The sequence below is a fragment of the Streptomyces sp. NPDC048192 genome, from assembly GCF_043202415.1.
In the GTDB taxonomy this organism is placed as follows: Bacteria; Actinomycetota; Actinomycetes; order Streptomycetales; family Streptomycetaceae; genus Streptomyces.
The window spans coordinates 54,262-165,277 of the sequence record NZ_JBIDAL010000003.1 but is presented as its reverse complement, the minus strand read 5'-3'; the positions used below and the strand labels follow the sequence as shown (position 1 = coordinate 165,277).

Here is a 111,016-nt window from a genome sequence, read left to right as displayed (position 1 = left end):
TCTTCCACGTCGCCTACGGCCTGCCCTTCGCGGTGTTCCTGCTGCGGAACTACTTCGCGGAGATGCCGAAGGAGATGCTGGAGGCGGCCCGGATGGACGGCGGCAGCGAGTGGCGCATCTTCACCCGGCTCGTGCTGCCGGTGGGCCGGCCCGCGATCGCCTCGCTCGCCATCTTCCAGTTCCTGTGGGTGTGGAACGACATGCTGGTGGCGCTGCTGTTCGCGGACAGCTCCTCGCAGCCGCTGACGGTGGAACTCCAGTCCCAGATCCGGCAGTTCGGCAGCAACATCGACGTGCTGGCGCCGGGCGCCTTCCTGTCCCTGATCGTGCCGGTGGTGGTGTTCTTCGCCTTCCAGCGGCACTTCGTGCAGGGCGTGATGGCGGGCTCGGTCAAGTGACCGGGCCCGCCCGGATCACGCGTACGTCCAGCGCCAGGCGCTGCCGCTGTATGAGCACCTGATCGGGGTGCCGCCCGCGGTCGTGGTCGTCGCCCCGTGGTCGCTGCCGCGGCAGAACTGGCCCGCCTGGTAGCAGTTGCCCGCGTTGGAGACGATCGAGCAGGTGCCGCTGCCGCTGCCGCCGGTGCCGCCACTGCGCACGGTGCCGGAGGCGGCCCTGGTGACGGTGACCGTCGGTCCGGGCGTCCGGACGGTCTTCGTCCGGGTGACCGTCGGTCCGGGCTCCGGCTCGGCGGTCACGGTGGCCGTCGCCGTGACGGTCACGGTGGGCCGGGGCGTCGGCGCCGACGCCTTGGCCGAGCCGCCGGACTGGCCGCAGCCGGCCGCGCCGGCGGCCAGCAGCGCGATACCGGCCGCCCACAGGCGCACCCGCCGGTGCGGGCCCTTGTACGGGTTCACTCTCACCCTCCCCGGGCCGCGCGGGATCAGCCGTGGAAGGTGATGTAGCCGTTGCCGTCCCGGTCGTCGCGGGACTTGGTGTAGGCGTGGGTGTCCGCGTGCGCGCCGGAGGGCTTGTAGAGGTAGATGGTGTCCTTGTCGTTGTTCCAGAGGAAGTTGCAGTTCTGGCGGTAGACGACGTTCTTCGCGTCCGAGTCGGTGCCGTGGCCGCCGCGCAGCTTCACGTAGTCACCGGGCTCGAGGTAGTGGTTGGACGGGAAGGTGAACCGGTTGCCGGCGGCGTCCTTGACGACGTACCCCTTGAGGTTGACGGTCGTGCCGCTCGAGTAGTTCTTGATCGTCAGGTACTCGTCGCGGGTGTTGCCCGTCGAGCAGCTGTTGGAGTCCCGCCCGGGCGCGTCGTACTGGACGCCCTTGATCTTCAGGGCGGAGGAGTACTCGGTGGCCTGGGCCGGGGCCGCCACGACGACGGCGAGCGTTCCGGCCGTGACGGCGGTGGCGAGCGCGAAGCGTATGCGCATGATGAGGTCCCCCCTCAGTGGTGCGGATGCAGCGCATGGAGCTTACACAAAAGTTGACCGGTACATGGAGTTCCGGTGGAGATTGTGTGAAGCGCCTGCGAGGGGGGACCTCAGTGGATCACGGCGACGCCGGCGGATACAGCGACCGCGGCAGCTGCGAGGCCGCCGCCGCGTCCAGCAGCCACAGCGTGCGCGAGCGGCCGTACGCCCCGGCCGCCGGGGCCTGGATCTCGCCCGCACCCGACAGGGCGATGGCCGCCGCCTCCGCCTTGTCCTCACCGGCCGCGAGGAGCCAGACCTCACGGGCCGAGCGGATCGCCGGCAGGGTGAGGGAGATCCGGGTCGGCGGCGGCTTCGGCGCGCCGTGCACGCCGACCACCGTCCGCTCCGTCTCCCGTACGGCCGGCAACTCCGGGAACAGCGAGGCCACATGGGTGTCCGGGCCGACGCCCAGCATCAGCACGTCGAAGGTGGGCACCGCACCGTGGTTCTCCGGGCCGGCCGCCTTCGCCAGCTCCGCCGCGTACGCCTCCGCCGCCGCCTCCACGTCCGTGCCGTACGGACCGTCGGAGGCGGGCATGGCGTGCACGCGCTCCGGGTCCAGGGGCACGGAGTCGAGCAGGGCCTCGCGGGCCTGCGTGACATTGCGCTCGGGGTCGCCCTCGGGCAGATAGCGCTCGTCGCCCCACCACAGGTCCAGGCGCGCCCAGTCGATGGCGTCCCGGGCCGGTGCCGCCGCCAGCGCGGCCAGCAGGCCGTTGCCGTTGCGGCCGCCGGTGAGGACCACGGACGCGGTGCCCCGGGAGGCCTGCGCGTCCACGATCTTCGTGATCAGGCGGGCCGCGGCGGCCTGCGCCATCAGCTCCTTGTCGCGGTGGACGACCAGCTGCGGAGTGCTCACTTCGCCGTCGCCTTCCTCGCCGGTGCCTTCTTCGCGGTCTTGGCTGCCGCCTTCTTCGCCGGGGCCTTGGCCGCCTCCTCCACGGGCTCCGGCTCGGCCACCGGCTCACTCGCCGGAGTGTGCTGTTCCGGAACGGTGTTCAGCCGCTCCACGCCGTAGCGCAGCGCCGACGCGTAGGTGTCGTCCGGGTCGAGCCGGCGCAACTCCTCCGCGATCAGCTCGGCGGTGTCCCGCCGCTTCAGCGCGACCGCGCGGTTCGGCTGGCCCTGGACGGACAGCGTGGCCAGCGTGCCGTCCGCGCGGTCCAGGACGATCGGGCCGCAGGTGGTGTCCATGCGGACCGCGGTGAGCCCCGGACCGGCCGACAGCGACCGCTTCACCGGGACGTCCAGCCGGTCCGCGAGCCACATCGCCAGCAGCTCGCAGCTCGGGTTGAACTCCTCGCCCTCCACCTCGACGGCCTTCACCTCGCACGCCACCTGGTCGAGCGCGGCCGCGAGCATGGAGCGCCACGGGGTGATCCGCGTCCAGGACAGATCGGTGTCGCCGGGCGTGTAGGCCGCGGCGCGGGCGGACAGCTCCCGCACCGGCTGCTCGGCGGCGTAGGTGTCGGTGACCCGGCGCTGGGCGAGCGCGCCCAGCGGGTCCTTCGCCGGATCGAGCGGGGCGTTCACCGGCCACCACACCACCACCGGCGCGTCCGGCAGCAGCAGCGGCAGCACCACCGAGTCGGCGTGGTCGGACACCTCGCCGTACAGCCGCAGCACCACCGTCTCGCCGGTGCCCGCGTCCGCGCCCACCCGCACCTCGGCGTCCAGCCGCGAGGACGTGCGGTCGCGCGGGCTGCGGGAGACCCGCTTGATGACCACCAGCGTGCGCGAGGGGTGCTCGCGCGAGGCGTCGTTGGCGGCCTTCAGGGCGTCGTAGGCGTTCTCCTCGTCGGTGACGATGACGAGGGTCAGCACCATGCCGACGGCGGGCGTGCCGATGGCCCGGCGGCCCCGCACGAGCGCCTTGTTGATGTCGCCGGCGGTGGTGTCGGTCAGATCGATCTTCATGGCCGGCGCCAGCTCCGTCCGTCTCGTGCGAGCATCTCGTCCGCCTCGGCCGGCCCCCAGGTGCCCGACTTGTACTGCGCGGGCCTGCCGTGCTTGTCCCAGTACTCCTCGATCGGGTCGAGGATCTTCCAGGACAGCTCGACCTCCTCCGTGCGCGGGAAGAGGTTGGCGTCGCCCAGCAGCACGTCCAGGATGAGCCGCTCGTACGCCTCCGGGCTGGACTCCGTGAACGACTCGCCGTAGGCGAAGTCCATGGACACGTCCCGGATCTCCATCGAGGTCCCCGGCACCTTGGAGCCGAAGCGGACCGTGACGCCCTCGTCGGGCTGGACGCGGATGACGACCGCGTTCTGGCCCAGCTCCTCGGTCGCCGTGGTGTCGAAGGGGGAGTGCGGGGCCCGCTGGAAGACCACCGCGATCTCGGTGACCCGGCGGCCCAGCCGCTTGCCGGTGCGCAGGTAGAACGGGACGCCCGCCCAGCGGCGGTTGTCGATCTCCAGCTTGATCGCGGCGTAGGTGTCGGTCTTCGACTGCGGGTCGATGCCCTCTTCCTCGAGGTAGCCGATGACCTTCTCGCCGCCCTGCCAGCCGCCCGCGTACTGGCCGCGCACGGTGCTGCGGCCCAGGTCCTGGGGCAGCCGCACCGCGCCGAGGACCTTCTCCTTCTCCGCGGCCAGCGCGTCCGCGCCGAAGGAGGCCGGCTCCTCCATGGCGGTGAGCGCCATCAGCTGCAGCAGGTGGTTCTGGATGACGTCGCGGGCGGCGCCGATGCCGTCGTAGTAGCCTGCCCGGCCGCCGATGCCGATGTCCTCGGCCATGGTGATCTGCACGTGGTCCACGAAGGACCGGTTCCAGACCGGCTCGAACATCGTGTTGGCGAAGCGCAGCGCCAGGATGTTCTGGACGGTCTCCTTGCCGAGGTAGTGGTCGATCCGGAACACCTGCTCCGGCTCGAACACCTCGTGCACGACCTTGTTCAGCTCCTCGGCCGACTTCAGGTCGTGGCCGAACGGCTTCTCGATGACCGCGCGCCGCCAGGAACCGCCCGACTGGTCGGCCAGGCCGTGCTTCTTCAGCTGCTGGATGACCACGGGGAACGAGCTCGGCGGCACCGACAGATAGAAGGCGAAGTTGCCGCCCGTGCCCTGTGCCTTGTCCAGCTCCTCGATGGTGCCGCGCAGCCGCTCGAAGGCCTCGTCGTCGTCGAAGGTGCCCTGGACGAAGCGCATCCCCTGCAGGAGCTGCTGCCAGACCTCCTCACGGAACGGAGTGCGCGAGTGCTCCTTCACCGCGTCGTGCACGACCGCGGCGAAGTCCTCGTGCTCCCAGTCCCGGCGGGCGAAGCCCACCAGCGAGAAACCCGGCGGCAGCAGACCCCGGTTGGCGAGGTCGTACACCGCGGGCATCAGCTTCTTGCGGGACAGATCGCCGGTGACCCCGAAGATGACCAGGCCCGACGGCCCCGCGATGCGCGGGAGCCGTCGGTCGGCCGGGTCACGGAGCGGGTTCGCTCCCGAACCGGAATGGGGTGACAACTCAGCCCTCCGAAGGAGCGAGGCGCTCGAGCTCCGCCTGGGTGGACTTCAGCAGGTCGTTCCAGGACGCCTCGAACTTCTCGACGCCCTCGTCCTCCAGCACCTGCACCACGTCGTCGTACGAGATGCCGAGCTTCTCCAGCGCGTCCAGGTCGGCACGCGCCTGCTCGTAGGTGCCGGCGATCGTGCCGCCGCCGATCTCGCCGTGGTCCTCGGTGGCCTCCAGCGTGGCCTCCGGCATGGTGTTGACCGTGTTCGGCGCGACCAGCTCGGTGACGTACAGGGTGTCCGGGTACGCCGGGTCCTTCACGCCGGTCGACGCCCACAGCGGACGCTGCTTGTTGGCGCCCGCGTTCTCCAGCGCGCTCCAGCGGTCCGAGGAGAAGACCTCCTCGTACGCCTGGTAGGCGAGGCGCGCGTTGGCGACGGCGGCCTTGCCGCGCAGCGCCTTGGCCTCGTCGGTGCCGATGCCGTCCAGGCGCTTGTCGATCTCGGTGTCCACGCGGGACACGAAGAAGGACGCCACGGAGTGGATCAGCGACAGGTCCAGGCCGCGCTCCTTGGCCTTCTCCAGGCCGGAGAGGTAGGCGTCCATGACGGCCCGGTACCGCTCCAGGGAGAAGATCAGGGTGACGTTGACGCTGATGCCGAGGCCGATGGTCTCGGCGATCGCCGGCAGGCCCGCCTCGGTGGCCGGGATCTTGATCAGGGTGTTGGGCCGGTCCACCAGCCAGGCGAGCTGCTTGGCCTCGGCGACGGTGGCCTTGGTGTTGTGCGCCAGGCGCGGGTCCACCTCGATGGAGACCCGGCCGTCCTTGCCGCCGGTGGCGTCGAAGACGGGGCGCAGGATGTCGGCGGCGTCGCGGACGTCCGCCGTGGTGATCATGCGGATGGCCTCTTCGACGGTGACCTTGCGGGCCGCGAGGTCCGAGAGCTGCTGGTCGTAGCCGTCGCCCTGCGAGATCGCCTTCTGGAAGATCGTCGGGTTGGTGGTGACGCCCACGACGTGCTGCTGGTCGATCAGCTCGGCGAGGTTGCCGGACGTGATCCGCTTGCGCGACAGGTCGTCCAGCCAGATCGCCACGCCTTCCTCGGAGAGGCGCTTGAGTGCGTCTGTCATGGAATTACATCTCCTACGTGTCGTATATGAGCGTCAGCGCTGGGCGGCGGCGATGGATTCCCGGGCCTTGGCGGCCACGTTCTCGGCAGTGAAGCCGAACTCGCGGAAGAGCACCTTGCCGTCGGCGGAAGCACCGAAGTGCTCCAGGGAAACGATGCGGCCGGCGTCCCCGACGTACCGGTACCAGGTCAGCCCGATACCCGCCTCCACGGCCACGCGGGCCCTGACGGACGGCGGGAGCACCAAGTCCCGGTACCCCTGGTCCTGCTGCTCGAACCATTCGACGCACGGCATCGACACCACGCGCGTCGGAACGCCCTCGGCCTGGAGCTGCTCCCGCGCCTCGACCGCGATGTGCACCTCGGAACCGGTGGCGATCAGGATGACCTGGGGCTCACCGCCCTCGGCCTCGAACAGGACGTAACCGCCACGCGCGGCGTCCTCGTTGGACTCGTACACCGGCACGCCCTGGCGGGTGAGCGCCAGGCCGTGCGGCTGGCCCTTGCCGAACTCCTTGGTCCAGCGGCGCAGGATCTCGCGCCAGGCGATCGCGGTCTCGTTGGCGTCCGCCGGGCGCACGATGTTCAGGCCCGGGATGGCGCGCAGCGAGGCCAGGTGCTCGACCGGCTGGTGGGTGGGGCCGTCCTCGCCGAGACCGATGGAGTCGTGCGTCCACACGTACGTCACCGGCAGGTGCATCAGGGCCGACAGGCGCACCGCGTTGCGCATGTAGTCGGAGAAGACGAGGAACGTGCCGCCGTAGACCCGGGTGTTGCCGTGCAGCGTGATGCCGTTCAGCTCGGCGCCCATGGAGTGCTCGCGGATGCCGAAGTGGATCGTGCGGCCGTACGGGTTGGCCTCGGGCAGCGGGTTGCCCGCGGGCAGGAACGAGCTCTCCTTGTCGATGGTCGTGTTGTTCGACCCGGCGAGGTCGGCGGAGCCGCCCCACAGCTCGGGGATCACCGCGCCGAGCGCCTGCAGCACCTTGCCGGAGGCGGCACGCGTCGCGACGCCCTTGCCCGGCTCGAAGACCGGGATCTTCTCCTCCCAGCCCGCGGGCAGCTCGCCCCGGCTGATGCGGTCGAACTCGGCGGCGCGCTCGGGGTTGTCGTCCCGCCACACCTGGAGGGCCTTCTCCCACTCGGCGCGCGCCTGGGCGCCGCGCTCCAGGGCCTTGCGGGTGTGGGCGATCACCTCGTCCTCGACCTGGAAGTGCCGGCCGGGGTCGAAGCCGAGGACGCGCTTGGTGGCCGCGACCTCGTCCTCGCCCAGCGCCGAGCCGTGCGCGGCCTCGGTGTTCTGGGCGTTCGGGGCGGGCCAGGCGATGATCGAGCGCATCGCGATGAAGGACGGCCTGTCGGTGACCTTCTTCGCCTCCTGGATCGCGGCGTGGATCGCCTGCGGGTCCAGGCCGCCGTCCGCCTTCGGCTCGACGCGCTGCACGTGCCAGCCGTAGGCCTCGTACCGCTTGACGGTGTCCTCGGAGACGGCCGTCTCGGTGTCGCCCTCGATCGAGATGTGGTTGTCGTCCCACAGCAGGATCAGGTTGCCGAGCTTCTGGTGCCCGGCCAGCGAGGAGGCCTCCGCCGAGATGCCCTCCTGGAGGCAGCCGTCGCCGGCGATGCAGTAGACGAAGTGGTCGAACGGCGACTCGCCCTGCGGCGCCTCGGGGTCGAACAGGCCGCGCTCGTAGCGGGCCGCCATCGCCATGCCCACCGCGTTGGCGACACCCTGGCCGAGCGGACCGGTGGTGGTCTCGACGCCCTTGGTGTGTCCGTACTCCGGGTGGCCCGGGGTCTTCGAACCCCAGGTGCGGAAGGACTCCAGGTCCTCGAGCTCCAGGCCGAAGCCGGCCAGGTAGAGCTGCGTGTAGAGGGTCAGGGACGAGTGGCCGGCGGACAGCACGAAGCGGTCCCGTCCGACCCACTGCGGGTCGGCGGGGTCGTGCCGCATCACCTTCTGGAAGAGGGTGTACGCGGCCGGGGCCAGGCTCATCGCCGTACCGGGATGGCCGTTGCCGACCTTCTGTACGGCGTCGGCGGCCAGGACACGGGCGGTGTCCACGGCCCGCTGGTCCAGCTCGGTCCACTCAAGGTCTGTGGTGGTCGGCTTGGTGCTCACCCTGGGTCAGGGCTCCTCTCCACATGTCGGTCGCCGGTCGTCGGGGCATGCGCCCACCCGGCTGCCGGCGTGCTTGTCGCCCGCCGGCCGCTGACGAGCCTACCCCCGTGAGGACGTGCATTTTTTCGAGTGTTTACAGACTGCCGGGACTCCGCGCCATCCGCCTCCCGACTGGCCGACAAGGGCGTTTGGCACATGAATACGGAGGTGGTCATCTGAGCGCTCAATCGAGTGCCGTGTCCCCTCTTATGGGGGGTGCGCCAGGGGGGTGCGCCAGGGGGGTGCGCCAGGGGTGTGGCGGGGAGCGTGCCGGGGGGTGCGCCAACACGACCCCACCCCCGCGAAGGCCGGGGTATGGGCAACGTCTAAAGTGGCGTGGTACGCGCGAGCCTTTGCCGGCACTTCCCAGGGGGAGGCTCGCTGGGAGTCTCTGTCAGGGGTGTGCGTGACGGCCGTCGAATCACGTCCAGCGGGCGTGCTGGGTGGTGCGAGCCAGGGCCCGGTTCACCGGCCGTTCGGGGCCCGTGTCAAGGCGTTCGTGGCTCTGACCAAGCCGCGGATCATCGAGCTGCTGCTCATCACCACCGTTCCGGTGATGTTCCTGGCCCAGCAGGGCGTGCCGGACCTGAAGCTGGTCCTGCTGACCTGTGTCGGCGGCTACCTCTCGGCGGGCGGCGCCAACGCGCTGAACATGTACATCGACCGGGACATCGACGCCCTGATGGATCGCACCTCGCAGCGGCCGCTGGTGACCGGCATGGTCAGCCCGCCGGAGTGCCTCGCCTTCGGCATCACCCTGGCGGTCGTCTCCACACTGCTGTTCGGGTTCACCGTCAACTGGCTGAGCGCGTGGCTCTCGCTCGGAGCGCTGCTCTTCTACGTCGTCGTCTACACGATGATCCTCAAGCGGCGCACCGCGCAGAACATCGTGTGGGGCGGCATCGCGGGCTGCATGCCCGTGCTCATCGGCTGGTCGGCCGTGACCGACTCCCTGTCCTGGGCCCCGGTCATCCTCTTCCTGGTCATCTTCTTCTGGACTCCGCCGCACTACTGGCCGCTGTCCATGAAGGTGAAGGACGACTACGCGCGCGTGGGCGTGCCGATGCTGCCGGTCATCGCCTCCAACAAGGTCGTCGCCCGGCAGATCGTCGTCTACAGCTGGGTCATGGTCGCCGTCTCCCTGCTGCTGACACCGCTCGGCTACACCGGCTGGTTCTACACGGCGGTCGCGCTGGCCGCCGGCGGCTGGTGGCTGTGGGAGGCGCACGCGCTGCAGAACCGGGCCAAGGCGGAGGTCACCGGCGCGAAGCTGAAGGAGATGCGGCTGTTCCACTGGTCCATCACCTATGTGTCGCTGCTGTTCGTGGCGATCGCGGTGGACCCGTTCCTGCACTGAGGCGCACCGGGCGTACGTCACAGAGCCCTGCCCTCGCCAGTCGATCTACCCACGAGTAGCATCCTGGCCATGGCAGACACGCAGCAGGTTGACGCGAGGGCCGAGCGCAAGGTGGCCAGGCTCGCCCGGGAGATCAGCGCCTTCGCCAGGGCCCACGGCGGCGCCGAGGGCCAGGTGGCCTACATCGGCGAGCGCGGCGCCCGCATCGTCCTCGTCGGCGAGGACGGCGGCTGGGGCGACCTCGTGGCGCCCAGCACCGAGATCGCCGAGAAGGCCGTCGAGAAGTCCGGCATCACCGTCCACGAGTCCTTCGACGGCGAGTTCGCGGCGAAGGTGACGACGGGCGCGTACGAGTGGAAGCGCATGGCGGGCATCCAGCTCGGGAGTTGATCAGCGCCCCGAAGGGGCGCGGGGCTGTGTCGACAGGCGGTTCCGCCCCGTGCGCGCGACCAGCCGCATACGGTCCGAAGCCGCCAAATAATCCCCAGTCCCGAGCTCTTCCGCGACCTCGGACCCCGTTCACCCGTTAGGCCGGTCAAAGCCAGCGCGCGCGGGGAGGCCGGGAATGATCGAGACGCCGTCCCTCGTCGACCAGTACTGCCACGGCGTACTGAGAACCGAGCTGGGCCTCGGCACCTTCGAGGCCCAGCTCGCCCGCACCGAGGGGCCGCCCGCCCCCGGCACCACCCTCTTCGACACCCAGACCGGCTTCGCCGTACGGCGCTGGTGCCCGCCCCTGCTCGGCCTGGAACCGCACTGCCCGCCCGCCCGCTATCTGGCCCGGCGCCGGGAACTGGGCGTGCTGGAGGCGGGCCGCAGACTGCTGCGCGGCAGCGGCATCACCACCTACCTGGTCGACACCGGCCTGCCCGGCGACCTCACCGGCCCCGGCGAGATGGCGTCCACCGGGGAGGCCGAGGCGCGCGAGATCGTCCGGCTGGAGCAGCTCGCCGAGCAGGTCGCCGACACCTCCGGCACCGTCGAGTCCTTCCTGGCCAACCTCGCCGAGTCGGTGCACGGCGCCGCCGCGAGCGCCGTCGCCTTCACCTCCGTCGCCGGGGTCCGGCACGGGCTCGCGCTGGCGCCCGAGCCGCCGGGGCCGGGGGAGGTGCGGGGCGCTGCGGGGCGCTGGCTGGCCGGACGCCGGGTCGGCGGGCCGCTCACCGACCCGGTGCTGCTGCGGCACCTGCTGTGGATCGCGGTCGCCTCGGGCCTGCCCCTGCAACTGCACGCCGGGCTCGGTGAGCCGGGCTCCCGCATCGACCGCACCGACCCCGTGCTGCTCACGGACTTCGTGCGGGCCACGGCCGGTCTCGGCACCGACCTCATCCTGCTGCACGGCTACCCGTACCACCGCAACGCCGCCCACCTGGCCGGCGTCTTCCCGCACGTCTACACCGACTCCGGCGCCGCGCTCGTGCGCACCGGCGCACGCGCGGCCACCGTCCTCGCCGAGATCCTGGAACTGGCCCCCTTCGGCAAGATCCTCTTCTCCACCGGCGCCCACGGCCTGCCCGAACTGCACGTCGTCGGCGCCCGCCTCTTCCGCGAGGCCCTGGCCCGCGTCCTGGGCACCTGGGTCGCCGACGGCGCCTGGTCCCTGGAGGACGCCCAGCGAGTGGCCCGCATGGTCGCGGCGGACAACGCGCGCCGGGTGTACGGACTCGCATGAGGTGGCGAGACTGAACGGATGCCGACCGCATCCCTGCTCGACCGGTTCCTGGAAGAACTGCTGCCCCTGCGACCGCGCGCGTTATGGGCCCACGGCTCACTCGCCGGCGGTGACTACCAGGAGGGCCGGAGCGACCTCGACCTGATCGCCGTACTGCCGGGTCCGGTGCGCCTGGGGACCGTACGGCGGGTGGTGGCCCTGCACCGGAGGCTGCGCGCCCTGCCGCTCGCCGCGAAACTCCATTGCAGCTATCTCACCCCGGCCACCCTGGACGACCCGGAGCGCTCGCACCTCACCTGGGCCCATGAACGCGTGCTGCGCCGCTCGGTCACCCCTGTCACCCGGCGCGAGCTGCACGACTTCGGCCGGGTCCTGCACGGCGAGCCGCCGGCCGGGCTGCTGCCGCCGGTGCCGGAGCGGCAGCTGCGCGCCTTCGTCGTACGGGACCAGCGGGCATTCTGGCGGCCGCACGTCGACCGGGCCCGCCTCTGGAAGCAGGACATCTGGGTCGACGCGGGCCTGCTGACCTTCGCCCGGGCCACCGTGACCCTGCGGGACGGACGGCTGATCTCGAAGCGACAGGCACTGGCCGAGCTTTGGTCGCTGGGCGCGCCCGTCGAGGTCGTCGCGGACATCACCCGTCGGCGCTACGACGACGATCCCATCCCTGCGGCGGACGACTGGCTCACCCGCCGCGCCGGGATGACCCGCGCCTACCTCGCCCCGGCGATCGACACCCTGGTCACCGCCTACGGGTGAGTCACGCGCGCGTGCCCACCGTCACCTCGGTGGAGGGCCCGGGGAGGTTCACGTCGGCCCCGGGGCGTTCGCGCAAGGCCAGCAGGACGCGCAGGACGCCGATCCATACCAGGCAGGAGCCGAGCATGTGCAGGCCGACCAGCAGCTCGGGCAGGTGCGTGAAGTACTGGACGTAACCGATCACGCCCTGGGCCAGCAGGATCAGGAACAGGTCGCGGGTGCGGGCGAGCGGGCCCTTCGGCGCGTCCACCGCCTTGAGCACGAACCACAGCGCGAACGTCAGCGTCACCACGATCCAGGCGAGCACCGCGTGCAGCTTGGCCACGGTCTCCCAGTCGATGGGGATCCGCTTGACGTCGCTGGAGTCGCCCGCGTGCGGCCCCGCGCCGGTGACCACCGTGCCGACCGCGATCAGCAGCAGGGACGCGGCCACCAGGAACCACACCAGCTGCTGCACGGCCTTGCCGACCAGCGGCCGGGGCGCGCCGTCGCCCTCGCGGGTGCGCTGCCACATCACCGCGGCGACGGTGATCAGGGCCGTCGCCAGCAGGAAGTGGGCCGCGACCGTGTACGGGTTGAGGCCCACGAGCACCACGATGCCGCCGAGGACCGCGTTGCCCATCACCAGCCAGAACTGCGCCCAGCCCAGCCGGGTCAGGCTGCGCCGGCGCGGCTTCTCGGCGCGGGCGGCGACGATCGCCCAGCCGACGGCGGCGCACAGCACGTACGTCAGCATGCGGTTGCCGAACTCGATCGCGCTGTGATAGCTCAGCGCGGTCGTCGGGGTCAGCGAGCCGTCGGTGCACTCCGGCCAGGTCGGGCAGCCGAGGCCGGAGCCGGTGAGGCGGACGGCGCCGCCGGTGACGACGATGACCACCGACATCACGAGTGCGGCGAGGGCCGCCCGCCGGACCGTCCGGGGGGCCGGGGTCCAGCGTTCGGCGATGAAGGCGAGCGGGTTGCGCACGGCCGCTGCGGCGTCCGCGGGGTTCAGCTTGGGCACGCCCACCATCGTAGGCCGCCGCTTGTGCACGCGTTCACGAGGGTCCACCGCGACGGCTCACTCCCAGCGGAAGAACTTCCCGGCCGCGGCCAGCCCGAGGACCGCCCACACGGCGAGGATCCCCAGGTCGCCCCACGGCATCCCGGCGCCGTGCTGGAGGACGTCCCGCAGGCCGTCCGACAGCGCGGAGATGGGCAGCAGCCCGAGGACGTGCTGACCCGCGGAGCCGAACTTCTCCAGCGGCACGATCACCCCGCCGCCGACGAGCAGCAGCAGGAAGACCAGGTTGGCGGCGGCCAGGGTCGCCTCCGCCTTCAGCGTGCCCGCCATCAGCAGGCCGAGGCCGGAGAAGGCGGCCGTGCCGAGGATCAGCAGGAGCAGCACGGCGGCGGGGTTGCCGTGCGGGGTCCAGCCCAGCGCGAAGGCGATCACCGTGAGCAGGACCACCTGCAGAACCTCCGTGACCAGCACGGACGCCGTCTTGGCGGTCATCAGGCCCCAGCGGGGCAGCGGTGAGGCGGCGAGCCGCTTGAGCACGCCGTAGCGGCGCTCGAAGCCGGTGGCGATGGCCTGCCCGGTGAACGCCGTCGACATCACGGCGAGCGCCAGGATGCCGGGGGCGAGGAAGTCCACCGCCTTGCCCTTGCCGGTGTCCACGATGTCCACCGAGCTGAAGAGCACCAGCAGCAGGGTCGGGATGACCACGGTCAGCAGCAGCTGCTCGCCGTTGCGCAGCAGCATCTTGGTCTCCAGCGCCGCCTGCGCCGCGATCATGCGGGGCAGGGGCGCCGCACCCGGCTTCGGGGAGTAGGTACCCGTGGCGGTGGTCATGAGCGCAACTCCTTGCCCGTCAGCTCCAGGAAGACGTCCTCCAGCGTGTGCCGTTCCACCGAGATGCGGTCCGGCATCACTCCGTGCTGGGCGCACCAGGAGGTCACGGTGGCCAGCAGCTGCGGGTCCACCTTGCCCACGACGCGGTAGCTGCCCGGGGTCAGCTCCGCTGCGGTGCAGGAGGCCGGGAGGGCCTTGAGGAGGGAGCCCACGTCGAGGCCGGGGCGGCCGGTGAAGCGCAGGGTGTTCTCGGCGCCGCCCTTGCACAGCTCCTCCGGGGAGCCCTGGGCGATGACCCGGCCGCCGTCGATGATCGCCACGTCGTCGGCGAGCTGCTCGGCCTCTTCCATGTAGTGGGTGGTGAGGATCACGGAGACGCCGTCGGCGCGCAGGTCCTTCACCAGGTCCCAGGTGGCCCGGCGGGCCTGCGGGTCCAGGCCGGCCGTGGGCTCGTCGAGGAAGACCAGTTCGGGGCGCCCGACGACGGCCATGGCGAGCGCGAGCCGCTGCTGCTGTCCGCCGGACAGCCGCCGGTAGGAGGTCCGGCCGCAGCTGCCCAGCCCCAGCCGCTCGATCAGCGCGTCCACGTCCAGCGGATGCGCGTGCAGCTTCGCCACGTGCCGCAGCATCTCGTCGGCCCGGGCGCCGGAGTACACGCCGCCGGACTGGAGCATCACCCCGATCCGGGGGCGCAGCTCGGCGGACTGCCGCACCGGGTCGAGGCCCAGGACGCGCACCGTGCCGGAATCCGGCTTCCGGTACCCCTCGCAGGTCTCGACCGTGGTCGTCTTCCCGGCCCCGTTGGGACCGAGGACGGCGGTCACGCCCGCCTCGGCCACCAGGTCGAGGCCGTCCACCGCGGTCTTCGTGCCGTACCGCTTCACCAGGGCCTGGACCTGGACCACGGGCTCACTTCGCATGGGCCCGAGTCTAGGGAGACCGCCTGCCGGTCAGGCGAGCGGGTCTCAGAACTCACTCCTCCCGGGGCCGGTGCAGCGGCAGCCACCGCTCGGCGTAGGCCACGGCGTCCGCGACCGGGAACAGCCGTACGTCCGCCGCGCCCGCCTTTCCGCGTACGACCGGCCGGTCCCGCTCGAAGTCGTGGCCCAGCTCGTCGAAGCGGTCCGAGCTGATCGACACCTCCGTCACCGTCTCCCAGCCGCCGCCCGGCGCGGGCCGGCCCACCGGGACCAGCGGCGCGGGGATCCGGTACTCGGCCAGGTGGAAGCTGGTGCAGGCGTCGTACCCCGCGCCGAGCAGCAGCACCCGGGCGCCGAGCTTCTCCAGCCGGGCCAGCGGGCTTCGCTCACCGAGCCGGCAGTCGGGGGCGTGCCCGTCGGTGATCTCCCGCGCGTGCGGGCCGAGCGCCGCGAAGGACGTGTGCGGATGCGCGCTGCGCAGGGCGCCCGGCCAGGTCCGCACGGTCTCCGGGATCACGCCGACCCCGCGCGAGGGCGTGATCAGCGGGTCGTACGGCGGCATGGTGGCCCGGATCCGGTCCCACCACTGCGGCGGCACGGGCGGCCTGCTCCACAGCGCCGGGTCGGACAGGTCGGCCGACTGGGTGGGGACGACGAGGGTGCCCGTGGGGCCGAGGGCGTCGAGGAGTCCCCGGACGACGGCGACGGCGCCTCCGTTCACCCAGCCGAGTGAGCGGAGCGAGGAGTGCACCAGCAGGATCTCGCCGGGCTCGACACCCAGCAGGCGCAGCTGCGCGGCGAGGGTGTCGCGGGTGACAAGAGGGCCGGTCGCAGCGGGTGTCGGCATGGCGGGGAGTCTTCCGCGCCGGGTGCCGCGATGCCACCCGATTATCCGACGGATGATCGATCAAAGATCGTTTTCGCAGGTCGGATTAGGTTTGCCTAAGTGACGCAGGGCACCGTCCGGTGATCCGGACGCCGCTTGTCAGGCTCTCGGGAATTACGCAACAATGGCGTTGTGAAAAACGTCGGCGAGGCTCGGGAGACCCCCTTGGGGGCCCCGCAGGAAGAGTTCGCGACCGGTGAGCGCTCCACGCGCAACCGCGTCGCGCGCTCCATCCTGGACCACGGCCCGTCGACCGTCGCCGAACTCGCCGGCCGGCTGGGACTCACCCAGGCGGCCGTACGGCGCCACCTGGACGCGCTCGTCACGGAGAACGTGGTGGAGGCCCGCGAACAGCGCGTGTACGGCGCGCGCACGCGCGGCCGCCCCGCCAAGGTCTTCGCGCTGACCGACTGCGGCCGGGACGCCTTCGACCAGTCCTACGACAAGCTCGCCGCGGACGCGCTCCGCTGGATCGCCGAGCAGGGCGGCGGGCCCGAGGCGGTCGCCGCCTTCGCCCGCGCCCGGATCGCGGCCCAGGCGAGCGCCTACCGCAAGGCGATCGAGGCGGTCGGCCCGGACCAGCGGGCCGAAGCGCTGGCCAAGGCCCTGAGCGCGGACGGGTACGCTGCTACGGCGCGCAGCGCACCGGTCGGCGAGCAGCTGTGCCAGCACCACTGCCCGGTCGCCCACGTCGCGGAGCAGTTCCCGCAGCTGTGCGAGGCGGAGACGGAGATCTTCGCCGAGCTGCTGGGTACCCACGTCCAGCGACTGGCGACCATCGCGCACGGCGACGGCGTCTGCACGACGTTCATCCCCAAGACATCCACCGACGCACCTGCAAGCACGGCCGGGAGGAACCCCGCATGACTCTCCCCACGGAGACTGCCCACCCCGAACTCGAGGGCCTGGGCAAGTACGAATACGGCTGGGCCGACTCCGACGTGGCCGGTGCCTCCGCCAGGCGCGGCCTGAACGAGGAGGTCGTCCGCGACATCTCCGGCAAGAAGTCCGAGCCGGAGTGGATGACCAAGCTGCGCCTGAAGGGTCTGAAGCTCTTCGAGAAGAAGCCGATGCCGAACTGGGGCTCCGACCTGTCGGGCATCGACTTCGACAACATCAAGTACTTCGTGCGCTCCACGGAGAAGCAGGCGGAGTCCTGGGAGGACCTGCCCGAGGACATCAAGAACACCTACGACAAGCTGGGCATCCCGGAGGCCGAGAAGCAGCGCCTGGTCGCCGGTGTCGCCGCCCAGTACGAGTCGGAGGTCGTCTACCACCAGATCCGCGAGGACCTGGAGGAGCAGGGCGTCATCTTCCTCGACACCGACACCGCGCTGAAGGAGCACCCGGAGCTCTTCAAGGAGTACTTCGGGACCGTCATCCCCGCCGGTGACAACAAGTTCGCGGCCCTGAACACCGCCGTGTGGTCCGGCGGCTCCTTCATCTACGTGCCCAAGGGCGTCCACGTCGAGATCCCGCTGCAGGCCTACTTCCGCATCAACACGGAGAACATGGGCCAGTTCGAGCGGACCCTGATCATCGTCGACGAGGGTGCCTACGTGCACTACGTCGAGGGCTGCACCGCCCCGATCTACAAGTCGGACTCGCTGCACTCCGCGGTCGTCGAGATCATCGTCAAGAAGAACGCCCGCTGCCGCTACACGACCATCCAGAACTGGTCGAACAACGTCTACAACCTGGTCACCAAGCGCGCCGTGGCCTACGAGGGCGCGACCATGGAGTGGATCGACGGCAACATCGGCTCCAAGGTGACGATGAAGTACCCGGCCGTCTACCTGATGGGCGAGCACGCCAAGGGCGAGACGCTCTCCATCGCCTTCGCGGGCGAGGGCCAGCACCAGGACGCCGGCGCGAAGATGGTCCACATGGCGCCGAACACCTCGTCCAACATCGTCTCCAAGTCGGTGGCGCGCGGTGGCGGCCGTACCTCCTACCGCGGTCTGATCGAGATCGGCGAGGGCGCCGCCGGGTCGAAGTCGAACGTGCTGTGCGACGCGCTGCTCGTCGACACCGTCTCCCGGTCGGACACGTACCCCTACGTCGACGTCCGCGAGGACGACGTGTCCATGGGCCACGAGGCCACCGTCTCCAAGGTCTCCGAGGACCAGCTCTTCTACCTGATGAGCCGCGGTCTGTCCGAGGACGAGGCGATGGCGATGATCGTGCGCGGCTTCGTCGAGCCGATTGCCAAGGAGCTGCCCATGGAGTACGCGCTGGAGCTCAACCGGCTGATCGAGCTGCAGATGGAGGGCGCGGTCGGCTGACGACCGCCCCCATCACCGGCAGACGTCTTACTCAGGAAAGAGAGCACTACGACAGCCATGGCTGAGGCCCAGAACATCCCCGTGGGTTCCACCACCGCGGGCTCCATCGCGGTCGCCGCGGAGTCGACCGTCGTCTCGCGCATGAGCGCGCCCCCCTCCTTCGACGTGGCGGACTTCCCGGTCCCGCACGGCCGCGAGGAGGAGTGGCGGTTCACCCCGCTGGAGCGCCTGCGCGGGCTGCACGACGGCACCGCCGTCGCGAACGGCGGGGGCGTGAAGGTCACCGTCCAGGCCCCCGAGGGCGTCGTCGTCGAGACCGTCGGCCGCGACGACGCGCGCCTCGGCAGGGCGGGCACCCCGGTGGACCGGGTCGCCGCCCAGGCGTACTCGGCGTTCGAGAAGGCCGGCGTGGTCACCGTCCCCAAGGAGACGGTGCTCACCGAGCCGATCCGGATCGCCGTGCACGGCGAGGGCGGGGTCGCCTTCGGCCACCAGGTGATCGAGCTGGGCGCCTTCGCCGAGGCCGTCGTCGTCATCGACCACACCGGTGACGCCGTGCTCGCCGCCAACGTCGACTACGTCCTGGGCGACGGCGCCAAGCTGACCGTCGTCTCCGTCCAGGACTGGGACGACAAGGCCGTCCACGTCGCCCAGCACAACGCGCTGGTCGGCCGGGACGCCTCCCTCAAGTCGGTCGTCGTCACCTTCGGCGGTGACGTGGTCCGCCTGCACCCGCGCGTGACGTACGCCGGCCCCGGCGGCGAGGCCGAGCTGTTCGGCCTGTACTTCACCGACGCCGGGCAGCACCAGGAGCACCGCCTGCTGGTCACCCACAACACCCCGCACTGCAAGTCGAACGTCGTCTACAAGGGCGCGCTCCAGGGCGACGACGCGCACGCGGTCTGGATCGGCGACGTGCTCATCGAGGCCGAGGCCGAGGGCACGGACACCTACGAGATGAACCGCAACCTGGTCCTCACGGACGGTGCGCGCGTCGACTCGGTGCCGAACCTGGAGATCGAGACCGGTGAGATCGTCGGCGCCGGCCACGCCTCCGCCACCGGCCGCTTCGACGACGAGCAGCTCTTCTACCTGATGGCCCGCGGCATCCCGGAGCACGAGGCCCGCCGCCTGGTGGTCCGCGGCTTCTTCGCCGAGCTGGTCCAGCAGATCGGTGTCCCGGACATCGAGGAGCGCCTGCTCGCCAAGATCGAGGAGGAGCTGGAGGCTTCGGTCGCATGAGCTTCGTACGCGTCTGCGGGCTGAGCGAGCTGGAGGAGGACACCCCGAAGCGGGTGGAGATCGACAGCACGCCGGTCTCGGTCGTGAAGACCGAGGGCGAGGTGTTCGCCATCCACGACATCTGCTCCCACGCGAACGTCTCGCTCGCCGAGGGCGAGGTCGACGACTGCCACATCGAGTGCTGGCTGCACGGCTCGCGCTTCGACCTCCGCTCCGGCAAGCCCGACAGCCTTCCGGCGACGCGCCCCGTCCCCGTATACCCCGTCAAGATCGAAGGGGACGACGTTCTCGTCTCCCTCACCCAGGAGTCCTGAGGCACCCATGGCAACGCTTGAAATCCGAGACCTGCACGTCACCGTCGAGGCCGACAACGCCACGAAGGAGATCCTCAAGGGCGTCGACCTCACCGTGAAGCAGGGCGAGACGCACGCCATCATGGGCCCCAACGGCTCCGGCAAGTCGACCCTCGCCTACTCCCTCGCGGGTCACCCGAAGTACACGATCACCAGCGGCACCGTCACCCTCGACGGCGAGGACGTCCTGGAGATGTCCGTCGACGAGCGCGCCCGCGCCGGCCTGTTCCTGGCGATGCAGTACCCGGTCGAGGTCCCCGGTGTCTCGGTCTCCAACTTCCTGCGCACCTCCGCCACCGCCATCCGCGGCGAGGCCCCCAAGCTGCGCACCTGGGTGAAGGAGGTCAAGGAGGCCATGGAGCGCCTCAACATGGACCCGTCCTTCGCCGAGCGCAACGTCAACGAGGGCTTCTCCGGCGGTGAGAAGAAGCGCCACGAGATCCTCCAGCTCGAACTGCTCAAGCCGAAGGTCGCGATCCTCGACGAGACCGACTCCGGCCTGGACGTCGACGCGCTCCGCATCGTCTCCGAGGGCGTCAACCGCGTCCGTGAGACCGGCGAGGTCGGCACCCTGCTGATCACGCACTACACGCGCATCCTGCGCTACATCAAGCCCGACCACGTCCACGTGTTCGCCGGCGGCCGCATCGTCGAGTCCGGCGGCGCGGAGCTCGCGGACAAGCTGGAGAACGAGGGCTACGAGGCTTACACGAAGGGTGGCGCATCCGAGTGACACAGCTGCCGGGCCTCCTCGACACCGAGGCGATCCGCAAGGACTTCCCCGTCCTGGACCGGCTGGTCCACGACGACCGGAAGCTCGTGTACCTGGACAACGCGGCGACGTCGCAGAAGCCGCGCCAGGTGCTGGACGCCCTGAGCGAGTACTACGAGCGCTACAACGCCAACGTCCACCGCGGTGTGCATGTGCTCGCCGAGGAGGCCACGGCGCTGTACGAGGGCGCGCGCGACAAGGTCGCCGCGTTCGTCAACGCGCCCAGCCGCGACGAGGTGATCTTCACCAAGAACGCCTCCGAGTCGCTGAACCTCGTGGCGAACATGCTGGGCTGGGCCGACGAGCCCTACCGGGTGGACCACGAGACCGAGATCGTCATCACGGAGATGGAGCACCACTCCAACATCGTGCCGTGGCAGCTGCTCGCGCAGCGCACGGGCGCGAAGCTGAAGTGGTTCGGTCTCACCGACGACGGCCGCCTGGACCTGTCCAACATCGACGAGATCATCACGGAGAAGACGAAGATCGTCTCCTTCGTGCTGGTGTCGAACATCCTGGGCACGGTCAACCCGGTCGAGGCGATCGTGCGCCGGGCGCAGGAGGTCGGCGCGCTGGTGTGCGTCGACGCCTCGCAGGCCGCCCCGCACATGCCGCTGGACGTGCAGGCCCTGCAGGCCGACTTCGTGGCCTTCACCGGCCACAAGATGTGCGGCCCGACCGGCATCGGCGTGCTCTGGGGCCGCCAGGAGCTGCTGGAGGACCTGCCCCCGTTCCTCGGCGGCGGCGAGATGATCGAGACCGTCTCGATGCACTCCTCCACCTACGCCCCGGCGCCGCACAAGTTCGAGGCGGGCACGCCCCCGATCGCGCAGGCGGTCGGTCTCGGCGCGGCGATCGACTACCTCCAGTCGATCGGCATGGACAAGATCCTCGCCCACGAGCACGCGCTCACCGAGTACGCGGTGCAGCAGCTGCAGAAGGTTCCGGACCTCAGGATCATCGGCCCGATGACGGCCGAGGACCGGGGCGCCGCGATCTCCTTCACGCTGGGCGACATCCACCCGCACGACGTGGGCCAGGTCCTGGACGAGCAGGGCATCGCGGTCCGCGTCGGCCACCACTGCGCCCGTCCGGTCTGCCTCCGGTACGGAATTCCTGCGACCACGCGAGCGTCGTTCTATCTGTACTCCACGCCGGCCGAGATCGACGCACTGGTCGAGGGGCTGGAGCACGTACGGAACTTCTTCGGCTGAGAGGCGTGAGCTGAAACCGTGAAGCTGGATTCGATGTACCAGGAAGTCATCCTGGACCACTACAAGAACCCCCACGGGCGTGGGCTGCGGGATGGCGACGCCGAGGTGCACCATGTGAACCCGACGTGCGGCGACGAGATCACCCTCCGCGTGAAGTACGACGGCACGCAGATCGCGGACGTCAGCTACGAGGGCCAGGGCTGCTCGATCAGCCAGGCCTCCGCCTCCGTGCTGAACGAACTGCTGGTCGGCAAGGACCTGGCGGACGCGCAGAAGATCCAGGAGACCTTCCTTGAGCTGATGCAGTCCAAGGGCAGGATCGAGCCGGACGACGCGATGGAGGACGTCCTGGAGGACGCGGTCGCGTTCGCCGGTGTCTCCAAGTACCCCGCGCGGGTCAAGTGCGCCCTCCTGAGCTGGATGGCGTGGAAGGACGCGACGGCCCAGGCGCTGGGTGGCGCCGACGCCGAAAGGAAGACGGCATGAGCGACACCGCTGAGATGAAGCCGGTCTCCGAGGAGGAACTCCGCGAGGCCCTGATGGACGTGGTCGACCCCGAGCTGGGCATCGACGTCGTCAACCTCGGCCTGATCTACGGCATCCACATCGACGACTCCAACGTGGCCACGGTCGACATGACCCTGACCTCGGCGGCCTGCCCGCTGACGGACGTCATCGAGGACCAGGCCAAGTCCGCCACGGACGGCCTCGTCAACGAACTGCGCATCAACTGGGTCTGGATGCCCCCGTGGGGCCCGGACAAGATCACGGACGACGGCCGCGAGCAGCTTCGGGCGCTCGGGTTCAACGTCTGACGCCGAGCGGGCGAAAGAAAGGGGCCGCGGCCGAGTGCCGCGGTCCCTTTTCCATGCGCCCGGCCGGGTGCGTCCGGCCGATGCGTACGGCCGTACGCATCGTTGTGTACGCTCGTACACATGGGATATCTGACGCTCGCCGGCGCCATCGCCGCCGAGGTCGCCGCGACGACGGCGATGAAGTACAGCGAGGGGTTCAGCCGGCTGTGGCCCTCCCTCGTGACGGCCCTGGGCTACCTGGTCTCCTTCGCGCTGCTCGCCCAGACGCTGAAGACCGTCCAGATCGGCACGGCGTACGCGATCTGGTCCGGTGTCGGCACCGCCGCCATCGCCGTGCTCGGCCTGCTCCTCTTCGGGGAGGGCCTGAGCCTCGCCAAGGTCGGCGGCATCCTTCTGATCATCGGCGGCGTGGTCGTGCTGAACCTCGGCGGGGCGAGTCACTGATGGGGCGGCGCTACGACCCCGAGCGGCGGCAGCGGATCATCGACGCGGCCCTCCGGGTGGCCGCCCGCGACGGCATCGCCGGACTCAGCCACCGTACGGTCGCCGCCGAGGCGAACGTCCCGCTCGGTTCCACCACCTACCACTTCGCCACCCTGGACGACCTGCTGGTGGCCGCCCTGTGCCAGGCCAACGAGGGGTTCGCGCGGGTGCTCGACACGAGCGGCGTCCTCGCGGACGGCGACGGCGACCTCGCGGCCGGCCTCGCCCGGGTCCTCGGCGAGTGGCTGGGCCGCGACCGGCCGGGCGTGGAGCTGGAGTACGAGCTGTACCTCGCCGCCCTGCGCCGCCCCGCCCTGCGCCCGGTCGCCGCCCAGTGGGCGCAGGAGACGGCTTGCCGGCTGGCCGCGCGGGTGGACGAGGTGACGGCGCGGGCACTGGTGGCCCTGATGGACGGGATCTGCCTGGAGGTGCTGCTCTCCGGCGGTTCGTACGACGAGGAGCGCGCGCGTGAGGTGCTGGCTCGGCTGATCCCCTGAAGCGGCGCCCGGCACGTGAGACGCGGTTCGCCCTGACCACCCCGCCCACGTTAGGTTTTGTTCCATGACCGAGTCTGCTACCCGCACCACCGGCGCCGTCGCCGCCGGCCTCGCCACGATCGCCTCCGACGGCACCGTTCTCGACACCTGGTTCCCGGCCCCCGAGCTGGTCGAGGAGCCGGGCCCGGCCGGCACCGAGCGGCTCACCGCCGAGCAGGCGGCCGAGCTGCTGGGCGGCGGCGCGACCGCGGCGACCGGCCCGGACGCCCGCCGGGGCGTCGAGGTGGTCGCGGTCCGCACGGTCATCGCCTCGCTGGACGAGAAGCCGATCGACGCCCACGACGTCTACCTGCGCCTGCACCTGCTCTCGCACCGCCTGGTCAAGCCGCACGGCCAGAGCCTGGACGGCATCTTCGGCCACCTCGCCAACGTCGCCTGGACCTCGCTCGGCCCGGTCGCGGTGGACGACATCGAGAAGGTGCGCCTCAACGCCCGCGCCGAGGGCCTGCACCTGCAGGTCACCTCGATCGACAAGTTCCCGCGGATGACCGACTACGTCGCCCCCAAGGGCGTGCGCATCGCCGACGCCGACCGGGTCCGCCTGGGCGCGCACCTCGCCGAGGGCACCACCGTCATGCACGAGGGCTTCGTCAACTTCAACGCCGGCACGCTGGGCACCTCCATGGTCGAGGGCCGGATCTCCGCGGGCGTCGTGGTCGGCAACGGCTCCGACATCGGCGGCGGCGCCTCCACCATGGGCACCCTGTCCGGCGGCGGCAACGTGATCATCTCCATCGGCGAGCGCTGCCTGATCGGCGCGGAGGCGGGCGTGGGCATCGCGCTCGGCGACGAGTGCGTGGTCGAGGCCGGCCTGTACGTCACCGCGGGCACCCGGGTCACCATGCCCGACGGCCAGATCGTCAAGGCCCGCGAGCTGAACGGCGCCTCCAACATCCTCTTCCGCCGCAACTCGGTCACCGGTGCGGTCGAGGCCCGCCCGAACAACGCGGTCTGGGGCGGTCTGAACGACATCCTGCACAGCCACAACTGACCCATCACGCCGCGCGGCAGCGCCCTCCGCCACACCTGGCGGAGGGCGCTGTGCCGTGCCGGCAGGCCCTGCGCCCGCGATTCTCCTTCGGGGGTGAGGCATAGCGGGCGGTGGCCCGAGGCGTCGGGAGGGGTGGAGGGGCCGGATGACGGGGCCCCGGGGGAAGAGAAGGTGACGATGGATGCCGAAGCGCAGGAGAATTTCCGGCAGTTCGTGGCAGGCAGGTCGTCCGCGCTGCTGAGGACCGCCGTCCTGCTGACCGGCGGCGACCGGCACGCCGCCGAGGACCTGCTGCAGAACGCGCTGGTCAAGGCGGCCGGGCGGTGGCAGCGGATCGACGAGCCGGAGGCGTACGTCCGGCGTGTGCTGTACCGCCAGCAGATCAGCCGCTGGCGGCTGAAGTGGCCGCGGCGGGAGGTGACCGTCGCCGAACCGCCCGAGGACTCCGCGGCCGCGGACGCGTCCGGCGCCGCCGAGCTGCGGCTCGTGCTGCGCGCGGCCCTGGCCCGGCTCACCGCCCGGCAGCGCACCGTGCTGGTGCTCCGGTACTTCGAGGACCTGCCCGAGGCCGACGTGGCCCGGATCCTGGGCTGCTCCGTGGGCACCGTGCGGTCCACCACCCATCGCTCCCTGGCCCGGCTCCGGGAACTGGCCCCCGAACTGGCGGCCCTGGACCCCGGCCGGGACCCGTCGTCCCGTGACTTCTCGCCCGTGGAGGTGCGCCCGTGAGCGTCGAGGAACTCGTGCGCGACACCCTGCGTGAGCAGGCCGCGCAGCAGCCGCCGGCGCCGGCCGGGTTCGCCGACCGGGTGCTCGGCGCCCGCCGGCGCCGCCGGACCCGCCGGCTGACGTCCGCCGCCGTCGCCACCGCCGCCGTGCTCGCCGTCGGCGTCGCAGTGCCGCTGCTGGACTCCGGCGGGAAGACCGACGTACGGCCGTCCGGCGTGCTCGACTCCCGTGACGTCTCCGCCCACCCCGACCAGGGGCCGCCGCGCGAGCTGATCGCGGCCGGGCGGTCCGCGCTGGCCGCGTACTACACCGTGCAGGTCGTGCCGCGCGACTCCGGCCATGCCACCGGCGCACGCACGTACTGGCTGCTGAACCCGAAGACCGGCCGGTACGAGAAGGACGGTCGCTGGTCGTCCGTGGCCGTCGCGCCGGGCCTGAGGACCGCCGCCGTGCTGGAACGCACGCTGCCCGCCCCCCGGATCGGCCTGCTCGACCTCGCCACGAGGAAGGTCGAGCGCTGGATCCCGGTGTCGCACGGCATCGGGGGGCTCGCCTTCTCCGGTGACGGGCGCAAGCTGGTCGCCACGACCTACTCGGAGAACCCCGACGGGTTCATGAAGGTCACGGACGCGCGGACCGGCCGCTCGGACTGGGGACCGGTGTTCGACGGCCTGTCCCGCACCGGCTTCGCCGTCGTGGACGTGGCCACCGGCAAGGGAAGCTGGGTCGCCGTCGCGGCGGGCCGGGAGTTCCTGAGCCGCGAGGACTTCGCCTTCAGCCGCGCCGGTGACCTGCTGTACTCGCGCGCCGTCGGACCGCGGGACGGCATGCAGCAGTTCTTCGACTTCCGGGGCAGGAAGGTCGCCGCCCCCGCGAACGAACGCCACCTGCGGTCGGACGTGAGCGCCCGGCTGTCCCCGGACGGGAAGCTCGCCGCGTGGGGCCTGGTCGCCGAGCCCCACCACACGTCGTACTCCTCCGTCCGCGATCCGCTCACCGGCAAGGAGATCATCCGCGTGCGCGGCGCCCAGCTCGTCGCCTGGGCGGACGACAGGCGGCTCATCGCCTGGGAGCGGGATCCGAACGCCGAGCGGTACCGGCCACGGCTGGTGCTGGTCACGATCGGCAGCGGCCGGGTCGTGCCGCTCAGCGGCTTCCAGGAACCGAACGACGGGTACGGCGACAGGGACTGGGAGCCGGTCTTCGCCGAGCGGTGAGGTGCGCGGGGCACGGGCTCGCGCCCCGGCGCCGGTGGTCTGCCCGTGGTCAGGCGGCGGTGAGTTCCCGATACCGGGTCAGCAGTTCGCCGGTCGTCGCGCGGTCCGCCGGCAGCAGGGGTGCGCGTACCGGGCCCGCGGGGCGGCCGAGGGCCGTGAGGAGCGCCTTCGCGGTCACCGTGCCGGGCAGTCCCGCGGCCGTCGTCGCCTCGATCAGCGGCGTCGCCCGCAGCTGGAGTTCCGCCGCCCGCGCGGTGTCGCCGGCGTCGAACGCGTCGAGGATCGCGGCGATCCGGCCGGGTACGGCGTTGGCGACCGTGCTGACGCAGCCGGCGGCGCCGACCGCGTACAGCGCCAGCACATGTTCGTCGCAGCCCGCGTAGTACGCGAGATCCGTCTGCGCCAGCACCTTCTGGGTGCCGAGGAAGTCGTACGAGCAGTCCTTCACCGCGACGATCCCCGGGTGCCCGGCGACGCGGATCATCGTCTGCGGTTCGATCCGGGTGCCGGTGCGGCCCGGGATGTCGTACAGCATCACGGGCAGTCCGCCCGCGTCGGCGACCTGGCGGAAGTGCGCCTCCAGCGCCTCCTGCGGAGGCCTGCTGTAGTACGGCGTCACCACCAGCACCCCGTCGGCGCCCGCCGTCCCGGCCGCGCGGGCCAGCTCCACGGTGTGCCGGGTGTCGGCCGTGCCCACCCCGGTGACCAGGGACACCCGGTCGCCGACGGCCTCGCGGACGGCCGCGACCAGTTCCGTCTTCTCCGCGTCCGTGGTGGTGGGCGACTCGCCCGTGGTGCCGTTCAGCACCAGACCGTCGCAGCCCTCGGCCACCAGCCACTCGGCGAGCTCGCGGGCGCCGTCCAGGTCGAGGGCGCCGTCCTCGGTGAACGGCGTGATCATCGCGCAGAGGGTGCGGCCGAAGGGACGGGGGGTGGTGGGTGTCGTCGTCATGGGGGTAGTGTCGGCCGCGTCTTAATGAAGGACTACTTAATTCTTCTAAGGCTTATTGGTAAGCGTCGCTGAATGGTCTTGTCCGGTGGGCGGAGGCCCTGTGTCCAACTCGGCCCTTCATGGGTCACTATGGCCGGAGGGTCACCGACGTCCGTCATGGGAGGCACCATGAAGCTCGGCAAGGCACTGGCCACCGGATACGCCGAGGAGCGGCCGCGCGGCGAAGAGGCTGTCCGGGGGGAGACCGCCCGCGAGGTGCGGGGACCGCTCGCCGAGGACACCGCCCGCGCCGTGACGGCCGAGCCGGGCCGCGAAGAGGTTCCGGCCGTCCGATGAGACTGCGGCTCCCCGCGGAACGCCCGACGGAGCCGCCGACCGGATACAAGATCGCCCACCCGGTGCTGTCCCAGGACGGCACCCGGGCCGGGTTCACCGGAGTGTCGCTCGGCGGCGCGCTGCCGTACGGCGTCCTCGACGACGCCGCGTGCGTCTACGGGCGCCGGCACCGGCCGCCGGCCCGGCTGTGCGACTGCGGGTTCCACTGCGTCCACGACCGCGCCGCGGCCGAGGCCATGCTGTGCACCGCGGAGCACCGTACGGCCCTGCTGCTGGAGGTCGTGGTGCTCGGCCCGTACATCCGCTTCGAGCGCGGGTTCCGGTACGGGCGGCAGCGGGTGCGTACGGCCGTCGCCGGGCCCTGCGCCTGCGGCGCTCCCGCCGTCGCGCTCGCCGACGCCGGGTGGGGCAGGCCGGGGTGGCGGGGGCTCGCCCCGGTGTGCGCCGGGTGTGTGCGCGGGCGTACGTCCGTCTCGCTCGCCGGGTTCGCCCGGCTGGCCGGGGAGGGGCTGCGGGTGGTGGCGCGCGGTGGCGGTGCGGGAGGCGGCTCTGGCGAGTTGGCGGCGGGGGCGGAGTTCGGCGTGCCCGAACTCGTCGCCGAGGCGGCGTTGTTGCAGGCGCGGCTCGACTGGTTCCAGAGCCAACTCGCCCGGCTCGGGGAGCGTGGCGGCGGGGGTTCGGGGCGGTCGTGACGGCCTAACGGCCGGCCGTCCGGGTACCCGCAGCGTGGGGCGGCCCTGCTCGGTGCGTCCTCGGTGCGCGGCCGGTGCGGGTGCGTGCGGCGTGATGCCTGCGGCGGCCCGTGCGGGTGCGTCGTGGCCGGGGTCGCGCCTACGGTGGTCTGTGAGTCGGTGCCGCGCCGGGTGGCGACACACGCACGCCTGCCCCGGGGTCCGGCAGCGGCCGGGCCGACGTCGACGCGAGAAAGGGCACACCGATGAAGCACAGGACTCCGCATCGTACGGGGGCCAAGGGACCCGACGAGCTGCGGCAGCAGATCGAGCACGCCCGGCACCAACTCGGGGGCACCGTCGCCCAGTTGGTCGGCAAGGCCGATGTGAAGGGGCGGGCCCGGGTGCGGGCCGCCGATCTGCGGGACAAGGCCGGCGCCATGACCGTGCAGCTGCGCGCCGGCGCCGCCCAGGCCGGACACGCGGTGCAGGGCAAGGCCGCGCAGGCCGGGCATGCCGTGCAGGGCAAGGCCGCCCATGCCGGGCACGCCGTGCAGGGGCGGATGGCCGACGTCGGACATGCCGTGCAGGGGCGCGTCGGGCATGCCGGGCACACCGCGCAGGGGCGGGCCGCCGCCGTCCAGGGCAGGGCCATGCAGGTCCTCGTACGGCTGCGGCGGCCGGCGGTGATCGCGGGCGTCGCGGGTGTCGCCGCCGCCGTCGCCGCCGGTGTGGCGCGGATGAGGCGACGCTGAGCCAGCCCGCCCACCGTGGACAAGAAAAGTTTTCGGTGGGAGGGTGGGGACATGCTGGACGTGACCGTGATCGAGGACCCCGAGGCGGCGGCCGTGTCGCTGGACCCCGTCCGGGCCCGGCTGCTCGCCGAGCTCGCTGTCGAGCCCGCCTCGGCGACCATGCTGGCCGGCAAGGTCGGGCTGCCCCGGCAGAAGGTGAACTACCACCTCAAGACGCTGGAGCGGCACGGCCTCGTCGAGCTGGCCGGGGAGCGGCGCAAGGGCAACGTCACCGAGCGGCTGATGCGTGCGACCGCCGCGTCGTACGTCATCTCGCCCGCCGCTCTGCCGGGCGTGCAGCCGGACCCGGACCGCTTTCGCGACCAGCTGTCCGCGCGGTGGCTGCTCGCGCTCGGCGCCCGGCTGGTGCGGGACGTCGGCGCGCTGATCACCGGTGCCGCGCGGGCCCGCAAGGGGCTGGCGACCTACGCGCTGGACGGGCAGGTCCGCTTCGCCTCCGCCGCCGACCGGGCGGCCTTCGTGCAGGAGCTGACGGCGGGCGTGAGCGCCCTGATCCGCAAGTACGACGCCCCGGACGCCGAGGGCGGGCGCGACCACCGGATCGTCGTCGCCCTGCATCCCACGGTCAAGGCCCCCGCACTGGACCGGTGAGCAGGAGTCCCGACATGCCCGAGGAATTCGAGATCGTCCGCGAGTTCGAGGTGGACGTCCCGCCCGAGAAGGTGTGGGACGCCGTCACCACCGGCACCGGCGGCTATCTGTGGCCCATGGACCCGCCCGAGCCGCGGGAGGGCGGCAGGGGGCCCTTCGGGTCCACCGTCACCGCCTGGGACCCGCCGCACCGCTACGGCAGCCGCAGCGAGGACGTCGGCATGCCCACCCAGTCGGTCAACCAGCTCGACTACACCATCGAGTCCCGCGACGAGGGCCGCCGCGCCTGGGTGCGCTATGTGCACAGCGGCATCTTCACCGACGACTGGAACAACCAGTACGACGGCGCGAGCAAGCACACCAACTTCTATCTGCACACCCTGCGCGAGTACCTCACCCACTTCGCGCCCCGGCCGGTCGCCTTCGCCCAGCTGAACGGGCCCGCGGCCTCGGCCGGCCCCCGGGCGCTCGCCGCCGTCGCGCGCGCCCTCGGGCTGGCGGACGACGCGGCCGCCGGTGCGAAGGTGAGCGTCCGAGGACCCGGCGGGCGGATCCTGGACGCCGTGCTCGACTACCGCAATCCGTACTTCGTCGGGCTGCGCACCGACCACGCCCTCATCCGCTTCTTCGGGCGGGGCCACTGGGGCGCCCCGCTCGGCGTCAGCGTCCACGACTTCGCGCCGGACGCCGACGCCGAGGCGAACGAGGCCGCCTGGCAGGACTGGCTCAACGGGGTGTTCGGCCGGTCCTGAGACGGGTCACGGACGGAAGCGCAGCACCTGCGGGTCGTGGTCGCTGATCTGGTCGTTGAACTCCGAGTTGATGTGCACGCTGTCGTACTCGAAGTCGCAGCCGCGCCGGATCGCCGGGCTGATCAGGATCTGGTCCAGGACCTGCTCGTTGCCCTGGTAGTCGTAGGTGTAACGCTCGCTCTTCGGCAGCGACTTGATCGCCGACCACAGCTCGCCGTCGCCCTCGAGGAGCTGCGCGGTCTCGGAGAACTCGAAGTCGTTCATGTCGCCCAGCGCGATGACGTTCGCGTTCTTCTGGACCTTGAGGATGTCCTTGACGAACGCGTTCACCTCGGTGGCCTGCGCGTGGCGCTGGATCTCCGAGCTGCGCGTCGGCGGCTGGTACTGGGAGGTCAGGCCCTGGTCGCCGCCCTTGGAGACCAGGTGGTTGGCGATCACGAAGACGGTCTTGCCGCGGAAGACGAACTGGCCGGCGAGCGGCTTGCGGCTGTCCTTCCAGGCGGCGTTCGCCGGGTCGATGCGGCCCGGGGAGACCGTCAGCCCGGCCTTGCCGTTCTCCTTGGTGACGCCGACCGCGGTGGTGGAGTCGCCGCCCGCGCGGTCCACGAAGGACACCCGCTCCGGGTTGAACAGGAACACCTGGCGGATGTTGCCGCCCGGCTCGCCGCCGTCCTGGTCGTTGACCGGGTCGATGGAGCGCCAGTCGTACTTCGGGCCGCCCGCCGCGACGATCGCGTCGATCAGCTTGTTCACGGTGACGCTCGCGTCGACCGTGCCGTCGTCCGTGGCGCCGTTGTCGTCCTGGATCTCCTCCAGGGACACGATGTCCGGCGACTGCAGGTTGTTCACGATCGCGGACGCGTGCTGGGCGAACGTGGAGTCCGAGGGGTCGAGGTTCTCGACGTTGTAGGTCGCCACCGCCAGCTCGCGGCCCGACTGCTTCTCCGTCGTCTCGCGCTCCAGGCCGGCGCTCTGCAGCGTGCCGAGCTTGCTCGCGAGGAGGGTGTAACCGCCGTACTGGTTGAAGTCGAGCGGGCCGGTGGTGGCGCCCTCCAGGGTGTCGCCGACGTTCGCCTTCGGGAAGTCGGCGGTGGAGCCCAGCGACTGGATCTGGAGGCGGCCGGTGTTCTGGGAGTCGTAGGAGCCGTAGACCGTGCCGCCGCGGCGGTTGGCGTCCTCGTGCGGCTTCACCGTGACCCACAGCTCGCTGTAGGGGTCGGTGGCGGTGACCACGCGCGTGTCGGCGACCTGGACGTTCATGCCCTCCAGGGACTCGTAGTAGTCCAGGGCGTACTTCGACGGGTCCAGCGGGAGGTTGTTGATCGAGCCGCCGGCCGCGGGGTCGCCCTGCGGGGTGTACGCGTCCGGCACGGAGTTCTCGTCGATCACGACCGGCGCCGGGACCGGGTTGCCGGTGGAGACCGTGGTGATCACCGGCTTGGTGATCTCGGTGAGGGACTGGTTGCCGGTGGAGGCGCCCCCCGGGACGTACTCGGAGACCGTGCCGGTCACCGTCACCGAGTCGCCGACCGCGACCTTGGGCGTGGAGCTGGTGAAGACGAAGACGCCCTCGCTGGTGGCCGGGTTGTCGTCCGGGTTCGGGTCCTGGAGCCAGAAACCTCTGGAGGAGCCGTAGGTGCGCGTGGCCGTGACGATGCCGGGCACGTCCGTCACCTTCTGCCCGGCGAACGGCGATATTCGGGTCGTGCCCTGGATGTCGTGGATGCGCACCGCGTCGGCGTGCGCGGGCGAGGTGAGGGCGACGGCGGACGCCGCGCTGCAGACGGCGGCGACGGTGAGCGCGGCGAGGCGCGCGGAAGACCTGCTCGGCAAGGGATCCCTCCGGGGACGTGACGATGCGCCGGGACGAGGGTGGTACGGGTGCGTGTGGGGGTCGTAGCCCTCCGTGACACGCGTAGAGCCGAGTGAACAGTCGTCCCCCCAACTTCTACGCGCGTCAATCTCCTGCCTGCGCCGGGGAGTTGTCAAGGTTTCGGCCATGTACGGCCGCTGACGGGGAGATGAACCGGGCGGCATGGGGCCAAATCCGTCTAGGCTGAGCGGCTGAGCCCGTTTCACGCTCCGAGGAGATCCAGCCGATGTCAGACAGCTCCCCCCTGCCGCCCGTACGGCTGCACTCCGAAGCGGAGCTGGCCCGCGCCGCGCTGTCCACGCCGCTGCTCTCCCGTGCCGCCCGCCTCGCCCGGTGGGCCGGACCCGGCACCCGCGTGGACGCCGGCGGCGTACTGGTCGAGGAGCAGCTTCCGGCCGCCGCCGAACTGCTCGGACTGAGCGGTGACGACGCCGTCGCGGACGCCGGCGAGGCCTGGCGGGTCGCCCTGGACACGGGGCTGGTCGAGATCGTGGACGAGGAGGCCGGCACGGTCCGGGCGGGCGAGGAGCTGAAGCTGCTCACCGGCGGCTCCCCGGCCGACGTGCTCTCCGTGTGGCTCACCGCGCTGGAGACCGTCCTCGCCGACGCGAGCGTGCCCGATCTGGACGGCCTGGCCGACGCCCTGGCCGAGGGCGGCACGGTCGATTTCTCGTCACTCGGCTGGGACCCGGACGCGGAGGCCGCGTTCCTCGACGGCGTCCTCGGCAACCTGTATCTGCTGACGGTGAGTGAGGGCGGCCCCGGCGACGGACCGGTCCCGCTGCCCGCCCTCGCCGCCTCGGTGATCGTCCCCGACGGCCCCGGCGAGCCCACCGACGCCGTCCTCGAACAGGTCTCCGACGCGATGATGCGCCTGGACGACCAGTTCCGGATGCTGGAGCCGGTCGGTCTCGTGGAGTACCGGCCGGTGGACGAGGCGCTGATGGCCGACCCGGAGGAGGAGCCGGCCGCGTCGCTGGACGACGCCGACGTCACGCGGTACGGCATGGTGCGCCTCACCCCGCTCGGCGTGTACGGGCTGCGGGCGCGGCTGCTGGACGCCGGGTTCGCGGCGCCGGCCGTCGGCGAACTCGCCGACAAGGGCGCGGACGCGCTGCTCGACGGCATCGCCGGATTCGGTCAGGCCGCGGCGCGGGCCGAGACCGAGCAGTGGCTCGACCGGCGCGAACCGCTGGCCGCCGCGCGGGAGTTGCTCGCCGCCGCCCGGGGTGCGGACGCGGGCGCGCCGCTGCGCAGGCTGCGCTGCCAGCAGGCCCTGTCCCTGGTCGGCGCCGAGGCCGAGCCCGCGTTGCGGGAGGTGCTGGACGATCCCGAACTGGGCGGCCTGGCCCGCGTCTGGCTGAGCGAGCGGGGGATGCCCGGGGTGCCGGCGCCGTCCGAGGAGATGGTGTTCTGGCTGACCGTCGACACGCTGGCCGCGCAACTGGCCGCCGAGGGCAACTCGGAGGAGCTGCAGGCGCTGGTGGAGGGGCTGGCCGCGCAGCACAGCGGGTTCTTCACCGCCGCGTGGCGGGTGGAGCACCCGGCCACGGCCGACGTGCTGGAGGCGATGGGACGGCTGCACCCGGACAAGAAGGTGGCCAAGGAGGCACGGAAGGCCGCCTTCAAGGCTCGGTCGCAGCAGGGGGTCTGAGGGCGTCGCGGTAGGGCCGGTTCGTTGCCGGTGGTACGGCCGGTCTCTTCTCGGCGGTGCGGCGGGTGCCGCGCGGTGGGGCCGGTTTGTTCTGCACGGTGTGATCGGGTGCCGCGTGGTCGCCGGTCTTTTCTCGGCGGTGTGATCGGGCGCCCCCGCGACGCGGCCGGCTTCTTCGCGGCGGTGTGATCGAGCGAGTCGCCGTACGGCCGGTCTTCTCTCGGCGGTGCGGCCGCGTGTCGTCGCGGCGAGTGGCCCTTGGGGTGGCCATGGGGTGTGCCATACGGATTCTTGAACAAGGGCCTTGGAAGCAGCCCGCTGTTCAACTCCCGTTCAAGGTGTGGCGGGAGCGTGTGCGCCGAACCGAGGTCCGCCACCCTCCACGGCACTCCCACCGTCTGTAGGAGACACACCATGTCGCTCACCCGCAGGGACTTCGCCAGAACCTCCGCGATCACCGGCGCCGGGATCGCCCTGGCGGGCAGCGTCGGCGCCCTCGCCACCGCACCGAACGCCCTCGCCGCGACGGACGCCGACGGCGCCGGGGCGGAGTCGGCGCACGGCGGACACGGCGTCGGCTACGGCCCCCTGGTCCCCGACCCGAACGGCATCCTCGCCCTGCCCGCGGGCTTCAGCTACGAGATCATCACCTACAGCGGCAGGACCAGGCTGGAATCCGGCGAGTTCACGCCGTCCAACCACGACGGCACCGCAACCTTCGCCGGCCCGCGGGGCGCCACCCTCCTCGTCAACAACCACGAGCTGAAGGGCCCGCGCGCCAACTGGGCGTACCCCGTGCCGCTCACCGAGGGCCTCGTCTACGACCCCGCCGCCTCCGGTGGCTGCACGGTCGTCGAGGTGCGCCGCGACCAGGTCGCCGAGTGGGTCGGCATCGCCGGCACCTCCACCAACTGCGCGGGCGGCGCCACCCCCTGGGGCACCTGGCTGACGTGCGAGGAGACCGAGGACAAGGCCGGCCAGAACGGCATGACCAAGGACCACGGCTACGTCTTCGAGGTCGACCCCGAGGACCGCCGGGCCAACCGCGACCCCAAGCCGGTCAAGGCCTTCGGCCGTTACGCCCACGAGGCGGTCGTCATCGACCCCAAGCGCGGGCACGCCTACCTCACCGAGGACGCGGCCGGCCCCAACGGCCTGCTCTACCGCTGGACCCCGCCGGAGGGCTTCCGGCACGGCCGCGGCAAGCTGCGCACCCTCGCCGACGACGCCGGTGTGCTCCAGGCCTTCAAGTGCTTCGACTCGGGCGGGAAGTTCGTGGACGACCTGTCCCGCGCCACCAGGACCGGCACCGTCTACGGCGTCGACTGGGTGGACGTCCCCGACCGCGACGCCCAGCAGGTCTCCACCCGCAAGCAGTTCGCCGACGGCCGGGTCACCCGCGCCCGCAAGCTGGAGGGCATGTGGTGGGGCGACGGCGGCGCCTACATCGTCTCCTCCTACGCCCGCGAGGAGAGCCCCGTCCAGCACGACGGCCAGGTGTGGTTCTACGACCCGGGGCGCCGCACCCTCACCCTGAAGGTGCTGCTCGGCGTGAACCCCGACCCGGCGAAGGACGGCGCCTTCGACGGCCCGGACAACATCACCGTCTCCCCGTACGGCGGCCTCGTCATCGCCGAGGACGGCGAGGGCGTCCAGCATCTGTTCGGCGCCACGGAGAGCGGCCGCACCTACCCGATCGCCCGCAACGAGCTCAACGTCGGCACCGAAGCGGAGCCGGAGTACAGCGAGTTCACCGGTGTCACCTTCTCGCCCGACGGCAGGACCCTGTTCGCCAACATCCAGACGCCCGGCATCATGCTCGCCATCACCGGGCCGTGGAAGCGGCAGAAGAAGTAGGCACCGGGACCGCCGAGCCGTTCCCCGCCTCGCCCGTGAGGCGGGGAACGACTGCGATGGGGAGCGGCTGAGGCGGTGTCCGCCGTTGCGGGCCGCCGGAAGGCCGCGCGGGCTAGCGGGCGGTCCCGGTTCTGCCGCCGGTGAGCACGGACGCCGCCACCGCCGGCGCGGCCAGCGCGATCAGCGAACCGAAGCCGAAGGCGCGCGACGCCCCGTGGACGAGGATCCGCGCCGGATCGCCGGTCGCGTACCGGGTGGCCGTGCCGTACACCGTGACCAGCACGGACAGCCCGACCGTGCCGCCGAGCCACTGCAGCGTCTGCAGCAGTCCCGAGGCCGCGCCCGCCTCGCCCGGCTCCACGGCGGACAGGATCGTCGCGTTCAGCGGCATGAAACTCAGGCCCACGCCCAGACCCAGCAGCAGGAGCGGGCCCAGCAGCCCGGCGAGGTAGCCGTCCCCGGTCCCGAGCCGCCACAGCCAGCCGGTGCCCGCGGCGATCAGCGTCATTCCGGTCAGCAGCACCGGCTTGACGCCGAAGCGGGCCAGCAGGCGCGGCACCAGCCGCACGGTCGTGAACATCACGAGGGTCATGGGCAGGAAGGCGCACCCGGCGCGGAACGGGCTGTAGTGCAGCACCCGTGGCGGCCGGTGTGGACGGGGTGGACGGGGTGGACATGGCGGTCTCCCGGTCTGGGCGTCCCCGGGTTGCGCGGCACCGGTGGGCAGGGGTGAGGCGGCGTACGGCAGAGTCGAGGCATGGGTGAGCTGCCCACGGAAGTACCACGGCATTAAGCGGGGAGTGTCCCCGTTTAGTGCACGGTAAAATACGGAGAGGGTCCCCGCTTTGCAAGGAGTTACTGGATGACGCAGGTCAGGCCCATGCGCGCGGACGCTCGGCGCAACTACGAGCGGTTGCTGAAGGTGGCGGCGGAAGCCTTCGCCGAGCATGGGGAGAAGGCGTCACTCGACGACATCGCCAAGCGGGCGGGCGTCGGCTCCGGCACGCTCTACCGCCACTTCCCGACCCGGCAGGCGCTGCTGGAGGCGGCGTACGTGGACCGCATCGAGGCGCTGGGGGCGCGGGCGGAGGCGCTGGCGGAGCAACTGCCGCCCGGCGAGGCGCTGATGGAGTGGCTGAACGAGCTGTGCGTCGCCACGATCCAGGTGCGGGGCATGAAGGCGCTGCTGGGTTCGGCGGTCGCGGACGGCAGCTCGGCCACGCTGACGGCGTGCGGGACGACGGTGAAGGGCGCGGCCGCGAGGCTGGTGGAGGCGGCGCGGGCGGAGGGGGCGCTGCGGGCCGACGTCGAGCCGATCGACGTGCTGCGGCTCGCCCACGGGGTCGCCACGGCATCCGAACTCGCGAACGAGCAGGGGCGGGAGATCCGGCGGTATCTGACCCTGCTGGTGGAGGGGCTGCGGGGCTAGCCCCGGATTTTCTGTCTTCGCTCGCCGCCGGTCGTGCTCGGGGAGCCGAGGCTCCCGGGAGCCGGAAGGGCGGTGCCCGCCGGGGCGGGGCCGTGTGCGGCGCGGCGGCCGGGCCGTAAGATCGGGGATCTCGTGGGGGGAGGTGGTCATGGGCAGGCGACGCCCTGGCACGCCGACGCTGGAGGAGGTGGCGGCTCGCGCCGGAGTGGGGCGGGGCACCGTCTCCCGCGTCATCAACAACGCGGCGGGCGTGAAGGAGTCGACCCGTCGTGCCGTGCAGCAGGCCATCGCGGAACTGGGCTACGTGCCCAATCTGGCGGCCCGTTCCCTGGCCGGGAGCAGGGCCGACGCGGTGGCGCTGGTGATGACCGAGCCGGACTGGCGGCAGTTCGCCGAGCCCTTCTTCTCCGAGATCGTCAGCTCGCTCGGGGACGTGCTGGCCGACACGGGGATCCAGCTGCTGCTGACGCTGGTGCGGTCCGGCGCCGAGCGGCGGCGCCTGCTCGAGTACGCGCGCGGGGGCCGGGTGGACGGGGTGCTGCTGATGTCCGTGCACGCCGGCGATCCGCTGCCCGACATGCTCGCCGAGGCTCGGGTGCCCACCGTGCTGCTCGGGCGCCGCTCCGGCGACGAGTACGTCAGCTACGTCGACGCCGACAACGTCGGCGGCGCCCGCAGCGCCGTCTCCCACCTGCTGGAACGCGGCCGGACGGCGATCGCCACCATCACCGGGCCGTCCGACATGTACGTCGCCCAGTGCCGGCTGCGCGGCTACCACGAGGCGCTGGAGACGGCCGGGCTGCGGGGCAAGCCGTCCTGGATCGCCGAGGGCGACTTCACACAGGAGAGCGGGCGGCTGGCGATGGAGCGGCTCATCGAGCGGCACCCGGAGATCGACGGGGTGCTCGCCGCGTCGGACACCACGGCGGCCGGTGCGCTGCAGGCACTGCGGGCGGCGGGGCGGCGGGTGCCCGAGGACGTGGCCGTGGTCGGTTTCGACGACTTCCCGCTGGCGCAGCAGACGGTGCCGCCGCTGACGACGGTGCGGCAGCCGCTGGAGGAGATCGGCCGGGCCATGGTCCGGCTGCTCCTGGAGGAGATCGAGGAACCCTCCCTGGCCTGGCGGCACGTCATCCTGCGCACGGAACTGGTGGTGCGCGAGTCGGCCTGAGGGGCCCTGGATCGGGCCCGGCGGGTAAAAAATTCGGGAGCGCTCCCAGTCGTGGAGTGCTGACCTCGGCTTTCGAAAACGCATCGAAGCGTTCCCGTCGCACGTCTTGTCAGGGTCTTGTCAGGGACATGCACTGCTCCCTACAGTCCCACCGAACCGAGGGAATGGGAGCGCTCCCATTCGTATGGAATCGGGAGCGCTCCCGCGACCACTTCCCCGTCCCTTCGGAGAGGACCCGCATGCGCACGTCACAGCACCATGTCCGTGGAGCCAGTGCCCTGTTCGCGGCGCTGCTCACCGTCCTCGCCGCCCTGGCGGCGCTCCTGACCACCGCCTCGGCCGCACAGGCCGACACCACGATCTGCGACCAGTTCGGCTCGACCACGATCCAGGGCCGCTACGTCGTCCAGAACAACCGCTGGGGCACCAGCGACACCCAGTGCATCACCGCCACCGACTCCGGCTTCCGCCTCACCCAGGCCGACGGCTCGGTGCCCACGAACGGGGCGCCGAAGTCGTACCCGTCGATCTACAACGGCTGCCACTACACCAACTGCTCACCGGGCACCAACCTCCCCGCGCAGCTCAGCGGCATCTCCAGCGCTCCGACGTCGATCTCGTACACGTACGTGAGCAACGCCGTGTACGACGCGGCGTACGACATCTGGCTCGACCCGACCGCCCGCAAGGACGGCGTGAACAAGACCGAGATCATGGTCTGGTTCAACCACGTCGGCTCCGTCCAGCCGGTCGGCTCGCAGGTCGGCACCGCCACCGTCGCCGGGCGCCAGTGGCAGGTGTGGTCCGGCAACAACGGCTCCAACGACGTGCTGTCGTTCGTCGCCCCGTCGGCCATCACCAGCTGGTCCTTCGACGTCATGGACTTCGTGCGCCAGGCGGTCTCCCGCGGACTGGCCCAGAACAGCTGGTACCTGACGAGCGTTCAGGCCGGCTTCGAGCCCTGGCAGAACGGCGCCGGCCTCGCGGTGTCGTCGTTCTCGTCGACGGTCAACACCGGCGGCACCACCCCGACCGACCCCGGCACCTCGGCCTGCAAGGTGACGTACGCGACGAACGTCTGGAGCGGCGGCTTCACCGCCGACGTGACCGTGGCCAACACCGGCAGCACGACGGTCAACGGCTGGAAGGCCGGGTTCACGCTGCCCTCCGGCCAGCAGATCACCAGCGCCTGGGGCGCCACCGTGTCCCCGTCCTCGGGGGCGGTCACCGCGGCCAGCCTCTCCTACAACGGGCAGCTCGCGCCCGGCGGTCAGACGTCCTTCGGATTCCAGGGCACCTACTCCGGCACCTTCGCCAAGCCCGCCGCCTTCACCTTGAACGGCACCGCCTGCACCGTCGCGTGACGCACGCCCGCCTCGTCCCCTCCCGCCCGGGTGGCACCGTCCCCGGGCGGGAGGGGCCCTCATCGTCCACGGCCCGGCGATGCGCCCCGCTCCTCCCGCCTCCGAGGCCTACAGTGCCCGTGCCCCCGGGTCCACCATGTTCCGCACCGTGCGCGCCTTGACGAAGTCGCCCAGTGCCGTCATGTCCCACTCGCCGGAGTACTGGCGGACGAGCTTGGCCATCAGCACGCCGGTCTGGGGCTCGGCGTGGGTGAGGTCGAAGCGGACCAGTTCCTCGCCGGTGGTGCCGTCCAGCAGACGGCAGTAGGCCTTGGCGACCTCCGTGAACTTCTGTCCGGAGAAGGAGTTCACCGTGAAGACCAGGCCCGTGACGTCCTGGGAGAGACGGCCCAGGTCGACCGTGATCACCTCGTCGTCACCCGCACCCTCTCCGGTGAGGTTGTCACCGGAGTGTCTGATCGCGCCGTTCAGGATCGTCAGCTTGCCGAAGTAGCAGCTGTCGATGTGGTTGCGCTGCGGGCCGTAGGCGATCACCGAGGCGTCCAGGTCGATGTCCGCGCCCCGGAACGCGGGCTCCCAGCCGAGCCCCATCCTGACCTGGGAGAGCAGCGGAAGGCCGCCCTTGATCAGGGAGACGGTCTGGTTCTTCCGGAGGCTGACCCGGCCCTTGTCGAGGTTGACCTTCCCGGCTCCCGGAGCGGGGGCGGGCGGGGCCGCGGGGGCCGACACCGGCGGGGCGGGCGGGGTCACCGGGGTCTGCATCGCGGGCGGCGGCGGAGCGGCGGGAGGGGCCGCCGGCGGTGCCGAGGGGGCGGCCGGCTGGGGCGGCGCCACAAGGGGTGCCGGCGGTGCGGCCGGCTGCGGCGGCGCCGACGAGGCGGCCGGTTCCTCCACCGTCACGCCGAAGTCCGTGGCGATGCCGGCCAGCCCGTCGGCGTACCCCTGGCCGACCGCCCGGGCCTTCCAGGCGCCGCCCCTGCGGTAGATCTCCACCACGATCAGCGCGGTCTCGGTGCCGAGCCGCGGCGGGGTGAACGTGCCCAGCACCGAGCCGGCGTCCGCGTCGCGGATCGTGGCCGTCGGCTCGATGCCCTGGAAGGTCTGGCCGGCGGCGTCCGGGCTGGCCGTGACCACGATCTTCTCGATGTCCGGCGGGACGGCGGCGGTGTCGACCGTGATCGCGTCGGGGGCCGCACCGCCGCCGGACGCGTAGTTCACGCCTGGTCCCACCGGCTGGTTGTAGAAGATGAAGTCGTCGTCCGAGCGCACCTTGCCGTCGGCCGTGAGCAGCAGGCCCGACACGTCGAGCCGCACGGGCGCGGACACGTCCACCGTGACACGGGCGGCCGACAGAGGGATGTTCGAGCCAGGGGTCATAGCTGTCATGCCGGGTGAACGAACGACGCCGCTTTACCGTTCCCTTACCAGCGGAAACCCGCCGAACGGCCTAAGGCACCACCACGATCTTGCGCCCCACCCCCGCGGCGAACTGCTCCAGCGCCTGCGGGTACCGGTCCAGCGGGATCCGGTCGCTGATGAACACCTCGGGGTCGAGCACCCCGTTCGCGAACAGCTCCGCCGCCCGCTCGAAGCTGTGCAGCACCGCCATGGAGCCGGTGATGGTGATCTCCTGGTTGTAGATCCGGTACGGGTCGATCGTCACCCGGGTGGCGTAGTCGGCCACGCCGAACTGCAGGAACGTGCCCGCCTTGGCCACCCGGCCCAGGCCGTCCTGGATCGCCGCCGCGTTGCCGGTCGCGTCCACGACCACGTCCCAGCCCTGCGGGCGGTCCAGTTCGTCCGCGTTCGCCGCCGAGGCCGACACGCCGAGCCGCCGGGCCGTCTCCAGCCGCGCCGGGTTCACGTCGACCACGTCCACGCTCGCCGCACCGGTCCGCTTGGCCAGTTCCAGCATCATCAGGCCCATGGTCCCGGACCCGTAGATCAGCACGTGCGCGCCGAGGCGGGAGTTGAGGACGTCGTAGCCGCGCACCGCGCAGGACAGCGGCTCCACCAGGGCCGCGTCCTCGGTGCGCACGTGCTCGGGCAGCTTCACGCAGTTGGCCACGGGGGCCACCGCGTACCGCGCCGCCCCGCCCGCCGTGGTCACGCCGATGGCGGCCCAGCGCTCGCACAGGTTGTTGTGGCCGGTACGGCAGTAGCGGCACTCGTAGCAGTACAGGGAGGGGTCCACGGCCACCCGGTCGCCGACCGCGACCTCGGTGACCTGGCTGCCGACGCCGACGACCTCGCCCGCGAACTCGTGCCCGGGGACGATCGGCAGCTTGGGTGCGAACTCGCCCTGGAGGATGTGCAGGTCGGTGCCGCACAGGCCGCAGGCGGCGACCTCGACGACGACCTCCCGGGGTCCCGGCGTCGGGTCCGGGACCTCGGTGACGACGGCGCGGCCCACGGACTCGATGACGGCGGCCTTCATTTCACGGCTCCCAACGACAGGCCCTGGACCAGCTTGTCCTGGGCGGCGAACCCCGCGGCGAGCACCGGCAGGGAGATGACGAGCGACGCGGCGCACACCTTGGCCAGGAACAGGCCCTGGCTGGTGATGAAGCCGGTCAGGAAGACGGGGGCGGTCTCGGCGACCACGCCCGTGAGGACCCGGGCGAACAGCAGCTCGTTCCAGCTGAAGATGAAGCAGATCAGGGCCGTGGCGGCGATCCCGGGCAGAGCGATCGGGGTGACCACGCGCGTGAGGATCGTCGGCAGCCGGGCGCCGTCGATCTGCGCCGCCTCGATCACGGCGACGGGGACCTCGGCGAGGAACGACTGCATCATCCACACCGCGATCGGCAGGTTCATGGAGGTGTAGAGGATGACCAGGAGCCAGATGTTGTCGAGCATCCCGGTGTTCTTCGCGAACAGGTAGACCGGCAGCAGGCCGGCCACCACCGGCAGCATCTTGGTGGACAGGAAGAAGAACAGCACGTCCGTCCACTTGCGCACCCGGCGGATCGACAGCGCGTAGGCGGCCGGCAGCGCCAGGAGCAGCACGCACAGCGTCGAGACGACCGAGGCCACGGTGGAGTTGATCAGCGCCGGCCAGGGGCTGGCGCCGCCGCCCGCCCCGAAGAACTCGCGGTAGCCGTCGAGGGTGAGCGACGCGGCGAAGGACGGCGGGTTGGTGGCCGCGTCGGCCTCGGAGTGGAAGGACGTCAGCGCCATCCAGGCGATGGGCAGGAAGAACGCGATGCCGACCAGCCAGGCCAGCAGCCCCAGCCCGTTGCGGCGCAGTGCGGCGTTCATGCGCGGGACACCTCCTCGCGGAACAGGGACGACACCACGCGCAGGGCGAAGGTCGCGATGATGATCGAGCCGATGACCACCAGGACGCCGGCGGCCGAGGCGAGGCCGTTCTCGTGGGCCTGGTAGAAGGTCTGGTAGACGGTGTAGGGCAGGTTGGCGGTGCCGAGGCCGCCGGACGTGATGGTGAACACCGCGTCGAAGTTCTGCACGATGTAGATCGAGCCCAGCAGGGCGCCGAGTTCGAGGTAGCGGCGCAGGTGCGGCAGGGTCAGATGGCGGAAGACCTGCCAGTCGTTCGCACCGTCCACCCGCGCGGCCTCGATCTGCTCGTGGTCCCGGCTCTGCAGTCCGGCGAGCAGGATCAGCATCATGAACGGCGTCCACTGCCACACCAGGGAGGCCTCGACGGCGAGCAGCGGGGTGTTGGAGATCCAGTCCGGCTGGGGGCCGCCCACATAGTGCAACAACCCGTTGAGCAGGCCGTATTCAGGGTTGTAGAGCACATGCTTCCAGAGCAGGGCGGCGGCCACCGGGACGACGAGGAACGGCGCGATGAGCAGGGTGCGGACGACGCCCCGGCCGCGGAACCTGCGGTCCAGCAGCAGCGCCAGCGCGAGGCCGAGGACGAGGCTGGCCAGCACCACCGTCACGGTGAGCAGGACGGTCGTCCAGACCGAGTGGCGCAGGTCCGCGTCGGTGAGCACCTGGCGGTAGTTGTCGAGGCCGGTGAAGCGGCGGGCCTTGGGGTAGAGGGCGTTCCAGTCGAAGAAGGAGATCACCAGCGTGGCCACGAACGGCAGCTGGGTCACCACGATCAGGAAGACCAGGGCGGGCATGAGGGGGGCGCGGGTGGCCCAGGCGCGCAGGCGGGCGGAGGGCCGCCGCGCGGCGCGTGCCGGCGCCGTGGCGAGGGGTGCTGCGGTCGCGGTCATCGTCCCTCGTACTCCTTGGAGATCTTCTCGGCGAGCTTCTGGGACTTCTTCAGGGCCGACTCGACGGACTGGCGTCCGGCGACGGCCGCGCTGATCTCCTGGGAGACCTTGGTGCCGAGGTCGGTGAACTCGGGGATGTCGACGAACTGGATGCCGGGCGCGGGGCGCGGCTGCACCCCGGGGTCGGTGGGCCGGGCGCTCTCGATGGCCTGCTTCGTCATGTCCTGGAAGGCGGCGGCCGACGCGCGGTACTCGGGGTTGCTGTACGTCGACGCCCGCTTGCCCGCCGGGACGTTCGCCCAGCCGCTGGTCTCGCCGACCAGCTGCTCGTAGCCCTTGCCGGACGCCCAGGAGACGAACTTCCAGGCCTTGTCGGGGTTGCGGGAGGCCTTCTGGATGCCCCAGGCCCAGGTGTAGAGCCAGCCGGAGGACGGGGTCTTCTCCACGGGGGCGGGGGCGTAGCCGAGCTTGCCCTTGACGGGGGAGCCTTTCGCCTCCAGCAGGCCGGCCGCGGAGGTGGCGTCGTACCACATGGCGACCTTGCCCTGGGTCATGTCGTTGAGGCACTCGGCGAAGCCGGACTGGGCGGCGCCGGACTCACCGTGCTTGCGTACCAGGTCGACATAGAACTTCGTCGCCTTCTCGAACTCGGGGGAGTCCAGGCGGGCCTTCCAGCCCTTGTCGAACCAGGTTCCGCCGAAGGTGTTCACCACGGTCGTCAGCGGCGCCATCATCTCGCCCCAGCCGGGCAGGCCGCGCAGGCAGATCCCCTTCATGCCGGGCTTGGCGCCGTCCACCTGGGCCGCGAGGTCGGCGACCTGCTGCCAGGTGGGGTGGGCGGGCATGGTCAGGTGCTTCGCCGCGAACACGTCCTTGCGGTACATCAGGAAGGACGACTCGCCGTAGAAGGGCTGGCCGTAGAGCTTGCCGTCGGTGGCGGTCAGGGACTGGCGCATGGGGGCCAGCACGTCCTTCTCGTCGTACGACGGGTCCTTGGCGACGTACGAGTTCATCTCGTGCAGCCAGCCGTTGCGGGCGTAGATCGGTATCTCGTAGTTGCTCAGGGTCGCCACGTCGTACTGGCCCGCCTGGTTGGCGAAGTCCTGGCTGATCTTGTCGCGGACGTCGTTCTCGGGCAGGACCGTGAAGTTGACCTTGATGCCGGTCTCCTTGGTGAAGTGCGCGGCGGTCAGCTTCTGCAACTCGGTCATCTGGGGGTTGTTGACCATCAGGACGTTGATGGAGTCGCCACCGCCGGTCCCGCCCGCGCCGACCCAGCAGCCGGAGAGCAGCGGGGCGAGCAGCGTCCCTGCGGCGGCCATGGCGAGCGTGGCTCGCGGCCTCCGTCGGCTCTGGGTTCGCATGGATCGCTCCTGGAGGTATCGGGATATAACGGGCGCTTGGAGGGCATGAGGCGCCCGCAGGGGGAGTGAGTTGACTTTCAGACCCGGATGACCTGCGGGCCCAGCAGGGAGTAGCGGTGGGCCTCGGCGGCCGGGAGCTGGGTGCTCGTCACGATCGTCTCCAGCGCGCCGACCTCGGCGAACCGGCAGAAGCTGACCGCGCCGAACTTGGTGTGCACGCCCACGAAGACGGTCCGGCGCGCGGCCCGCATCGCCTGCGCCTTGACCTCGCTGACCGCCGGGTCGGGGGTGGTCAGGCCGTGCTCGCGGGAGATGCCGTTGGCGCCGATGTAGGCGAGGTCGATGACGAAGCCGGCGAGCATCTTCGTCGTCCAGTGGTCCACGGTGGCCAGCGTGCCCGCCCGGACCCGGCCGCCGAGGAGCAGCACCTGGGTGTTCCCGGCCTCGGCCAGGGCGCCCGCGACCGGCAGGGAGGCGGTGACCACGGTCAGCGGCCGGTCGGTGGGCAGGGCCTCGGCGATGAGCTGCGGGGTGAAGCCCTCGTCCACGAAGACCGTCTCGGCGTCGCCGACCAGTTCGGCCGCGGCGGCCGCGATCCGGCGCTTCTCGGGCACGTGGCTGGTGGCGCGGAAGGCGAGCGTCGTCTCGAAGCCCGCGCTCTCCACCGGGTAGGCGCCGCCGTGCGTCCGGCGGACCAGCCCGTGGTCCTCCAGGGCGCGCAGGTCGCGCCGGATGGTCTCCTTGGCCACGCCCAGCTCGACGGCGAGCGCGGTGACGTCGACCGAGCCGGTGGCGCGCGCGGCCCGCACGATCTCGCGCTGGCGTTCTTCCGCCGTCCTTGCGCCCATGTCGTCACCCACCTTCCGCGGAACTGCCCGTTCGGGCTTCACGGGGGAAGTTCTACAGCGGGTGCGCCGCGGTGACCAGGTCTGTCGGGGGCCCGATACTGCCCGTTTGTGTCCGTTCACCGAAGGCGGTGCCCGGCGCGGACCTGCGCGGCCGTGTCCGGCCGTGCGGGAACGGGCACCTCCGATGCCCGGACACGCCGACGGGCGGGCCCGTTCGGTGCCCGCCCGTGCGCAGGAGCGATCGTTTTCCGTCGTGCGGAGCCTCCGGCGGGCTCAGTACGGCCAGATCGGCGGGTCGGTCACGAAGTGCCCGCCGAGGCGGCTGTGCGCCGGGTTCCGCGGGTCCAGCCCGCCCTGCTCGGCGATCAGCTTCCCGGCGTACGGCTCGGAGTCGTCCTGCGGCTCGTAGCCGAGCGCCCGCGCGCTGGTCAGGTCCCACCACAGCCGGGTGTTGGCGGAGGAGCCGTAGACGACCGTGTGGCCGACGTTCTCCGCGGTCAGGGCCGCGTGGAAGAGGCGGGCGCCGTCGGCCGGGCTCATCCAGATCGAGAGCATGCGCACGCTGGTCGGCTCCGGGAAGCAGGAGCCGATGCGCACCGAGACCGTCTCCAGGCCGTGCTTGTCCCAGTACAGCTGGGCGAGGTCCTCGCCGAAGGACTTGGACAGGCCGTAGAAGGTGTCCGGGCGGCGCGGGGTGTCGACCGGGATCGGCGGCTCGCCCGGGCGCGGGGCCGGGGTGAAGCCGACGGCGTGGTTGGAGGAGGCGAAGACGATCCGGGGCACGCCCTCCTGACGGGCGGCCTCGTAGAGGTGGTAGGTGCCCTCGATGTTCGACTTCAGGATCTTCTCGAAGGGGGCCTCCAGGGAGATGCCCGCGAGATGCAGGACCGCGTCGACGCCCCGCACGGCCTCGCGCACCGCCGCCGTGTCCGCCAGGTCGGCGGTGATCGCGTCCGGCTCGCCCTCGACGGGGCGCACGTCGAACAGGCGGAGCGTGTAGCCGTACTCGGGCAGCAGGGCCCGCATCAGGGTGCCGAGGCCGCCGGCGGCGCCGGTGAGCAGAACGGTGCGGGGAGCGGGCATCCTCGGTTCTCCTTGTGGCCGATATTCACATACGTGGACACGCTAGGGACTCTCGACGTGCCCCGTCAAGTGTCGCGTGATCTCCGTGAATTCGCGCCCGGAGTTGCGAGTTCGACTGCTTGACCTGCGGTGAAAAGGCCCCGTAGCGTGGTCGCGTTCAGGAATATGGACATGAATCAGAGACATGCACCGGCGTGTCCCAAGGGAGAGTCCGTGACGCCAGCCCCTCTCACCGAACGGCTCAGCGAACCGCGCGGGCCGCTCTTCTTCCCCGTCACGGCCTACGGCCCCGACGGCTCCGTCGGCCTCGACGCCTACCGCGCCCATGTCCGCAGTGGCATCGACGCCGGCGCCGCCGCCGTGTTCGCCTGCTGCGGCACCGGGGAGTTCCACGCGCTGCTGCCGGAGGAGTTCGAGGCCTGCGTCCGGGTGGCCGTGGAGGCGGCCGGGGGACGGGTCCCGGTGGTCGCGGGCGCCGGCTACGGCACCGCGCTCGCCGTACGCTACGCCGGGCTCGCCGAACGGGCCGGCGCCGACGGCCTCCTCGCCATGCCGCCGTACCTCGTCCTCGCCGGCCAGGAGGGGCTGCTGCGGCACTACCGGGAGCTCGCCGCGGCCACCGCGCTGCCGGTGATCGTCTACCAGCGCGACAACGCCGTGTTCACCCCGCCGACGGTGGTGGAACTCGCCCGCACCGACGGGATCGCCGGCCTCAAGGACGGCCTCGGCGACCTGGACCTGATGCAGCGGATCATCAGCGCCCAGCGCACCGAGGCCCCCGGCGACTTCCTGTACTTCAACGGCCTGCCCACCGCCGAGCAGACCCAGCTCGCCTACCGCGCCCTCGGCGTCCCCCTGTACTCCTCGGCCGTCTTCTGCTTCGCCCCCGAGATCGCCCTCGCGTACTTCCGGGCGCTGGAGACGGGCGACACGGCGACCGTGCGACGCCTGCTGGACGGCTTCTACCGCCCGTTCGTGGAACTGCGCGCCCAGGGCCGCGGCTACGCCGTCTCGCTCGTCAAGGCCGGCGTACGGCTGCGCGGCCTGGACGTCGGCGAGGTCCGGCCCCCGCTGCACGAGCCGGCGGAGGACCACGTCAAACAACTCGCCCGGCTCATCGAGCGGGGCCACGAGCTGCTGGAGGAGGACGCGTGAGCGAAGGTCCGTGCGGCGCGCGGGAGGCCGCGTGAAGGCGTCGGCGTTCGTCTACCCCTGGGACGTCAACGGGGACCCCGCGGCCCCCGCGCGCATCGCCGGGCTCGGCGTGGAACAGGTCACCCTCGCCGCCGCCTACCACTCCACCCGCGCCCTGACGCCCCGCCACCCCCGCCACCGCATCGTCACCGCCGAGTACGCGGCCGTCCTCTACCCGCCGGGCGGCCGGTGGGCGGGCCGGGGACTGCGGCCGTACCGCGCCGGCCGCTGGGCACCCGGCGACGCCTACGGCGAGGCGGCGCGCGCCCTCGCCGCGGCCGGCCTGGAGGTGCACACCTGGGTGGTGCTCGCCCACAACTCCCGCATGGGCGCCGAGCACCCGGACACCTCGGTGGTCAACGCCTACGGCGACCGCTACCCGTGGGCGCCCTGCATCGCCCAGCCCGCCACGCGCGCGTACCTGGTCGACCTGGCCGCCGAGGCCGCCGTACGCCCCGGCGCGCACGGCACCGAACTGGAGTCCCTCGGCTGGTACGGGCTGCAGCACCTGCACGCCCACGACAAGACCTCCGGGGTCGCCCTCGGCGAGGCCGGGCAGTACCTGATGTCCCTGTGCTTCTGCCCGTCCTGCCGCGCCGGGTACGGCGAAGAAGGCCTCGACGCCGACGAGTTGGCGGCTTCGGTGCGGGCCGCGCTGGAGCCGCTGTGGCGGGGAGCGGCGGACGACGAGGGCTGGCCGACGGTCGTGAAGCTGCTCGGCGAGGACACCGCGGCCCGCACGCGCGCGTGGCGCGACGAGGTCGCCGGCACCCTCCAGGAGGAGGCCGTCGCCGCCGTACGCGCCGCCGCGCCCGCGGGCTTCCAGGTCCTGCTGCACGCCGACCCGGTCTCCCACCACTGCGGCGCCAACGCCGGCGTCGACCCGGCCCGCGTCCTGGCCGCCGCCGACGGCGTGGTGGTGCCCTGCACGGGGGGTACGGCCCTGCTGGCGCCCTTCGCCGAGCAGGCCCGGCGGCGGACGGTGCTGGCCGCCAACCTCACCGTCGTCTCCGGCATGGGCGGCAGCCCCGGCACGCTCGCCGCGGACGCGGCACGCGCGCGTGCCGGGGGCGCGACGGAACTGCGGCTCTATCACGCCGGGTTGGCGTCGGACGGCGACCTCGCCGCGGTGCGCGAGGCGCTGTCGGCGCGCTGAGCCAGCGAGGCCGCCGTCAGCAGCAGGGCCACGGCGTACAGCGGCAGCAGCAGGACGGGGGAGGCGAGTTCGATCAGGCCCGCGCCCGCGCCCAGGCCGATCACGTTGGGCGTGAAGACCAGGGTGCCGGCGGTGGCCGTCGCCCGGCCCAGCAGCGGGCCGGGCGTCTCCTGCTGCACGGCGGTGAACGCCGCGACGAGCACACAGGGCAGCCCGAGGCCGCCCGCCAGGGACGCCGCGAGCGCCACCGCGTCCGCGGGCACGGCACGCGCGGCCACCGACAGCGCCGTCAGCACGATCCCCGCCGCCGCGAACCGGCGCGCGCCCAGCCGGCGCAGCGCGGCCCCCGAGAACAGCCCGGCCGCCACCGAACCGGCGCCCTGGACGGCGTAGAGCACGCCCGTGTAGGCGGGGGAGTGGCCGAGCCGGTCGACGACGGCGTACAGCGTCGTGCTGCCGAGGGAGGCGAGGAGCATGGTCGCCCCGGCCGCCCGGACCAGCGGGCGCAGCAGGGGATGCCCCCACAGGTGCCGCGCGCCCTCCGCGGTCTCCTCGCGCCAGCTGCCGCCCGCCCGGACCGGGGGTTCCTCGTCCACCCTGAGCAGGGCGTACAGCACGGCGGCGACCGCGAAGGTGACCGCGTCCAGGCAGGCGACGGCCGGCCCGCCGAAGGCCGTGTAGAGGCCGGCGCCGGTCAGCGGGGCGACGAGCTTCATGCCCTCCGTGACGGCCATGCGCAGCCCGTTGAAGTCCCCGAGCCGCTCCGCGCCGACCGCCGCGGTCACCAGCGCCGACTCGGCCGCGTCGTGCACGACCTCCGCGGCGCCGTAGGCCAGCAGCACCGCGAAGAGCAGCCACAGGCCGCTTGCGGAGCGCACGGTGCACAGGGTGGGCAGCAGGGCCGCCAGGGCCGCGTTCAGGCCCACCAGCAGCCGAGCCCGCCGCACACGGTCGGCGATCGTGCCGAGGAGCGGGCCGGCCAGGGTGGGGGCCCACATGGCGAGCATGCACAGCGCGGCCAGGCCGTCGGACCCGGTGAGGTCCTTCACCCACACGCCCGAGGCCAGGAACAGCGCGGAGTTGCCGAAGCCCGACACCACCACCGCCGCCAGATACAGCCCCGCGTTGCGGTCGCGCAGCACACGGAGCAGGGTCCAGGAAGTCTTCATGCCCGCTCATCGTGGATCTGAGGGGGGCGGGCGCGGATCGGTAAGGTGCCTTATCCGGCGGCGCGCGGCGGCGACAATCCGTCGGAACCTGTCAGTAATGTGCCTGGGGCGCGCGGTGGCCGCTGCATACGGTCGTCCGCATGCGCTACCTCGCCCCGATCGTGATCGGTCTCGTCTACGTCCTGCTGATGTCCCTGATACCGGAGCCGCACCGGCGCCGCTTCAACGCGGTCATGGTGGCCGGCGCGGGCGCCGCCTATCTCAGCGGCGGCGGGCTCGGCGGCTGGGAGTTCGCGTTCACCGCGGTGGCCACCGTCGTCGCCTACAAGGGCCTGGACTCCTGGGCCTGGACCGGCGCCGGCTGGCTGCTGCACACGGCCTGGGACGTCGTGCACCACCTCAAGGGCCACCCCATCGTCCCGTTCGCGCACGACTCCTCCTTCGGCTGCGCGCTGTGCGACCCGGTGATCGCGCTCTGGTGCCTCGGCGGCGGCCGCTCGCCGTGGGCGCGGCGGCGGGGGACCGATGAGTTCCGCGGCGCCGGCCGGTCCTCCCTGCGGAACAGGAGCGCGATCGTGAAGGAGTGAGCCATGACGATGCTCGACCTCGGCCCGCAGACCCGGATCCTGGCGCGGCTCGCCGAGTCCGTCACCGACGACCGGCTGGCCGCCCCCACCCCGTGCCCGCAGTACGCGGTGCGGCATCTGCTGGGCCACCTCCACATGCTCTCGGTGGCCTTCCGGGACGCCGCCCGCAAGGATCTCGGCGCGGGGACCGACACCAGCCCGGACGCCGCCGTACCGGACATCGGCCCCGGCTGGCGGGCCGAGCTGCCCAAGGCCCTGGACGAACTGGCCGACGCCTGGCGCGATCCGGACGCCTGGACCGGCATGACCCGCGCGGGCGGGGTGGAGCTGCCCGGTGACCTCGCCGGCGCCGTCGTCGCCGACGAACTGGTCGTCCACGGCTGGGACCTGGCCCGCGCCCTCGGCCGGCCCTACGCCCCCGACCCCGCCGCCCTGGACGCCGCCCACCGCTTCCTGCTCGCGGCCGCGGAGGACCCGCACCGCGGCGGCGGCCTCTTCGGCCCGGTCGTCCCGGTGCCGCAGGACGCGCCGCCGCTGGAACGGGCGGTGGGGCTGAGCGGCCGGGACCCGCAGTGGCGTCCCCGGCCGGGTACGTCCCCGACCGAGTAGGAGGGCAGGGGCCGATCTGAGTACGTGCACCGGTGCGGCGGCCCTGTCCGCGCCGGTTCACTGCTCGCATGACGACACAGCGCATCGCACCGTTCCCGGGGCCGGCCGACCGGGGTGAGCGGGACCCCCGGGCCTGGGTCGCGCCGGTGATCGCCACCGTCCTCATGGGCGTGCTCGGTCCGGCCGCCGTCGCGCTGGCCGGGTTGTCCGTGATGGCGACGGACAGCTGCGGCCCCGACGACTGCTCGGCCGCGCTGAACACCGCCCTGTCCTGGATCTTCGGCCTGCTTCTTTTCGGCGGCCCCCTGGGCCTCGTCGCCCTGGCCACGGCCTGGGCCCTGCCCTGGAAGCGCCGCTGGGCCGGGACGCGCGCCTGGATCGCGGCACTCGCACTGGTGCCGCCCGTCGGGGTGCTGTTCCTGGTGTTCACCCTGCCCGCACCCTGAGCGGGGCCCGGCCGCCGAAAGTCCCGGTCGCCGAAAGTCCCGGTTCCGCTTGTCCGGTCGGGCGACGGCGGCGCCGCCCGGGGCCGTAATCTCCCCCCATGCCTCTCACGCTCACCGTCCTCGGCACCGCGTCCCCGCACCCCGGCCCCGGCCGGCCCTGCTCCGGATACCTGCTCGCCGGCGGGGGCGCCGAGGTGTGGGTGGACGCCGGGCCTGGCACGTTCGCCGCATTGCAGCAGCACACCGATCCGGCGCGGCTCACCGCGATCTGGATCTCCCATCTGCACGCCGACCACAGCGCCGATCTGCTGGCGGCCGCCTACGCGTTCGCCCACGGCGGGATGGCCCCGGCCGCACCCGTCCCGGTGTACGCCCCGCAGGACTGCGCCCGCCGCATGGCCGGCTTCCTCGGACGGCCGGACGTGGACTTCCTCAAGGACGTCTTCGACTTCCGGCCCCTGTACGACGGCCACGACGTGCGGCACTGGAACCTCCGCCTCACCGCGCGCGCCGTCGCCCACGACGGCGAGGCGTACGGGCTGCGCGCCGAATGCCAGGGCAGCGTCCTCGCGTACTCCGGAGACAGCGGACCGTGCCCCGCCCTCGACGAACTCGCCCTGCGCGCCGACCTGTTCCTGTGCGAGGCCGACCTCGATGCCCATCGCGAAGGCGAACAGGTCCACCTGACCCCGGAGGACGCCGGGCGCATCGCCCACCAGGCGCGCGTGCGCCGGCTGCTCGTCACCCACGTCGGCCCCACGCTCACCCGCGAGACGGCCACCGCCCGCGCCGCCGCGGTCTCGGGCCGGCCCACGGCCGCCGCCGTGGAGGGCGAGACCCACACCTGCTGAGGCCTGATCAGAACCCCAGAAAGCGTTTCCTGTCAGAAGCATTGACGAAACCCGGGCCCCCTCCTACCTTCAACCGCGTCGTACTTCGTACGTCATATATGAGACGCGATATGTGAGATCCGAGAGGGCCGCATGACCTCTGTGCCCACCCCGATCCCGTCCCGCACGCAGTACGTGCTGGACGCGATCAAACACCGCATCCTGACCGGGCGGCTGACGCCCGGCCAGGCGCTGGTCGAGACGGAACTGGCCGCGCAGTTCGGGGTGTCGAAGACCCCCGTGCGCGAGGCGCTGAAGACGCTCGCAGGGACCGGACTCGTCGTGATGAACCAGTACAAGGGCGTCACGGTGCGCATGGTGGACGCGGACATGGCACGCGAGGTCTACGACGTGCGGCTGCTGCTGGAACCGGAGGCGCTGCGCAGGGCCGTCCGGCGGGGCGCCACCCTGGAGGACGCGCGCGACGCGCTGCACCGCGCCGACGCCGCGACCGACACCGCCGAACGCTCCCTCGCGAACCGGGAGTTCCACCGCGCCCTGTACCTGCCGTGCGGCAACCCGCTGCTCGGCCGGATGCTGGACGAGGTGCGGGACCAGGCCGCCCTGGTCTCCACCGTCGCCTGGGCCGCCGACCCCTCCTGGGAGCGGGAGGCCGCCGAGCACCGGGAGATCCTCCGGCTCGCGCTCGGCGGGGACGCGGACGGCGCCGCGAGCGCCCTGCACGCCCACATCGCCTCCTTCGTGGAGCGCGCGTTCCCCTCGGACACCGGCCCCCACGCACAGGAAGGTCCTTCATGAGCAGCGTGACGTTCGAGACCGGGCGGACGGCCCTGGCCGACGTGGTGGCCATCCCGGTGACCCCCTTCGCCGGGGACGGCTCCGTCGACACCGCCGCCCTCCGGGCACTGCTGCGTCGCCTGCTCGACGGCGGGATCCGCACCCTCACCCCGAACGGCAACACCGGCGAGTTCTACGCCCTCACCCCCGAAGAGCGCCGCCTGGTCACCGAGACGACCGTCGACGAGGCCGGCGACCGGGCCGCGGTGCTGGTCGGCGTCGGCCACGACGTGCCCACCGCCGTGGCCTCCGCCCGGCACGCGCGCGGCCTCGGCGCCGGGATGGTCATGGTCCACCAGCCCGTCCACCCCTATGTGTCGGCGGCCGGCTGGGTCGACTACCACCGCGCCATCGCCGAGTCGGTGCCCGAGCTGGGCGTGGTGCCGTACATCCGCAACGACCGGCTGCCCGGCGCCCGGCTCGCCGAACTCGCCGACCACTGCCCGAACGTCATCGGGGTCAAGTACGCCGTCCCGGACGCCGCCCGCTTCGCCGCCTTCGCCCGCGACGCCGGCCTGGACCGGTTCACCTGGGTCGCCGGCCTCGCCGAGCCGTACGCCCCCTCCTACTTCTCGGCCGGCGCCACCGGCTTCACCTCCGGCCTCGTGAACGTCGCCCCGGCCGTCTCCCTGAACATGATCGAGGCGCTGCGATCCGGCGACTACCCGGCCGCGATGAAGGTCTGGGAGCAGATCCGCCGCTTCGAGGAACTCCGCGCCGCCCACGGCTCCGCGAACAACGTCACCGTCGTCAAGGAGGCCCTCGCCGCGCTGGGCCTGTGCCGCCGGGACGTCCGCCCGCCCAGCAAGCCGCTGCCCGAGGACGAGCGCGCCGAGGTCGCCGCCATCGCCGCGGGGTGGTCCATATGAGAACGCTGAGGAGCCACCAGTGGTACGGCACCGACGGCCTGCGGTCGTTCAGCCACCGGGCCCGGACCCGCCAGCTCGGCTACCTCCCCGAGGAGCACCTCGGCAAGCCGGTCATCGCGATCCTCAACACCTGGTCCGACATCAACCCCTGCCACGTCCACCTGCGCGACCGCGCCCAGGCGGTCAAGCGGGGCGTGTGGCAGGCAGGCGGGTTCCCGCTGGAGTTCCCGGTCTCCACGCTGAGCGAGACCTTCCAGAAGCCGACCCCGATGCTCTACCGCAACCTGCTCGCGATGGAGACCGAGGAACTCCTGCGGTCCTATCCGATCGACGGGGCCGTGCTGATGGGCGGCTGCGACAAGTCCACGCCCGCCCTGCTGATGGGCGCGGCCAGCGCCGACCTGCCCGCCGTCTTCGTGCCCGCCGGGCCCATGCTGCCCGGGCACTGGCGCGGCGAGGTGCTCGGATCCGGCACGGACATGTGGAAGTACTGGGACGACAAGCGGGCGGGCCTCATCGGCGACTGCGAGATGACCGAGCTGGAGAGCGGGCTCGCGCGCTCCCCGGGACACTGCATGACCATGGGCACGGCGTCCACGCTGACCGCCGCCGCCGAGGCCCTCGGGGTGACCGTGCCGGGCGCCTCCAGCATCCCCGCCGTCGACTCCGGGCACGACCGGATGGCCGCCAGGGCCGGCATGACGGCCGTGGAGCTGGTGCGCGACGACCGCAGGCTGTCGCGGATCCTCACCCGGGAGGCCTTCGAGGACGCGGTCACCACCGTCCTCGGGCTCGGCGGCTCCACGAACGCCGTGATCCATCTGATCGCCATGGCCGGCCGCGCCGGGGTGCGGCTCACCCTGGACGACTTCGACCGCATCGCCCGCACCGTGCCCGTCCTCGCCAACGTCCGCCCCGGCGGACGGAAGTACCTGATGGAGGACTTCCACTTCGCAGGCGGCCTGCCCGGATTCCTGTCCCGGATCACCGACCTGCTCCACCTGGACCGGCCGACGGTGGCGCACGACACCCTGCGCGAGCAGCTGGACGGCGCCCAGGTGCACGACGACGACGTCATCCGCCCCCGCGACAACCCGGTGGCGAGCGAGGGCGGGGTCGCGGTGCTGCGCGGCAACCTCTGCCCGGACGGCGCGGTCATCAAGCACATCGCCGCCGAACCGCACCTGCTCAAGCACACCGGCCCGGCGGCCGTCTTCGACGACTACCGGACCATGCAGCGCACCATCAACGACCCCGGGCTCGGCATCACCGCCGACAGCGTGCTGGTCCTGCGCAACGCCGGACCCAAGGGCGGCCCCGGCATGCCCGAGTACGGCATGCTCCCCATCCCCGACCATCTGCTGAAGCAGGGGGTGCGGGACATGGTCCGGATCTCCGACGCCCGGATGAGCGGCACGAGTTACGGCGCCTGCGTGCTGCACGTGGCCCCGGAGTCGTACATCGGCGGCCCGCTGGCGCTCGTGCGCAGCGGGGACCTCATCACCCTGGACGTCGAGGCCCGCAGCCTCCGTCTCCACGTGGACGACGCGGAGCTGGCGCGCCGGCGCGCCGCGTGGACCCCGCCGCCCGCCCGCTACGAGCGCGGCTACGGAGTCCTCTACAACGGCCAGATCACCCAGGCCGACACCGGCTGCGACTTCGAGTTCCTGGCCCGTCCGGGCCACGTGCCGGACCCGTACGCCGGCTGAACCCCGCATCGAGAGAGATGAAAAGCGCTTCACCCGTGTGTATCGAGCAAGCGCTTTCTGTGCCCTGCTGCAAAAGTCCCACTGCGAACGGAGAACAGTCATGGCCCAAGCCGCAGCCGTGGCGAAACCGCCCGCGCCACCCCGGCGGCGCCGTGCCTCCGCGACCCCGCGCAGGCTGCCGTACCTGCTGATCGCCCCCGCGGCCCTGCTGATGCTGGGCTTCATCGCCTATCCGGTGCTCAGCGTCTTCTACTACAGCCTGCAGAACTACAACCCGACCAAGCCGTGGCGGAACGGCTTCGCGGGCCTGGACAACTTCACGCAGATCTTCGCCCACGACCCCCAGTTCCGGGACACGCTGTCCTTCAGCGCCAAGTGGGTCGTGGTCGAGGTCGGGCTGCAGCTGCTGTTCGGCCTGGCGCTGGCGCTCATCGTCAACCAGACCTTCGCCGGGCGGGCGCTGGGCCGTGCGCTGGTCTTCTCGCCCTGGGCCGTCTCCGGCGTGCTGACCTCCGCGATCTGGGTGCTGCTCTACAACTCCCAGACGGGCCTGACCCGTTACCTCGCCGACGCGGGGATCGGGTCGTACGGCACCAGCTGGCTGTCGGACACGTCCACCGTCTTCCCGGCGGCCGTGGTCGCCGATCTGTGGCGGGGCGTGCCCTTCTTCGCCATCCTCATCCTCGCCGACCTGCAGTCCGTCTCCAAGGACCTGTACGAGGCCGCCGAGGTCGACGGGGCGAGCCGGCTCAAGCAGTTCCGGCACATCACCCTGCCCCATCTGAAGGACGCCATCGTGCTGTCCACGCTGCTGCGCGCGGTGTGGGAGTTCAACAACGTCGACCTGCTCTACACGCTCACCGGCGGCGGTCCGGCGGGGGAGACGACGACCCTGCCCCTCTACATCGCCAACACCAGTGTCGACGCCCACAACTTCGGCTACGCCTCCGCCCTGACCACGGTGGCGTTCGTGATCCTGCTCTTCTGCTCGATCGTCTATCTGCGGCTGAGCAAGTTCGGAGGTGAGACCCGGTGATCACCGAGATCGCCCCCGCACCCGAGCGTGTGGCGCCCGCGCCCGCCCGGCTGCGCGGACGGCGCCGCGCCTGGGACGAGGTGCCCCGCTGGCAGATCTACGTCCCCTTGTCGATCTATCTCCTGTTCACCCTGATCCCCTTCTACTGGATCCTGCTCTTCGCCCTGCGCCCGGCCGGCTCCACCTCGCTGGTGCCCTGGCCGATGACCTTCGAGCACTTCCAGAAGGTGTGGACGGACCGGGACTTCGGCACCTACTTCGCCAACAGCGTCTACGTCGGCCTCGCCACCCTGGTGCTGACCACGGTCGTCGCCCTGGCCGGCGGCTACGCGCTCGCCCGCTTCGACTTCCGCCTCAAGCGCGGCTTCATGCTGGCGCTGCTGTGCTCCCAGTTCGTGCCGGGCGCGCTGCTGCTGGTCCCGCTGTTCCAGATCTTCGCCAAGCTGTCGATGATCAACTCGCTGGGCAGCGTGATCCTCGCCGAGACCGTCTTCCAGCTCCCGCTGTCGATGATCCTGATCAGCGGGTTCATCCGGAACGTGCCGTACTCCCTGGAGGAGGCCGCCTGGGTGGACGGGTGCAACCGGATGGCTGCCTTCCGGATCGTCGTCCTGCCGCTGCTGCGGCCCGGGTTGATCGCCGTCGGCTCCTTCGCCTTCGTGCACGCCTGGAACCACTTCCTGTTCGCCCTGATGTTCCTCTCCGACCAGAGCAAGCAGACCCTCCCGGTCGGCCTCAACACGCTGATGAGCGCGGACAGCGTGGACCTGGGCGCGCTGGCGGCCGGCGGGATCATCGCGGCCGTGCCCGTGGTGATCGTGTTCGCCTTCATCCAGAAGTGGCTGATCACCGGCTTCAGCGCGGGGGCGGTGAAGGGTTGACACCCGTACCCGTCGTCCTCGCGGGCGCGCGCGGCCACGGCCGCTGGCACCTGGACAACATCCGCCGGCTGCACCGCAGGGGTCTCGTGCGGCTCGCCGGGATCTGCGAGCTGACCCCGCTGGCGGACCACGAGATCCCGGACGGCCTCGGCGCCCCCGAGCAGTCCGCCGACTTCGGCGCCCTCCTCGACACCACCGGCGCCCGGATCGCCGTGATCTGCACCCCGATCCCCACCCACACCGACCTCGCGCTCCAGGCCGCCCGCCGGGGTGTGCACCTGCTGCTGGAGAAGCCGCCCGCGCCGTCCTACGCGGAGTTCCGGCGCATGGCCGACGGGGTGGCCGAGGCAGGGGTGGTCTGCCAGATCGGGTTCCAGTCGCTCGGCTCGCACGCCGTGCCCGCGATCCGGCGGCTGCTCGCCGAGGGCACGATCGGCGAGGTGATCGGGGTCGGCGGGGCCGGCGCCTGGGCCAGGGACGAGGCCTACTTCCGGCGGGCGCCCTGGGCGGGCCGGCGGCGGCTCGACGGCGTCGACGTGGTCGACGGCGTCCTCACCAACCCGCTCGCGCACGCCGTCGCCACCGGGCTCGCCCTGCTCGGCACCACCCGCGCCGAGGACGTCACCGGCATCGAGACCGAACTGCGGCGCGCCAACGACATCGAGTCCGACGACACCTCCTGCGTCCGCGTCCGCACCGAGCGCGGCCCGGTCACCGTCGCCGCGACCCTGTGCGCCGGGCAGCCGGGGGAGCCGTACGTTCTGGTGCACGGGACCAGCGGCCGGATCACCTTCTGGTACAAGCAGGACCGGGTGCTGCTCCAGCGCGCCGGGCACGGCCCGCAGGAGACCGGGTACGGCCGCACGGACCTGCTGGAGAACCTGGTCGATCACCTGGCGGGCGGCGTGGAACTGCTGGTGCCGCCGGACGGGACCGGCGCCTTCATGCGGGTCGTCGAGGCCGTCCGCACCGCCCCCGACCCGGCCCCGCTCCCGGACCACGCCTGGCGGGAGCTGCCCGCCGAGCACCGCCGGGTGGTGCCCGGCGTCGAAGGCCTGGTCGCGGCCGCCGCCGACACCCTTGCCCTCTACTCCGAACTGGGCGCCGACTGGGCCCTGCCGAACGGGGTGAGCCGCTGATGGCGCCCTCCGACACCCTGGTCCTGCGGGTCGCGGGCCGCCCGGTCGCCCGGTACGTCACCCGGCCCGAACTGCCCGCCCGCCTCTCCCCGCGCCCCTATCTGCACCCCGTCACCACCCTGGCCGGTACGGCGGCCACCGAGCTGAGCCCCGCCGACCACACGCACCACCTCGGCGTCGGTGTCGCCGTTCCCGACGTCGAGGGGCACAACTTCTGGGGCGGACGCACCTTCGTGCGCGACCGGGGCCCGGCCGAGCTCGGCAACCACGGCACCCAGCGGCACATCGCGTTCCAGCTCCGCGACCCCGGCGGGTTCGTCTCGGAGCTGCGCTGGGTCGCCGCCGGCACCGAGCTGCTGCGCGAACGCCGTACCGTCGCCGCCACCGAACTCACCGCGTCCGCCTGGGCGTTGGACTTCACCTTCGCCCTGACCAACGTCACCCCGGGCGAGCTGTCGATCGGCAGCCCCGCCACCAACGGGCGGCCCGGCGCGGCCTACGGCGGCTTCTTCTGGCGGGCCCGCAAGGAGGACCGGGCGCCGGACGTCTTCACCGCCGACCGTGCGGGGGAGTCCGAGGTGCACGGCACTCGCGCGAACTGGCTGGCGCTCGCCGGGGCCGGCTGGACCCTGGTCTTCGCCGGGGCCACCGAGGAGACCCGCCGCGACCCGTGGTTCGTGCGCGCCGCCGAGTACCCCGGCGTCGGCTCGTCGCTGGCGCACACCGAGCGGCTGACCGTCGCGCCCGGCGACAGCGTCGTACGGCGGATCGTCACCGTCGTCGCCGACGGCCGCCTGGACCGCCAGGAGGCGGCCGCGCTGGCCGGAAAGGCGGTCGGCCGATGACCGCCTACCAGAACCCGGTGCTGAACGCCGACTGGTCCGACCCGGACGTGGTCCGGGTCGGCGACGACTTCTACCTCACCGCCTCCAGTTTCGGCCGCGTCCCGGGCCTGCCCCTGCTGCACTCACGGGACCTGGTGAACTGGACCCTGGTGGGCCATGCCCTCGAACCCGAGGAGGAGTTCGCGCGTCCCCGGCACGACGGCGGGGTCTGGGCCCCGTCGATCCGGCACCACGACGACCGCTTCTGGATCTTCTGGGGCGACCCCGACCAGGGCGTCTTCCAGGTCAACGCGCCCGAGATCAGAGGACCGTGGACCCGCCCGCACCTGCTCAAGGCGGGCAGGGGGCTGATCGACCCCTGCCCGCTGTGGGACGACGAGACCGGCGACGCCTACCTCGTGCACGCCTGGGCCAGGTCCCGCTCCGGCGTCAAGAACCGGCTCACCGGCCACCGCATGCACCCCGACGGGACCTCGCTCCTCGACGAGGGCAAGGTGATCGTCGACGGCGACCGCATCCCCGGCTGGTTCACCCTGGAGGGCCCCAAGCTCTACCGGCATGACGGCTGGTTCTGGATCCTCGCGCCCGCCGGGGGAGTGGAGACCGGCTGGCAGGGCGCCTTCCGCTCCCGCGGGTTCTTCGGGCCGTACGAGGAGCGGATCGTCCTGGAGCAGAAGGACACGGACGTCAACGGGCCGCACCAGGGCGGCTGGGTGCGCACGCCGGCCGGCGAGGACTGGTTCCTGCACTTCCAGCAGCGCGGCGCCTACGGCCGGGTGGTCCACCTTCAGCCGATGCACTGGGGTCCGGACGGATGGCCGGTCCTCGGCGACGCCGGCGCGCCCGTCGCCGTACACCGGCGGCCCCGTCTGCCCGTGCAGCCGCCCGCCGCGCCCGCCGCCGACGACGACTTCCCCGGCGGGCGGTACGGCCGCCAGTGGCAGTGGACCGCCAACCCGGGCGCCGGCTGGGCCACCCAGCACTCCGGCGACGGGCTGCGGCTGACCTGCGTCCGCTCGGTCGACGCCGCCGACCTGCGGAAACTCGCGAACGTCCTCACTCAGCGGCTGCCCGGCACACCGTCCGCCGCGGAGGTCGACCTGCGCCTGGACAGCATGGAACCGGGTGCGCGGGCCGGGCTCGCGGTGCTCGGGGACGCGTTCTGCTGGATCGGGCTCGAGCGGGCCGCCGACGGCACGGTCCGGCTCGTGCACCGGTTCGCGGAGGCGGCCGCCGACCGTGAGCGGGACGCCGGTGCGCCCCGGCCCGCGCCCGAGGGCCGGGCCCGGCTGCGGATCGAGGCCGGGCCGGGGGCGCGCTGCCGGTTCGCGTACGACACCGGGGACGGCCCGCACCCCTCCGGGCCGGTGTTCGCGGCCACCCCGTGGCGCTGGGTGGGCGCCCTGCTCGGCCTGTTCGCCGTCGCACCCGAGGGACCGGGGCACGCGGGCGCGGCCGCGTTCACCCGGTTCCGGGTCACCCCTTTGCAGTCCCTGCGCAGTCCGTTCGAGAAGACGTTCGACAAGAAGAGAGCCGACGCATGAAGAGCAGCAGCATCCACAGAAGCCGGCGGGCCGCCACGGCCCTCGCCCTGGGTTCCGTCCTCGCGCTGACCGCCACCGCCTGCGGCGACGACGGCAGCGGCGGCGCGGGCGACAAGGGGGGCGAGGGCTCCGGCAAGGGCACGATCACCTTCTGGGACAACAACGGCGGTGTCCGCACCGACATCTGGAAGCAGATCATCGCCGACTTCGAGAAGAAGTACCCGGACATCAAGGTGAACTACGTCGGCATCCCGGCGGCGAGCGCCCAGTCCAAGTACGACACCGCCATCCAGGGCGGCGGCCTGCCCGACGTCGGCGGCGTGGGCACCGCCATGCTCGCCGAGGTCGCCGCCCAGGGCGCGCTGGAGCCGCTGGACTCCCGGCTGCAGAAGAGCCCCCTCAACGGCAGGCTGAGCCGCAACCTGATCGACGTCAGCAAGGCGGCCGGCGGCGGTAACACGCTGTACCAGGTGCCGACCTCCGCCAACAACGGCACGCTGTGGTACCGGACGGACCTGTTCAAGAAGGCGGGCCTGGACGCGCCGACGACCTGGTCGAAGTTCTACGCGGCCGCCGACAAGCTGACGAACAGGGGCAAGAACGAGTTCGGGTTCACCATCCGCGGCGGTGAGGGATCGATCGCCCCCGCCCTGGACGCGGTGTACGGGCAGACCGGCATCACCTCGTTCTGGAACGGCGACAAGACCACCGTCAACGATCCGAGGAACGTCGCCGCCCTGGCGAAGTACGTCGCGCTCTACAAGAAGGACACCCCGTCGGCCGACGTCAACAACGACTTCACGAAGATGGTCGCGCAGTGGGACAGCGGCACGATCGGCATGCTGAGCCACAACCTCGGTTCCTACCAGGACCATCTCAAGGCGCTCGGCAAGGAGAAGTTCCGGGGCATTCCCAACCCCACGCTGGACGACGGCACCCGGGTGCAGGTGTCCAACCCGGTGGACGGGCTGAGCCTGTTCAAGTCGAGCAAGAACAAGGCCGCCGCCTGGAAGTTCATCGAGTTCGCCCTCTCGCACGAGGAGAACTCCAAGTTCAACCGGTCCGCGGGACAGGTGCCGGCGAACACGGACGCGGCGAAGGACGCGTGGATCCAGGCGGCCGAGCCCACGAAGCTGGCCGCCGAGGCGCTGAACGGGGGCAACACGAAGATCGTCCAGCTGCCGTACTACCTGCCGGACTGGAACACCATCTCCAAGGCCGACAACGAGCCGAACTTCCAGAAGGTGCTGCTGGGCAGGATGAGCGCCAACGACTTCCTCGACACGCTCGCCGACCAGCTGAACAAGGCGCAGGCGGACTGGAAGAAGAACCACTGATGTCCCTCACCCGCAGACAGGTGACATCCGCCGCCCTCGCGGCCGTTCCCCTCGCGGGCCGCCGCCCGCGAGGGCGGCGCACCCTCTACATCGCCGGTGATTCGACGGCCGCGCAGAAATACGCCGGCGAAGCCCCGGAGACGGGCTGGGGAATGGCGTTGCCCTTCTTCCTGCACAAGGAATGGAAGGTCGACAACCGGGCCGTGGACGGGCGGAGTTCGAAGAGCTTCGCCGACGAGGGGCGGCTGGACGCCGTCCTCTCCGTGATCCGGCCCGGCGACCTCCTGCTCGTGCAGTTCGCGCACAACGACGAGAAGGCCGCCGACCCCACCCGCTACACCGAGCCGTGGACGACCTACCAGCAGTATCTGCGGCTCTACATCGACGGCGCCCGGTCCCGTGGCGCCCGGCCGGTCCTCGCCACCCCCGTGGAGCGCCGCAGGTTCGACGCCGACGGCAACGCCGTGCCCACCCACGGCGACTACCCGGCAGCGATGCGCGCGCTGGCGAAGGAGGAGGGCGTCGCCCTGCTCGACATCGAGGCGCTGTCGCTGGCGCTGTGGCAGCGGCTCGGCGCGGAGGAGACGAAGGCCTACTTCAACTGGACCGCCACCGAGCAGGACAACACGCACTTCAACCCGCCCGGCGCCATCGCCGCGGCCCGGCTGGTGGCGCAGGAGTCGCTGCGCACCCGGGTGCTGGCCCGGCCCGACGTCGTACGGCTGCACGAGCACATCCCGGCGTCCTGGATCACCTGGCCGCCGGACCCGCCATCCTGACCTCTCGGCACGAGGAGACCCGCACAGTGCGTACACAGATATGTCATGCCCGCGTCATTGCCGCGCTCGTCGGCTGCACGGCCCTGGTCCTCTCCGTCACGGGGACCGCCGCCGCGCAGCCCGCGCACCGGACGGCCACCGACCGGCAGGTGCTGCCCGCGAAGGACGGCTGGGCGGCGTACGGCGGCGGTACGACCGGAGGCGCCGCCGCCGATGCCGCCCACGTCTACACCGTCGGCACCTGGGAACAGTTCAAGGCCGCCCTCGCGGACGGCGGGAGCGCGCCCAGAATCATCAGGGTCAAGGGCACCATCGACGCCGACGGCCCCGGCTGCGACTCCTTCGCCGTGCCCGGCTATGACCTCGCCGCCTACCTGAAGACCTACGACCCGGCCGTGTGGGGCCGCACCAAGAACCTCGACGGCGAGCCCGACGACAGCCCCGAGGGCCTGCGCCGCGCCTCCGAGGCCCGGCAGGACGCCTACATCAAGGCCTATGTGCCCGCGAACACCACCATCGTCGGCATCGGCCCGGACGCCGGCTTCAAGGGCGCCAGCCTCCAGATCAAGGGCGTGGACAACGTCATCGTCCGCAATCTGAGCTTCGAGAGCCCCCTCGACTGCTTCCCGCAGTGGGACCCGACCGACACCGCCGACGGCAACTGGAACTCCGAGTACGACAGCGTGGACGTCTACGGCGGCACGCACGTGTGGATGGACCACAACACGTTCACCGACGGCGACCACCCGGACAGCACCCTGCCGTCCTACTACGGCCGCATCTACCAGCAGCACGACGGCGAGATGGACATCGTCAAGGGCTCCGACTACGTCACCGCCTCCTGGAACGTCTTCGAGGACCACGACAAGACCATCCTCATCGGCAACAGCGACAGCGCCGCGACGGCCGCCGTCGACCGGGGCCACCTGAAGGTCACCTTCCACCACAACCTGTTCGCCAACCTGGTCGAACGGGCCCCGCGCGTGCGGTTCGGGCAGGTGGACTCGTACAACAACCACTTCGTCGCCGGGGACGGCTACGGCTACAGCTACGGCATCGGCATGGAGTCCCAGCTCGTCGCCGAGCACAACGCGTTCACCCTGCCGGACGGCGTGCAGGCCGGTTCCATCCTGAAGAAGTGGAAGGAGGCGCCGCTCACCGCCGACGACAACTACGTCAACGGCGCCCTGACCGACCTCATCGCCGTCCACAACGCCCAGGTGCCGGGCGAGATCCTGCAGTCCGGCGCCGGGTGGACGCCCACCCTGCGCGCCCGGATCGACCCGGCGAAGGCCGTGCCGGGCCTCGTCGACCACCGCGCGGGCGCCGGTCACCTGCGCTGAACCACCCGCCGCCGGGGCGCCCACCGCCCCGGCGGCTCCCTGATCCCCTTCCGCCGCACCGTGAAGGAGCCCAGCCATGCCCCCGCACCGTCCCGCCCTGTCCCGACGGGGTTTCCTCACCGCGACCGCCGGCGCCGCGCTCGCCCTCGCTCCCGGTCCCGCGCGGGCCCTCGCCGCGGCGCCGGGCCCGTTCGGGCGGTACGGGTCGCCGAAGCGCCGGCTGACCCCGCTGACCCTGTACGTCGACCCGCAGGGCCGGGGCGACTTCACCTCCGTCCAGGCCGCCGTGACCGCCGCCGGCAGCGGCCGCACCCTCGTGCTCGCCCCCGGCACCTACCGGGAGACGGTCGCCGTCGACCCGAGCCGCACGGAGATGACCTGGATCGGCGCCTCCGAGAACCCCCGGGACGTGGTGATCGTGTACGACCACGCGGCCGGCACCCCCAAGCCCGGCGGCGGCACCTACGGCACCACCGGCTCGGCCACGACGACCCTGCAGGCCGACGGCTTCACCGCCCGCTGGATCACCTTCGCCAACGACTGGCTGCGCGCCGGCCACCCGGACATCACCGGCACCCAGGCGGTCGCCGTCAAGGTGCAGGGCGACCGCAGCGCCTTCCTCCACTGCCGCTTCCTCGGCCACCAGGACACCCTGTACGCCGACTCGACGGCCCTGTCCGCCTTCGCCCGCCAGTACTTCCGCGACTGCTACGTCGAGGGCGACGTCGACTTCGTCTTCGGCCGGGCGACGGCGGTGTACGAGCAGTGCCACTTCCACACCCTGAACCGCACCGACCTCGCGGCGGCCCCCTACGGCTTCGTCTTCGCGCCCTCCACCGCCGTCGCCAACCCGCACGGCTACCTGGTCGTCCGGAGCCGGATCAGCAGCGCCGCCCCCGACGCGTACTACAAGCTGGCCCGCCCCTGGGTGCCGGGTTCCGACACCACCGCCCGCCCGATGCTCACCGTCCGCGACACCTGGCTCGGCCCCGGCATCGACGCGGTCGCCCCCTACGCCAACATGTCGGACGCCTACCCGTGGCAGCGGCAGCGGTTCGCCGAGTACCGGAACACCGGCCCGGGCGCGGCGGTCACCGTCCCGGAGAACCGCCCACAGCTCACCGGCGCCGAGGCGGCCCGGCACACCCCCGCCGCGTACCTCGGCGACTGGATCCCGGACCGGCCGGCCCGCCCGCGCCGGGCGACGCCCTCTGTATCGATCGGGTAACAGGGCTCGCAGGGAGAGTTGTTATGCGCGTAGACAGTCTCTGGCCTGGTACATCAACTCTCCTCACCAGATCCGGAGAATCCATGCGGAAGTCCCACAGAGTCGTCGCCGCCGGTGCCGCCTGTGCCCTCGCCGGTGTCGCACTGTACGGCGCGGGCGCGGCCACCGCCGGGCAGTCGACGGCGAACTCCACCCACGAGCCCTACAACATCGGGCAGTTGGTGAAGGACATCGACACCTACTACGGCACGAAGGCCGACAGCAACGGCGTCTACCAGGCGTCCCCGGACAGCCCGTACGCCAAGGACCTGGCGGACATCGACGCGGACGCCAAGCGGTACATCGACAAGGCCGCGCGCCAGGCGCACCGGCACGGCGAGAAGCCGGCCGTCATGTTCGACATCGACGACACGCTGCTGCTCAGCCTCGACTACGAGAAGCGCTACAACTACACGTACAACTCCACCACGTGGAACGACTACGTGAACCGCGCCGACCGCCCGGCCGTCTTCGGCAGCCCCGAGCTGGTCCGGTACGCGCAGTCCAAGGGCGTCGAGGTCTTCTACAACTCCGGCCTGACCGAGGCCCAGCGCGCCGCCGCCGTCACGAACCTGAAGAAGGTCGGCGCCGACGTGAACCTCGACGCCGCCCACATGTTCCTCAAGGACAAGGACAACCCGCCGGCCTACCTGAGCGGCTGCGCCACCCCGGGCACCTGGACCTGCACGACCGTGCAGTACAAGTCCGGCACGCGCAAGCACATCGAGGACGACCTGGGGTACGACATCATCGCCAACTTCGGCGACCAGTACTCGGACCTCGACGGCGGCTACGCCGACCGCACCTACAAGCTGCCGAACCCGACGTACTTCGTCGGCTGAGCCCCGGGGCACAGGGAACGGGGCGCCGGTGCGAGGGCACCCGGATGGGATGGGTGTCTTCCTCGCACTGGCCTCCGCGGCCGGTTACGGCCTCGTCGACTTCGCCGGCGGAGTGCTCTCCCGCCGCGCGCACTTCGCCGTGGTCACGTTCCTCGGCCAGCTGGGCGGCCTCCTCTTCGCAGGGGCGGCCGCCCTTGCCGTACCCGCACACACGGCGCGCCTGCCGGACCTGCTGTGGGGCGCCCTGTCCGGCGCCGGGAGCGCCGTGGCCATGCACTTCCTCAACCGCGGCCTGAGCCGGGGCGCCATGAGCGTCGTGGTGCCCGTGAGTGCCGTCACCGGGGTCGCCCTGTCCGTGGTGTGCGGTGTGCTCTTCCTCGGCGACCGGCCCTCCCCCCTGGCCTGGCTGGGCATCTGCGTCACCGTGCCCGCGCTGTGGCTGGTGGCCGGCGGAGGGAGCGCGCAGGGTCCGGGGCGGCTGCCCGCGGACGGCCTGACGGCCAGCGCGGGCGTCGCCGTCCAGTATCTCGGGCTCGCCCAGGCGGATCCGGTGAGCGGTCTGTGGCCGGTGGCGGTGGGCCGGCTCGCCGCGGTCCTCCTGCTGCTGCCCGGCGTGCGACGGCACCGGGCCGGCTTCCGGGACGCCGGGCCGGGCCTGGCGGTCCCGGCGGTCCTGACCGGAGCCGGCGCGGCCCTCGCGCTGATCCTCTATCTGTGGGCGACCCGGCAGCAGATGCTGTCCGTCGCAGTCGTCCTCGCCTCCCTGTACCCGGCCGTCCCGACGGTTCTCGGGCTCGCCGTGCTGCACGAGAAGGTGACCCGGGCTCAGGCGGCCGGGCTCGGCGGCGCGGCCGTCGCCGTGGTGCTGCTCAGCCTCGGATGAACGTGTGGTCCGCCGAAGCCCATTCCGTAACACGGGGAAAACCTGAAACCGGTCGGGCAGGGGAACAATCCAGCCAGCATCCGCACGCCGATCATCAGGTGACGAGGAGTGGACCCATGTCAGTGGACCGGTACTTCAGGATCTCCGAGCGGGGATCCACGTTCGGGCGGGAGATACGCGGCGGCTTCGCCACGTTCTTCACCATGGCCTACATCCTCGTGCTGAACCCGGTCATCCTGGGCAGTGCCAAGGACAAGTACGGCCACGCCCTGGACACCGGTCAACTGGTCACCGCCACCGCGCTGGTGGCGTGCGTGATGACGATCGTGATGGGCGTCGGCGGCAACCTCCCGCTCGCCATCGCCGCCGGCCTCGGCCTCAACGCCGTCGTCGCCTTCCAGCTGGCCCCGCTGATGAGCTGGGCCGACGCGATGGGCCTGGTGGTCCTGGAGGGCCTGGTCATCTGCCTGCTGGTGCTCACCGGGCTGCGGCAGGCCATCATGAACGCCATCCCGCAGCAGCTGAAGCAGGCCATCGGCGTCGGCATCGGCCTGTTCATCGCGTTCATCGGCTTCGTCGACGCCGGGTTCGTCAGCCGCGTCCCGGACGCCGCGCACACCACCGTGCCCGTCCAGCTGGGCGCCGTCGGACGCCTCACCGGCTGGCCCGTGCTGGTGTTCTGCCTCGGCGTGCTGCTGACCATCGCGCTGCTCGCCCGGAAGGTGAAGGGCGCGATCCTCATCAGCATCGTCACGATGACCGTCGTCGCGATCGTCATCGACGCCGTCGCCGACGTCAGAAGCTGGGGCCTGACCACGCCCAAGGTCCCCGACAAGATCGTCGCCGCCCCGGACTTCGGGCTCATCGGTCATGTCAGCCTGTTCGGCGGCTTCGCCAAGGCGGGCGTCCTCACCGCCGTCCTGCTCGTGTTCACCCTCGTGCTGTCCGACTTCTTCGACGCCATGGGCACGATCGTCGGCATCAGCGCCGAGGCCGGACTGCTCGACGAGCAGGGCCAGGTGCCCGGCATCGGCCGGGTGCTGTTCATCGACGGCGCCGCGGCCGTCGCCGGCGGTCTCGGCTCCGCCTCCTCCAACACCGCCTACATCGAGTCCGCGGCCGGCGTCGGCGAGGGCGCCCGCACCGGCCTCGCCAACGTCGTCACCGGCGGCCTGTTCGGGCTCGCCCTCTTCCTCACCCCGCTGCTCACCATCGTCCCGCTCCAGGCGGCGGCGCCCGCGCTGATCGCCGTGGGCTTCCTGATGATGACCCACGTCAAGCACATCGACTGGGACCGCTACGACATCGCCATCCCGGCGTTCCTCACCATCGCCGCGATGCCGTTCACCTACTCCATCACCGACGGAATCGGCGCGGGTTTCCTGTCCTACGCCGTCATCAAGACGGTGCTGGGCAGGGCACGCGAGGTGAACTGGCTGCTGTGGGGGGTCTCGGCGCTGTTCCTGGTGTACTTCGCCATCGACCCCGTCGAGCAGGTGCTCGGGGTGAAGTGAGGGGCGCTACCTCAGCGCCGCCTGCATCATCGCCCTGGCCACCGGCGCCGCCAGGCCGTTGCCGCTGACCTCCGAGCGGGCCGCGTCGGACTGCTCCACCATCACGGCGACGGCCACCTCCTTGCCGTTGGTCCCGGACTTGGCGAAGGACGTGAACCAGGCGTACGGCGTCTTGCTGTTGTTCTCGCCGTGCTGCGCGGTGCCGGTCTTGCCGCCGACCGTGGCCCCGTCGATCAGGGCGTTGGTGCCCGTGCCGTCCTTGACCACCGTCTCCATCGCCGACTGCAGCTGCCCGGCGGTGGAGGCGCTGACGATCTGCCGGGTGTCCGCGCTGTCGTCGTAGTTCTGCAGCACATCGCCGCCGCTGTCGGTGATCTGCGACACCATGTGCGGCGAGACCAGCTTGCCGCCGTTGGCTATGGCCGCGGACACCATGGCCATCTGCAGCGGGGTCGCGGTGACGTCGAACTGGCCGATGCCGGACAGCGCGGTCTGCGCCTTGTCCATGCCCGAGGGATACACGCTGGCGTAGGCCCGCACCGGCACGTCCTGCTTGTCGTCGTCGAAGCCGAACTTCTCGGCCATCGCCCTCACCTTGTCCTGGCCGAGCTGGACGGCCATGTGGCCGAAGACGTTGTTGCAGGAGTACTGCAGGGCCACGCGGATCGGGGCGTTCCTGCACGGCGCCGATGTGTTCTCGTTCTCCAGCACGTGCGTCGTGCCCGGCGGGGTGTAGGGGTCCGGGCTGTCGGTCGGCACGTCCACGTTCTTGTACAGCCCGTCCTCCAGCGCGGCCGCCGCCACGACCAGCTTGAAGGTCGAGCCCGGCGGCAGCGGCTGGCGCAGCGCGCGGTTGGTGAGCGGCTTGTCCTTGTCCGCGTTGAGCCGCTTCCACGCGGCCCCTGCGGTGTTCGCGTCGGTGAGCGCCGACGGGTCGTACGACGGTGTGGACACCACCGCGAGGATCCTGCCGGTCTTCGGGTCGATCGCGACGGCCCCGCCCTTCTTGCCGCCGAGCGCGCGATAGCCCGCCTTCTGCACGGCCGGGTCGATCGTGGTGAGCACGTCGCCCGGATCGGCGCGCTCGCCGGTGAGCGTGTCCATCACCGTCTTCAGCCGGTTGTCCGTGCCGTTGAGCAGGTCCTGGTAGATGCCCTCCAGCTGCGTGGGGGCGTAGGCCTGCGAGGCGTAGCCCGTCACCGGCGCGTACAGCGGGCCGTCCGTGTACGTCCGCTTGTACGCGAGGTCGCTCCCCTTCGTCCGCGCGGAGCCGGTGATCGCGTTTCCGGCCACGATGATGTTGCCGAGCGGCCGCGAGTACGTCTGGATCGCGTTCCGCCGGTTGTCGTTGTCGTCCGCGAGGGCCTTGCCGTCGTAGAACTGCACCCATGTCGCCCTGGCCAGCAGCGCGAGCACGAGCAGCAGCGCGAAGACGGACGCCCGCCTGATCGTCTTGTTCATCCCGCTGGGAAGACGAGCGGGAGGGGGCCGATCGTTCCCGTACGCCCCGTTTTCTCAGCGTGTGCTCAGAAAACCCGTCTCGTGCGTCCGGGGCTCAGGGCCTGTGCTCAGTCCTCCAGGACGAGCACGACCTCCTCGATCTCCCGGTCCCGCCCGCTCGCGTATCCGCGGGCACGGGCCGTCTCACGGAAGCCGCACTTGTGCAGCACCCGCAGCGACGCGGCGTTGTCGGCCGCAGCCCGCGCGTACAGCGGCCGTTCGGGCACCTCGGCGAGCAGGGCCCGCAGCGCCGCCGTGGCGATGCCGCGGCCCCAGTAGGAGCGGTCGATCCAGTACGTCACCTCGCGCTCGCCGGCCGCCCCGTAGACCGCCGCGGTGCCCACCACGTGTCCGTCGGCCAGGACCGTGCGCCGGACGGATGAGGTCGTGCGCAGCCGTTCCCAGTGGGCCGCGAAGGACTCCTCGTCGTAGGGCCGCTCCGGGCCGAACGCGGCCATCTCGACGGACTCGGGGTCGGTCATCTGCCGGAAGACCACCGGCAGATCGCCGTCCTCGACGGCACGCAGCGCGATATCCATGGCGCCCGAGCCTACGACGGGCCGGGCGCCGGGCCCACCACCGCGCGCTCAGAGCCGGCGGGTCGCCAGGGTGAGCCGGTCGCGGGCGTCGAACAGCGCGTCCTTGATCATCTGCTCGTGGGCGGGGGTCAGCCGGGCCACCGGCACCGAGCAGCTGATGGCGTCCCGGGCCGGGGTGCGGTAGGGGATCGCGACGCCGAAGCAGCGCAGGCCCAGCGTGTTCTCCTCACGGTCCACCGCGAAGCCCTGCTCGCGGACCTGGTGCAGCTCCTCGATGAGCTTCTCCCGGTCGGTGAGGGTGTTCTCGGTGAGCGCGGGCAGCGTCTCGGGCAGCAGCTTGCGCACCTGCTCGTCGCTGTAGGTGGCGAGGATCGCCTTGCCCAGGGAGGTGGAGTGGGCCGGGAGCCGGCGGCCGACCCGGGTGAAGGGGCGCAGATAGTGCTGGGACTGGCGGGTGGCCAGGTAGACGACGTTGATGCCGTCGAGCCGGGCCAGGTGGATGGTCTCCGTGGTGTCGTCGGAGAGCCGGTCCAGGGTCGGCCGGGCGGCGGCCACCACCTCGTCGCCGTCGATGTAGGAGGTGCCGACCAGCAGCGCCCGCACCCCGATGCCGTACCGCGTGCCCGTCGCGTCCGTCTCCACCCAGCCCAGCTCCACGAGCGTGCGCAGCAGCATGTAGAGGCTGGACTTGGGGTAGCCCACGGCCTCCTGCACGGCCGCCAGGGAGTGCATTCCGGGCTTTCCGGCGAAGTACTCGAGCAGTTCCACCGTCCGCACCGCGGACTTGACCTGCGCCCCGCCGCCTGTCTCGGCTGCCGACATCGCCCTTGACCCCTTCGTTGGACGCCACATAGTCTCCGACAGCATATTCATCATCAGAGACAGCGTTCAGTATATCGAACGCCGCTGAGGGATGAACCAGTACTGCGGCATGACATGTGGAGGGATCCCGCGGTGGCAGCAGCACCAGTCTGGAGTGTCGACCCGCGTACCGGGAAGCAGCGTGAACAGGTTGCGGTGGAGGCCACAGCCCAGGAGGTGGACGCCGCGGTCAGGGCGGCCCACGCCGCGCGCGGCGCGCTCGCCGACCGCGCGGTGCGCTCGGCGTTCCTGCGCTCGGCCGCCGCGGGCCTGGACGCGGCCAAGGACGGTCTGGTGGAGACCGCCGACGCCGAGACCGCGCTCGGCCCGGTCCGGCTCACCGGCGAACTCGCCCGCACCAGCTTCCAGCTGCGGGCCTTCGCCGCCATCGTCGACGAGGGCGCCTTCCTCGACGTCGTCATCGACCACCCCGACGCGACCGCGACCCCGCCCATCCCGGACCTGCGCCGCTACAAGGTCCCGCTCGGCGTCGTCGCCGTCTACTCCGCCTCCAACTTCCCCTTCGCCTTCTCCGTCGCGGGCGGCGACACCGCGAGCGCGCTGGCCGCGGGCTGCCCGGTCGTCGTCAAGGCCCACCCCGACCACCCGGCCCTGTCCGAGCTGGTCGCCAAGGTGCTGCGCCGGGCCGCCGCCGAGCACGGCATCCCCGAAGGCGTCGTCGGACTCGTGCACGGCTTCGAGGCGGGCGTCGAGCTGATCAGGCACCCGCTGGTCGCCGCGGCCGGCTTCACCGGCTCCGTGCGGGGCGGCCGGGCCCTGTTCGACGCGGCTGCCGCGCGTGAGGTGCCGATCCCGTTCCACGGCGAACTCGGCTCGCTGAACCCGGTGCTGGTCACCGAGGCCGCCGCCGCCGAGCGCGCCGAGGAGATCGGCGCCGGTCTCGCCGGGTCCATGACGATGGGCGTCGGGCAGTTCTGCGTCAAGCCGGGCCTGGTGCTCGTGCCGTCCGGCGCGGCGGGCGACGGCCTGGTGAAGTCCCTGACGGACGCGGTGAGCGACACCGAGGCGGGCGTGCTGCTCGACCACCGGATGCGGGACAACTTCCTCGCCGGGGTCGCCGAGCGCGTCCGGCTGCCCGAGGTGGAGTCGCCGGTCACCCCGGGCGCGGGCGGCGAGCACTCGGTGAGCGCCGGCTTCCTCACCGTGCCGGCGAGCCGGCTCGCGGACGAGGGCGCGTACGACCTGCTGCTGGAGGAGTGCTTCGGGCCGGTCACCGTGGTGGCCCGGTACGCCGACGAGGAGGAGGCCGCGGCGGTGCTGTCCCGGCTGCCGGGCAACCTCACGGCCACGGTCCAGCTGTCCTCGCAGGAGGCCGCCGGGCAGGGGCGGGGGCCGGAACTGCTCGCCCGGCTGACCCCGTTGGCGGGGCGCGTGGTGGTCAACGCCTGGCCGACCGGGGTCGCGGTCGCGCCGGCCCAGCACCACGGGGGGCCGTACCCCGCGACGACCTCGACCTCCACGTCCGTGGGCGGTACGGCCATCGAGCGGTGGCTGCGGCCGGTCGTGTACCAGAACGCGCCCACCGCGCTGCTGCCGGCCGAGCTGAGGGACGAGAACCCGCTGGGGCTTCCCCGGCGGTTCGACGGCCGCCTCGAACGCTGACCGCCGGGAGCCGCGGAGCGGGAACCTGAGAGACTCACCCCATGGACGTGGAGCTGCCCGAACTTCCCTTCGGCTTGCGCACCTACGGCCCCGACGGGCACTGGTCGTACGAGGACGGCGTGCTCACCGGGTGGGCCGGGCCCCGGCAGGACCGGTTCGTGCCGCCCACCGGGGAGGCGCTGGACCCCGCCTGCGACGCCCCCCGGCTGCTGGGGGCGCCCGACGGGGACTTCCAGCTGATCGCCCGGGTGACCGTGGGGTTCCGGGCCGCCTTCGACGCCGGCGTGCTGTACGTCCACGTCGGCGACCGGGCGTGGGCCAAGCTCTGCCTGGAGTACTCCCCGGACGTGCCCACCGTCTGCACGGTGGTCACCCGGGGCCACTCCGACGACGCCAACTCCTTCACGGTGGACAGCAGTTCGGTCTGGCTGAGGGTCAGCCGGACCGGGCGGGCCTTCGCCTTCCACGCCTCCCGTGACGGGGAACGCTGGACCTTCGTCCGGCTGTTCACCCTCGGCGACGAGAAGGAGACCGGTGCCGCGCTGGTCGGCTTCATGACCCAGTCCCCCCTGGGAGAGGGCTGCGTGGTGACCTACGACCACCTCACCTACCACCCCGCCTGGCCCGACGACCTCCGCGACGGCAGCTGACCTCTGAACCGGCGCGGGCCGGGCTCACGTCCTCGGTTGCCGGGAGGGAATGAAACCGGCTGATTGAACGTTCATGCAGTGGTCGCGGAGAGAGTCTCCGTGCCCGTACGAGCCGGAGAGAGCCGAAGACATGCGCGTCGAGATCTGGAGCGACATCGCCTGCCCCTGGTGCTACGTGGGCAAGGCCCGCTTCGAGAAGGCGCTGGCGGCCTTCCCGCACCGGGACCAGGTCGAGGTCGTGCACCGCTCCTTCGAGCTGGACCCCGGCCGCGCCAAGGGCGACGTCCAGCCGGTGGTCACCATGCTGACCAGGAAGTACGGCATGAGCCAGGCGCAGGCCGAGGCCGGCGAGGACAACCTCGGCGCCCAGGCCGCCGCCGAGGGCCTGGACTACCGCACCCGGGGCCGCGACCACGGCAGCACCTTCGACATGCACCGCCTGCTGCACTTCGCCAAGGAGCACGGCAGGCAGGACGAGCTGATCCAGATCCTCTACCGGGCGAACTTCGCCGAGGAGCGGTCCGTCTTCACCGAGGGCGACGAGCGGCTCGTCGAGCTGGCCGTGGAGGCCGGGCTGGACGCCGGCGCAGTCCGCGCGGTGCTCGCCGACCCGTCCCGCTATGCCGACGACGTCCGTGCCGACGAACGGGAGGCCGCCCGGCTCGGCGCCACCGGTGTGCCCTTCTTCGTCCTGGACCGGGCGTACGGCGTCTCCGGCGCCCAGCCCGCCGAGGTGTTCGCCCGGGCGCTGGCCCAGGCCTGGGACGAGCGCACCTCGCTGACGCTCGTCGACCAGGGGGACGCCGACGCGTGCGGCCCGGACGGGTGCCCGGTGCCGCAGCCCTGAGAAGCCGCAGGTCGGCGTGGACGTATAAGGCTTCCTAAGCGGATCCGCGTAAAAATTCGCAATGGACTACCACGTCACGGGGCCGCACAGTGGTCCCATGGAGACCACGGAGACGTTCGACAGCCTCGTCCGCGCCGAGTTCGCCCCCAAGAGCACCTATCTCAACACCGCCAGCAACAGCCTGCTGCCTGCTCGCACCGTCGCCGCCCTGCACGAGGCGGCGCTGCTGCGGGCCGAGGGCCGGCCGCTGACCCCGCTGCACGAGGACGTCGAGGCCTGCCGGGCGGGGTACGCCCGGATCGCCGGAGTCCCGGTCGGCCGGGTCGCGGCGGGCGCGTCGGTCGCGGCCCACACCGGGGTGATCGCCGCCTCGCTGCCGGCGGGCGCCGAAGTCCTCGTCGCCGAGGACGACTTCACCTCCGTGCTGAACCCCTTCCACGTCCGCGGCGACCTCAAGGTCCGCACGGTCCCGCTGGAGCGGATCGCCGAGTCCGTCCGCCCGGGCACGGCGCTGGCCGCCGTCAGCGCCGCCCAGTCCGCCGACGGGCGCCTCGCCGACCTGGCCGCCCTCAGGGAGGCAGCCCGCGCGCACGGGGCACGCACCTACGTCGACTTCTCCCAGGCCGCCGGCTGGCTGCCGATGGACGCGGACGCCTACGACTTCACCGCCACGGTCTCCTTCAAGTGGCTGCTCGGCCCGCACGGCGCGGCCTTCCTCACCGTCCCCGAGGACTTCGGCGGGCTGAGCCCGGTGCTCGCCGGGTGGGTCGCGGCCGAGAAGCCGTGGGACAGCTGTTACGGCCCGGTCGCCGAACTCGCCCGTTCCGCGCGGCGATTCGACCTCACCCACGCCCTGTTCACCTTCGCGGGCCTGCGTCGCTCGCTGGAGCTGATCGAGGAACTGGGCGTCACCGCCGTGCACGCCCACGACGTTGCCCTCGCCGACCGGTTCCGCGCGGGGCTGGCCGCCCTCGGCCACGAGCCGGTGCCCGCCCCCGGCTCGGCGATCGTCTCGGTGCCGGGACTCGGCTCCCGGCAACCCGAGCTGAGCGAGGCGGGCATCGAGGTCTCCGACCGCGCCGGCAACCTCCGCGCGTCCTTCCACCTGTACAACACGGAAGCGGATGTGGACCGACTGCTGGACGTCCTGGCCGGCTGACGGCATGACCGGGCCGGAGCCCCCCGTCCCACACGAGGAGGCTCCGGCCCGGTGCCGGAAGGGGATCACCTCACCGGGGTGAAGTCCCTGGCGCCGATGAACTCAGGGCGTCGTACGGGCGCCGCGAACGGCTCGACGGCCGTGTTCTCCACGCTGTTGAACACGATGAACACGTTGCTGCGCGGGTACGGCGTGATGTTGTCGCCGGAGCCGTGCATGCAGTTGCAGTCGAACCAGGTCGCCGAGCCGGCCTTGCCGGTGAACAGCCGGATGCCGTACTCGCTCGCCAGCTGCGTCAGCGCCTCGTCCGACGGCGTGCCCGCGTCCTGCATCTGCAGCGACTTCTTGTAGTTGTCCTCGGGCGTGGCGCCGGCGCAGCCCAGGAACGTCCTGTGCGAGCCCGGCATGATCATCAGGCCGCCGTTGGTGTCGTGGTTCTCGGTCAGCGCGATCGAGACGGACACGGTGCGCATGTGGGGCAGGCCGTCCTCGGCGTGCCAGGTCTCGAAGTCCGAGTGCCAGTAGAAGCCGCTCGCGCCGAAGCCGGGCTTGACGTTGATCCGGGACTGGTGGACGTACACGTCGGAGCCGAGGATCTGCCGGGCGCGGCCGACCACGCGCGGATCGCGCACCAGGTTCGCGAACACCTCGCTGATCCTGTGCACCTCGAAGACCGAGCGGATCTCCTTCGACTTCGGCTCCACGATCGAGCGTTCGTCGGCGCGGATCGCCGGGTCGGAGACCAGCCGGTCCAGCTCGCGCTTGTAGACCTCGACCTCGTCGGGCGTGATCAGCTGGTCGATGGCGAGGAAGCCGTCACGCTCGTACGCCTGGAGGTCGGCGGTGCCGATCGGGCCCGGCGTGTCCGGGGAACCCCACACGACCGGGTCCTGGCGCGGGACGGTCACCTCGGTGGTGCCGCGGGTCGGGTAGAGATCCTTCACGGGGGCAGTGGTCATGGGTTCTCACACCTCCTCGGGCTCGGTGAGCAGCGGGTAGACGCCGTTCTCGTCGTGGTCCTCCCGTCCGGTCACCGGCGGGTTGAACACACAGATGCAGTGGAAGTCCTCCTTGACGCGCAGGGTGTGCCGCTCGTGCCCGTCGAGGAGGTACATGGTGCCGGGCGTGATCGTGTACGTCTTCCCGGCCTCGTGGTCGGTGAGTTCGGCCTCGCCCTTGGTGCAGACGACGGCCTCGATGTGGTTGGCGTACCACATCGACGTCTCGGTGCCGGCGTAGAGGATGGTCTCGTGCAGCGAGAACCCGACCCGCTCCTTGGCGAGGACGATCCGCTTGCTCTCCCAGGTACCGGACTTGGACTTGATGTGCCGGTCGGTGCCTTCGATGTCCTTGAAGGATCGGACGATCACGGTGGTGCTTCCTCCTGGTCGGCTTGCGGTTCAGACGGTTTCCCGGACGGCGCGGGCGAGGACGCTCAGGCCCTCGTCCAGCTCGTCGGGGGTGATGGTGAGGGCGGGCAGCAGCTTGACGACCTCGCCCTCCGGGCCGGACGTCTCGATCAGCAGCCCGAGTTCGAAGGCCCGCCGGGCGACCTTCGAGGCCCGGCTCTTGTCGTGGAACTCCATGCCCCACACCAGGCCCCGGCCGCGGTATTCCTTGACGTCGGCGAGGTTCTCCTCGGTGATGGCGATCAGCGCCTGCTCGACCTGCTCGCCCCGGGTGCGGGTCTGCTTCTCCATGGCCGAGCCGTCGGTCCAGTACGTCTCCAGGGCCGCGGCGGCGGTGACGAAGGCCGGGTTGTTGCCGCGGAAGGTGCCGTTGTGCTCGCCCGGCTCCCAGACGTCCAGCTCCGGCTTGAACAGGCACAGCGACATCGGCAGGCCGTAGCCGCTGATCGACTTGGACACCGTGACGATGTCGGGCACGATCCCGGCCTCCTCGAAGGAGAAGAAGGCGCCGGTACGGCCGCAGCCCATCTGGATGTCGTCGACGATCAGCAGCATGTCCTGCCGCTCGCACAGCTCCTTCAGGGCGCGCAGCCACTCCGGCCGGGCCACGTTGATGCCGCCCTCGCCCTGCACGGTCTCCACGATCACGGCGGCGGGCTTGTTCAGGCCGGACCCCTGGTCCTCCAGCAGCCGCTCGAACCACAGGAAGTCGGGGACCTTGCCGTCGAAGTAGTTGTCGAACGGCATCGGCGTGCCGTGCACCAGCGGGATCCCGGCGCCGGCCCGCTTGAAGGCGTTGCCGGTCACGGCGAGCGAGCCCAGCGACATGCCGTGGAAGGCGTTGGTGAACGACACGATCGACTCCCGGCCCTTCACCTTGCGGGCCAGCTTCAGCGCCGACTCCACGGCGTTGGTGCCGGTCGGGCCCGGGAACATGACCTTGTACGGCAGATCGCGCGGGCGCAGCACCAGATCCTGGAAGGTCTGCAGGAAGGACCGCTTGGCCGTGGTCGACATGTCCAGGCCGTGGGTCACCCCGTCCCGGGACAGATAGTCGATCAGCGCCCGTTTGAGCACCGGGTTGTTGTGGCCGTAGTTGAGTGAGCCGGCCCCGGCGAAGAAGTCGAGGTAGGCATGGCCGTCCTCGTCGAACATCCGGCTGCCCTGCGCGCGGTCGAAGACCGTGGGCCAGCCGCGGCAGTAGCTGCGCACCTCGGACTCGAGGGTCTCGAAAACGCTGAGGTCGGGCTGGGTGATGGTCACGGTGGTCGCTCCTCAGTGGGGGGTGGAGGCGGTCAGCGGGCCGATGCGGTACAGGACTTCGGGGTCGTGCGGGCCGTCCGGGAACAGCTCGGCGGGGAACAGCACCTCACGCTCCACACGCGCGCCGTGCCGGGCGGCGAACGAGGTGAACAGCCGCTCGGAGGCGGTGTTGCCGGGGGTGATGGTGGTCTCCACGCCGGTGATGCCGCGCTCGGCGGTGAGCCGTGCGGTCAGCCCGTCCAGCAGCCTGGCGGCGATGCCGCGCCCCCGCTGGGCGGAGTCGACGGCCACCTGCCAGACGAGCAGCGTGCGGGGGCGCTCCGGCCGTACGTAGCCGGTGACGAATCCGACCGGCTCCCCGTCCGCACCGCGTGCCACCGCGGAGGTGCCGGCGAAGTCCCGGCACCACAGCAGATAGCTGTACGAGGAGTTCAGGTCGAGGGTTTTCGATTCCTTGGCGAGACGCCAGAGCGCTGCTCCGTCGGTCAGCGCCGGCTGGTCGACGATCAGGTCTGCGGGTGCGGCAGTCATGCGGCACGAATTTAGCGAGGCGAATTAGAAAATGCACGGGCGTCGTCGCTGTGCCGTACCGAGGAGGCAGTGAAATGCCTGAGTTATCCCGCTACAAATCAGGGCATAGCGACCCTACTGTGGAGTACGTCACACCCCGGAAACGGCTCGAAACCTGCCGGAAAACTTCCCCGTTTAGCCTCGCAAAAAGCGGGAAGAAGAAGACGGGAAGCTACCACCGAGAAAATTGGCGGGAATTGTGAAATCAATCTGAATTTTGAATTCGGAATGCGGTGGCGCCGTCGAATTCAGACGCCGAGCGCCGCCCCGATCGCCGCCAGACACCTCTCCACGGTCTCCTGCGAGGCGTCCGCCCCGTAGTGGTTGACCCGGATCATCTCCTTGGCCAGCGCCCCGCCGCCGGCCGCGAGCGGCAGCGCGGGATCGCTCTTCAGCACCCGGGCCACCAGCTCCGACGCCACCACCCCGGAGGGCACCCGCAATGTCGTCGCCACCGGCGCCGCGTCCTTCTCCTCGCACACGTACGGCTCGAGGCCCCCGCCCAGGGCGAGGGCGCCCGCCCGCGCGGCCCGGGCCGCCTCCCGGTGCCGGGCCATCACCGTCTCCAGCCCCACCGACTCGATCCGCTCCAGGCACGCTTCGAGCGCCAGCATCTCCAGCTGCGCCGGGGCGTGCGGCAGCACCCTGCGGCCCGCGTCGGTCCAGCGCTCCTTCCAGTCCAGCAGGGACAGGTAGGAGCGGCGCGGCGCGTGCGGATTCGCCGCCATCCGCGCCCAGGCCCGCTCGCTCACCGAGATCGCCGACACGCCCGCGGGGCCGCCCATCGCCTTCTGCGCGCCGATCACGCACAGGTCCACGCCCCACGCGTCCGGCAGCACCGGCTCGGCGCCCACCGAGGCGACCGCGTCCAGATAGAACAGGGCGCCCTGCTCCCGCACCGCCTCGCCGATCTCCGCGACCGGATTGGTGTTGCCGGTCGCGGCCTCCGCGTGGACCAGGGACACGAAGTCGATCTCGGGGTGCTCGGCGAACGCCTCCCGGATCTGCCCGGCGCTCACCGCCGTGTGGAAGGGGACGGCGAGGTCGTGCACCGTCGCGCCGGAGTCCCGCAGCCAGTCGCCGAAGGTCTGCCCGTACGGACCCGTGATCACGTTCAGGGCCACCGTGCCCGGACCGGCCGCCGCGCGGATCGCGCCCTCCAGCGGCAGCAGCGCCTCGCCCTGGGTGATCAGCACGTCCTGCCGGGTGTCCAGCAGCCGGGCGACCGCGTCCTCGATGGCGGCGAAGCGCTCGGCGGTCAGCGGAGGCAGGTCCAGAAGCGGGTGGGTCACGGCGGCGCTCTCTTCGTTCTCGGGGCCTGTGTCGGGTTCGAACTCCATCGATCTTAGGTCCGTCGCCCCGGTGACCATCGGTTTGGTTTGAGACCCCCAAACTCTTCCTTATAATCGGAACCCACAGTTCCCCCACAGAGAAGATCCCCCATGAAAACGCTCCTCGGACGCCGGACCCGCCTGCTGGCTGCCACCACCGCGACCGCCGGCCTCGTGCTCGTCGCGGCCGGGTGCTCCTCCAGCGGATCGGGGAGCGGCAAGACCACCGTCGACGGCGTCCACCTGGTCAAGGCCGGCCGGCTCACCACCTGCACCCACCTGCCGTACCCGCCGTTCCAGTCGGAGGTGGGCGGCAAGGTCCAGGGCTTCGACGTCTCCCTGATCGACCTGGTCGCCAAGAACCTCGGCGTGAAGCAGCAGATCCTCGACACGCCGTTCGAGAACTTCAAGACCGGCGCCTTCCTCAACTCCGGCCAGTGCGACCTGGCCGCCGCCGGCATGACGATCACGCCGGAGCGCAAGAAGAACGTCGACTTCTCCGACCCGTACTTCGAGGCCACCCAGGCCGTGCTCACCGGGAAGGACAGCGGCGTCACCTCGCTCGCGGACGTCAAGGCCAAGGGCGGGAAGCTCGGCGCCCAGGCGCAGACCACCGGTGAGGACTTCGCCAGGAGCAAGGGCTTCGACCCGGTCTCCTTCGCCTCCTCCGACGCGGTCCTCAACGGCCTGCGCACCGGGCAGGTCCAGGCCGTGATCATCGACTACCCGGTGGTCCAGGGCTGGCTGAAGGACAAGGACAACGCGGCGAAGTTCAAGGTCGTCGACAACCTCAAGACCGGCGAGCAGTACGGCTTCACGGTGAAGAAGGGCAACAAGGCCCTGCTCGACGCCATCAACAAGGCCCTGCGGGACGCCAAGGCCGACGGCACCTACAAGAAGATCTACGAGAAGTGGATCGGCCCGTACAACGCCTCCGTCGCCTCCCCGGCCCCGTCCGCCTCCTGACCCCATGACGACCGACACGGACACCCCCATACAGCCCAGGAAGACCGGCCTGACACGCCGTCAGAAGCAGCGGCTGTCGCGCGGGGCGCAGTACCTGGTCTTCGCCGCCGCGGTGATCGCCTTCGCGGTCACCGCGGACTGGGGCCGGCTGCAGAACCAGTTCGCGCAGGGCCGCATCGCCAGGCAGCTGTTCCCGGAACTCATCACGGTGGCCATGAAGAACACCGTGCTGTACACGCTGTCCGGGTTCGCCGTCGGCCTCGCCCTCGGCATGCTCATCGCCCTGATGCGCCTGTCGTCCGTGGGGCCGTACCGCTGGCTCGCCGGCGTCTACATCGAGGTCTTCCGCGGCCTGCCCGCGCTGCTGATCTTCATCTTCGTCGGCACCGGCGTGCCCCTGGCCTTCCCCAGCATCCAGTACCCGGGCGGTGTCTACGGCAAGGTCGCCGTCGCCCTCGGACTGGTCTCCGCCGCCTACATGGCGGAGACGATCCGCGCGGGCATCCAGGCCGTGCCCAAGGGGCAGATGGAGGCGGCCCGTTCGCTCGGGTTCTCGCCCGCGCGGGCCATGGTCTCCATCATCCTGCCGCAGGCCTTCCGGATCATCCTGCCGCCGCTGACCAACGAACTCGTCCTGCTCTTCAAGGACTCCTCGCTGGTGCTGTTCCTCGGCGTCACCCTGGAACAGCGCGAACTGTCCAAGTTCGGCAACGACCTGGCCAGTTCGACCGCCAACTCCACCCCGATCCTGGTCGCGGGCCTGTGCTACCTGCTGATCACGATCCCGCTCAGCCTCGTCGTGCGCCGCATGGAAACCAGGGCGCGGAGGGAGATCCGGTGACCCGCCCCGAGATCCGCGTGACGGACCTGCACAAGTCCTTCGGCGACAACCACGTCCTGCGCGGCATCGACCTGGAGATCGGCCAGGGCGAGGTCGTCTGCGTCATCGGCCCCTCCGGCTCCGGCAAGTCCACGCTGCTGCGCTGCGTGAACCTGCTGGAGGAACCCACCGAGGGGCAGGTCTTCGTCGGCGGCACCGAACTGACCGACCCGGACGTCGACATCGACGCCGTACGCCGCCGGATCGGCATGGTCTTCCAGCAGTTCAACCTCTTCCCGCACCTCAGCGTCACCGAGAACCTCACGCTGCCGCAGCGCCGGGTGCTCCGCCGGGACAAGGCGACCGCCGCCAAGATCGCCGCGGAGAACCTGGCCCGGGTCGGCCTGGCCGAGAAGGCGGACGCCTACCCGTCCTCCCTCTCCGGCGGGCAGCAGCAGCGCGTGGCCATCGCCCGGGCGCTGGCGATGGGCCCGGAGGTGATGCTCTTCGACGAGCCGACCTCGGCGCTCGACCCCGAACTGGTCGGCGACGTCCTCGCCGTCATGCGGATGCTCGCGCGGGACGGCATGACGATGATGGTCGTCACCCACGAGATGACCTTCGCGCGCGAGGTCGCCGACCGGGTCGTCTTCATGGACGGCGGCGTGATCGTCGAGGACGGCAGCCCCGAACAGGTCATCGGCGCCCCGCGGCACGAACGCACCCGCCACTTCCTCTCCCGCCTGCTCGACCCGGCGATGGCCGAGGTGGAGGAGGAGACCTCCGACCAGGTGGGCGACGGGCAGCCGTAGCTCGTTAAGGTCGGGGGCATGAGCGATGGCGCCGTGCTGCACGTGAAGGGTCGGGTCCTGGCCGGACCCGAGGACGTCCGCGACGAGCTGTGGGTGGTCGGGGGCCGGGTGTCCTACGACCGCCCCGCCGGCGCCCGCGACGTCCGTACCGTCGAGGGCTGGGCGCTGCCCGGCCTGGTGGACGCCCACTGCCATGTGGGCCTCGGTGCCGAGGGCCCGGTCGACGCCGCCACCGCGGAGAAGCAGGCGCTCACCGACCGGGAGGCCGGCACCCTGCTGATCAGGGACGCCGGCTCGCCCTCCGACACCCGCTGGGTCGACGACCGGGAGGACCTCCCGAAGATCATCCGGGCCGGCCGGCACATCGCCCGCACCCGCCGCTACATCCGCAACTTCGCCTGGGAGATCGAGCCCGACCACCTCGTCGCGTACGTCGCCCGGGAAGCCCGGCGCGGCGACGGCTGGGTCAAGCTGGTCGGCGACTGGATCGACCGCGACCTCGGCGACCTCGCCCCCTGCTGGCCGCGCGAGGCGGTCGAGGCAGCCATCGCCGAGGCCCACCGGCTCGGCGCCCGCGTCACCGCCCACTGCTTCGCCGAGAGCTCCCTGCGCGACCTGGTCGAGGCAGGCATCGACTGCATCGAGCACGCCACCGGCCTGACCGAGGACCTGATCCCGCTGTTCGCCGAGCGGGGCGTCGCGATCGTGCCGACCCTCGTCAACATCGCCACCTTCCCGCAGCTCGCGGCGGGCGGCGAGAGCCGGTACCCGCAGTGGTCCGCGCACATGCGCCGGCTGCACGAGCGCCGCTACGACACCGTGCGCGGCGCCTACGACGCCGGGATCCCGGTGTACGTCGGCACGGACGCCGGCGGCTCGCTGGCCCACGGCCTGGTCGCGGCCGAGGTGACCGAGCTGGTCACCGCGGGCATCCCCGCCGTGGACGCCGTCTCCGCGACCAGCTGGGGCGCCCGCGCCTGGCTCGGCCGCCCCGGCCTCGAGGAGGGCGCACCGGCCGACCTGGTGGTGTACGAGGGCGACCCGCGGGCGGACGTACGGGTGCTGGCGGCGCCGCGCCGGGTCGTGCTGAACGGCATCGTCGTCGAGTAGCCGCCAGGGGCGCGGGGGAACGCCTGTGCCCGGTGATTCGAATCGACGTGCGGGATATCCACGTTTGAGTGAAGTGACCCAGGATCGCTGACCGTTCACCCACAGTGCGTACAAGGTTGACGGGTCCCAAGCAGGTTTCCACTGGGGGTCCCACGCCTTGAACAGCGACACCTTCCGCATGCCCGCACACCGTACGGCCGCCCTGGCGACCGCCGCCGCCCTCGCCCTGGCGCCCGCGGTGCTGGGCGCGAGCCCCGCGCACGCGACCACCGGCCACGGTCGCGCCTCCGCCGTCGTGCTCCGCACCGGCCTCGACGTCTCCCTGCTCAACAAGACCGTCGACGTCCCGCTCGCGGTCTCCCTCAACGAGGTCCAGGCACCGCGGAGCGCCGACCGGACCGCGCTGTCCGCCCGGCTCGACGGCGTGGCCGGCGGCAGGCCCTTCTCGGTCCTCCGCGCCGACGCCGCCTCCGCGAAGGCCACCGTGACCGCGCGGCGCGCCGAGGGCTCGGTGCGGCTGGTGAACGCCCGCCTGCACGTCCCCGGTCTGCCCCTGCTGTCCCTGATCGAGGTCGGCACGGTCACCGCCGACGCGACCTGCGAGGCCGGCAAGGCGCCGGCGGCCTCGGCGAACGTCCTCGGCACGGTCACGGTCCTCGGCAAGCGCGTCACGCTCACCGCCGGCGGCCCCAGCGAGATCAAGGTTCCCGGCATCGGCGAGGTCCGCCTCGACCTCGCCCAGCGCCGCACCACGACCCGCACCGCCGCCGCCACCGCCCTCGAACTCCGGGTCTCCGTCAACCCGTTGAAGCTCAACGTGGCCGACGTCGAGGGCACCGTCACCCTGGCCAAGGCCACCTGCGAGTCCCCGATGGCGCCGCCCACCGGCCACCCGGTGCCGAGCCACGACCCGGCCGCCGCCGTCAAGCCCCAGGGCGCCCGCAACGACCTCGCCGAGACCGGCGGCAGCTCCGCGACCCCGTACATCGCGGGCACCGCGCTGGCGCTGCTGCTGCTCGGCGGCGGAGCAGCGACACTGGCCCGCCGCCGCAAGAACTGACCCGGGGTTGCCGGCCGTCGCCGGAGCTGGTCCTGAGAGGGCTGGCTTCGCCCGTGTCGGTCGCGGCTGGGGCTGGTCCTGTTCGTCGGCGGCGGCTGGGCTTGGTGTTGACTTTCGTGGGTGACCGCTGGCGTTGGTCCTGGCGTCGTCGGCGTTCGTGGGGGCCTGCTTCGGCTCAGCCGGCCGTATCACGGGCTGGTGCCGACGCCTCTTGACGCCGCAGGGGCTGGACCCGACGGTGCCGGCGGTCGCTGCGGTCGGCTTCGGCTCAGTCGGCCGCGTCACGGGGGCCCAGCGCCTCTCGGTGCCCAGGGACTGGACCCGCTGCCGCTGCGGGCGGCCGGCCCCGCATGCCGTCACGCCGGGTAGGGAGCGGCCTCTCTGCCTGCCTTGAGGGTGGCCGCCCACCAGGACAGCTGGTCCAGCAGCGTCTTGGCGTACCCCTGGGCCTGCTCGTCCAGCGGGTGGCCGTCCTGCCACGCGGTGAAGTAGTTCGGGAAGGCCAGACCGTCCCGGATGGTCACCGCGTGCAGCTCGGTCAGCACGTTCTCCAGATGCAGCACGGCATGCCGGCCGCCGGCCGCGCCGCCGTAGCTGACGAAGGCCACCGGCTTCGCCGTCCACTGCGTGAAGTGCCAGTCGATGGCCGCCTTCAGTGAGGCGGGGTAACTGTGGTTGTACTCGGGGGTGACGACGACGAAGGCGTCGGCCTCCTCCAGCGCCGAGGTCAGCCGGTCCATCCCGGCCGGACGCGGATAGGCGTCCCCGGCGAACTTCGGTGACTCGGCCGGCAGCGCCAACGGGATGTCCACGTCGGCCAGATCGACGACGTCGACCTCGAACCCCCCGTGCCACCGGGCCTGTTCGGCCACCCACGAGCCGACGACCGGGCCGAACCGGCCCTCGCGCACGCTTCCGACGATGACCAGCAACCTGTGCGTGTTCGTGTTCTCCATGCCCACCACGATCGAATGCCCGGCACCGCACAGCCAGGCCGTGCTCAGGCTGGCCCCCGCGGGGCCACCCTGAGCACTCGGCGCCCGTCCGCCCCGCGGCCTATCCTCGTGGCATGGGCACACCACTGGGGGACTTCATCCGTGCCAAGCGCGACGGCATCCAGCCGGAGACACTGGGACTGCCCGAGCGCGGCCGCCGCCGGTCACCGGGCCTGCGCCGGCTGGACCTCGCCGCCCGGGCCGGCATCAGCGTCGAGTACCTGACCCGCATCGAACAGGGCCGCGACCGCAACCCCTCGGTGTCCGTGGTGAACGCGCTGGCCGACGCGCTCAGCCTCGACGCCGCCGAGCGCACCCACCTGCGCTACCTCGCGAAGATCACCGGCGGCGCGTGCACCGCCCACCGCAGTCCGGCCCCGCCGCGGCGGGAGGTCCGCCCCGCCCTGCTCCGGACGCTCCGGCTGCTGGAACCGGGCATCGCCGTCGTGACCAACCGCCTCGGCGACATCCTCGCCCGCACCAGCGGCTACGAACTGCTGACCGCCGGCACCGGACTGCTCGACGGCGACACCCCCAACCTCACCCGGTACGTCTTCACCGACCCCAGGGCACGCTCCTTCTTCGCCGACTGGGCCGAGGCCGCCGACGAGCAGGCATTCGACCTGTGGCTCGGCCCGTCGGTGGAGAACTCGGAATGGCTCAGCGCGGAACTGGCCCCCGTGGCGGGCCCCGAGTTCACCCGCCGCATGAACCGCCATACGGTGCCCCGGCGGGGGATGCTCCGCCTGAACCACCCCACGGGCCCCGAACTCCGGCTCACCCGGGAGACGCTGGAAGCCTCGGCGGACGCCCAGCAACTCGTGGTGTTCCTGCCGGCGGACGAGGAGACGGCGACGGCGGTCGAGCGGCTCCGGGAACGTCCTCGGCTCAGGGCGATCTCATAGCCTCCTTCGGCTTCCGCTTCTCCGCTTCCGCTTCTCCGCCGGTGGCTGCCGCGGGTCACGGCAGGGCGGCCGACAGCGCCTTCAGGAAGCCGCTCATCGTGACCCGGTCCCGCACCGCCACCCGTACCCACTCCTCGCCGAGCCCCGGGAAGGTGTCCCCCCGCCGGACCGCGTACCCCAGGTCCCGCAGCCGGTGCCGTACACGCGCCGCGTCCGGCATGCGCACCAGGACGAACGGTCCCTCCGCGGGGGACACCACCCGCACGTCCAGCTCGGCCAGCTCCGACAGCCCCGCCACCAGATGACCCCGGTCCGCCGCGATGCGGTGCGCCGCGTGCCCCGCCTCCGCCAGGGCCCGGGGCGCGACGCACGCCTCCGCCGCGGCCAGCGCCGGCGTGGAGACCGGCCAGAGCGGCTGCGCCCGCTCCAGCGCGGCGATGATCCCGGCGGGAGCCAGCACGTACCCGATCCGCAGCCCGGCCAGCCCCCACGTCTTGGTGAGGCTGCGCAGCACGACCAGCCCCGGCACATCGGTCCGTCCGGCCAGCGCCTCCCGCTCACCCGGCACCGCGTCCATGAACGCCTCGTCCACGACCAGCACCCGTCCAGGGCGGGCGAGCCGGGAGACGGCCGACGCCGGATGCAGCACCGAGGTGGGATTGGTCGGGTTCCCGATCACCACCAGGTCGGCGTCCTCGGGCACCGCCGCCGGGTCCAGCCGGAACCCGTCCTCCTCCCGCAGCAGCACCCGGTCCACGGTGTGCCCGGCGTCCCTGAGCGCCGCCTCCGGCTCGGTGAACTGAGGATGCACCACGACCGGCCGCCGTACCTTCAGCGCCCGCGCGAGCAGCACGAACGCCTCCGCCGCGCCCGCGGTCAGCAGCACCCGCTCCACCGGCAGCCCGTGCCGCGCCGCCACCGCCGCCCGCGCGGCCCGCCCGTCCGGGTAGGCCGCGAGGGACGACAGCGAGGCGGCGATCTCCTCCCGCAGCCACGACGGGGGCGTGTCCGCGCGGACGTTGACGGCGAGGTCGACCAGCGCGGCCCCGTCGTCCCGCACCTCCGCGTCCCCGTGGTGCCGCAGATCCGGTTCCGCGCCCTCAGTGCGCATGGCTGTGCGAGTGCCCCCCGTGATGGTGGTGTCCGTGGCCATGTCCGTGGTCATGCCCGTGGCCGTCGTCGTCGGGGTGGTAGTGCGGCTGCTGCGGCAGCCCCACCTTGTCCTCGAAGCCCGGCAGCGCGATCCGGTACACGCACGCGTCGCAGTTCATCCGCAGATCGCCCTTGACGGCCTCCGCGTACCGCTCCAGCACCAGGTCGAGCAGCTCCGGCTCGGGCCCGATGACCTCCGCGGAGCGCACCTCGGTCTCCGGGTGCGCGGCGGCCCACTCCTCGGTCTGCCGTCGCACCCGGTCCGGCAGCACGCCGGTGAACAGGAAGTACGGCAGGACGACGATCCTGCGCGCCCCCAGCGCCCGGCACCGGTCGAGACCGCTCGGCACGTCCGGCGCCGCCAGCGACACGAACGCCGTCTCCACCCCGGCGTACCCGCGGCCCTCCCACAGCAGCCGCGCCGCCTTGAACACCTCGGCGTTGGCGTCGGGGTCGGTCGAGCCGCGCCCGACCAGCAGCACGGTCACCTCCGCGCGCGGCACCGGGCCCAGCGCCTCGTCCAGCCGCCGCTCCAGCACGTTCAGCAGCGCCGGGTGCGGGCCCAGCGGACGGCCGTAGGTGTACGAGATGCCCGGGTGCCGTTCCTTCTCGCGGGCCAGCGCGGCCGGGATGTCACCCTTGGCGTGCCCGGCGGACACCAGCATCAGCGGCACGGTGGCGAACCGCCGCACCCCCCGTGCCACCAGCCCGGCGACGGCCTCGCCCAGCGGCGGCGCGGACAGCTCGATGAAGCCGCCCGCGACGGGCATGTCGGAGCGCAGCTGCAGCCGGCGTACGAAGTCGCGGAACGCCTCGGCTCCGGCGTCGTCACGGGTGCCGTGTCCGGCGATGAGCAGGGCGGGCGGGGTGGTCACGGGGTCTCCTCAGGCGAAACGGGGTGGTACAGCAGGGCGTTGAGCGCGGCGGCGGCGACCGCCGAGCCGCCCTTCTCGGACACGTTGCTCACCGCGGGCAGCCCGCTCGCGCGCAACGCGGCCTTGGACTCGGCCGCGCCGACGAAGCCGACGGGCAGGCCGATGACGAGTGCGGGGGAGGCGTCCAGGGTGAGCAGCTCCTCCAGGGCGGTCGGCGCACAGCCGATCACCCACAGCGCGCCCGGCCCGACCTGCTCGTAGGCGAGCCGGACGGCGTGCGCCGAACGCGTCAGGCCGGGGCCGGACCTCGCGTCCCTGAGCCGGCAGACCGTCTCCCGGCGGGTGATGCCGGCCGCGACCATCTCCACGTCGACCACGACGGGCGCCCCGGCGTGCAGCGCCGCGTGCGCCGCCACCAGATCGGCCTCGGCCATGACGAGATCGGTCGCGTAGTCCAGGTCGGCGGCGGAGTGGACGACCCGCTCCACCACCGCCCGGGTCAGCGGCGGGAAGTGCGAGGTGTCCAGCCGGGCGCGCAGCCGCCGGAAGGACTCCTGCTCGATGGGGTGGACGATCCGGTTCACTTTCCGCCCTCCTGCCAGCGGTAGCCGCGCGGGGTCACCATGCGCCCGGCGACGGTCCGGGTGGCCGTGTTGCCCACGGTGACGACCGTCATCATGTCGACCGTCGCCGGGTCCAGTGCGGCGAGCGTGGTCACCCGGCTGGACTCGTCCGGCCGGGAGGCGTTGCGCACGACCCCGACGGGAGTCGCCGGCTCGCGGTGCCCGGCGAGGATGCCGAGCGCCTTCGGCAGCTGCCAGTCGCGGCCCCGGGAACGGGGGTTGTAGAAGGTGACGACGAGGTCCGCCTCGGCCGCCGCCCGCACCCGCCGCTCGATGACCTCCCACGGGGTGTGCAGGTCGGACAGGCTGATGGACACGTGGTCGTGGCCCAGCGGCGCGCCCAGGATCGCCCCGGCGGCCAGCGCGGCCGTCACCCCGGGCACCCCGACCACGTCGATGTCGTCCGAGGCCTCGGCGAGCGCCGGGGAGGCCATGGCGTACACGCCCGCGTCCCCGCTGCCGATCAGCGCCACCGCGTGCCCGCGCCGGGCCTCGGCGACGGCCGTGCGCGCCCGCTCCTCCTCCGCGCCGAGCCCAGACTCCAGCACCCGGGTGCCCGGCCGCAGCAGGTCGCGGATCTGGTCGACGTACTGGTCCAGCCCGACCAGCACCGACGCCCGGCGCAGCTCGGCCGCGGCGCGCGGGGTCAGCAGGTCCCGGGCACCGGGCCCGAGCCCCACCACCGCGAGCCGCCCACGCCCCGGACGCCGTACGACGGCACAGGTCGCCATGGCCGACTTCCGCTTCGGCACGAGGAGTTCCCCGCCGCGCAGCAGGGCGGCGGCCTCCGCGACGGACGGCGTGCCGACTGCCGCGAGCGGCGCGGCGGAGGGATTGGGCACCGCCACCCCCGCCAGCTCCTCGGCGCCGTACGTCACCAGCGGCACCCCCAGCCGGCTGGCGGCGGCCACGATGCCCGCCTCCTCCGCCTTGGCGTCCACGGTGGCGAGTTCGGCCACCGACCTCGGGGACAGCCCCGCCTGCGCCAGCGACTCCTCGATCAGCCCCAGGACCTCCTCCGCCGGAGCGCCCTTGGACGCGCCGACCCCGACCACCAGGGACGGCGGCCTGAGCAGCACCTCCCGCTCGCCGGGCGCCATGTCCCGGTCGGTGAGCCGGATGGTGTACGCCCCCTGCGGCGAGGCCGGCAGCGGCGGCAGCGGCCACGGCAACTCGGCCTCGAGGGCGACCGGTTCGCCGTCCAGCAGCGCCCGGGAGACCTGGGCGACCGCACCCTCGTACGGCAGGCCCAGCGTGTCCAGGCCCGGCAGCCCGACGGAGTCCGTCGCGGTCGTCACCACCGGCTCGGCGCCCAGCAACGCGCCGACCCCGCAGGCGAGTTCGTTGGCGCCGCCGCCGTGCCCGCCGACCAGCGACACCGCGAACCGGCCGGCCTCGTCCACGCACACCACACCCGGGTCGGCCGTCTTGTCGCCGAGCAGCGGCGCGAGCAGCCGCACCACCGCGCCCGTCGCCAGGAAGCACACCAGCTGCTCGCACTCGGCGAACGCGGCCCGCACCGCCTCCCCGACGGGCCCCTCGTACACCCGCGTCCGGTCCGGCCAGGCCGCGGCCAGCCGGTCGCGTGCCGCCGCGCCCGCCGCGGTGGCGGAAATCAGGCCGATCACTGAGCAACTCCTTCGCTTGACGCCGGGGTTCTGTCGCCCCAGAGCAGAAACACGGGATTGGTCGCCGCGAGCCGGGTCACGTCCCCGGGCAGCGGCGCGAGGCGCGACGACTGCAGCAGCACCCCGTCGCAGGCGAACCCGGCGGCCGTGAGCGCCTCGCGCGCCGCCGGCACCCGGTCGAGCGCGGCCATGGCGACGACCACGGTCCGCCGGGCCCGCCGCGCGCACGCGCCCACGACGGCGGGCAGGCCGCGGCCGCCCCCGCCGACGAACACCGCGTCGGGATCGTCGAGCCCGTCCAGGGCCTCCGGTGCCGTACCGTGCACCACCCGCACGTCGACGCCGTGGGCGCGGGCGTTGGCGCGGATCCGCTCCACCCCGTCCGCCGCCTTCTCCACGGCGACGACGGCCGCACCGAGCCGGGCGCACTCCACGGCCACCGAGCCCGAGCCGGCGCCCACGTCCCACACCAGGTCGCCCAGCCGCGGCCCCAGCCGGGCCAGCGCCAGTGCCCGCACCTCGAACTTGGTGATCATCGAGTCCCGATGCGCGAACTCGCCCTCGTCCAGCGCCCATCGGCCGGGTCCGGCCGACGCCCCGGCGACCGTCCGCACCCCGCCGAGCGCGCGCGTCTCGTCCAGGCACAGCACCACGCTGACGTCCGGCCCCCAGTCCCGCGCGGCGGCCTCGGCGGGGGTGACCCGTTCGACACGCTCGTGCGGCGAGCCGAGGGCGGAGGCGACGACGAGAACACGCCCTGGCCCGGCGGGGGCGGCCGGCGCCGCCGGGGTGGCGGAGGCGGGGGACTCGGCCGCGGGTCCGGCCGCCGGTGCGTCGACTCCGGCCCAGGGGTCGCTTTCGGCGGGTCCGGTGCCTGGTCCGGGCACGCGTCCCGGCTGGGTGGATCCGGTCTCCGGTCCGGGCACGCGTCCCGGTCCGGCGGGCCCGACTGCGAGCTCGGTCTCGGCGGGTCCGGTCGCGGGGCCGGTCTCGGGGGACCCGGTCCCCGGACCGAGCGCGCGCCCCGGTTCGGCGCGTCCCGTCCCGGGGGCGGTCTCGGCGGGGCCGGTCGCGGGGTCGGTTTCGGCGGGTCTGACTCCCGGCTCGGTCTCAGCAGGTCCGGTCCTGGGGTCGGTCTCGGCGGGTCCGGTGCCTGGTCCGGGCACGCGTCCCGGCTGGGTGGATCCGGTCTCCGGTCCGGACACGCGTCCCGGTCCGGTGGGCCCGACCGCGAGCTCGGTCTCGGCGGGTCCGGTGGCGGGGCCGGTCTCGGCGGACCCGGTCCCCGGACCGAGCGCGCGCCCCGGCTCGGCGCGTCCCGTCCCGAGTTCGGTCTCCGCGGCTCCGGTTCCCCCTGCGGGCCTTGTGGTTCCCGCTGTGCCCGTGTCGTGGAGCAGTGCCGCGCCCAGTTCGGCCGGGCCCGCGCCGGGGCCCGTCAGGACTGCCGTCTTCGGATGCGCCCGGCACACGTTGACCGCGGTGCGCAGATCCCGGCCGTGTGCGCTGACGATCACGGCGTCGTCCCACGGCAGCCCCACCCGCGCGAACGCGGCGGCGACGGACGAGACCCCGGGGCGCACCCGCAGTCGCCGCGACCCGAACCGCTCGGCCAGCGCCCGCACGATCCCGAAGAACCCCGGGTCGCCGGAGGCCAGCACCAGCACCGGAAGCTCTTTGCCGACGTACTCGGCGATCGTGTCCAGGGCGGGCGCCAGCGGCCCGAGCACGACCCGTTCGGCGCCGTCGGGCAGCCGTACCGCCTCCAGGTGGCGGCGCCCGCCGACGACGAGGGCGGCCCCGGCGAGGAGATCGTCCGGAACCGGCGCCCCCGTCCCCGTGCCGACGACCGTGATCACGTGCTCGCCCCCCGCTCGCGCAGGGCCCGCCGGGCCTGCGGGTCCGCCTTGCGGTACCCGTGGAAGTGCCCCGGGTGGTACAGGTGCGAGCGCGTGCCGTGCGCGTCCAGCGCCGGGCCGACCAGGAACAGCGTGTGCTTCCAGAGCTTGTGCTCCTTGACCGTCTCCTCCAGTGTGCCGACCGTGCACTTCACGACCAGCTCCTCCGGCCAGGTCGCCTGATAGGCGACGATCACCGGGGTGTCCGTGGGGTATCCGCCCTCCAGCAGCTCGCGCACCAGCTGTCCGCTGCGCGCGGCGGAGAGGAAGACCGCCATCGTCGTCCCGTGCCGGGCGAACTCTCGCACCTCCTCGCCGGGCGGCATCGGCGTCTTGCCGCCGCCCAGCCGGGTGAGCACCACGGACTGCGCGATCTCGGGGATGGTCAGCTCACGCTGCGCGAGCGCGGCGACCGCCGAGAACGACGAGACGCCCGGTACGACCTCGGTGGCGATCCCGATCTCGGCGCACCGGTCGAGCTGCTCCTGCGTGCCGCCCCACAGCGCGGGGTCGCCGGAGTGGATCCGGGCCACCTTCAGGCCCTCGGCGTGGGCACGGCGGTAGACGGCGACGACGTCCTCCAGGGGCATGGCCGCCGAGTCCAGGATCTCGGCGTCCGCGCGGGCGTGCTCCAGGACCTCCGCCTGGACCAGGCTCGCCGCCCAGATCACCACGTCCGCCTCCGCGATGGCGCGGGCGGCGCGGAACGTCAGCAGATCGGCGGCGCCGGGGCCAGCACCGACGAACGTCACCTTGCCGGTGGGGGCAACGGCCATGGGGAGGGTCCTCTCGTACGGAAACACACGTCAAAAGCGGGCTGAATGTCAGGGTCTGGGGGAGTACGGCGGGCGCCCGATGTGCGCGAAGGCCCCTCGATCGGATAGCAAGGGCCTATGGCGGTCTTCGTCGCGCTCGGCGCGTTCCTGATGACGCTGGCCGGCGGCTGGACGGCACAGCGCGTGACCGACCGTCGCCATCTCGTCCTGGGTCTGGCCGGCGGCCTGATGCTCGGCGTGGTCGGCCTCGACCTGCTGCCGGAGGCGCTGCACGCCGCCCGCCGCTCGGTCTTCGGCGTACCCGTCGCCCTGGTGCTGTTCGTGGCCGGCTTCCTGGTGGCCCATCTGGTGGAGCACACACTCGCCGCCCGCAAGGCCGCGCACGGCGCCGCCGAGGGACACCATCACCGGGCGCCCGAGGTGGGCCTGGCGGCGGCCGGGGCGATGGTGGGGCACAGCGCCATGGACGGCGTGGCGATCGGCGCGGCCTTCCAGGTGGGCGGCGGCATGGGCGCGGCCGTCGCGCTCGCCGTGATCGCGCACGACTTCGCCGACGGCTTCAACACCTTCACCATCACCAGCCTGTACGGCAACGCCCGCCGCCGGGCGGTGGCGATGCTGGTGGCCGACGCCTGCGCACCCCTGCTGGGCGCCCTGTCGACCGCCTTCTTCCACATCCCCGAAGCGCTGCTGGGCGGCTATCTGGGCTTCTTCGGCGGCGTCCTGCTCTATCTCGCCGCCGCCGAGATCCTCCCCGAGGCGCACCACGAACACCCCTCCCGCTCCACCCTGCTGTGCACGGTCGCGGGCGCCGCCTTCATCTGGCTGGTGGTGGGTCTTTCGGGCGGCTGAGCCGACCGGCCGCCTCGCGCATCCCGCAGCCTCCCGCCCCGGCCGCCCGGCACGCCGGAAGGCTTCCCGCCCCGGCCGCCCGGTGCCCGTCACAGCTTCCCGCCCCGGCCGCCGTCCCGCCGCGGGGGCGCGATCAGCGTCGACAGGTACGGCAGCGGCGTCCCGTCCAGCTCGGCGGCCGGCCGCACCGACTCCTCCGGCAGGCCCAGCGCCGACCCCCACACGGCGCCGGCCAGCCGCCCGGTCTCCTTCAGCGCCTCGGCGACCTCGCCGGCCTGCCGCCCGAACTTGTACGCCACGACGGTCCCCGGCCCGGCCAGCGCCTCCTTGAGCACGGCCGACCCGGCCGTCACCGGCACCAGCGTCAGCGGCTCGGTGCCCTCGGTCAGCACGGCGCCGGAGCGCGCCGCCAGATCCTGCATGGCGGTGATCCCGGGCACGGTCTCCACGGCCGTGCCGGGCACCAGCGCGGTGATGGTCTGCGCGAGGTAGGTGAACGTCGAGTACACGTTGGGGTCGCCGATCGTCGCGAAGGCCACCGTGCCGTGCCGCCGCAGCAGCGCCGCGACCCGCTCGCCGGCCGCGTCCCAGGCCGCCTCCCGGCGCGCCCGGTCGGTGCGCTCGTTCAGCGCGAAGACGACCCGGACCACCTTGTCCTCGGGCACGTAGTGCAGCACGGTCGCCTCGGCCCGTCCGCGCTCGCCGCCGTCCGTTCCGTCAGGTGCGGCCATCACGGGTACGACGACCACGTCGGCGGCCCGCAGGGCGTTGACCCCCTTGACCGTCACCAGTTCCGGATCGCCCGGACCGACTCCGACCCCGATCAGCCTGCTGCTCATGACGTCCGGCACCTCTCCACGAACCGACGGGCGACACCGGGCTCGGACGCCCAGTGGGTGTGCAGATAGCTCGCGTGCACACCGCCCTGTACGAAACCTTCGACCCGCCTGGCGGGGCTGCGGACCCCCCAGGCGGGAGCCGCGCCGGCGCCGGGCTCCACGGCGGTGCGGTGGAACTCGTGCCCCCGCATCCGTGTCCCGGCGACGGCCAGCGGACTGTCCGTGACGGCCACGGCGTCCCGGTAGCCGAGCGTGAGCCGCTCGGTCATCCGCGCGGTGGCGTCCAGCACCCCGCACATCGGCCGCCCGTCCAGCTCCCGGCACAGGTAGAGCAGCCCGGCGCACTCGGCGGCGACCGGGGCGCCGGACAGCGCGAGGCCGGCGACGGCCTTGCGCAGCGGCTCGTTGGCGGACAGCTCGGCGGCGTACACCTCGGGGAACCCGCCGCCGACGACCAGCCCGGCCGTCCCTTCGGGCAGTTGCTCGTCGTGGAGCGGATCGAAGGTGACGACGTCGGCGCCGGCGGCGGCGAGAAGCTCGGTGTGCTCGGCGTAGGAGAAGGTGAACGCGGGACCGCCGGCGACGGCGACGACCTTCCGCTGCTCCGCCGGGCCGGCGGGCGGTTCCCACGGTGTGCCGGGCAACGCCGTCGCGCCGCGGGCCAGCGCGAGCAGAGCCTCCAGGTCACAGCCCTGCTCGACCTGCGCGGCCATCGCCGCCACCGCGTCCACGGCGTCGCTCCGCCGCTCGGCCACGGGTACGAGGCCGAGGTGCCGCGAGGGCGTGTCCACCCGGGCCGCCCGCCGCAGCGCGCCCAGCACCGGCACGCCCGCCGAGTCCAGCGCGTCCCGCAGCAGTTCCTCGTGCCGGTCGGACGCGACCTTGTTCAGGATCACGCCCCCGATGCGCACCTGCGGATCCCAGGAGGCGAACCCGTGCACCAGCGCCGCCACCGAACGCGACTGCGACGACGCGTCCACCACCAGCACCACCGGCGCCCGCAGCAGCTTGGCCACCTGCGCGGTGGAGGCCAGCTCGCCCTGGCCGGCCGCGCCGTCGTACAGCCCCATCACGCCCTCGACGACGGCCAGGTCGCAGCCCCGCGCCCCGTGCAGGAACAGCGGGGCGACCAGCTCCGGCCCGCACAGGTACGCGTCCAGGTTGCGGCCGGGCCGCCCGGTCGCGAGCGCGTGGTACCCGGGGTCGATGTAGTCCGGCCCGACCTTGTGCGGGGACACGGCGAGCCCCCGCGCGGCGAACGCGGCCATCAGCCCCGTGGCGACGGTGGTCTTGCCGCTGCCGGACGACGGCGCGGCGACGACCAGCCGGGGGACGGAGGTCACCACTCGATGCCCTTCTGGCCCTTCTGCCCCACGTCCATGGGGTGCTTGACCTTGGACATGTCCGTGACGAGATCCGCGAAGTCGACGAGCTTGCCGGGCGCGTTCCGCCCGGTGATGACGACGTGCTGAGTGCCCGGCCGGTCCCGCAGCACGGAGACCACCTCGTCGGTGTCCACCCACCCCCAGTGCATCGGGTAGGCGAACTCGTCCAGCACGTACAGCCGGTACGTCTCGGCGGCCAGGTCCCGCTTGACCTGCTCCCAGCCCTCGCGGGCCTTCTCCTCGTTGTCCATCTGGGCGTCCCGCTGGACCCACGACCAGCCCTCGCCCATCTTGTGCCAGGCGACGGTGCCGCCCTCGCCGGAGTCGCCGAGCACCCGCAGCGCGTTCTCCTCGCCGACCTTCCACTTCGCCGACTTGACGAACTGGAACACCCCGATCGGCCAGCCCTGGTTCCAGGCGCGCAGCGCGAGCCCGAACGCGGCCGTCGACTTGCCCTTGCCGACCCCGGTGTGCACGACGACGAGCGGCTGGTTGCGCCGCTGACGCGTCGTCAGACCGTCGTCGGGGATGACACTCGGCTGTCCCTGCGGCATTACGCGGCCCTCCCGCTCTGCATACCCTTCACCAGCCCGGCGATCGAGTCCGCCCGCAGCTCGTCCAGCGTGACGGCCGTGCCGCCCAGCTCACCCGCGAGCTGCCCGGCGAGCCCGAGCCGCACCGGCCCCGACTCGCAGTCCACGACCACCGAGGCGACCTGCTCGGCCGCGAACAGCCGTGCCGCCCGCCCCGCGAGCGCCACCGGCCCGGTCCCACCCGTCACCCGACCACCACCCCGGCCGGAGGCGCTTCGCGCCGCGCCTCTGTCTGTGGCCCGCCCGTCGGTCACCACCACGACCAGCGCCCGCCGCGCCGGGTCCCGCAGCCGCTCCACCCGCAGCACCTCGTGCGCCTTGAGCAGCCCGGCGGCCAGCGGGGTGCGGCCGCCGGTCGGCAGCGACTCCAGCCGTGCGGCGGCGGCGTCGACGGAGGAGGTCGGCGGCAGCGCCACCTCGGCGCCGGAGCCCCGGAAGGTCACCAGCCCCACCTTGTCCCGCCGCTGGTAGGCGTCGAGCAGCAGCGACAGCACGGCGCCCTTCACGGCGCTCATCCGCTGCCGGGCGGCCATCGACCCGGAGGCGTCCACCACGAACAGCACGAGGTTGCCCTCGCGCCCCTCCCGGGTCGCCTGCCGCAGATCGTCCCGGCGGATCACCAGCCCCGGCCCGGTCCGGCCCCGGGCCCGTTGGTGCGGGGCGGCCGCGTGCACGGTCGCCGCCAGATGCAGCTTGGTCAGCGCCCCCTGCGGCCGGCGCGCCCCCGTCGTGCGCCCGTGCTCGGTGCGCGCCCGGGAACGCCGCCCGGCGGCGCCCTCGCCGATCCCGGGCACGCTCAGCACCTTGGTGCGGAAGGGTTCGGCGGCCCGTACGGCGGACTGCTCCCGCGCGCCGGACGCCTGCGGCTCGCCGCCCTCGCCGGCCTCGGGGCGTGCGGAGGCGTCCCCGCCGCCCTGCGGTCCGGCGTCGGGAGCGGGCTGCCCGCCCCCACCGGGCCCGTCGGGATCCGGATCGTCGTCCGGGGACTCCCCGGAGAACTCCTCCAGCGTCTGATCGAGCTTGTCCTCGTCCAGGCCCGGCGCGTCGAAGGGATTGCGCCGCCTGCGGTGCGGCAGCGCCAGCAGCGCCGCCTGCCGCACGTCCTCGGCGAGCACGTCCGTCCGCCCCGCCCAGGCGGCCAGCGCGGTCGCCGTACGGGCCATCACGATGTCGGCGCGCATGCCGTCCACCTCGAAGGCCGCGCAGGTCGCCGCGATCTGCCGCAGCGCGCCGTCGCCGAGGCGCACCTGCGGCAGCAACTGCCGCGCGGCGACGATCCGCTGCCGTACGGCGGCCTCCTCCTCGGCCCACCGGGCGGCGAACCCGGCCGGGTCGTCGTCGTACGCCAGCCGGCGCCGCACCACCTCGACCCGCTGGTCCGGTTCCCGCGAGGCCGCGACCTCCACCGTCAGCCCGAACCGGTCCAGCAACTGCGGCCGCAGCTCGCCCTCTTCGGGGTTCATGGTGCCGACGAGCAGGAACCTCGCGGCGTGCCGCACGGACACGCCCTCCCGCTCGACGTACGAGGCGCCCATCGCCGCCGCGTCCAGCAGCAGGTCGACCAGGTGGTCGTGGAGCAGGTTGACCTCGTCGACGTACAGGATCCCGCGGTGCGCGTCGGCCAGCAGGCCCGGCTCGAACGCCTTCACGCCCTCCGCGAGCGCCCGCTCGATGTCCAGGGCGCCGACCAGCCGGTCCTCGGAGGCGCCGACCGGCAGCTCGACCATCCGCGCGGGCCGGTGCGCACCCGGCCCCGGCTCGTGCGGCCCGTCCGGACACGACGGGTCCGGGGCCGACGGGTCGCAGGAGAACCGGCAGCCGGGCACGACGGCGACCTGAGGCAGCAGCGCCGACAGCGCGCGCACGGCCGTGGACTTCGCGGTGCCCTTCTCGCCGCGCACCAGCACGCCGCCGACCGCCGGGGACACGGCGTTCAGCAGCAGCGCGAGCCGCAGGTCGTCCTGGCCGACAACGGCCGTGAAGGGAAAGGGGGTGGTCACTTCTCGTCGCCCTCCAAGTCGCCTTCCAGCTCCAGGTAGGTGGCGCGCAGCCGCTCCAGCGTGTCCGCGTCCGGCTCGGCCCACAGGCCCCGGTCCGCCGCCTCCAGCAGCCGCTCGGTGATCCCGCGCAGCGCCCACGGGTTGGACTGCTTCATGAAGTCCCGGTTCTCCGGGTCGAAGACGTACTCCGCGCTGAGCTTCTCGTACATCCAGTCGTCGACCACGCCCGCGGTGGCGTCGTAGCCGAACAGGTAGTCCACGGTCGCCGCCATCTCGAAGGCGCCCTTGTAGCCGTGCCGCCGCATGGCCGCCATCCAGCGCGGGTTGACCACCCGGGCCCGGAAGACGCGGTGGGTCTCCTCGCCGAGCGTGCGCGTCCTCACCTGGTCCGGTACGGCCGAATCACCCACGTACGCCTCGGGGTTGGCGCCGGTCAGGTGCCGGACCATGGCGACCATGCCGCCGTGGTACTGGAAGTAGTCGTCGGCGTCGACCAGGTCGTGCTCGCGGGTGTCGACGTTCTTCGCCGCCACCGCGATCCGCCGGAACGCGGTCTCCATGTCCCCGCGCGCCGCCCGCCCGTCGAGCCCCCGCCCGTAGGCGTAACCGCCCCACACGGCGTACACCTCGGCCAGGTCGGCGTCGGAGCGCCAGTTGCGGGCGTCGATCAGCGGCAGCAGGCCCGCGCCGTACGCGCCCGGCTTGGAGCCGAAGATCCGGGCCGTGGCCCGGCGCCGGTCGCCGTGCCCGGCGGTGTCCTCCTCCACGTGGGCGCGCACGTAGTTGGACTCGACGGGCTCGTCCAGCTCGGCCACCGTCCGCACCGCGTCGTCGAGCAGCCCGACGACGTGCGGGAACGCGTCCCGGAAGAAGCCGGAGATGCGGACCGTGACGTCGATGCGCGGCCGCCCCAGCTCCGCCAGGGGCACCACCTCGAAGCCCGTGACCCGGCGCGAGGCGTCGTCCCACACCGGGCGGCAGCCCAGCAGCGCCAGGATCTCCGCGATGTCGTCGCCCTGGGTGCGCATCGCGGACGTGCCCCACACCGTGAGGCCGACGGACTTCGGGTACTCACCGGTGTCCTGCAGATACCGCTGCACCAGGGAGTCCGCGAGCGACTGCCCGACCTCCCAGCTCAGCCGGGACGGAATGGCCTTGGGGTCGACGGAGTAGAAGTTCCGGCCGGTAGGCAGCACGTTCACCAGGCCACGGGTCGGCGACCCCGACGGACCTGCCGGGACGTAACCGCCGTCCAGGGCCCGCAGGATGTGCCCGATCTCGTCGGTGGTGCGGGCGAGCCGCGGCACGACCTCCTCGCACGCGAACTCCAGCACCGCGACCGCGTCAGGGAGTTCGGCGCCGAGCGCGCCCCTCAGCACCGCCGGTACGGCCGTGCGGTCCCAGGCCCGCTCCTCCATGCCCTCCGCGATCCGCCGGCACAGCTGCTCCAGCAGGTCGATCGCGTCGGACGCGGTGCGCGCCGGCCCCTCCGCCAGGTCGCTCAGCTCCACCGGCACCTTCACCGGGGCGCCGGGCTCGGCCAGCAACTCCTTCTCCACCAGCCCGAAGTGGGCGGCGAGGGAAGCCCTGAGCCCTGGCAGGGCGTTCGCCTGCCCGCCCCACACCTGCGACGCCCGCAGGACCGCCAGCACCAGGTTCACGCGCGGTTCGCCGACCGGGCCGCCGCCCAGGATGTGCAGGCCGTCGCGGATCTGCACGTCCTTGATCTCGCACAGATAGCCGTCGATGTGCATGACGAACTCGTCGAACTCCTCGTCGTCCGGCTGTTCGTCCACATGCAGGTCGTGGTGCAGCTCGGCCGCCTTCACCAGCGTCCAGATCTGGGCGCGGACGGCCGGGGCCTTCGCCGGGTCCAGGTCGGAGACGAGCGCGTACTCGTCCAGCAGCTGCTCCAGCTTGGCGAGGTCGCCGTAGGTGTCGGCGCGGGCCATCGGCGGCACCAGGTGGTCGACCACGGTGGCGTGTCCGCGCCGCTTGGCCTGGGTGCCCTCGCCGGGGTCGTTCACGATGAACGGGTAGACCAGCGGCAGGTCGCCGAGGACGGCGTCGGGCGCGCAGCCGCGCGACAGGCCCAGCCCCTTGCCGGGCAGCCACTCCATCGTGCCGTGCTTGCCCATGTGCACGATCGCGTCCGCGCCGAAGCTGTTCTCCAGCCAGCGGTAGGACGCCAGGTAGTGGTGCGACGGCGGCATGTCCGGGTCGTGGTAGATCGCGATCGGGTTCTCGCCGAAGCCGCGCGGCGGCTGGATCATCACGACGACGTTCCCGAACCGCAGCGAGGCGAGCACGATGTCGTCGCCGTCGACGTACAGGCCGCCCGGCGGCTCGCCCCACGCCTCGGTCATCGCCTGGCGCAGCTCCGGGTCCAGCGTGTCGAACCACGCCCGGTAGTCCGCCAGCGGCACCCGCGCGGGCGCGGCGGCCAGCTGGGCCTCGGTCAGCCACTCCACGTCGTGGCCGCCGGCCTCGATCAGCCGGTGGATCAGCTCGTCGCCGCCGGAGGGGTACTCGGTCAGCGAGTAGCCCGCGTCCCGGAGCGCGTCGAGCACCCGGACCGCCGAAGCGGGCGTGTCCAGGCCGACCGCGTTGCCGACCCGGGAGTGCTTGGTCGGGTAGGCGGTGAAGACCAGCGCGATCTTCTTCTCCGCGTTCGGCTTGTGCTTCAGCCGGGCGTGCCGTACGGCGATCCCCGCCACCCGTGCGGCCCGCTCGGGGTCGGCGACGTACACCGGGACCTCGTCGGGGCCCTGCTCCTTGAAGGAGAACGGCACGGTGACGAGCCGTCCGTCGAACTCCGGGATCGCCACCTGCATCGCCGCGTCCATGGGGGACAGGGCCGCGTCGGACGCCTCCCAGGCCGCCCGCGAGGACGTCAGGCACAGTCCCTGCAGAACGGGCACGTTCAGCTCGGCGAGCGCGCCGATGTCCCAGGACTCTTCGTCGCCGCCCGCCGACGCCTGCGAGGCGTGCGTGCCGCCCGCCGCGAGCACGGTCGCGACCAGCGCGTCGGCCCGCGCGAGGAGTTCGTACAGCCCGGCGTCCGCGCCGCGCAGCGAACCGCAGTACACGGGCAGCGCGTTGGCGCCCTGGGCCTCGATCGCCGCGCACAGGGTGTCCACGAACGCGGTGTTGCCGCTCAGCTCGTGCGCCCGGTAGAAGAGCACGCCCACGGTCGGACGGCCGGCGTGGACCTCGTACGCGCCGTGGACGCCGTACTCCGGCATCTTCCGCGGCTCCTCGAAGCCCTCACCGGTCAGCAGCACGGTGTCCGACAGGAACCGGGACAGCTCCAGCAGATTCGCGGGACCGCCCTCGACCAGGTACTTCAGCGCCTCCGCGACGACCCCGGCCGGCACCGACGACTCCGCCATCAGCTCGGCGTCCGGCACGGCCTCGCCGCCCAGCAGCACCGTCGGGACCCCGGACGCCTTCAGCGCGGCCAGCCCCTCCTCCCAGGCGCGCTTGCCGCCCAGCAGCCGTACGACGGCGAGGTCGGCGCCGTCGAGCAGCGCCGGCAGCTCCCGCTCGACGTCCACCCGGGTCGGGTTGCCGATGCGGTAGTCCGCGCCGGACGCCCGGGCCGCCAGCAGATCCGTGTCGGCGGTCGACAACAACAACACTGTGCTCATGCAGGCGCTCCCGGTGGGATGAAAGGCAGTCCTTGCGGCGCGCCGGACTCGATGAGCCGCCACAGCGCGTCCGTGTCCGCGTGCTGTTCGATCAGGTCGCCGAGCCGGTCGAGCTGCTCCTCGCGCAGCGCGGCGAACGAGGTGTCCGGTGCGGGCACGAAGCGGCGGCCCGCGGCGGTGGCCACCTCGCGAAGGAAGGCCCGCCGGAAGCCGTCCGACTCCAGCGAGCCGTGCCAGTGCGTGCCCCAGGTCTGGCCGACCCGGCAGCCGTCCAGGAAGGGTTCGCCCGCCTCCACGGTCGCCACGCCGTGGTGGATCTCGTACCCCTCCACCCGCTCGCCGAGGGCCTCGCCGGACGGCCGGGTCAGGGTCTTCTCGCGGGCGAACCGCACCCGCACGGGCAGCACGCCGAGCCCGTCGACCGCGCCGGCCCGCGACTCGACCTCGTCCTCGATGTGCTCGCCGAGGATCTGGAAGCCGCCGCAGACGCCGAGGACCGGGCGTCCTTCCGCGGCCCTTCTGACGAGCGCTTCCGCGAGCCCCCGCTCCCGCAGCCACCGCAGCGCCCGTACCGTGCCCCGGGTCCCCGGGATCACCACGAGGTCGGCGTCGGCCAGTTCCTCCGGGCGGTCCACGAACCGCACCACGACGCCCGGTTCGGCGGCCAGCGCGTCCACGTCCGTGAAGTTGGACATCAGCGGGATCGCGCACACGGCGACGCGCAGCACGTCCTCGCCGACCGGGGGAGTGACCGCGGACTCCCTGACCGTGCCCCGCAGGGACACCCGCAGTCCGTCCTCCTCGTCGATGCCGAGCCCGTGCCGGAAGGGCAGCACACCGTACGTACGCCGCCCGGTGAGGCCGTACAGCATCTCCAACCCGGGCTCCAGCAGGGAGACGTCCCCCCGGAACTTGTTCACCAGGAACCCGGCGACCAGCTCCTGGTCCTCCCGCGACAGCAGGGCCACGGTCCCGAAGAAGGAGGCGAAGACGCCGCCGCGGTCGATGTCGCCGACCACCAGCACGGGCAGCCGCGCGTTCCGCGCGATCCCCATGTTCACGATGTCGGTCCGGCGCAGGTTGATCTCGGCCGGGCTGCCCGCCCCCTCACAGATCACCGCGTCATACGTGCCCCGCAACTCGGCGAGGCAGTCCAGCACCGTGCCGAGCAGCCGCTGTTGGCGCCCGCCGTGGTAGCCGCGCGCGCTCAGCTCGCCCACCGGCCTGCCCAGCAGCACCACCTGGCTGCTCTGCTCGCCGCCCGGCTTGAGCAGCACCGGGTTCATCAGCGCGGTCGGCTCGATCCGGCAGGCCTGGGCCTGCATGGCCTGCGCCCGGCCGATCTCCGCGCCCTCGCGGGTCACGAAGGAGTTGAGCGACATGTTCTGCGCCTTGAACGGCGCCACCTTCACGCCCTGACGCACCAGCCACCGGCAGATCCCGGCCGTCACGACGCTCTTGCCGGCGTCGGAGGTGGTCCCGGCGACCAGCAGCCCGCCCCCTGTCATGCGGTGTGTCCCTTCACGAGTCGGCGCGCGGCGAGGGTGACGCCGAGCGCGAGCAGGCCGACGCGGCGCGAGAGCCGTACGGCCCGGTCGATGTCGGTGACCTGGACGGCGCGTCCGGCGGCCCCGTTGAGGACCGGGCGGTGCTCGACCCGGCCGCCGTAGGAGAGGGTTCCGCCCAGCCGGACGCCGAGGGCACCCGCGAACGACGCTTCCACCGGGCCCGCGTTGGGGCTCGGGTGCCGGGCCGCGTCGGCCTTCCAGGCGCGCAGGGCGCCGCGCGGGTCGGGGCCGGCGACGGCGGCGAGGACGGCGGTCAGCCGCGCCCCCGGCCAGCCGGCCACGTCGTCCAGGCGGGCGGAGGCCCAGCCGTAGCGCCGGTAGCGCAAGGACCTGTGACCCACCATCGCGTCCAGGGTGTTGACGGCCCGGAAGCCCAGCAGCCCCGGCACCCCGGCCACGGCCCCCCACACCAGGGCGCCCACGACGGCGTCGGAGGTGTTCTCGGCGACGGACTCCACCACGGCCCGGGCGATCCCGTCGGCGTCCAGCGCCTGCGGGTCCCGCCCGCACAGATGCGGCAGCCGCGCCCGCGCCGCCTCGACGTCCCCGGACTCCAGCGCGCGGCCGATCACGCGGGCCTCGCGGGCGAGCGAGGTGCCGCCGACGACCGCCCAGGTGGCGGCGGCGGTCAGCGCGACGGAGGCGGCGGGGGAGCGGCGTACGACGCGTGCGGCCAGCGCGCCGAGTGCGACGGCGCCACCGGCGCACAGGGTGGTGTGCAGGGCGCCCCAGCCTCGGTGGTCGTGCCACAACGCGCGGTCCACGGCAGCGGCCGCGCGCCCGAACACGGCGACCGGGTGCCCCCGGCGCGGATCGCCGAGGAGCAGGTCTCCGAGAAGGCCGGCGGCGGCGCCGTACGCGTACGTGCGATCGGCACCCATCGGCTCAGCCGGCCGCTGGGTGAAGAGCGGGCCTGCTGGCGGTCCTTGTCCTTCGGCAGCCGGGCATGGCGATCGATGTCCTCACTCAGGGTGTCCGCGCCCTGGTTCGACGAGATTCGGCGGTGAGAGTTCCTGGCTCCCGGGTTCTTCCCCGGTGACAGTGGCGGGACCGCGCCGGATTCGCACCGGCTTCCTCTCTTGCCGCCGTACATGGCCTGGGCAGTCCACCACGCGCCCGGAACGGCCGTCAACTTGCCGTTGACCTGCGCGGGGAGAGTGTGCCGATCCCCACACCGCGGCTGCGCCGGGGCGCACGCAAAAGGGCCCCCCTCACGACACGAGGGGAGCCCAGGCGGCCGGTGCTTCCAGCGAAGCGCGCGGTCAGGACTTGGAGACGATGAGGACGATGCCGTACGCCACCGCCGCCGCGCACGCGGCGAAGCAGACGTAGGCGCCGGTGACCGCGAGGGCGGCGGAGCCACCCTGGGCCGCGGCCTTCTCGCGACGCGCCAGACCGTTGACGCCGAGGGTGAACAGGGCCACCAGGCCCACCGTGAACGCGAGGCTGACGCCGAAGACGGAGCCGAGGGCCGACCAGTCGATCTTCATGGGGTTGCTTCCTTGGGTACCGGTGTGGCCGGGGTCAGACGGTGGCGGCCGGCGGGACGGCCTCGGGCGTGGGCTCGGCGGCGGCCGGGGCCGGGATGGTGGCCGTCAGGTCCTCGCCGATCGTGCCCACCGGCGGCGGGGTCACGGCGGCGATGGCGGTGGTCACCACACCGGCCGGCTCCGGGTCCACGACGTTGGTGTGGTCGACGACCTCGCGGCGGGAGAGCTTCCAGATGCCGGCGCTCGCGGCGACGAGGAAGACGGCGACCACCGCGGTGCCCCAGTCGCCGAGGTCCGTGACGGTCTCGGCGCCCGCGCCGACCAGCGCGGCGGCCGGCAGGGTGAGCACCCAGGCGACGGCCATGCGGGTCGCGGTGGACCAGCGGACCACCCCGCCCTTGCGGCCGAGGCCCGCGCCCATGACCGAGCCGGAGACGACGTGCGTGGTGGACAGCGAGAAGCCCAGGTGGGAGGAGGCGAGGATGGCGGTGGCGGCGCTGGTCTGCGCGGCGAAGCCCTGGCGCGGCTCCAGCTCGGTCAGGCCCGTGCCCATGGTGCGGATGATCCGCCAGCCGCCGATGTAGGTGCCGAGCGCGATGGCCAGGCCGGCGGAGAGGATGACCCAGGTGGGAGGGTTCGAGCCCGGGGCGATGGCGCCGCCCGCGATCAGCGCGAGGGTGATGACGCCCATCGTCTTCTGGGCGTCGTTGGTGCCGTGGGCGAGGGAGACCAGGCCGGCGGAGGCGATCTGGCCGGCGCGGTAGCCCTTGCGGGTGGCCTCGCCCTCGGCCTTGCCACCGATGCCGTAGGAGAACCGGGTGGCCACCATCGAGGCGACGCCGGCCACGACCGGTGCGGCGACCGCGGGCAGCAGCACCTTGGTGACCAGGACGTCACCGTGCACGGCGCCGAAGCCGGCGGAGGCGACGGCGGCGCCGATCAGACCGCCCATCAGGGCGTGCGAGGAACTGGAGGGCAGGCCCACCAGCCAGGTCACGAGGTTCCAGAGGATCGCGCCGACCAGGGCGGCGAAGATGACCTCGGGACGGATGCCGGTCTCGTCGACGAGACCCTTGGAGATCGTGTTCGCGACCTCCACGGAGAGGAAGGCGCCCACCAGATTGAGGGCGGCGGACATGGCCACCGCGATCTTGGGCTTCAGGGCGCCTGTGGAGATGGTGGTGGCCATCGCGTTCGCGGTGTCGTGGAAACCGTTCGTGAAATCGAACGCGAGAGCGGTCACCACCACTATCGCGAGGATCAGCGAGAAGCTTTCCATTTACCCAGGCAATCGTTCGAGGTCGTTGGCTGGACGAACGTAGGCAACCTGGGTGAACGGAAGATGAACTGAGGCGGGCATGGGGGTGTCAAAAGAGGAGGGTGTGGATTCCGTTTTCCCTCGCCCGGCCTCGGCGGCCCAGGCGCCCCTTGGCTACCGGCCCCGCGCGAGGATCTTCAGCCGGCTCGTGGACCCGTTGAAGAGATTCTGGTCACCCGGCAGCCGGCCCTTGGTCGCGAACTGCCAGAAGGTCCAGTACCGCCACCCGCCCGGCAGCCTGCCCGGCTCCGAGGCGCTGTGCCGGGCGATCCACAGGGCGTGGTTCTTCGAGAACGCGTGGCTGTCGCCGGTGCACTGCCGCCACCACTGGGCGGTCGTGTAGATCACCGGGCGGCGGCCGGTCTCCCGCTTGACCTCGTCGCTGAACGACCGGATCCAGCGGACCATCCGCTTCCAGCCCATCCCGTAGCACCGGTGCTTCTTGTTGTAGGGGTTGTACTCGATGTCCAGCGCCGGCGGCAGGGTGCGGCCGTCCGCCGACCAGTCGCCGCCGTGCCGCACGAAGTAGGCGGCCTGCCGGGCGCCGGAGGACCTGTCCGGCAGCGCGAAGTGGTACGCGCCCCGGTACAGGCCCGCGCGGGCCGCGCCGCCGTACTGCCCGGAGAAGTAGGGGTTGGCGTAGTTCGTGGACTCGGTCGCCTTGACGTAGACGAACCGCGCGCCCGCGGACCGGGCGCCCTGCCAGTCGACGTCCCTCTGGTGCGACGAGACGTCGTGCCCCCGTTGCAGTCCCGAGACCAGGGCCGGAGGTCCGGCGGCGGCGGACGCGGTGCCCGCGAGGGCGAGCGCCGCCAGGGCCGCCGCGAGAACACCGGCGCGGCGACGGAGCAGGGTGCGTTCACGGGCCATGTGTCTCCCCGGGTCTGCGGACGGACGGGTCGTCCGGCGGGCAAAGAGGGACCATTGAAGGCCTGCCGATCACCCGAAACGGCGGCAATTCACGGCGATTCAGCCCGATTTCGCCCGATCGGGGGTGCGGATCCGCGACCGGAAGCGGAGGGCTCCTTGCGGGGGTGGGGCGGGGCAGGGGTGCGGCGGGCGGGGCGGGGTCGCGCGGGAGGTATCGGTGGAGGCGTGCTCGCGGTGGGTGGGCGCCATCGGCGGGGCCGTGCTCGCGGTGGGTGGGCGCCGTCGGCGGGGTTGTGCTTGCGGCGGGCGGGTGCCGTCGGCGGGGCAGTGCTGGCGGTGGGGGGCTTGCGGTGGGCGGCTGCCATCGGTGGGGGGGGGCTCGCGGTGGGCCGGCGCCGTCGGCGGGGCCGTGCTCGCGGTGGGCGGGTGCCATCGGTCGGGCCGAGCTCGCGGTCGGGGCGGTGCTTGGGCGGGCGGGCGCGATCGGTGGGGGCGTGCTTTCGGTGTGCGGGTGCCACCGGCGGGCGGTGCTTGCGGTGGGCGAGTGCCATTGGCGGGGCCCTGCTCGCGGTGGGCGGGCGCCGTCCGCTGTGCTCGCGGTGGGCGGGCGCCATCGGTCGGGCCCTGCTCGCGGTGGGCCGGCGCTATCGGCGGGGCGGCGCTGCTCGCGGTGGGCCTGCGCCACCGCCGGGCCGTACTCACGGCCGGGCCGTGTTCGCGGTCGGAAAAACACCTCCGTGCTCCTCCCGCGGGCTCCCCGCCTGGCAGGATCGCCGCATGGCTGAGCAGCGGTGGGACGCGGAGCACGGGCGGATCTGGGCGGAGCTGGTCGTGACGGCGCGGCGGAGCGTGGCCGACGGGCTGGTGGTGGGCACCTCCGGCAACGTCTCCGCGCGCGTGGGCGACCTGGTGCTGGTCACCCCCTCCGGAGTGCCGTACGACCGGCTGACCCCGGACGACATCACCGGCGTCGACCTCACCGGCCGCCAGGTGCTCGGCGCCCTGGTGCCGACCAGCGAGCTGCCCATGCATCTCGCCGTGTACCGCACCACCG

107 protein-coding genes, 2 pseudogenes and 1 riboswitch (2 of these 110 running past the window's edge) are annotated in these 111,016 nt (G+C 72.4%); of the genes and pseudogenes, 61 read left to right on the top strand and 48 right to left on the bottom strand.

The window, feature by feature from the left end:
* On the top strand, window positions 1-398 hold the 3' portion of the coding sequence (locus tag ACGFZN_RS06405; RefSeq protein ID WP_393857346.1) for a carbohydrate ABC transporter permease. The gene continues 442 nt to the left of window position 1, outside the view; 398 of the gene's 840 nt are visible here — the last part of the coding sequence; the start codon falls outside the window, past its left edge; the stop codon is at window positions 396-398.
* A 15-nt stretch (window positions 399-413) separates the two neighbouring features.
* On the opposite strand, the gene ACGFZN_RS06400 is transcribed toward ACGFZN_RS06405, so the two are convergent.
* From ACGFZN_RS06400 to tkt, 7 genes are all read right to left on the bottom strand, one after another.
* On the bottom strand, window positions 414-857 hold the full coding sequence (locus tag ACGFZN_RS06400) for a hypothetical protein (protein WP_393857345.1): 444 nt from the start codon (window positions 855-857) through the stop codon (window positions 414-416).
* Between the two features lie 26 nt (window positions 858-883).
* Window positions 884-1,378: a lamin tail domain-containing protein gene (locus ACGFZN_RS06395; RefSeq protein ID WP_393857344.1), complete on the bottom strand. Its 495-nt coding sequence runs from the start codon at window positions 1,376-1,378 to the stop codon at window positions 884-886.
* Window positions 1,379-1,496: 118 nt separating this feature from the next.
* Window positions 1,497-2,279, bottom strand: coding sequence for a 6-phosphogluconolactonase (gene pgl / locus ACGFZN_RS06390; RefSeq protein ID WP_393857343.1), 783 nt, complete (start codon window positions 2,277-2,279; stop codon window positions 1,497-1,499).
* Window positions 2,276-3,337 carry a glucose-6-phosphate dehydrogenase assembly protein OpcA gene (gene opcA / locus ACGFZN_RS06385; protein WP_393857342.1) on the bottom strand — a complete coding sequence of 354 codons (1,062 nt, stop codon included), beginning with the start codon at window positions 3,335-3,337 and terminating at the stop codon, window positions 2,276-2,278. The genes pgl and opcA overlap by 4 nt, the downstream gene beginning before the upstream one ends.
* Entirely contained in the window at window positions 3,334-4,872 is a 1,539-nt protein-coding gene (zwf, locus tag ACGFZN_RS06380; RefSeq protein ID WP_393857341.1) for a glucose-6-phosphate dehydrogenase, read from the bottom strand. The genes opcA and zwf overlap by 4 nt, the downstream gene beginning before the upstream one ends.
* A gap of 1 nt (window position 4,873) precedes the next feature.
* A complete protein-coding gene (gene tal / locus ACGFZN_RS06375) occupies window positions 4,874-5,992 on the bottom strand; it encodes a transaldolase (protein WP_393857340.1) in 1,119 nt (372 codons plus the stop codon).
* Window positions 5,993-6,025: 33 nt separating this feature from the next.
* Window positions 6,026-8,113 (bottom strand): transketolase, encoded by a 2,088-nt coding sequence (gene tkt, locus ACGFZN_RS06370; protein ID WP_393857339.1) that lies wholly within the window; start codon window positions 8,111-8,113, stop codon window positions 6,026-6,028.
* Window positions 8,114-8,552: 439 nt separating this feature from the next.
* Here tkt and ACGFZN_RS06365 point away from each other — a divergent pair, with 439 nt between their 5' ends.
* The 4 genes from ACGFZN_RS06365 (at window position 8,553) to ACGFZN_RS06350 (ending at window position 11,940) form a co-directional block, all read left to right on the top strand.
* Window positions 8,553-9,509, top strand: a complete 957-nt coding sequence (locus ACGFZN_RS06365) for a heme o synthase (protein WP_393857338.1) — start codon at window positions 8,553-8,555, stop codon at window positions 9,507-9,509.
* A 69-nt stretch (window positions 9,510-9,578) separates the two neighbouring features.
* On the top strand, window positions 9,579-9,899 hold the full coding sequence (locus ACGFZN_RS06360; RefSeq protein ID WP_393857337.1) for a hypothetical protein: 321 nt from the start codon (window positions 9,579-9,581) through the stop codon (window positions 9,897-9,899).
* A 175-nt stretch (window positions 9,900-10,074) separates the two neighbouring features.
* Entirely contained in the window at window positions 10,075-11,181 is a 1,107-nt protein-coding gene (locus ACGFZN_RS06355) for an amidohydrolase family protein (protein ID WP_393857336.1), read from the top strand.
* Between the two features lie 18 nt (window positions 11,182-11,199).
* Complete coding sequence (locus ACGFZN_RS06350; RefSeq protein ID WP_393857335.1) at window positions 11,200-11,940, top strand: nucleotidyltransferase domain-containing protein; 741 nt, start codon at window positions 11,200-11,202, stop codon at window positions 11,938-11,940.
* A 1-nt stretch (window position 11,941) separates the two neighbouring features.
* On the opposite strand, the gene ACGFZN_RS06345 is transcribed toward ACGFZN_RS06350, so the two are convergent.
* The 4 genes from ACGFZN_RS06345 to ACGFZN_RS06330 are packed head-to-tail and all read right to left on the bottom strand — an operon-like array spanning window position 11,942 to window position 15,541.
* Entirely contained in the window at window positions 11,942-12,952 is a 1,011-nt protein-coding gene (locus ACGFZN_RS06345) for a heme A synthase (RefSeq protein WP_393857678.1), read from the bottom strand.
* 48 nt (window positions 12,953-13,000) lie between these two features.
* Window positions 13,001-13,774 (bottom strand): ABC transporter permease, encoded by a 774-nt coding sequence (locus ACGFZN_RS06340; RefSeq protein ID WP_393857334.1) that lies wholly within the window; start codon window positions 13,772-13,774, stop codon window positions 13,001-13,003.
* On the bottom strand, window positions 13,771-14,694 hold the full coding sequence (locus ACGFZN_RS06335) for an ABC transporter ATP-binding protein (protein ID WP_393857333.1): 924 nt from the start codon (window positions 14,692-14,694) through the stop codon (window positions 13,771-13,773). The genes ACGFZN_RS06340 and ACGFZN_RS06335 overlap by 4 nt, the downstream gene beginning before the upstream one ends.
* A 52-nt stretch (window positions 14,695-14,746) precedes the next feature.
* A complete protein-coding gene (locus tag ACGFZN_RS06330) occupies window positions 14,747-15,541 on the bottom strand; it encodes an aminoglycoside N(3)-acetyltransferase (protein ID WP_393857332.1) in 795 nt (264 codons plus the stop codon).
* 171 nt (window positions 15,542-15,712) lie between these two features.
* Here ACGFZN_RS06330 and ACGFZN_RS06325 point away from each other — a divergent pair, with 171 nt between their 5' ends.
* The 13 genes from ACGFZN_RS06325 to ACGFZN_RS06265 all read left to right on the top strand — a co-directional run bounded on the left by ACGFZN_RS06325 (window position 15,713) and on the right by ACGFZN_RS06265 (window position 26,238).
* Window positions 15,713-16,447 (top strand): helix-turn-helix transcriptional regulator, encoded by a 735-nt coding sequence (locus ACGFZN_RS06325; RefSeq protein WP_393857331.1) that lies wholly within the window; start codon window positions 15,713-15,715, stop codon window positions 16,445-16,447.
* Window positions 16,444-17,865 carry a Fe-S cluster assembly protein SufB gene (sufB, locus tag ACGFZN_RS06320; protein WP_351209414.1) on the top strand — a complete coding sequence of 474 codons (1,422 nt, stop codon included), beginning with the start codon at window positions 16,444-16,446 and terminating at the stop codon, window positions 17,863-17,865. Before ACGFZN_RS06325 ends, sufB begins: the two co-directional genes overlap by 4 nt.
* A 57-nt stretch (window positions 17,866-17,922) precedes the next feature.
* Complete coding sequence (gene sufD / locus ACGFZN_RS06315) at window positions 17,923-19,107, top strand: Fe-S cluster assembly protein SufD (RefSeq protein WP_393857330.1); 1,185 nt, start codon at window positions 17,923-17,925, stop codon at window positions 19,105-19,107.
* Complete coding sequence (locus tag ACGFZN_RS06310) at window positions 19,104-19,421, top strand: non-heme iron oxygenase ferredoxin subunit (RefSeq protein WP_330340757.1); 318 nt, start codon at window positions 19,104-19,106, stop codon at window positions 19,419-19,421. Before sufD ends, ACGFZN_RS06310 begins: the two co-directional genes overlap by 4 nt.
* 7 nt (window positions 19,422-19,428) lie before the next feature.
* Window positions 19,429-20,193 (top strand): Fe-S cluster assembly ATPase SufC, encoded by a 765-nt coding sequence (gene sufC / locus ACGFZN_RS06305; protein ID WP_393857329.1) that lies wholly within the window; start codon window positions 19,429-19,431, stop codon window positions 20,191-20,193.
* A complete protein-coding gene (locus ACGFZN_RS06300) occupies window positions 20,190-21,446 on the top strand; it encodes a cysteine desulfurase (protein ID WP_393857328.1) in 1,257 nt (418 codons plus the stop codon). The genes sufC and ACGFZN_RS06300 overlap by 4 nt, the downstream gene beginning before the upstream one ends.
* A gap of 18 nt (window positions 21,447-21,464) precedes the next feature.
* Entirely contained in the window at window positions 21,465-21,932 is a 468-nt protein-coding gene (gene sufU / locus ACGFZN_RS06295) for a Fe-S cluster assembly sulfur transfer protein SufU (RefSeq protein WP_393857327.1), read from the top strand.
* Complete coding sequence (locus ACGFZN_RS06290) at window positions 21,929-22,261, top strand: metal-sulfur cluster assembly factor (protein WP_330340760.1); 333 nt, start codon at window positions 21,929-21,931, stop codon at window positions 22,259-22,261. Before sufU ends, ACGFZN_RS06290 begins: the two co-directional genes overlap by 4 nt.
* A gap of 120 nt (window positions 22,262-22,381) precedes the next feature.
* Entirely contained in the window at window positions 22,382-22,705 is a 324-nt protein-coding gene (locus tag ACGFZN_RS06285) for a DMT family transporter (protein ID WP_393857326.1), read from the top strand.
* Complete coding sequence (locus ACGFZN_RS06280; protein ID WP_393857325.1) at window positions 22,705-23,241, top strand: TetR/AcrR family transcriptional regulator; 537 nt, start codon at window positions 22,705-22,707, stop codon at window positions 23,239-23,241. Before ACGFZN_RS06285 ends, ACGFZN_RS06280 begins: the two co-directional genes overlap by 1 nt.
* A gap of 64 nt (window positions 23,242-23,305) precedes the next feature.
* A complete protein-coding gene (gene dapD / locus ACGFZN_RS06275) occupies window positions 23,306-24,292 on the top strand; it encodes a 2,3,4,5-tetrahydropyridine-2,6-dicarboxylate N-succinyltransferase (protein WP_393857324.1) in 987 nt (328 codons plus the stop codon).
* Between the two features lie 177 nt (window positions 24,293-24,469).
* Complete coding sequence (locus ACGFZN_RS06270; RefSeq protein WP_393857323.1) at window positions 24,470-25,021, top strand: SigE family RNA polymerase sigma factor; 552 nt, start codon at window positions 24,470-24,472, stop codon at window positions 25,019-25,021.
* Window positions 25,018-26,238 carry a WD40 repeat domain-containing protein gene (locus ACGFZN_RS06265; protein ID WP_393857322.1) on the top strand — a complete coding sequence of 407 codons (1,221 nt, stop codon included), beginning with the start codon at window positions 25,018-25,020 and terminating at the stop codon, window positions 26,236-26,238. Before ACGFZN_RS06270 ends, ACGFZN_RS06265 begins: the two co-directional genes overlap by 4 nt.
* A 49-nt stretch (window positions 26,239-26,287) precedes the next feature.
* Here the strand turns inward: ACGFZN_RS06265 and dapA are convergent, their stop codons facing one another.
* Complete coding sequence (gene dapA / locus ACGFZN_RS06260; RefSeq protein ID WP_393857321.1) at window positions 26,288-27,190, bottom strand: 4-hydroxy-tetrahydrodipicolinate synthase; 903 nt, start codon at window positions 27,188-27,190, stop codon at window positions 26,288-26,290.
* 168 nt (window positions 27,191-27,358) lie between these two features.
* Here dapA and ACGFZN_RS06255 point away from each other — a divergent pair, with 168 nt between their 5' ends.
* The 5 genes from ACGFZN_RS06255 (at window position 27,359) to ACGFZN_RS06235 (ending at window position 30,355) form a co-directional block, all read left to right on the top strand.
* Window positions 27,359-27,526, top strand: coding sequence for a hypothetical protein (locus ACGFZN_RS06255; protein WP_393857320.1), 168 nt, complete (start codon window positions 27,359-27,361; stop codon window positions 27,524-27,526).
* On the top strand, window positions 27,523-28,218 hold the full coding sequence (locus tag ACGFZN_RS06250; protein WP_393857319.1) for a hypothetical protein: 696 nt from the start codon (window positions 27,523-27,525) through the stop codon (window positions 28,216-28,218). The genes ACGFZN_RS06255 and ACGFZN_RS06250 overlap by 4 nt, the downstream gene beginning before the upstream one ends.
* A 245-nt stretch (window positions 28,219-28,463) precedes the next feature.
* Window positions 28,464-28,952, top strand: a complete 489-nt coding sequence (locus tag ACGFZN_RS06245) for a DUF3618 domain-containing protein (RefSeq protein WP_393857318.1) — start codon at window positions 28,464-28,466, stop codon at window positions 28,950-28,952.
* A gap of 51 nt (window positions 28,953-29,003) precedes the next feature.
* Complete coding sequence (locus tag ACGFZN_RS06240; RefSeq protein ID WP_393857317.1) at window positions 29,004-29,603, top strand: ArsR/SmtB family transcription factor; 600 nt, start codon at window positions 29,004-29,006, stop codon at window positions 29,601-29,603.
* Window positions 29,604-29,617: 14 nt separating this feature from the next.
* Window positions 29,618-30,355 carry an SRPBCC domain-containing protein gene (locus tag ACGFZN_RS06235; protein WP_393857316.1) on the top strand — a complete coding sequence of 246 codons (738 nt, stop codon included), beginning with the start codon at window positions 29,618-29,620 and terminating at the stop codon, window positions 30,353-30,355.
* Between the two features lie 6 nt (window positions 30,356-30,361).
* Here ACGFZN_RS06235 and ACGFZN_RS06230 read toward each other — a convergent pair whose 3' ends face one another.
* On the bottom strand, window positions 30,362-32,188 hold the full coding sequence (locus tag ACGFZN_RS06230; protein WP_393857315.1) for an endonuclease/exonuclease/phosphatase family protein: 1,827 nt from the start codon (window positions 32,186-32,188) through the stop codon (window positions 30,362-30,364).
* A gap of 266 nt (window positions 32,189-32,454) precedes the next feature.
* Between ACGFZN_RS06230 and ACGFZN_RS06225 the strand changes: the two genes are divergently transcribed.
* The gene (locus ACGFZN_RS06225) at window positions 32,455-33,882 is read left to right on the top strand and encodes a hypothetical protein (protein ID WP_393857314.1); all 1,428 of its coding nucleotides are present in this window, start codon (window positions 32,455-32,457) and stop codon (window positions 33,880-33,882) included.
* 414 nt (window positions 33,883-34,296) lie between these two features.
* Window positions 34,297-35,739, top strand: coding sequence for an alkaline phosphatase PhoX (locus ACGFZN_RS06220; RefSeq protein WP_393857313.1), 1,443 nt, complete (start codon window positions 34,297-34,299; stop codon window positions 35,737-35,739).
* A 112-nt stretch (window positions 35,740-35,851) separates the two neighbouring features.
* Here the strand turns inward: ACGFZN_RS06220 and ACGFZN_RS06215 are convergent, their stop codons facing one another.
* Window positions 35,852-36,331, bottom strand: a complete 480-nt coding sequence (locus ACGFZN_RS06215; RefSeq protein ID WP_393857312.1) for an MFS transporter — start codon at window positions 36,329-36,331, stop codon at window positions 35,852-35,854.
* A 270-nt stretch (window positions 36,332-36,601) separates the two neighbouring features.
* Here ACGFZN_RS06215 and ACGFZN_RS06210 point away from each other — a divergent pair, with 270 nt between their 5' ends.
* The 3 genes from ACGFZN_RS06210 (at window position 36,602) to ACGFZN_RS06200 (ending at window position 39,703) form a co-directional block, all read left to right on the top strand.
* Complete coding sequence (locus ACGFZN_RS06210; protein ID WP_393857311.1) at window positions 36,602-37,168, top strand: TetR/AcrR family transcriptional regulator; 567 nt, start codon at window positions 36,602-36,604, stop codon at window positions 37,166-37,168.
* A 148-nt stretch (window positions 37,169-37,316) separates the two neighbouring features.
* On the top strand, window positions 37,317-38,339 hold the full coding sequence (locus ACGFZN_RS06205; protein ID WP_393857310.1) for a LacI family DNA-binding transcriptional regulator: 1,023 nt from the start codon (window positions 37,317-37,319) through the stop codon (window positions 38,337-38,339).
* A gap of 239 nt (window positions 38,340-38,578) precedes the next feature.
* Window positions 38,579-39,703 (top strand): cellulose binding domain-containing protein, encoded by a 1,125-nt coding sequence (locus ACGFZN_RS06200; protein WP_393857309.1) that lies wholly within the window; start codon window positions 38,579-38,581, stop codon window positions 39,701-39,703.
* Between the two features lie 108 nt (window positions 39,704-39,811).
* Here ACGFZN_RS06200 and ACGFZN_RS06195 read toward each other — a convergent pair whose 3' ends face one another.
* The 7 genes from ACGFZN_RS06195 to ACGFZN_RS06165 form a co-directional block, all read right to left on the bottom strand.
* Window positions 39,812-41,080, bottom strand: coding sequence for a TerD family protein (locus tag ACGFZN_RS06195; RefSeq protein ID WP_393857308.1), 1,269 nt, complete (start codon window positions 41,078-41,080; stop codon window positions 39,812-39,814).
* Window positions 41,081-41,150: 70 nt separating this feature from the next.
* Complete coding sequence (locus ACGFZN_RS06190) at window positions 41,151-42,140, bottom strand: zinc-dependent alcohol dehydrogenase family protein (protein WP_393857307.1); 990 nt, start codon at window positions 42,138-42,140, stop codon at window positions 41,151-41,153.
* Window positions 42,137-42,964: a carbohydrate ABC transporter permease gene (locus ACGFZN_RS06185; protein WP_393857306.1), complete on the bottom strand. Its 828-nt coding sequence runs from the start codon at window positions 42,962-42,964 to the stop codon at window positions 42,137-42,139. Before ACGFZN_RS06185 ends, ACGFZN_RS06190 begins: the two co-directional genes overlap by 4 nt.
* Window positions 42,961-43,896, bottom strand: coding sequence for a carbohydrate ABC transporter permease (locus tag ACGFZN_RS06180; RefSeq protein WP_393857305.1), 936 nt, complete (start codon window positions 43,894-43,896; stop codon window positions 42,961-42,963). Before ACGFZN_RS06180 ends, ACGFZN_RS06185 begins: the two co-directional genes overlap by 4 nt.
* Complete coding sequence (locus ACGFZN_RS06175; protein WP_393857304.1) at window positions 43,893-45,260, bottom strand: ABC transporter substrate-binding protein; 1,368 nt, start codon at window positions 45,258-45,260, stop codon at window positions 43,893-43,895. The genes ACGFZN_RS06180 and ACGFZN_RS06175 overlap by 4 nt, the downstream gene beginning before the upstream one ends.
* Window positions 45,261-45,337: 77 nt before the next feature.
* Window positions 45,338-46,108, bottom strand: a complete 771-nt coding sequence (locus tag ACGFZN_RS06170) for a DeoR/GlpR family DNA-binding transcription regulator (RefSeq protein ID WP_393857303.1) — start codon at window positions 46,106-46,108, stop codon at window positions 45,338-45,340.
* A 273-nt stretch (window positions 46,109-46,381) separates the two neighbouring features.
* Window positions 46,382-47,191, bottom strand: coding sequence for an NAD-dependent epimerase/dehydratase family protein (locus ACGFZN_RS06165; RefSeq protein WP_393857302.1), 810 nt, complete (start codon window positions 47,189-47,191; stop codon window positions 46,382-46,384).
* Window positions 47,192-47,404: 213 nt separating this feature from the next.
* On the opposite strand from ACGFZN_RS06165, the gene ACGFZN_RS06160 reads away from it, so the two are divergent.
* Window positions 47,405-48,346 (top strand): 5-dehydro-4-deoxyglucarate dehydratase, encoded by a 942-nt coding sequence (locus ACGFZN_RS06160; protein ID WP_393857301.1) that lies wholly within the window; start codon window positions 47,405-47,407, stop codon window positions 48,344-48,346.
* Window positions 48,347-48,377: 31 nt separating this feature from the next.
* Window positions 48,378-49,541 carry a hypothetical protein gene (locus ACGFZN_RS06155; protein ID WP_393857300.1) on the top strand — a complete coding sequence of 388 codons (1,164 nt, stop codon included), beginning with the start codon at window positions 48,378-48,380 and terminating at the stop codon, window positions 49,539-49,541.
* Here ACGFZN_RS06155 and ACGFZN_RS06150 read toward each other — a convergent pair.
* The gene (locus ACGFZN_RS06150; protein ID WP_393857299.1) at window positions 49,478-50,710 is read right to left on the bottom strand and encodes an MFS transporter; all 1,233 of its coding nucleotides are present in this window, start codon (window positions 50,708-50,710) and stop codon (window positions 49,478-49,480) included. The two genes, ACGFZN_RS06155 and ACGFZN_RS06150, sit on opposite strands and share 64 nt — an antisense overlap.
* Window positions 50,711-50,850: 140 nt before the next feature.
* Between ACGFZN_RS06150 and ACGFZN_RS06145 the strand changes: the two genes are divergently transcribed.
* From ACGFZN_RS06145 to ACGFZN_RS06055, 19 genes are all read left to right on the top strand, one after another.
* Complete coding sequence (locus ACGFZN_RS06145; RefSeq protein WP_393857298.1) at window positions 50,851-51,297, top strand: DUF6010 family protein; 447 nt, start codon at window positions 50,851-50,853, stop codon at window positions 51,295-51,297.
* A 3-nt stretch (window positions 51,298-51,300) separates the two neighbouring features.
* On the top strand, window positions 51,301-51,906 hold the full coding sequence (locus ACGFZN_RS06140; protein WP_393857297.1) for a TIGR03086 family metal-binding protein: 606 nt from the start codon (window positions 51,301-51,303) through the stop codon (window positions 51,904-51,906).
* A 68-nt stretch (window positions 51,907-51,974) separates the two neighbouring features.
* Window positions 51,975-52,352, top strand: a complete 378-nt coding sequence (locus tag ACGFZN_RS06135; RefSeq protein ID WP_393857296.1) for a hypothetical protein — start codon at window positions 51,975-51,977, stop codon at window positions 52,350-52,352.
* Window positions 52,353-52,450: 98 nt separating this feature from the next.
* Complete coding sequence (locus tag ACGFZN_RS06130; RefSeq protein WP_393857295.1) at window positions 52,451-53,203, top strand: MBL fold metallo-hydrolase; 753 nt, start codon at window positions 52,451-52,453, stop codon at window positions 53,201-53,203.
* A 132-nt stretch (window positions 53,204-53,335) separates the two neighbouring features.
* A complete protein-coding gene (locus ACGFZN_RS06125; RefSeq protein ID WP_393857294.1) occupies window positions 53,336-54,001 on the top strand; it encodes a GntR family transcriptional regulator in 666 nt (221 codons plus the stop codon).
* Window positions 53,998-54,909, top strand: coding sequence for a dihydrodipicolinate synthase family protein (locus ACGFZN_RS06120; RefSeq protein ID WP_393857293.1), 912 nt, complete (start codon window positions 53,998-54,000; stop codon window positions 54,907-54,909). The genes ACGFZN_RS06125 and ACGFZN_RS06120 overlap by 4 nt, the downstream gene beginning before the upstream one ends.
* A complete protein-coding gene (gene araD, locus ACGFZN_RS06115; protein ID WP_393857292.1) occupies window positions 54,906-56,618 on the top strand; it encodes an L-arabinonate dehydratase in 1,713 nt (570 codons plus the stop codon). Before ACGFZN_RS06120 ends, araD begins: the two co-directional genes overlap by 4 nt.
* Window positions 56,619-56,718: 100 nt before the next feature.
* Entirely contained in the window at window positions 56,719-57,654 is a 936-nt protein-coding gene (locus ACGFZN_RS06110; RefSeq protein WP_393857291.1) for a carbohydrate ABC transporter permease, read from the top strand.
* Window positions 57,651-58,535, top strand: coding sequence for a carbohydrate ABC transporter permease (locus ACGFZN_RS06105; RefSeq protein ID WP_393857290.1), 885 nt, complete (start codon window positions 57,651-57,653; stop codon window positions 58,533-58,535). Before ACGFZN_RS06110 ends, ACGFZN_RS06105 begins: the two co-directional genes overlap by 4 nt.
* Window positions 58,532-59,674, top strand: coding sequence for a Gfo/Idh/MocA family protein (locus tag ACGFZN_RS06100; protein WP_393857289.1), 1,143 nt, complete (start codon window positions 58,532-58,534; stop codon window positions 59,672-59,674). The genes ACGFZN_RS06105 and ACGFZN_RS06100 overlap by 4 nt, the downstream gene beginning before the upstream one ends.
* The gene (locus tag ACGFZN_RS06095; RefSeq protein ID WP_393857288.1) at window positions 59,674-60,519 is read left to right on the top strand and encodes a PmoA family protein; all 846 of its coding nucleotides are present in this window, start codon (window positions 59,674-59,676) and stop codon (window positions 60,517-60,519) included. The genes ACGFZN_RS06100 and ACGFZN_RS06095 overlap by 1 nt, the downstream gene beginning before the upstream one ends.
* Complete coding sequence (locus tag ACGFZN_RS06090) at window positions 60,516-62,063, top strand: family 43 glycosylhydrolase (RefSeq protein ID WP_393857287.1); 1,548 nt, start codon at window positions 60,516-60,518, stop codon at window positions 62,061-62,063. The genes ACGFZN_RS06095 and ACGFZN_RS06090 overlap by 4 nt, the downstream gene beginning before the upstream one ends.
* Window positions 62,060-63,400: an ABC transporter substrate-binding protein gene (locus ACGFZN_RS06085; protein WP_393857286.1), complete on the top strand. Its 1,341-nt coding sequence runs from the start codon at window positions 62,060-62,062 to the stop codon at window positions 63,398-63,400. The genes ACGFZN_RS06090 and ACGFZN_RS06085 overlap by 4 nt, the downstream gene beginning before the upstream one ends.
* Window positions 63,400-64,179, top strand: a complete 780-nt coding sequence (locus tag ACGFZN_RS06080; RefSeq protein WP_393857285.1) for a rhamnogalacturonan acetylesterase — start codon at window positions 63,400-63,402, stop codon at window positions 64,177-64,179. The genes ACGFZN_RS06085 and ACGFZN_RS06080 overlap by 1 nt, the downstream gene beginning before the upstream one ends.
* 26 nt (window positions 64,180-64,205) lie before the next feature.
* Complete coding sequence (locus tag ACGFZN_RS06075; protein WP_393857284.1) at window positions 64,206-65,522, top strand: polysaccharide lyase family 1 protein; 1,317 nt, start codon at window positions 64,206-64,208, stop codon at window positions 65,520-65,522.
* Between the two features lie 76 nt (window positions 65,523-65,598).
* Complete coding sequence (locus ACGFZN_RS06070) at window positions 65,599-66,750, top strand: pectinesterase family protein (protein ID WP_393857283.1); 1,152 nt, start codon at window positions 65,599-65,601, stop codon at window positions 66,748-66,750.
* A gap of 83 nt (window positions 66,751-66,833) precedes the next feature.
* Window positions 66,834-67,631, top strand: coding sequence for an HAD family acid phosphatase (locus tag ACGFZN_RS06065; RefSeq protein ID WP_393857282.1), 798 nt, complete (start codon window positions 66,834-66,836; stop codon window positions 67,629-67,631).
* Window positions 67,632-67,680: 49 nt separating this feature from the next.
* A complete protein-coding gene (locus tag ACGFZN_RS06060; protein ID WP_393857281.1) occupies window positions 67,681-68,514 on the top strand; it encodes an EamA family transporter in 834 nt (277 codons plus the stop codon).
* Between the two features lie 116 nt (window positions 68,515-68,630).
* A complete protein-coding gene (locus ACGFZN_RS06055; RefSeq protein WP_393857280.1) occupies window positions 68,631-70,028 on the top strand; it encodes an NCS2 family permease in 1,398 nt (465 codons plus the stop codon).
* A 6-nt stretch (window positions 70,029-70,034) separates the two neighbouring features.
* Here ACGFZN_RS06055 and ACGFZN_RS06050 read toward each other — a convergent pair whose 3' ends face one another.
* From ACGFZN_RS06050 to ACGFZN_RS06040, 3 genes are all read right to left on the bottom strand, one after another.
* Entirely contained in the window at window positions 70,035-71,489 is a 1,455-nt protein-coding gene (locus ACGFZN_RS06050) for a peptidoglycan D,D-transpeptidase FtsI family protein (RefSeq protein WP_393857279.1), read from the bottom strand.
* A 107-nt stretch (window positions 71,490-71,596) separates the two neighbouring features.
* Window positions 71,597-72,067: a GNAT family N-acetyltransferase gene (locus ACGFZN_RS06045; RefSeq protein ID WP_393857278.1), complete on the bottom strand. Its 471-nt coding sequence runs from the start codon at window positions 72,065-72,067 to the stop codon at window positions 71,597-71,599.
* 48 nt (window positions 72,068-72,115) lie between these two features.
* Window positions 72,116-72,889 (bottom strand): IclR family transcriptional regulator, encoded by a 774-nt coding sequence (locus tag ACGFZN_RS06040; RefSeq protein WP_393857277.1) that lies wholly within the window; start codon window positions 72,887-72,889, stop codon window positions 72,116-72,118.
* A gap of 132 nt (window positions 72,890-73,021) precedes the next feature.
* Here ACGFZN_RS06040 and ACGFZN_RS06035 point away from each other — a divergent pair, with 132 nt between their 5' ends.
* From ACGFZN_RS06035 to ACGFZN_RS06020, 4 genes are all read left to right on the top strand, one after another.
* Window positions 73,022-74,551, top strand: coding sequence for an aldehyde dehydrogenase (NADP(+)) (locus ACGFZN_RS06035; RefSeq protein WP_393857276.1), 1,530 nt, complete (start codon window positions 73,022-73,024; stop codon window positions 74,549-74,551).
* Window positions 74,552-74,592: 41 nt separating this feature from the next.
* Window positions 74,593-75,201, top strand: coding sequence for a DUF1349 domain-containing protein (locus tag ACGFZN_RS06030; RefSeq protein ID WP_393857275.1), 609 nt, complete (start codon window positions 74,593-74,595; stop codon window positions 75,199-75,201).
* Window positions 75,202-75,331: 130 nt separating this feature from the next.
* The gene (locus ACGFZN_RS06025) at window positions 75,332-76,048 is read left to right on the top strand and encodes a DsbA family oxidoreductase (RefSeq protein WP_393857274.1); all 717 of its coding nucleotides are present in this window, start codon (window positions 75,332-75,334) and stop codon (window positions 76,046-76,048) included.
* A 97-nt stretch (window positions 76,049-76,145) separates the two neighbouring features.
* Window positions 76,146-77,207 (top strand): aminotransferase class V-fold PLP-dependent enzyme, encoded by a 1,062-nt coding sequence (locus tag ACGFZN_RS06020; RefSeq protein WP_393857273.1) that lies wholly within the window; start codon window positions 76,146-76,148, stop codon window positions 77,205-77,207.
* A 65-nt stretch (window positions 77,208-77,272) separates the two neighbouring features.
* On the opposite strand, the gene thpD is transcribed toward ACGFZN_RS06020, so the two are convergent.
* The 5 genes from thpD to ACGFZN_RS05995 all read right to left on the bottom strand — a co-directional run bounded on the left by thpD (window position 77,273) and on the right by ACGFZN_RS05995 (window position 81,741).
* On the bottom strand, window positions 77,273-78,166 hold the full coding sequence (gene thpD, locus ACGFZN_RS06015) for an ectoine hydroxylase (protein ID WP_393857272.1): 894 nt from the start codon (window positions 78,164-78,166) through the stop codon (window positions 77,273-77,275).
* A 6-nt stretch (window positions 78,167-78,172) separates the two neighbouring features.
* Complete coding sequence (locus ACGFZN_RS06010; RefSeq protein ID WP_393857271.1) at window positions 78,173-78,577, bottom strand: ectoine synthase; 405 nt, start codon at window positions 78,575-78,577, stop codon at window positions 78,173-78,175.
* A gap of 30 nt (window positions 78,578-78,607) precedes the next feature.
* Window positions 78,608-79,879: a diaminobutyrate--2-oxoglutarate transaminase gene (gene ectB, locus ACGFZN_RS06005; protein ID WP_393857270.1), complete on the bottom strand. Its 1,272-nt coding sequence runs from the start codon at window positions 79,877-79,879 to the stop codon at window positions 78,608-78,610.
* Between the two features lie 12 nt (window positions 79,880-79,891).
* Window positions 79,892-80,410 carry a diaminobutyrate acetyltransferase gene (gene ectA / locus ACGFZN_RS06000; RefSeq protein ID WP_393857269.1) on the bottom strand — a complete coding sequence of 173 codons (519 nt, stop codon included), beginning with the start codon at window positions 80,408-80,410 and terminating at the stop codon, window positions 79,892-79,894.
* 287 nt (window positions 80,411-80,697) lie between these two features.
* Window positions 80,698-81,741 (bottom strand): pyridoxal-phosphate-dependent aminotransferase family protein, encoded by a 1,044-nt coding sequence (locus ACGFZN_RS05995; RefSeq protein ID WP_393857677.1) that lies wholly within the window; start codon window positions 81,739-81,741, stop codon window positions 80,698-80,700.
* A gap of 150 nt (window positions 81,742-81,891) precedes the next feature.
* Between ACGFZN_RS05995 and ACGFZN_RS05990 the strand changes: the two genes are divergently transcribed.
* From ACGFZN_RS05990 to ACGFZN_RS05970, 5 genes are all read left to right on the top strand, one after another.
* Window positions 81,892-82,746 carry a transporter substrate-binding domain-containing protein gene (locus ACGFZN_RS05990; protein ID WP_393857268.1) on the top strand — a complete coding sequence of 285 codons (855 nt, stop codon included), beginning with the start codon at window positions 81,892-81,894 and terminating at the stop codon, window positions 82,744-82,746.
* Window positions 82,747-82,750: 4 nt separating this feature from the next.
* Window positions 82,751-83,587, top strand: coding sequence for an amino acid ABC transporter permease (locus tag ACGFZN_RS05985; protein ID WP_393857267.1), 837 nt, complete (start codon window positions 82,751-82,753; stop codon window positions 83,585-83,587).
* Complete coding sequence (locus ACGFZN_RS05980; protein WP_393857266.1) at window positions 83,584-84,378, top strand: amino acid ABC transporter ATP-binding protein; 795 nt, start codon at window positions 83,584-83,586, stop codon at window positions 84,376-84,378. The genes ACGFZN_RS05985 and ACGFZN_RS05980 overlap by 4 nt, the downstream gene beginning before the upstream one ends.
* A gap of 18 nt (window positions 84,379-84,396) precedes the next feature.
* Window positions 84,397-85,488, top strand: a complete 1,092-nt coding sequence (locus ACGFZN_RS05975) for an amidohydrolase family protein (protein ID WP_393857265.1) — start codon at window positions 84,397-84,399, stop codon at window positions 85,486-85,488.
* Between the two features lie 157 nt (window positions 85,489-85,645).
* Window positions 85,646-86,548: an SCO1860 family LAETG-anchored protein gene (locus ACGFZN_RS05970; RefSeq protein WP_393857264.1), complete on the top strand. Its 903-nt coding sequence runs from the start codon at window positions 85,646-85,648 to the stop codon at window positions 86,546-86,548.
* Window positions 86,549-86,904: 356 nt separating this feature from the next.
* Here the strand turns inward: ACGFZN_RS05970 and ACGFZN_RS05965 are convergent, their stop codons facing one another.
* Window positions 86,905-87,504, bottom strand: a complete 600-nt coding sequence (locus ACGFZN_RS05965; protein ID WP_393857263.1) for an NADPH-dependent FMN reductase — start codon at window positions 87,502-87,504, stop codon at window positions 86,905-86,907.
* 113 nt (window positions 87,505-87,617) lie between these two features.
* Between ACGFZN_RS05965 and ACGFZN_RS05960 the strand changes: the two genes are divergently transcribed.
* Window positions 87,618-88,448: a helix-turn-helix domain-containing protein gene (locus ACGFZN_RS05960; protein ID WP_393857262.1), complete on the top strand. Its 831-nt coding sequence runs from the start codon at window positions 87,618-87,620 to the stop codon at window positions 88,446-88,448.
* Between the two features lie 55 nt (window positions 88,449-88,503).
* Here the strand turns inward: ACGFZN_RS05960 and cobC are convergent, their stop codons facing one another.
* From cobC to cobM, 7 genes and pseudogenes are all read right to left on the bottom strand, one after another.
* On the bottom strand, window positions 88,504-89,559 hold the full coding sequence (gene cobC / locus ACGFZN_RS05955) for an Rv2231c family pyridoxal phosphate-dependent protein CobC (RefSeq protein ID WP_393857261.1): 1,056 nt from the start codon (window positions 89,557-89,559) through the stop codon (window positions 88,504-88,506).
* A complete protein-coding gene (locus tag ACGFZN_RS05950) occupies window positions 89,549-90,475 on the bottom strand; it encodes a sirohydrochlorin chelatase (protein WP_393857260.1) in 927 nt (308 codons plus the stop codon). The genes cobC and ACGFZN_RS05950 overlap by 11 nt, the downstream gene beginning before the upstream one ends.
* Window positions 90,472-91,059 carry a precorrin-8X methylmutase gene (locus tag ACGFZN_RS05945; protein ID WP_393857259.1) on the bottom strand — a complete coding sequence of 196 codons (588 nt, stop codon included), beginning with the start codon at window positions 91,057-91,059 and terminating at the stop codon, window positions 90,472-90,474. The genes ACGFZN_RS05950 and ACGFZN_RS05945 overlap by 4 nt, the downstream gene beginning before the upstream one ends.
* The gene (gene cobJ / locus ACGFZN_RS05940) at window positions 91,056-92,726 is read right to left on the bottom strand and encodes a precorrin-3B C(17)-methyltransferase (RefSeq protein WP_393857258.1); all 1,671 of its coding nucleotides are present in this window, start codon (window positions 92,724-92,726) and stop codon (window positions 91,056-91,058) included. Before cobJ ends, ACGFZN_RS05945 begins: the two co-directional genes overlap by 4 nt.
* Window positions 92,723-93,571: pseudogene (gene cbiT, locus ACGFZN_RS05935) on the bottom strand (precorrin-6Y C5,15-methyltransferase (decarboxylating) subunit CbiT); the annotation flags it as partial. The pseudogene cbiT and the gene cobJ, both read right to left, overlap by 4 nt.
* A 539-nt stretch (window positions 93,572-94,110) precedes the next feature.
* Window positions 94,111-94,582: pseudogene (gene cbiE / locus ACGFZN_RS05930) on the bottom strand (precorrin-6y C5,15-methyltransferase (decarboxylating) subunit CbiE); the annotation flags it as partial.
* A complete protein-coding gene (gene cobM / locus ACGFZN_RS05925; RefSeq protein ID WP_393857257.1) occupies window positions 94,579-95,397 on the bottom strand; it encodes a precorrin-4 C(11)-methyltransferase in 819 nt (272 codons plus the stop codon). The gene cobM and the pseudogene cbiE, both read right to left, overlap by 4 nt.
* A gap of 117 nt (window positions 95,398-95,514) precedes the next feature.
* On the opposite strand from cobM, the gene ACGFZN_RS05920 reads away from it, so the two are divergent.
* Window positions 95,515-96,249, top strand: coding sequence for a ZIP family metal transporter (locus ACGFZN_RS05920; RefSeq protein ID WP_393857256.1), 735 nt, complete (start codon window positions 95,515-95,517; stop codon window positions 96,247-96,249).
* A gap of 89 nt (window positions 96,250-96,338) precedes the next feature.
* Here ACGFZN_RS05920 and cobI read toward each other — a convergent pair whose 3' ends face one another.
* The 10 genes from cobI to ACGFZN_RS05870 all read right to left on the bottom strand — a co-directional run bounded on the left by cobI (window position 96,339) and on the right by ACGFZN_RS05870 (window position 109,962).
* Window positions 96,339-97,088 carry a precorrin-2 C(20)-methyltransferase gene (gene cobI / locus ACGFZN_RS05915; RefSeq protein WP_393857255.1) on the bottom strand — a complete coding sequence of 250 codons (750 nt, stop codon included), beginning with the start codon at window positions 97,086-97,088 and terminating at the stop codon, window positions 96,339-96,341.
* Complete coding sequence (locus tag ACGFZN_RS05910) at window positions 97,085-98,434, bottom strand: cobyrinate a,c-diamide synthase (protein WP_393857254.1); 1,350 nt, start codon at window positions 98,432-98,434, stop codon at window positions 97,085-97,087. The genes cobI and ACGFZN_RS05910 overlap by 4 nt, the downstream gene beginning before the upstream one ends.
* Entirely contained in the window at window positions 98,428-99,027 is a 600-nt protein-coding gene (gene cobO / locus ACGFZN_RS05905; protein WP_393857253.1) for a cob(I)yrinic acid a,c-diamide adenosyltransferase, read from the bottom strand. The genes ACGFZN_RS05910 and cobO overlap by 7 nt, the downstream gene beginning before the upstream one ends.
* Window positions 99,027-101,066 (bottom strand): putative cobaltochelatase, encoded by a 2,040-nt coding sequence (locus ACGFZN_RS05900; RefSeq protein ID WP_393857252.1) that lies wholly within the window; start codon window positions 101,064-101,066, stop codon window positions 99,027-99,029. Before ACGFZN_RS05900 ends, cobO begins: the two co-directional genes overlap by 1 nt.
* On the bottom strand, window positions 101,063-104,716 hold the full coding sequence (gene cobN / locus ACGFZN_RS05895) for a cobaltochelatase subunit CobN (RefSeq protein WP_393857251.1): 3,654 nt from the start codon (window positions 104,714-104,716) through the stop codon (window positions 101,063-101,065). Before cobN ends, ACGFZN_RS05900 begins: the two co-directional genes overlap by 4 nt.
* Window positions 104,713-106,224 (bottom strand): cobyric acid synthase, encoded by a 1,512-nt coding sequence (locus tag ACGFZN_RS05890; RefSeq protein WP_393857250.1) that lies wholly within the window; start codon window positions 106,222-106,224, stop codon window positions 104,713-104,715. Before ACGFZN_RS05890 ends, cobN begins: the two co-directional genes overlap by 4 nt.
* Complete coding sequence (locus ACGFZN_RS05885; RefSeq protein ID WP_393857249.1) at window positions 106,221-107,165, bottom strand: cobalamin biosynthesis protein; 945 nt, start codon at window positions 107,163-107,165, stop codon at window positions 106,221-106,223. Before ACGFZN_RS05885 ends, ACGFZN_RS05890 begins: the two co-directional genes overlap by 4 nt.
* 103 nt (window positions 107,166-107,268) lie before the next feature.
* Window positions 107,269-107,409: riboswitch (cobalamin riboswitch) on the bottom strand.
* Between the two features lie 137 nt (window positions 107,410-107,546).
* Window positions 107,547-107,774, bottom strand: coding sequence for a hypothetical protein (locus tag ACGFZN_RS05880; protein ID WP_393857248.1), 228 nt, complete (start codon window positions 107,772-107,774; stop codon window positions 107,547-107,549).
* Window positions 107,775-107,808: 34 nt separating this feature from the next.
* Entirely contained in the window at window positions 107,809-109,053 is a 1,245-nt protein-coding gene (locus ACGFZN_RS05875) for an anion permease (RefSeq protein WP_393857247.1), read from the bottom strand.
* A gap of 153 nt (window positions 109,054-109,206) precedes the next feature.
* Window positions 109,207-109,962 carry a lysozyme gene (locus ACGFZN_RS05870; protein WP_393857246.1) on the bottom strand — a complete coding sequence of 252 codons (756 nt, stop codon included), beginning with the start codon at window positions 109,960-109,962 and terminating at the stop codon, window positions 109,207-109,209.
* A gap of 777 nt (window positions 109,963-110,739) precedes the next feature.
* On the opposite strand from ACGFZN_RS05870, the gene ACGFZN_RS05865 reads away from it, so the two are divergent.
* Window positions 110,740-111,016, top strand: the 5' portion of a protein-coding gene (locus ACGFZN_RS05865; protein ID WP_393857245.1) for a class II aldolase/adducin family protein. It continues 386 nt past the right edge of the window; 277 of the gene's 663 nt are visible here — the first part of the coding sequence; it begins with the start codon at window positions 110,740-110,742; its stop codon lies off the right edge, out of view.

What these genes read in the sequence shown, in the direction of transcription:
- ACGFZN_RS06170 (WP_393857303.1), bottom strand. Translation starts at nt 46,108, where the DNA reads ATGGGCGCAAGGACGGCGGAAGAACGCCAGCGCGAGATCGTGCGGGCC.
- ACGFZN_RS06235 (WP_393857316.1), top strand. Translation starts at nt 29,618, where the DNA reads ATGCCCGAGGAATTCGAGATCGTCCGCGAGTTCGAGGTGGACGTCCCG.
- ACGFZN_RS06025 (WP_393857274.1), top strand. Translation starts at nt 75,332, where the DNA reads ATGCGCGTCGAGATCTGGAGCGACATCGCCTGCCCCTGGTGCTACGTG.
- ACGFZN_RS06210 (WP_393857311.1), top strand. Translation starts at nt 36,602, where the DNA reads ATGACGCAGGTCAGGCCCATGCGCGCGGACGCTCGGCGCAACTACGAG.
- ACGFZN_RS06310 (WP_330340757.1), top strand. Translation starts at nt 19,104, where the DNA reads ATGAGCTTCGTACGCGTCTGCGGGCTGAGCGAGCTGGAGGAGGACACC.
- ACGFZN_RS06350 (WP_393857335.1), top strand. Translation starts at nt 11,200, where the DNA reads ATGCCGACCGCATCCCTGCTCGACCGGTTCCTGGAAGAACTGCTGCCC.
- ACGFZN_RS06250 (WP_393857319.1), top strand. Translation starts at nt 27,523, where the DNA reads ATGAGACTGCGGCTCCCCGCGGAACGCCCGACGGAGCCGCCGACCGGA.
- cobC (WP_393857261.1), bottom strand. Translation starts at nt 89,559, where the DNA reads ATGCGCACTGAGGGCGCGGAACCGGATCTGCGGCACCACGGGGACGCG.
- ACGFZN_RS05920 (WP_393857256.1), top strand. Translation starts at nt 95,515, where the DNA reads ATGGCGGTCTTCGTCGCGCTCGGCGCGTTCCTGATGACGCTGGCCGGC.
- cobI (WP_393857255.1), bottom strand. Translation starts at nt 97,088, where the DNA reads ATGAGCAGCAGGCTGATCGGGGTCGGAGTCGGTCCGGGCGATCCGGAA.
- ACGFZN_RS06205 (WP_393857310.1), top strand. Translation starts at nt 37,317, where the DNA reads ATGGGCAGGCGACGCCCTGGCACGCCGACGCTGGAGGAGGTGGCGGCT.
- ACGFZN_RS06045 (WP_393857278.1), bottom strand. Translation starts at nt 72,067, where the DNA reads ATGGATATCGCGCTGCGTGCCGTCGAGGACGGCGATCTGCCGGTGGTC.
- araD (WP_393857292.1), top strand. Translation starts at nt 54,906, where the DNA reads ATGAGAACGCTGAGGAGCCACCAGTGGTACGGCACCGACGGCCTGCGG.
- ACGFZN_RS06330 (WP_393857332.1), bottom strand. Translation starts at nt 15,541, where the DNA reads ATGCCGACACCCGCTGCGACCGGCCCTCTTGTCACCCGCGACACCCTC.
- ACGFZN_RS06270 (WP_393857323.1), top strand. Translation starts at nt 24,470, where the DNA reads ATGGATGCCGAAGCGCAGGAGAATTTCCGGCAGTTCGTGGCAGGCAGG.
- ACGFZN_RS06085 (WP_393857286.1), top strand. Translation starts at nt 62,060, where the DNA reads ATGAAGAGCAGCAGCATCCACAGAAGCCGGCGGGCCGCCACGGCCCTC.
- thpD (WP_393857272.1), bottom strand. Translation starts at nt 78,166, where the DNA reads ATGACCACTGCCCCCGTGAAGGATCTCTACCCGACCCGCGGCACCACC.
- ACGFZN_RS06395 (WP_393857344.1), bottom strand. Translation starts at nt 1,378, where the DNA reads ATGCGCATACGCTTCGCGCTCGCCACCGCCGTCACGGCCGGAACGCTC.
- ACGFZN_RS05890 (WP_393857250.1), bottom strand. Translation starts at nt 106,224, where the DNA reads ATGACAGGGGGCGGGCTGCTGGTCGCCGGGACCACCTCCGACGCCGGC.
- ACGFZN_RS06195 (WP_393857308.1), bottom strand. Translation starts at nt 41,080, where the DNA reads ATGACCCCTGGCTCGAACATCCCTCTGTCGGCCGCCCGTGTCACGGTG.
- cobN (WP_393857251.1), bottom strand. Translation starts at nt 104,716, where the DNA reads ATGAGCACAGTGTTGTTGTTGTCGACCGCCGACACGGATCTGCTGGCG.
- ACGFZN_RS06240 (WP_393857317.1), top strand. Translation starts at nt 29,004, where the DNA reads ATGCTGGACGTGACCGTGATCGAGGACCCCGAGGCGGCGGCCGTGTCG.
- ACGFZN_RS06225 (WP_393857314.1), top strand. Translation starts at nt 32,455, where the DNA reads ATGTCAGACAGCTCCCCCCTGCCGCCCGTACGGCTGCACTCCGAAGCG.
- ACGFZN_RS05885 (WP_393857249.1), bottom strand. Translation starts at nt 107,165, where the DNA reads ATGGGTGCCGATCGCACGTACGCGTACGGCGCCGCCGCCGGCCTTCTC.
- ACGFZN_RS05990 (WP_393857268.1), top strand. Translation starts at nt 81,892, where the DNA reads ATGAAAACGCTCCTCGGACGCCGGACCCGCCTGCTGGCTGCCACCACC.
- ACGFZN_RS06180 (WP_393857305.1), bottom strand. Translation starts at nt 43,896, where the DNA reads ATGACCGCGACCGCAGCACCCCTCGCCACGGCGCCGGCACGCGCCGCG.
- ACGFZN_RS06110 (WP_393857291.1), top strand. Translation starts at nt 56,719, where the DNA reads ATGGCCCAAGCCGCAGCCGTGGCGAAACCGCCCGCGCCACCCCGGCGG.
- ACGFZN_RS06130 (WP_393857295.1), top strand. Translation starts at nt 52,451, where the DNA reads ATGCCTCTCACGCTCACCGTCCTCGGCACCGCGTCCCCGCACCCCGGC.
- ACGFZN_RS06065 (WP_393857282.1), top strand. Translation starts at nt 66,834, where the DNA reads ATGCGGAAGTCCCACAGAGTCGTCGCCGCCGGTGCCGCCTGTGCCCTC.
- ACGFZN_RS06070 (WP_393857283.1), top strand. Translation starts at nt 65,599, where the DNA reads ATGCCCCCGCACCGTCCCGCCCTGTCCCGACGGGGTTTCCTCACCGCG.
- ACGFZN_RS06055 (WP_393857280.1), top strand. Translation starts at nt 68,631, where the DNA reads ATGTCAGTGGACCGGTACTTCAGGATCTCCGAGCGGGGATCCACGTTC.
- ACGFZN_RS06360 (WP_393857337.1), top strand. Translation starts at nt 9,579, where the DNA reads ATGGCAGACACGCAGCAGGTTGACGCGAGGGCCGAGCGCAAGGTGGCC.
- ACGFZN_RS06060 (WP_393857281.1), top strand. Translation starts at nt 67,681, where the DNA reads ATGGGTGTCTTCCTCGCACTGGCCTCCGCGGCCGGTTACGGCCTCGTC.
- ACGFZN_RS05875 (WP_393857247.1), bottom strand. Translation starts at nt 109,053, where the DNA reads ATGGAAAGCTTCTCGCTGATCCTCGCGATAGTGGTGGTGACCGCTCTC.
- ACGFZN_RS05870 (WP_393857246.1), bottom strand. Translation starts at nt 109,962, where the DNA reads ATGGCCCGTGAACGCACCCTGCTCCGTCGCCGCGCCGGTGTTCTCGCG.
- sufC (WP_393857329.1), top strand. Translation starts at nt 19,429, where the DNA reads ATGGCAACGCTTGAAATCCGAGACCTGCACGTCACCGTCGAGGCCGAC.
- ACGFZN_RS06120 (WP_393857293.1), top strand. Translation starts at nt 53,998, where the DNA reads ATGAGCAGCGTGACGTTCGAGACCGGGCGGACGGCCCTGGCCGACGTG.
- dapD (WP_393857324.1), top strand. Translation starts at nt 23,306, where the DNA reads ATGACCGAGTCTGCTACCCGCACCACCGGCGCCGTCGCCGCCGGCCTC.
- ACGFZN_RS06185 (WP_393857306.1), bottom strand. Translation starts at nt 42,964, where the DNA reads ATGAACGCCGCACTGCGCCGCAACGGGCTGGGGCTGCTGGCCTGGCTG.
- ACGFZN_RS06290 (WP_330340760.1), top strand. Translation starts at nt 21,929, where the DNA reads ATGAGCGACACCGCTGAGATGAAGCCGGTCTCCGAGGAGGAACTCCGC.
- ACGFZN_RS06050 (WP_393857279.1), bottom strand. Translation starts at nt 71,489, where the DNA reads ATGAACAAGACGATCAGGCGGGCGTCCGTCTTCGCGCTGCTGCTCGTG.
- ACGFZN_RS05985 (WP_393857267.1), top strand. Translation starts at nt 82,751, where the DNA reads ATGACGACCGACACGGACACCCCCATACAGCCCAGGAAGACCGGCCTG.
- ACGFZN_RS06220 (WP_393857313.1), top strand. Translation starts at nt 34,297, where the DNA reads ATGTCGCTCACCCGCAGGGACTTCGCCAGAACCTCCGCGATCACCGGC.
- ACGFZN_RS06355 (WP_393857336.1), top strand. Translation starts at nt 10,075, where the DNA reads ATGATCGAGACGCCGTCCCTCGTCGACCAGTACTGCCACGGCGTACTG.
- ACGFZN_RS06150 (WP_393857299.1), bottom strand. Translation starts at nt 50,710, where the DNA reads ATGAAGACTTCCTGGACCCTGCTCCGTGTGCTGCGCGACCGCAACGCG.
- ACGFZN_RS06215 (WP_393857312.1), bottom strand. Translation starts at nt 36,331, where the DNA reads ATGACCCTCGTGATGTTCACGACCGTGCGGCTGGTGCCGCGCCTGCTG.
- tal (WP_393857340.1), bottom strand. Translation starts at nt 5,992, where the DNA reads ATGACAGACGCACTCAAGCGCCTCTCCGAGGAAGGCGTGGCGATCTGG.
- ACGFZN_RS06135 (WP_393857296.1), top strand. Translation starts at nt 51,975, where the DNA reads ATGACGACACAGCGCATCGCACCGTTCCCGGGGCCGGCCGACCGGGGT.
- ACGFZN_RS06345 (WP_393857678.1), bottom strand. Translation starts at nt 12,952, where the DNA reads ATGGTGGGCGTGCCCAAGCTGAACCCCGCGGACGCCGCAGCGGCCGTG.
- ACGFZN_RS06125 (WP_393857294.1), top strand. Translation starts at nt 53,336, where the DNA reads ATGACCTCTGTGCCCACCCCGATCCCGTCCCGCACGCAGTACGTGCTG.
- sufD (WP_393857330.1), top strand. Translation starts at nt 17,923, where the DNA reads ATGGCTGAGGCCCAGAACATCCCCGTGGGTTCCACCACCGCGGGCTCC.
- ACGFZN_RS06145 (WP_393857298.1), top strand. Translation starts at nt 50,851, where the DNA reads ATGCGCTACCTCGCCCCGATCGTGATCGGTCTCGTCTACGTCCTGCTG.
- ACGFZN_RS05960 (WP_393857262.1), top strand. Translation starts at nt 87,618, where the DNA reads ATGGGCACACCACTGGGGGACTTCATCCGTGCCAAGCGCGACGGCATC.
- ACGFZN_RS06165 (WP_393857302.1), bottom strand. Translation starts at nt 47,191, where the DNA reads ATGCCCGCTCCCCGCACCGTTCTGCTCACCGGCGCCGCCGGCGGCCTC.
- ACGFZN_RS06140 (WP_393857297.1), top strand. Translation starts at nt 51,301, where the DNA reads ATGACGATGCTCGACCTCGGCCCGCAGACCCGGATCCTGGCGCGGCTC.
- ectA (WP_393857269.1), bottom strand. Translation starts at nt 80,410, where the DNA reads ATGACTGCCGCACCCGCAGACCTGATCGTCGACCAGCCGGCGCTGACC.
- ACGFZN_RS06040 (WP_393857277.1), bottom strand. Translation starts at nt 72,889, where the DNA reads ATGTCGGCAGCCGAGACAGGCGGCGGGGCGCAGGTCAAGTCCGCGGTG.
- ACGFZN_RS06255 (WP_393857320.1), top strand. Translation starts at nt 27,359, where the DNA reads ATGAAGCTCGGCAAGGCACTGGCCACCGGATACGCCGAGGAGCGGCCG.
- ACGFZN_RS06090 (WP_393857287.1), top strand. Translation starts at nt 60,516, where the DNA reads ATGACCGCCTACCAGAACCCGGTGCTGAACGCCGACTGGTCCGACCCG.
- ACGFZN_RS06190 (WP_393857307.1), bottom strand. Translation starts at nt 42,140, where the DNA reads ATGAAGGCCGCCGTCATCGAGTCCGTGGGCCGCGCCGTCGTCACCGAG.
- ACGFZN_RS06245 (WP_393857318.1), top strand. Translation starts at nt 28,464, where the DNA reads ATGAAGCACAGGACTCCGCATCGTACGGGGGCCAAGGGACCCGACGAG.
- ACGFZN_RS05965 (WP_393857263.1), bottom strand. Translation starts at nt 87,504, where the DNA reads ATGGAGAACACGAACACGCACAGGTTGCTGGTCATCGTCGGAAGCGTG.
- cobM (WP_393857257.1), bottom strand. Translation starts at nt 95,397, where the DNA reads ATGGCCGTTGCCCCCACCGGCAAGGTGACGTTCGTCGGTGCTGGCCCC.
- ACGFZN_RS06095 (WP_393857288.1), top strand. Translation starts at nt 59,674, where the DNA reads ATGGCGCCCTCCGACACCCTGGTCCTGCGGGTCGCGGGCCGCCCGGTC.
- ACGFZN_RS06335 (WP_393857333.1), bottom strand. Translation starts at nt 14,694, where the DNA reads ATGCGAAGTGAGCCCGTGGTCCAGGTCCAGGCCCTGGTGAAGCGGTAC.
- sufB (WP_351209414.1), top strand. Translation starts at nt 16,444, where the DNA reads ATGACTCTCCCCACGGAGACTGCCCACCCCGAACTCGAGGGCCTGGGC.
- ACGFZN_RS05880 (WP_393857248.1), bottom strand. Translation starts at nt 107,774, where the DNA reads ATGAAGATCGACTGGTCGGCCCTCGGCTCCGTCTTCGGCGTCAGCCTC.
- ACGFZN_RS06020 (WP_393857273.1), top strand. Translation starts at nt 76,146, where the DNA reads ATGGAGACCACGGAGACGTTCGACAGCCTCGTCCGCGCCGAGTTCGCC.
- ACGFZN_RS06285 (WP_393857326.1), top strand. Translation starts at nt 22,382, where the DNA reads ATGGGATATCTGACGCTCGCCGGCGCCATCGCCGCCGAGGTCGCCGCG.
- ACGFZN_RS06175 (WP_393857304.1), bottom strand. Translation starts at nt 45,260, where the DNA reads ATGCGAACCCAGAGCCGACGGAGGCCGCGAGCCACGCTCGCCATGGCC.
- cobO (WP_393857253.1), bottom strand. Translation starts at nt 99,027, where the DNA reads ATGCCGCAGGGACAGCCGAGTGTCATCCCCGACGACGGTCTGACGACG.
- ACGFZN_RS06080 (WP_393857285.1), top strand. Translation starts at nt 63,400, where the DNA reads ATGTCCCTCACCCGCAGACAGGTGACATCCGCCGCCCTCGCGGCCGTT.
- ACGFZN_RS06030 (WP_393857275.1), top strand. Translation starts at nt 74,593, where the DNA reads ATGGACGTGGAGCTGCCCGAACTTCCCTTCGGCTTGCGCACCTACGGC.
- ACGFZN_RS06200 (WP_393857309.1), top strand. Translation starts at nt 38,579, where the DNA reads ATGCGCACGTCACAGCACCATGTCCGTGGAGCCAGTGCCCTGTTCGCG.
- ACGFZN_RS06340 (WP_393857334.1), bottom strand. Translation starts at nt 13,774, where the DNA reads ATGACCACCGCCACGGGTACCTACTCCCCGAAGCCGGGTGCGGCGCCC.
- opcA (WP_393857342.1), bottom strand. Translation starts at nt 3,337, where the DNA reads ATGAAGATCGATCTGACCGACACCACCGCCGGCGACATCAACAAGGCG.
- ACGFZN_RS05975 (WP_393857265.1), top strand. Translation starts at nt 84,397, where the DNA reads ATGAGCGATGGCGCCGTGCTGCACGTGAAGGGTCGGGTCCTGGCCGGA.
- ACGFZN_RS06280 (WP_393857325.1), top strand. Translation starts at nt 22,705, where the DNA reads ATGGGGCGGCGCTACGACCCCGAGCGGCGGCAGCGGATCATCGACGCG.
- dapA (WP_393857321.1), bottom strand. Translation starts at nt 27,190, where the DNA reads ATGACGACGACACCCACCACCCCCCGTCCCTTCGGCCGCACCCTCTGC.